The following is a 115343-nucleotide window of genomic DNA, read 5'->3' as shown; positions in this document are numbered from 1 at the left end:
TTTTCCATCCGGGGATCCACATTCCTTCTTAACGATGCTCCGCACCAACCGCTTCAGAGATATGACGATAACCGTCCTTTCGAAGTAACTCACGCAGTCCGGCATGAATACGCCGATTCACCTCAGGTCCTTCGTAGATCAATGCAGTATATATTTCGACCAGACTTGCTCCGGCTTTAATTTTCTCGTATGCATCCTCACTTGTGAAAATGCCACCTGAACCGATGATCGGAAGTTTGCCTTCGGTCTGACGATAGATCTGACGAATAATCTCCGTAGAACGCTCACGCAGAGGTTTACCACTCAGACCGCCAGTTTCCTTTGCATGTTGGTGAGAAAGTCCTGTACGACTAATGGTTGTGTTCGTTGCAATAATGCCAGCAACACCGCTGTCTGCAATTGTGCGCACCATATATTCAAGTTCCTGATCATTCACATCCGGTGCGATCTTCACCAGAACGGATTTGGTCGCTCCACCCGCTCGTACATGCTGCACATTCATCTCGTTCATAACCGCAGCGAGCAGTTCCTTCAATTCATTCCCATGTTGCAGATTACGCAAATCCGGTGTATTTGGTGAACTGATATTAACCACGAACAGATCAGCATAATCGTATAGTGCCTGAATGCACTTCGAATAGTCCAGGTGAGCTTCCTCATTAGACGTTGCTTTATTCTTGCCGATGTTAACAGCCACTGGAATACGCCGATCCTGTAGACGTGCCAATTCACCTGCCATCGCTTCCGCACCAAGATTGTTGAAGCCCATTCGGTTCACCAAAGCCTCATCTGGAGGCAAACGGAACAGCCGTGGTTGATCGTTACCTGGTTGTGCAAGTGGTGTCACGGTTCCCACTTCCATGAATCCAAATCCGATGGAAGAAAAGCCCGTTACGGCCTGTCCGTTTTTGTCCAGACCCGCAGCCAGACCAACAGGTGTAGGGAAATGACACCCAAACATGTCAACAGCCAGATCAGACGTTTCACGAACGCCGTACATCACTCGCAGTCCGGAAGGAACCGGACGGATGCTACCCACGCCACTAAGGCCGCCAATAATCAGATGATGGGCCTGTTCAGGGTCCATTTTGAACAACAAAGGTTTAGCAAGACTTCTGTATAACAAATCACTCACTCCGTTCTGGTCCGGTACGCCAAAAAGCCGTTTTCCGTCTTTTCATATGTAAAAAACACTCTACACACAAGTCTATCTGTTTCTTATTAAAAAGGAAAGTAGTTTGCGCATAGACAGCACAAATCGAATAATACAAAATGCTCACAAGAAATCCACCAGCCCACTGGTAATGACGAGTTGAATTCTTTACAATGAGAGCATGGTTACTCTACACCAGTTCTATTCCAAATAAGGAGGAATAACTCATGGCTCCCAAACGTAAACCACCTGCATTACAGCAAAAGAAAGAAGAAGTGAATCGCAAAGCCATTGCATGGACTGCAGCCAGTGTAGGCGGCTTGATCATCATCATTGGTGCTCTTATCATTATTGCCAACATGTAGATGATTCAGGCTGAATCCATCTGATTCTACATATCAAACAGATCAATTCAGCCAGTGATACGTTTTGTTCGGATTATTCTGCTTTGGAACAAGTGTATGCTGATAACGCTGCTTTGCTTCTGGAACAAGCGTCAGATCTGGCAGTACATCTTCTCCAATGCGTACCGGAGTGCCTTGCGGAGCAAGAGCGAATAACTCTTCTACATCTCCTGTATGCATTCTCACACATCCAAGGGACTCATCCAGTCCGATACTGTCTGGCTCGTTGGTCCCATGGATGGCATAATTCGTATTCGAGAGCTGCATACCTCTGCTTCCAAACTCACCGTTCGAGCGCCCATTCGGATTAACCACTTTATCTGTGATGACAAATGAACCCTCCGGTGTTCGATCACCGCCAAGTCCCACATCATACATACGAACAATGGTATCCCCACTGATTAATGCAAGTTTATGTTTATCCTTATCAATAACAATCTCCAGCGGTTCCTGCAAAAAAGGCTGACCTCCCAGCGTATCTGCAAAAGCGGCATTGTTGCCTTGAGACGAATTCAAAGATGTTGAACCGCTCTCTTTACCACTCGAATCGTTCTTTCCTTCCTGTGCCTTTCCTTGATGCTGAGCTAACAGCTTCGGAAACATCTCGGTCATCCCTGACGCAGTCTCTCCCAGAATATTGTTCGGAAATGGCTGAGCCATTTGCGTTACACTCTTGGGCCAAACGTCATTTTTTTTGCGATAGGCAACGATTGCACTTGATAATGATGCAGCTGCTTCCTGCTTGGCGGTCCACGCCAAGGCCATCTTTTTGATTTTCGGTGTAATTTCAGGAGGTTCACAGTTACATTGCTTGGCATCATAACTCTGTGCAGTCAATTTCCCGCTTGTATTGGTTTGTACTATGTATTTCACAGGCATATTTCGCTTCCATAAAGACCAGTCATCCGAGGTTTGCATACCCAGTACAGCAGAAGTCTCTACTTTTGGACCAGACCCGGACCAGGCAGCTGCGAGAGCAGCCTCGCCATGATTACCTCCACCAAATGCCGCAGCAGTGAACACATTGCTTGGCGCAATGGATGCAGTCCCAGCCTGTTGATCCGCTTCTACAGGCGCTGCGATATCATCTGTGGATTCCAGTGCTGCTGACAGTGCGTCGGCCGCTTCACGACTGAAACCCGGAGCGTCCGCAGGTGGCAGACCTGCCAGCACAAGCAGCATGAACAACGTAAGCCACATTTTGCGTCTACGTTGTTTTTTCTCTTTTTGCTCAGACATCTCCACCAATTTCTCCTGATAGTCTACCCAGATGTCAGCAGGAGCTTTACTGCGTTCAAATGCCTCGTAAACCTCGCCCGCTTGCTGAAAGCAATAGTTGGCTTTGGCCTCCTGTCCTTCGCCCAAGTACTCCTTTCCGAGCAAGTACCAAGCCATTTTATTGTCTGGATGTTTCTTGACATATGTTCTTAGATGAGTATTTTGCATCCGATCCTCCACTATTTCGCCTTTTTCCGTATATCATTATATATCGGCATAACCAAGCGTTGAATCCATAGGACTTGAGTACCCGGTGGAAAAAAGGGGGTTCGACAATGTTCGTCCTTGATCCATAGTCAGATAATCACAGTTAAATGAATGCAAAAAAAAGCACCTTCCCTTGTCGTTAAGACAAAAGAAGGTGCTTTGTGTTCATAGGAGAAATACTTAGCCTTCTTTATTGAAAGGCTCGTCCGCTACTTTGATTGAATCTGTAGGGCAGCCATCGCATGCATCCTGCATATCATCAAACAAGTCGTCTGGAATAGCTTTAACACCATGGTTAGCATCGCCGTCAAAGATAACTTCTGCCAAACCTTCATCATCATAATCGTAGATGTCTGGAGCCGTTGCTCCACAAGCGCCACATGCGATGCATGTGTCTTTTTCAACCCAAGTATATTTACTCATTTACATTCTCTCCTCCTAAAATTCGAAACGTACAGTGTCTTTATCTAGAAACATATTAATACAAAGTAAGGATAATTACAAATCATTTTGCAACCACAAGTCTCTATTATCCCTTATTTAATCAAGACTTTGCAAGTTATCTTTTTGCAGGGAAGCACCACGCACTTTATGATTGCGAAGCAACACGGAAGGATCGTCTCCAAGCATGCCTGCGGTCACAACAGCATTCTCACCAAATTTATCACGTAACTGATCCATAATCCGAATGAGATTGTCCTTTTTGGGCTTCTGCTCATATTCGAACAAGTCCATCTGCACAGCGGATTCTTCTCTTGGAATCAGGTTCTGAAGTGTCACACCCAGCATGCGTACAGGCTTGCCACTACCCCAATGCTTCTCAAATAGTTTACAGGCCTCACGGTAAATGACCGTTGCATCCTCCGTAGGAACTTCCATTAGACGTGATCGGGTGATTGTCTTCATATCCGGTGTGCGGATTGTAATCTGAATCCCCTGGCTGAACATTTCGTGCTTGCGCAATCTTCTGGCTACCTGGTCACTTATATTGAGGAATACCCGATGAATCTCATTCATATCCGATACATCCGCCGGTAAAGTGGTTGTATGTCCAATGGATTTATTGGCCTCACGTTCCGCGTGAACTGCGGAGTGGTTAATGCCATTGGCGGAATTTTTGAGCCATGTTCCATTAACTCCAAATAGTTCGGTCAACATGTTCTCATCCGACTTTGCCAATTGACCAATCGTTTCAATGCCCAGTTTTTTCAACTTTTCAGCCGTTTTTTTGCCAATGCCAAACATCTCGTTGCATGGTCTGTGCCAAAGAATCCGGGGTACGTCCCTCATGCGTAAAATGGAGATACCATTCGGTTTTTTCAGATCCGAAGCCATTTTTGCCAATAATTTGTTGGGTGCAATGCCAATGGAACATGGCAGTCCCAATTCATCCTTGATTCTACGCTGAATGCTCTCCGCAATCTCCATTGGATTCCCGAATTGCCTTGAACCTGTAATATCAAGATAACATTCATCAATGGATGTAGCCTCAAGTTGAGGCGTATAACTATACGCAATCTGCATGAACGCTCTTGAATATTGACGATACAAATGGAAATCAGGACGAATCACAATGAGATCAGGGCACTTTTTCATGGCTTGGTGGACAACCATACCTGTTGAGATGCCTCGATTACGAGCGGCATATGAGCAGGTTACAATTACACCCTTTCGCAGTTCACTGCTGCCCGCAACGGCCGTTGCTTTTCCTCTATATAAATCTGGTTCCTCGGCTTCATGTACAGAGCAGTAGAAAGCATTCATATCGACATGCAGAATCACCCGTCCGGCTGCAGGGTAATATTGATCCACATTTGCTGGAGGATTGCCGTCTGAAGACATCATGAACCCCCGCCCTTTCTTGCACACTAATTAATGAAACGAATTTCTTTCTTCTATAGTATATCAAACCCGTTATGTTAATTCAGTCACGAACATTTATTTTCTGCGAGATCTGATCAGAGACCGAATAATCAACCAGCCTACACTTACAAAAAGAATCAAAGTGATCAGGGCAATAACTGTATTTTCCCATACAAAACTCAAAATTGTCCCTCCTTTTCTTCCATATATTGAAATTAAAACTTAATAATAGATTATAACATACATCTTGATTATGATTACCATCCTTCTTTTTTCTCTAAAATCCGTTAATTGTTACATGAAACTGCGATTTCTATGTAGCATTTGGCTATAATGGTGCTATAATAATTAATTATACAAATTGACGACATTAGGACAAATCAGCGCATCGAGTTTAACACAGTGTAGCGTTGCCGAATCGAAGGATTCGTCCACTAACGTACTTAACAGCTTTTCCCAACTTACAATCCAAACTTTTAAAAGAGCGCTTTATCTCAAAGGAGGATCTTCATGTCAAAGGCCATTTCCATCTTCGATACGACTTTACGTGACGGCACACAAGGGGAGGGTGTCAGCTTATCGGCAGACGACAAACTCAAAATTGCCAAGAAGCTTGATGACCTGGGTGTCCATTATATTGAAGGCGGAATTCCCGGCAGCAATACCAAGGACATTGAGTTTTTCAAAAGAGTCAAGGAATTAAACCTGAACGCAAAGGTTGTTGCTTTTGGCAGTACCCGCCGAAAAGGCAGTGTTGCTAGTGAAGACGCCAACCTGAAGCGCATGATCGAATCTGGTGCTCAGGCTGCAACCTTGGTCGGTAAATCATGGGACTTCCATGTGCATACCGCTTTGCAGACTACATTGGAAGAAAATTTGTCCATGATCTATGATTCCATCGCATATCTGAAACAGAATGGTATGGAAGTGATCTTTGACGCAGAACACTTCTTTGACGGATTCAAACATAACCCGGAGTATGCTCAAGCAGTCTTGACCAAAGCTCACGAAGCTGGAGCGGACTGGCTCGTTATGTGTGATACCAACGGCGGGACGATGCCAAACGAGGTACACGAGATCGTATCCACACTGCATAGAAGCCTGCCTCATGCACATCTCGGCATCCATACACATAATGATTGTGAACTGGCTGTGGCCAACACACTAAGCGCTGTACAAGCCGGAGCCCGTCAGGTGCAAGGAACGATGAACGGTTATGGAGAGCGTTGCGGTAACGCCAATCTCGCATCCATTATCCCGAACCTGCAACTGAAACTTGGTTATGAATGTGTTACTGAGGATTCCATGAGACAACTTACAAACGTGGCTCGTTATGTTAGCGAGATTGCCAATGTGAATATGCCGATTAATCAGCCTTATGTTGGCAATGCTGCTTTTGCTCACAAAGGTGGAATTCACGTCTCTGCCGTCCTGCGGGATTCACGTACCTATGAACACATCGTGCCTGAACTGGTTGGTAACAAACAACGTGTGCTGGTCTCTGAACTTGCCGGACAAAGTAACATTGTATCCAAAGCACAGGAACTGGGGCTTGAGTTCGATCCAAGCAGTGCCAATTCACGTCAGATTATTGAGAAAATCAAAGACCTGGAACATCAGGGTTACCAGTTCGAAGGTGCAGATGCTTCGCTTGAATTGTTAATTCGTGAAGCGAACGGTGACATGAAAGAATTGTTCACTTTTGAATCATTCAAAATGCTTGTGGAGAAAACGGCAGGCAAATCCGTTGTTTCTGAAGCTTTTGTCAAAGTGAATATCGCTGGAACAAGCGCTTATACCGCTGCTGAGGGCAATGGTCCAGTTAACGCACTCGATAACGCGCTTCGGAAAGCACTGGTGCAATACTTCCCTTCACTTGCCAATATGCACCTCTCGGACTACAAAGTACGTGTACTGGATGAGAAAGATGCCACAGCCGCCAAAGTTCGTGTATTGATCGAATCCAAAAATACGGAGAACACATGGAACACTGTAGGTGTATCCGAGAACGTAATTGAAGCAAGTTGGGAAGCACTCGTACACAGTTTCCGCTATGCTTTGCTTCAAGAAAAATTGCTGGATGAGCCGGGCACACTCCCTATTCCTGCTCATGGGATAAGCAACCACTAAAATGCATGTCCAAAAAAGCTTTTTTTGAACAACCTTTTAACGCTTATTTCCCGGAAAATAAAAAGGAAGCCTCTGTACCCATGATTCATGGATGCAAAGGCTTCTTTCTTTGCAGAAAATTAATTCGCAATTAACTTTTTAATCTTACGCTCCAACTCTTTTTCGGGCAATATGCCCAGAACAATCTCCTGTATAACTCCTCTGGAGTCAATCAGAACATTCGTGGGAAAAGCCACCCCATTGTATTGAGCATACACAGTCCCCTTCTCATCCAAAGGAATAGGGAATGCCAGTTGGTACTCATCCACAAAAGCTTTGGCATCCTTGAGTTTATCGTATGATGTTACATTAACACCGTAGAGGTTAAGCTTATCCTTGTATTTTGCAGCCATTCTATTCAGCTCTGGAGCTTCCTGCTTACACGGCTCACACCAGGATGCCCAGAAACTTACAAACGTGGCCTTATCTTTGGCACCGCCCACACTGTACGTCTTCCCATCCATTGCTGTCAGAGAAAAAGCAGGCGCCAGAAGACCCGCACGTGGTCCCGTCTCTGTAGGCATGGGTTCTTCCTGCTTAAAGACGGCTGCAATGCCGTCACCCTTATTCTGCGCCAGTGCAATACCAACCAGCAACACAACACCAAGGAGTATGTATATGTTTCGTTTCATAACCCGCCACCCTTTTATATAATTAGCATATTGAAACTGAAACCGTAATTTCTGCACATGCTAAGTGTTTATCACGCTCTATGACAGTTCACCAGAACATGATTCCCCAATGTTCTCTTTATTATTGTACCCTTTTCCTTTAAAATTTTACAATCCGCATTACAGAAAATAAAATGAAAAAGGACTCCTGCCTAAGCAGGAGCCAAAGAGAGAGGGGTGAATACAAATGGCAGCACTTCACGGGCAGCAAAACGTCTTCTACATCCCTTCTTCCGTAGAACAAGAGATGTCAAAGCACATGTTCCTTTCGCTGCCACAAGAAGCCTGCGGGGTTATGCTGGGTGAAACCGCAGCGGGCGGTATACGAATCAGTCGGTTTCAGCCCATTCGTAACGTAGCACCTGACCCGCTGCACCATTTTACTCTGGACGATGCCGAATGGATTCGGTGCATATTCTCCGAGCCTAAGCTCATTGGTATCTTCCATTCTCATCCGCAGACAAGGCCTGTTCCTTCCTTAGAGGACATGCAAGCTCTTCCGGCCTTCGCCGGTTTGCTTCAAATGTACCTCATCGGCTCACCTGACCTAACAAGCGGGTTGCGATCTCATATGCAGCTCAACGGTTATAAGATTGAATCCTCGAAGGAATCGCAGGATCCGGCACAACGCGTTGTACCTTCATACAATCTGCTTCCCGTACCGTTATGCGTGACTTAGCTGGGTATACAGATCACCCAAGGTTTCCACATTTTTACGAGTCATGTCCTCCAAGTAGCAGGACCATAACTGCGCAGTCATTTTCGAATCTTCCAGTGCATGGTGACGCCCATAGATCGGAATCCCTCTGGATTCCAGCAATTCATCCAGACCATACCCCGGCCTGCTTGGTTCAAGCCAGCGGGCCAACATCATCGTATCAATTAAACGATGTGTCAGCCTTACTTTTGAAGTCCGCCACAGAGCAGCATTCAGAAAAGCTCGGTCATGCGCACTTGCGTGTGCAATCAGAACATTTCCACCTACAAAAGACATGAAATCATGCAGCCCTTCCAGCAAAGTTGGTGCGTCCAGCGTCATCTCCTGTGTAATACCTGTAAGTTCAGTAATATGTTCCGGAACCGCAGTCTTGGACTGCACCACCGTATAGAACTGTTCTCCTTCCAGAACTACACCACCATGTATACGGACCGCACCAAATGAGAGTATCTCATCCCCATGCTGGGGTGAAAATCCCGTCGTTTCCAGATCAAATACAACTGCGTCCAGCTCATTTAGAGGTGTATGCAAAACCTCAGGTCTGCGTTGTTCTCTCATCATCGAACGGATAAACGCCATGTGTTGCGCCGTAGGGGCTCCCATAATGGAAGCGATGGCGGAAGGAACCCCTCCCTGACGCAGCGAATTCCAGAATCCTGTATTGCCCCTTGCCGGCTCTCTCATGGACGTCTCCTTTCTGCAAAACGCAACTGTCTTTGCAAAGCACGATGCACTCGTCGTACCAATCCGAGCGTATCCCTGAGCTCATAATGAATCTGTTTTTGTTTCATCTGTTTCTCATCTAGGAACCCACTGCTATGTTGCAATTCCCCTTGGATGACAACCGGTGTACTTCTGCGAAATTTCAGAGCGGCTGTGAATGCCCGCTGACAGGCATCCAGTAATGTAAACGGAACAGCTTCAAGCGAAGTCAGTCTCTCCATTCTTTTTAACGTAGATGACTCCTTGATCCCATGTTGCAAAGCCAAATAACGGGCACTGTTCACCAGCGGAATGTACAAACCATACTTGACATCAAATCCGCCTGCATGTTCACCAAATCGTTCTGTGACCACACGTCCAAGTACATTTAATGTAGCTTTATGTTTAACCGTATTGCGAAGAACTGCATCCGAAAGTTCAGGAACCAATCTGAACTGTTCATAAAAAATCGTGATCCATTCCTCCGCCAGACTTTGCTCACCTGCAACAAAACGCATGTCTGAAGCAATAATCAGATTACGAACAGGCTCCCAATTCAGATCCGAGCTCCAATCTGCTAATTGTTGCTTCCATGACGCCAGCGTTTTTCTCCAGAGGGGCTCAGAGCACATGACTTTGCCTTCGCACTTGGCGTAACCAAGTTCTTCCAACATATCCGTCATACGCTGTCCGAGCTGAGCAAAATATTCCTCTTTACCTTCATGCGGAGTATCGCTAATGATCATGCCATTATCCTGATCACTCCATAACGTTGCTTCTTCCCTGCCGGAACTGCCAAATACGATAAAGGCATAGGGGACGGGAGGTTGGCCGAAGCCTTCCTCAACCATCCCCTGAATGCATAACTCTACTGCTTTCCGTGCAATCCGGTCATGCAGTTCATTTACCGTTTGGTACCACTCGATCGGCGACAAGGAAGCGGACAACAATTCCTGGAGCTCGTTCTGTAATATCACACGTGCCTGGCGCAGCTCTTGGGAAGACACCGCACCATCGATTCCCTGATAAGACCAGGAATAGTTTGTATACGAGATGGGTTCCATCATGTCCAGCCTCCTTGAAGCATGATTCAGCATCATTCACTTCAGGAGCTGAACGTACCACCATTGGATTTAGAATCTGCATTTTTCATTTGTTCAGGGTATCCGTAAGTACCGTGCTCACTGATATCCAGACCCATTGTTTCTTCTTCTTCAGTAACACGGATGCCCATGATCGCTTTCATTCCGCCCAGAATAATGAAGGACATTACCAGTACGAAGGCAAAAGCACCTGCCAGACCGAGAAGCTGTACGCCCAATTGGTGGAATCCACCGCCATAGAACAGACCCGCTTGACCTACACCCGCATTCTCGGCAAGTTCAGGAGTAGCGAACAAGCCCGTGGAGATCGCACCCCACATACCAGCAATACCATGCACGGAGAAAGCGTAGATTGGATCGTCAATTCCTTTACGATCGAAGTACTGTGCTGTGAAGAATGTGATGATACCCGCCAAAGCACCGATAACCAGAGCTGCCCAAGGTTCAACGAATGCACATGCTCCTGTAATCGCAACGAGTGCCGCAAGCACACCGTTTAACATGCTAGGAATATCGGACTTACCAAGTACTGCCCATGAGATCAACAGCGCAGCAACACCACCAGCTGCTGCAGCTACGTTAGTAGTTAATGCAACATAACCGAAGAATCCATCCCCCATGGCAGACAATGTACTACCTGGGTTGAATCCGAACCAACCGATCCAGAGGATAATAACCCCGAGTACGGAATACACTTGGTTGTGACCTGGAATGATGTTGGGTTTGCCGTCTTTGTTATATTTACCAATACGTGGTTTCAACAAGATGGTAGCTACCAATGCTGCAGTTGCACCAGTCAAGTGAACAACCGTCGATCCTGCAAAGTCTTGCATACCCAGCTCAGCCAACCAGCCGCCGCCCCATACCCAGTGAGCAACAACCGGATACATGATAATGGTATAAAGAGTACCGAATACAATATATACGCTCATCTTTGCACGTTCAGCCATACCACCGCAGGCAATGGCCAGAGATACCGCCGCAAAAGCGAGGTGGAATACGAATTTAATAGTCAGTGGAACATCGGAGAAAGCCAGTGATTCGAAGGAAGCAGCCATCTTGTCACCACTCAGGAAGAATCCTGTTGTTCCAAAGAAGCTGTTACCATTACCGAAACCAAGACCGAAGCCCAAAGCCCAGAAGGCAATTACTGAAATTCCCAATGTCAGGATGGTCTTACCCGCAATGTGTCCTGCATTCTTCATTCGTGTTGAACCCGCTTCGAGTAAAGCAAATCCCCCTTGCATCAAGAACACGAGTACAACAGCCAAAAACGTAAAGGCTGAGTTCAAACCACTTTGAAGTTCAATGTTAGTCGGGCCCTCCGCAGCCGCAAATGCGCTGACCGGAAAAGCGAACAAAGTAAGCATTACTAACACGGAAACCAACCATTTCTTTCTCATATACCCCACTCCCTCTTATGTTAAGTTTCTTCACATAACGTGAAACTCTTAATGTCATTATAAGCAGAAGAGAGGAAAGTTGACAAGAGTATTTTCATCAAAACTGAAAATTATTTCTGGGAATAAAGTCATACGTCTTTTTCTTGCACTTAAGTACATAATCACATTCTATGAGTACATAGATATAGAAATGCAGTATGCTGATTGCCAAAGCATAACGTTTGACTGTACGGTTAAAGATCATGTATCATACTTATTAGTAAGAAAAATTGGGCGTAGTCTAGAAATTCACAAGTGGAAACTACAATTCCCTACATTTGAACTTGCAAGCGAGGTGAATATCATTGGGGATATGAAACTTTTTCGGATTGGCGAACTTGCCAAGACCGCTGGTGTTAGTGAACGGACGATTGATTATTACACAAAGCTTGGACTAATCTCTCCCGAAGAACGTACACAAAAAAATTATCGTCTCTATAGTAATGAAACTTTAACGAGGCTTGAACGTATTGTACAGATGAAACAAGAGAAGTATAGTCTCGACGAGATTAAGCAATCTCTTGAGAAGTGGCGTCTGGTTAGTACAGAAGAACAAGTTGCCAGCAAATTGACAACGTTGGAGCTTCATGTACAACAACTTGAGCGAGAGGTTAACGAACTCAAACCGCTACTTGGAGAGATGAAACCTGTACAAGCACGTAAAATGATGGCAGGACTCCTCACCAAAAGTGCCGGTACAATGGAGGCACTAAAAATCTTGCTTGAGAACACCATGATGTAGCTTATTCTTAGAAAGCGGAGGAATGAATATGAGTTTTAATAACGGTATGTTCGTATTGATCATTATCGCCTTTTTGCTCTCTTTATGGGCGCAATTTCGCGTTAAAGGTACGTTTAGACGTTGGTCGGAGGTACCGAACCAGAACGGAATGACTGGTTACGATGCCGCTCGCCAGATGCTTGATGCTAACGGCCTGCATGATGTTCCAATTGAACCTGTACGTGGTACACTCTCTGATCACTATGATCCGATTAATCGGGTTGTACGTTTATCGGAACCAGTATATTATGAAAACTCAATCTCAGCTGTTTCGGTAGCGTGTCATGAAGTTGGCCACGCCATTCAGCATAAAGAAAGTTATCCGATGCTGGCACTACGTCACCGGATCTTCCCAATTGTGAACTTTGCATCCGGATTAGCTCCATTCCTGTTGATTGCAGGATTCATCTTCAATGCCATGAACCTTGTAGGTATCGGTATCATCTTCTTCTCCGTAACTGTAGCATTCCAACTCATCACTTTACCGGTTGAGTTCAATGCAAGTAACCGTGCTAGAGAGATTATGGTATCCGAAGGGTACATCCGTAATGAAGAAGAAAAAGGGGTTGCAAAAGTTCTGAATGCCGCAGCCTTGACTTACGTTGCTGCAGCGTTGATTTCGCTGCTTGAGTTGATTCGTTACATCGGAATCTTCAACAGCCGCGATTAATTGGATACTTAATACAACAAAAAACAAAAAACAATACCCCACCGTTAATCGGATGGGGTATTGTTTTGTTGTAAACCGAAATAATCAAGCAAGAATGAACGAAAGGACTGAGCAACCAGCGGCAGTTTATCATGCGCACGATGAATTAACCCGATAGTTCGCGTTACTTTTGGATGGGAGATAGCCACATGTGCCGGTTGCAACGGATTCGTCTGGAATAACGCCATCTCAGGCAGCAGACTGACCCCCATGCCCGCAGCGACCAATCCGCGGATGGTGTCGGTCTCTTCCCCTTCAAAAGCGATCTTGGGTGTAAAACCAGCTTCCAGACAGGCATGCCACACAATAGGACGAAGAGAATAACCTTTGCTAAACAGTACAAATTTATCATCCTTGAGTTGTTCAAGTGCAATTGTCTCTTCACCAGCTAACGGGTGATTAGGAGGAAGGATGGCATGTAATTCTTCCGTGAGTACTATATCTCCATCCACTTGATCATGCTTCTCTGGAAAAGGAGAAATAAATGCCAAGTCTACCTCTCCGGATAACACATCACGAATCAGTGTAGGGAACATCCCCTGCTTGAATCTGAATTTCACGTTGGGGTAACGCTGACGGAAAGCTGCCACCACGGAAGGAATGAGATGTATCCCCAGGCTATGCGGAAATCCAATTCGAATCTCTCCATGCTCCGGGTCCAGAAACTCATGAACTTCCCCGACTGCCTTGTCCAAATCTTTCAAGATACCTTCAATTCGTTTGCAAAAAAGCTGCCCTACTGCAGTCAACTGCAGATTTCGCCCCTTTTGCATAAAAAGGTCCACGCCCAGTTCTTCTTCCAGCTGATGAATCTGACGACTCACCGCCGACTGTGCCACATGCAACTCTTCAGCAGCCTGTGTTACATGTTCCTTCTGTGCCACTTTCAAAAAGTAATGCAACTGTCTTAATTCCACTCGCCTGATCGCTCCAATCTGTTATACCCTACTTATCATTGATTGCATTCCATCTTGAGAACGTTCTGACTACCGCTTTAAGCTACGGGGTTTCCACAATCTGATCAACAGTCCGTAAATAAAGAATCCACCCAACAATCCGCCCAGGTGAGCCATCCAGTTGATGCCCGACATGGCAAAGGAGAATATGATCCCGAATAAAAGCAATGTGTACATCGTTTTGCGCGAAGCCTCGTCCATCATCGTTCGCTGGAACAGCGCTACATACAGGAATGCACCATAGACGGCATAAATCGCTCCTGAAGCACCTACCGAGATGGTAATACTCCCAACCGAGTTGTACCACGCTACAGCAAGAATATTACCCAATACACCGCCACCCAGGTACAATACACCATACCTTACCGACCCGAGCAACCGCTCCATCGGTGGAGCAAATACAATTAACGCAAAGCTGTTAAACAATAAATGACCGAAGCCCGCATGCAGGAACATGGATGTAATGTAACGCCACCATTCATGCGCGAACAGTTCATGATTCGTAAGTGCCCCGAATTTCAGCAGCACCATATTGTTCGTTGATCCACCGTTCACCGTTAACACAATAAACATGACTACATTGGCAATTAAAAAAAGCGACGTCAAAGGGAAATACTTCAAATAACCTTTCCAGTTCTCATAGCGAATAAATATCATAAATTTCTTCTTTCACTCCACCCTGTTCAGATCGGACTTACATCTCTGATCCATCGTAATGGTACATGTCCGAATTGGACAATGCCTTTCATAAAAGATTATAATGGATTTTGGCACGGATCACCAATTTATAAGGAGGAACATTATTATGACACAAGAACGTACAGGCGCAGCCACATTTAAAGGCAACCCTATTACATTGATCGGACCCGAACTGAAAGTGGGCGATCAAGCACCTGATTTTACACTGAGCAAGAACCTGGTTGAAGATGCTTCTCTGAAAGACTTCGCAGGCAAAATCAAATTAATCAGCGTTGTTCCTTCCCTGGATACTGGCGTATGCGATGCGCAAACTCGTCGTTTCAACGTGGAAGCTGGAGAACTCGGAGACAATGTTGTTGTCTTGACAGTAAGCGTTGACCTTCCGTTCGCTCAGGCCCGTTGGTGTGGAGCAGCTGGTGTTGACCGCGTAGTTACATTGTCAGACTACAAAACACGTTCTTTCGGTGAAGACTACGGCGTTCTGATCAAAGAATTCCAACTCGACATGCGCTCCATTTTTGTTCTGGATGCCGAAGACCGGATTACATATGTGGAGTATCTGCCTGAAATGACAGACTCCCCTAACTTCGAACAAGCGATTGCAGCTGTAAAAGCTTTGCTGTAGAAGTAATCATACGTTCAGAACAAAAGCGAGGAAGGTTAACCTTCTCTCGCTTTTTGTTATTTATCATCTATTTCAATCATTTGCTTTATACTTGCTTAGCTTCTTATCCAGTACAGAGAATAAGTTCATGATCGTGCGATAGTTAGAACCCAAGTCTCCAAGCGAACCACGTGAAGCTGAATACATATCCACCGCACTGCGAACAGGACTTACTGAGATAATGGAAACAGTAATATCCATCGTCCGTCCAAAGGTAGTCCGCTTCTCCAGAATAACTTCTCCAACAGAAGGCACTTCATGCAGCACTTTATAACCCGGAATCTTTTTGAGTGTCGAAGAGACCTCTTCCCAGGCTCTGTCTTTGGATAAGTTATAATACCGTGTTTTTAATTTGGGATCCTTGGCTCGATCGCTGGTCCCCTCCATGCTGCGGATGATACCGACGAGCGTTCTCTTTAAGGTCAAGACCCTTCCTCCTTTGATTGTAACCGTTCCATTTATGTATCTTAGTGTAACATTGTTCAAGTAGTAACAAAAGGGCAAGCATCATATTTATCATAAAACCAATCAAAAACATTCATCACAACTTAAAAACACCCTGAAATTCCTTCTGAAGAGGAAAAGTCAGGGTGCTGTACATAAAATTTAGGAACCCGCCTATGCCGTCCGGCTACATTGTCTTATGAACCTGCTTGGCAGGTGGGTGACCGCAAAAATGCTTTTTGAAGTCCCCATGTCGTATAGACAGGGCTTTTCAGCAACATTCTGTGTTGATCTCCCGAAGACATCATCATTGGTTCAAAACAACGAATAACCGAAACGTACATCGCAGGATGTACAATTATTATATCCCTAACTGTGTAAAAAGTAAATGGCGATCCATCATGTTTTATTTGTGCAATGTAATGTTTTTGTCGTCTGATGGCTCAGATGTTTCACCATTCTCTGCTGATTGTTCAGCCAGCGCAGCAGCTTCCTCTTCTTCCTTCTTGAGTTGCATCTTCTCCATCTGCTCCTGCATCTTGTTGAAGGTTGCGTAGAAGTTAAAGAAAGCGAACCAAGCAATGATGCTGATAATGAAGAAAACGAACAAAACCGGATAACGGAAACCGATGTAGAACAGCAATCCACTTCCCAGCAATGTGGAAAATACACGGAATGGTCTGATCAGCGTAAGCAATACCGCGTTTTTGATAATGAGTCCGATGGACATATGATAGTGTACAACCATCGAGAAAAAGTTAAAGAGTGATACAAATAACAAGAGAAGCAGTACTAACATGATGATTCCTACGAGCTGCATATTGCGGAACTGCGTCATGTACACGGTATAATCCAGATACATAATCGCGAACAGCAGTGTGTAAAAAATGCCCCCAATTAAACTTTGCTTGTAGTTTTCCTTGTAACCTACAAAGAAAGTACGGAAGATCGGTACATCCGTATCGCCCATATTCCATTTACGAACAACCGTAAACAGCGCCGAAGTCGCCGGGAACAGTGTAAGCGGTGCCACAATAGCTATAGCCCAGTTCATTTGCAATGATTCATTTGCGAGGTTCTGCTGCATCACGAGCAGTTTCATAATCAAGAAAAACAAGAACGGAGACGAACAAATAGCCCACAACAGATTGGTTGCGGCCAGTCTCGTAATCCACTCTGTAAGCCGGTAGATCCCACCCATAGCTCCTTTAAATTCCAAACATTTCTCCTCCTCTGCAGCCTTGCGTATTACCTGAAGTCTAATATTAATATACCTTATTATATATAGGAAAAGCCAGCACTTCCCGAAAACAGATCGTCATTACCCTTAGCTAGCGCTTCTGACCGCTTCTGATAGTAAAATAAAATGATGCAGTCACTTTGAAAATAAAAAAATGGAGCAGTTGCCCGCTCCATTTTTCAGATCATACGTTTATATTACTCGAATGAAGAATCTTTCGCTGGACGACGTCCTTCGTTGCTGCTTGGACGCGGTTTGCGGTCACGGTTGTAACCACCTTCTCTGCTTCCACCGCCAGTGCTGCTGCCGCTGTTACGATCACGGTTGTAACCGCCGCGTCCGCCACCACTGCTGTTGCGATCGCGGTTGTAACCACCACCACTGCCGCCGCTACCACTTGTGCGGTTACCGCTGTAACCTGATGGTTTACGTCCGCCAGAGCGAACATCCGGTTTACGACGTTTTGCACGGATTGGATCTTCAGGAGTCAGATCAACTTGAGCATCTTTCTTGTCACCTGTCAGGAGCTTCAGTGCAGCCGACAACAGTTGAACAGAATCATACTGCTCAAGCATTTGAATCGCGATACCTTTGTATTCGTTCAGTTCGCCTGATTGTACGATTTCCAGCAAGCGCTCTGCTGTCAAACGTTGTTTACCTTCAACCGCTTCTGCCATTGTTGGCAGTGGTTTACGTGGAATACGGTGACGTGTTACACGCTCGATGAAATGCAAGTGATCAATCTCACGCGGTGTAACGAAGGACCAAGCAGCACCCTCTTTACCCGCACGACCTGTACGACCGATACGGTGAACATAACTCTCCGGATCTTGCGGAAGGTCAAAGTTAACAACGTGGGTTACGCCAGATACGTCGAGACCACGTGCAGCTACGTCTGTTGCAACGAGTACGTCAATGCTGCCGTCACGGAACTTACGCATTACCGCATCACGTTGATTCTGGGACAAGTCACCATGAAGACCGTCTGCAGAATATCCACGTTTTTGCAAAGCTTCAGCCAATTCGTCAACACGACGTTTTGTACGTCCGAATACGATCGCCAGTTCAGGAGATTCCATATCCAACAAACGGCTCAATGCTTCGAATTTTTGACGCTCAGGTACTTCGATATAGGATTGGTCAATCAATGGTGCACTAACATGTTTCGGAATCACAGAAATGTGTTCAGGATTGTTCAAGAATTGTTGTGCCAATTTTTGAATGTTAGGAGGCATTGTTGCTGAGAACAGCATGGTTTGGCGCTCGTCTGGAACTTGTTTCAGGATGGATTGGATATCCTCCATGAAACCCATGTCAAGCATTTCATCTGCTTCATCCAGTACAACAGTTTGTACATCATCTAGTTTGATTGTTTTGCGGTTGATGTGGTCAAGGAGACGTCCAGGTGTACCAATGATGATCTGTGGTTTTCTTTTCAGTGCACGGATTTGACGCACGATATCTTGTCCGCCGTAGATTGGCAGGGAGCGAAGACCTTTGAAGCGAGTAAGTTTTTCGATCTCTTCAGCAACTTGAATTGCAAGTTCACGTGTAGGTGCCATAATAAGGGCGCGGATTTTCTCGTCACTTTTTGAGATTTTGCTGATCAACGGAATACCGAATGCAGCTGTTTTACCCGTACCTGTTTGAGCTTGACCAATCAAATCTCTGCCTTCGAGTGCCAAAGGAATCGCTTTGGATTGGATCGGTGTTGCTTCTTCAAACCCGAGCTCAGTGATGGCTTGCAGCACCAGTGGTTCAAGATTGAAATCTGTAAAGTTTAAATTTGTCAAAATTATTCATGCTCCTTTTATATGGTGGACATGGTGGACAATCCACTTTGTTGTCTGTATTCTTAAGTAGCGTTAATATTTATAGGGTATCCCAACGGGACGAATTATTTTCACTAACGAATATAATTCCATGAATGGGTCCCCAACATAAGACTAAAACTACATACATGTGTTTGAAACATTTCAAAATTTTATTGCTCCATTTAGGAAAAGTTTCCTACTCAAGAATATCCACAAATTATTATATCACAAAACAATTCAAGATTACCAGCAATCTGGTTTTAAATATAAATGAGGTGATTAAATTGCCCAAAATAATTTGGCACTCTTTAGTGATCATTTTGGGTGCTGCAGCTATTGCCTGCGGCTTTAACTGGTTTTTGGTCCCCCATCAGCTTTTAAGCGGCGGGGTGTCCGGTATTTCAATGCTTCTGGGTTATTTTACAACGTTGAATCTTAGTATAATGTATTTTGTTCTTAACATTCCCCTGCTCATTGCAGGTTGGTTTATTCTTGGACGACGCTTCATTACATTAAGTATTCTTTCGGTAGCAGCCACCTCCTGGTTCATTGCGCTTCTGCCTGTTTTTGCTGTGGCTACAGACCCTTTACTTAGTTCTGTATTTGGCGGTGTGCTTATTGGAATGGGCACAGGCGTTTCCTTCCGAGTCGGCGGCTCCACAGGAGGACTCGACATTGTTGGGTCTATTTTCACGCGAAAACGAGACTTTCCGATTGGTACAGTGATGGCAGGCATGAACGGTACGATCATTATGCTTGCAGGATACCTGAGTGACAATTGGAATACAGCCTTGGCCTCGATGGTATCCATCTACATTACAGGCAAAGTGCTCGATCTGATCCATATCAGTCACGTCAAAGTAACACTGTACATCATTACTAACGAAACCGAAGCCATGTTAAAAAAATTACTTGTTCGGCCTCGTGGAGTTACCAAAATTAAGACTCAGGGAGCATACACGGATATTGAAAAGGACATGCTCATGACCGTAACCACCCGCTATGAGTTGGTTGAAATTAAACGTATTATCAAGGATACTGATCCAAACGCTTTTGTTAACATTGTGGAAACGGTTGGTGTTATGGGCTCATTCCGCAGAAGTTGAGACACCTGTACGGTTAACAATTCACAACATTGTGGTATAATAACGGTGTACGGCTCCTAAATATGTTGTATAGCAGGTTCAACCCTTCAATTTCACAGGCCATATGCTTTCCCGAATCGCGCCGAATGACTTACCATTTTGGAATTCGAGTAGGAAAGGGTGATTATTGTGGATATGGAAACGGTAAAACTGTTTGAGATCGTCAACAGATGGTGCCCGGAAATGCTCCCTTTCTTGAAACCGAATGAACTCGACTCACTGATTGTCCTCCGGGATGGGCTGGGCATCCTGGAACAGGGAGACGCAATGGAAATCATTCAGTACAGTATTTGTGAGCATCAAAATGAGATTTACATTCAATAATTTTTTCAGATTGATCACGCCGCTTCTTGCAGGGGATTTCCTCAGCAGGAAGCGGTTTTCATTTTTTCCATGTGTTTCATTACTTGATTAATATGGTTAAAAGCCCAGAGGCTTTAATGTATAATTCATACATGGAATGCACACATAAGGGAGTGGAAATGAATGAACATGTTTTGGGCTTTACTGGCTATGGCCTTTGGAGGCTTTGGTGTTGCTCCGGCAGTGGCAGATCAGGGAAATCCTCAATTCCAATCGTTAACCAACAGTTTTAACACTGCAATTATCCAATCTCAAAAAGATCAGGTTGTTATCGATGCCGATAATCCACCTGCTAAAACAGACCCACAACCTGATGCCCCCGTGGTCAAAGGTATCTATGTAACGGCATACAGTGCCGGCGGCGCACGCATGAAAGAATTGCTGGAACTGACAGACAGTACAGAACTGAATGCCATGGTCATTGATATCAAAGACGATCTCGGATACATAACTTATCCCACAGAAAACAAAGCGCTTCAGAAAATGGGTAAATCGCAACCTTTTATTCGGGATATCGATGCCTTGATGAAACGATTGCAAAAACATGAGGTCTACCCGATTGCACGTGTCGTTGTATTCAAAGACACAATTCTTGCGAAGAAGAATCCAGAGCTTTCTTTCCGCAACAAGGATGGCTCGGTTTGGGCGAATGGCAAAGGCGACAGCTTCGTGAATCCATACAGCAAGGAAGTATGGGACTATAATATCGAAATCGCCAAGGAAGCGGCCAAGCTTGGATTCAAAGAGATTCAATTTGACTACGTTCGTTTCCCGGAAGGTTTCGAAACTCGTGCTGATGTACTCAAATACACCAAATCTGACAAGTCCCGGGTCGATGTTGTAGCTGAATTCGTGCAATATGCACGCAAAGAGCTGGCACCGTTAGGTGTGCGTGTCTCGGTTGATATTTTCGGTTATGCAGCTTCCGTACCTGCGGCTGAAGGCATTGGACAGGATTTTGTTAAAATATCCGAAAATGTGGACGTCATCTCACCGATGGTATACCCTAGTCACTATTCTACTGGCTGGTATGGGGTCAAGGACCCTGACAAAGATCCTTACACAACCATCAAGGGTTCAATGGAAGATACACACAAGAAACTGGACCCTACCAAAGAACTCAAACCCGTCATTCGTCCGTGGATCCAGGACTTCACAGCAAGCTGGCTGGGCAGTGGGCATTATGTCAAGTATGGCAAGAAACAAGTGGAAGACCAGATTAGAGCGATGAAAGACATGGATGTGCATGAATATCTGCTCTGGAATGCGTCCAACCGTTATACATCAGGTGTACAATATAAGTAATCCGCACTCTTTCATACTTCTCATTTCATCCAACCTCGTTCTGCTTGAAGCGGAGCGAGGTTTTTTTGGTGTTCATTTTTCTCTTCCTGCCCTACTCTGCTTCTGTCCCTATCCAAAACGGACAAAATCCACTACAATGTATAGCTGTCCAGACATGACACTTGGATGATATCTCTTAAGAATAGCGAGGCACTGCCAGTGAACATGAATACAACAAGTTTTTCCCAAAAAGTGAAGCAATTCCTGATTATATTTTTGCCCATCTTCACCACTCAAATCGCCCTCTCTGCCATGTCGTTCTTTGACACCAATATGTCAGGCAAGTTTTCTCCGGCCGACCTTGCAGGAGTTGCGATTGGCACAAGTCTATGGATGCCCGTTCAAACTGGACTAAGCGGGATCCTAATCGGTATTACACCTGTCGTTTCCCATCTGTTAGGTTCCAAACGTAATGATCAGATCGGGTATAACGTCATCCAGGCGCTGTATCTTGGAATTGCTGTCAGTCTCGTTGTTATTGGAGCCGGGGCGTTGTTACTTGGCCCTATACTGAACGGAATGCCTTTGGAACCTCGGGTTGCCCAAGTCGCCTTCTATTTTCTGTGCGCACTTGCTTTTGGCATTATCCCACTCTTCGGATATACGGTGCTGCGTAGCTTCATGGATGCACTTGGCCAGACACGGACTACGATGTTCATTACGTTGGTCTCCCTGCCCGTTAACATCTTACTGAATTATCTGCTGATATTCGGCCGCTTGGGTTTCCCCCAATTGGGCGGTGTTGGTGCCGGTGTGGCTACAGCATGTACATACTGGCTGATCTTTCTTATTAGTCTCTTTTTTGTCCATCGGGTCGAACCTTTCGCCCAGTATGGCATTTTCCGTCAATGGACCCGTGTCTCATTGTCCAAATGGAAAGAGTTACTCAAGATTGGAGTGCCCATCGGATTTGCGACTTTTTTCGAAACGTCCATCTTTGCTGCTGTGACTTTAATGATGAGCCGTTTCGATACCACAACAATTGCTGCACACCAGGCGGCGCTGAATTTCGCTTCTACGCTCTACATGCTGCCTGTCAGTATATGTATGGCTCTTACGATCCTTGTGGGCTTTGAGGCAGGTGCCGGGCGTCTGAGAGACGCCAAACAATACAGCCTGCTCGGAATAGGTGGGGCCATTGGGCTATCACTGCTGACAGCGATCGTGTTGATTGTGTTCGGCGAACAGATTGCAGGCGTGTATTCAAACGATCGAGAGGTCATTGCACTTACGCAGCATTTCCTCATCTACGCCATTTTCTTTCAGATCTCAGATGCAATTGCTACACCAACCCAAGGAGCACTACGTGGCTATAAAGATGTTAATCCGGCATTGATCATTACGTTTGTAGCGTATTGGATTATTGGGTTGCCTGTAGGTTATCTAACTGCTACGTATACTTCACTCGGTGCCTTCGGATACTGGATCGGCCTTATTGCCGGCCTTGCTGTAGGAGCAACAGCGCTTCTCTGGAGACTCTTTCGGGTACAAAAACAAGCCGCACTCCGCAAGGCGTAACATTGATATACTCACTCCGTGAAACAACAAAAAGAGCACAATCCACGTTAAAGCGGGATTGTGCTCTTTGCGTATGAATCGAATTATTGGGACAAACGTTGTGCAAGCTCGTAAGTCACCATATCGAAATCTTTTTTTGTGTTAACCACTTTATCAATATCCGTCAGGGTAAGTTCACCCTTGATAATGCCACAACCTTTGTCTGTCTCGCCTGCGATCAGACTGCGAACAGCGAAGTCGCCAAGACGGCTTGCCAGGTTACGGTCGAAAGGTGTTGGCGTACCCCCACGCTGAATGTGACCTAGAACGGTTACACGTGGCTCATACGTTGGGCAACGTTCCATCAGTTCTTTTGCTACATCCTCACCTTTGCCTACGCCTTCTGCAACGATGATAATACTGTGACGTTTGCCATGTGCAAAGTTAGCTTTCATCCGATCTGCTACTTCGTCCATATCAAATGGAACTTCTGGGACAAGAATCGTTTCAGCACCCGAAGCAAGTCCGGCATGCAGAGCGATATCCCCACAGTGACGACCCATAACTTCAACGATGGAAGAACGTTCGTGTGAAGACATCGTATCACGTAATTTGTTTACTGCATCAACTACTATGCTTACAGCTGTATCAAATCCGATGGTATAGTCGGTGAATGAAACGTCGTTATCAATCGTTCCTGGCAGACCCATGGTGTTAATGCCCAGCTTGCTCAGTTTATTCGCACCGTTGTAGGAACCATCTCCACCGATAACAACCAGACCGTCAATGCCACGCGCACGCAGAATGTCCGCACCTTTTTGCTGACCTTCAGCGGTATAGAATTCCTTGCAACGTGCCGATTGAAGAACCGTTCCCCCACGTTGGATGATATCCCCTACACTCCGCAAATCCATTGGGAAAATGTCATTATTCAAAAGACCCTGGTATCCACGTTGAACTCCAAATACTTCGAGACCGTGAAACAGTCCGCTGCGAACAACCGCACGAACAGCCGCGTTCATCCCCTGTGAATCACCACCGCTCGTTAATACTGCGATTTTCTTTACTGCTGTCATGATGTTTCTTCCTCCTCTAGTTTCACTTCAGGCTCCGCAATATCACACCTGACTTACATATTTTTCCGTATCCAGCGACTGAAAATGAAGAAAAATATTCTTGTGATCGGACTATTTTTCAGCAGACGTTTGGATACAACGCGAACTTCCTGTTGTTCGCTGACTTTGGGATCAGACAGGTAAATGGCAATCAGTCCTTCGATGATCATCCGGTGAAAGGAGCTTCCCGGAATCTTCTGTACATCACTGCGTGCCATCTCCACAATAAAAGCAATTCGGTCCAGCATTGTCTCCACATTCTCATAATAGTTGCAGAAGTTGAGATCTCCCCCGATGCGGTCCTCATCCTGATCAATTAAATAATCGAGCATAATGTGCAATGCGCATACATGTGGGAAATAGGCCGTATGGATCGAGGCCGCTTGCTCTTCAGTCAACTGATCGTCACTCGCAGCCAGAAACAGCATGAAAACGCCCAGTGTAGAGCCAGTTGCAGCAGCGAATTCGTTCCAACGAAACTGAGGTGTGCGATGACGATGCTCCGACCACCATTCGAGCAGTGCCGTTTCTCTCAGTTCCGGCTTGATATGCTTATATACCTGCAGGTCCGTGTATAGGCCTGCCAGATCCTGAATTTGGGGCTTGGCGGACGTATAGCCTGGTAACTGACGGGTCAGTTCCTGACATGTGGTCACCAGATTCCGCAGATATCCACCGTCATCCTGCTCCTCACGGAGGGCATAATAATTGACGGGAATTGCTTCGGGATCTACCGCATCAAGCATGGATTGATGGAGAAGACGAAAATCATCCGGGTCCATCGAGGTGCTGCGGTCGCACAGATTGTCCAAATAATCACTAATAGTTTGATATGAAACGATCAGCGGAATCAGAATGTGCCTATTGGGCAAATCAGCTAATGCGTAGACGGTTCCGCCTTCACAGTGAAACTGTTTATCCTTCAGACTGGCAAGTGCCTGTGTACGCAACTCCTCATTCGGAATCGCCTCAGCTTGAGCACGCCATCCATTCAGTGCCTTCCGTGTTTCCGGAATGGTGTATTTGTACACCCCTCTCATCAATGCCAGCGGTCCACGCGGATATTGATGACGTTTTCGATTTGATTGGCTCAAAATAAATGTGCCTCCACTTGGTTGAATACGTATTAGAGCGATTTTTAACCATTCCTATTATAATATGATCCCCTTAATTGTACAAATGATCTGCCGCATATTCCGCATAAAAAATCGCATCGGCGTTCAAAGCTTTGTGATATACTATCCATATTTCATCCATCAAAGGAGTCGTTGACATGTCGTCAAGTGAATCACTTTCGTGGAGACGGTTATTTTCTTTTTTTGTGCCACTTGGCATTTCCGCCTCTCTCGTCACCATTTCTCACGTCATCATAAACAGCACATTAGCACGTTCTGCTCATCCCGAGACGGTTATTGCCAGCTATGCCATCGCCGGTAGCTTGTTAACCCTCACGGAACGCCCCTCCACCCTGCTGCGGCAAACCTGTTCCGCACTGGTTCGCGATCGCCTTTCCTTTCAGGCCCTCACGTTTGTGACCAAAATATTTCTTGCCTGTGTGCTTCTCATTGGGTTTCTCATCGTATACTCTCCCGTTGGTACCGGGGTGTTCAAATACTTGTTTGGTGTAAGTCCGGATCTGCTGACCAAAGTCATCGACGTATATGAAATTCTCATGTATGTGAGTATCTTTTCAGTGATCCGCAACATCTATCAGGGGATCATCATTACGAATAACCGCACCAAGTGGTTAACCATCGGCATGGTATTCCGTTTAGCCGGCATGTACGGCCTATCCCTCTATTTCATATACACAGACAGCATTGACAGTGGACGTGTAGGCGCTATCATTTTTGCTGCTGGCATGATGATTGAAGCGCTCGTCAGCTTTCTGGAGGGAAACAGCATCAAGCGCAAGATGCCAGCCAAGCTTGAGGATCATCCCGTCGAGAGCAAGGGAGACGTATTTCGCTTTTATAAGCCACTGCTGTTATCCAGCTTTGTAGCGCTGTTCATAGGACCGGTTATTAACATCGTACTTGGCAAAACGACCGGGATCGCACTAGCCATTTCATCCTTTGCCATAGCAAGCAGTCTGATGCAGTTGATGCTAAGCTTCTTTACATACATCCATCAGATCGTGCTGAATTTCTACCTTGTGGATGCCAAACTGGTACGAAAATTCGCACTTGTCACCGGATTTATTCCGTTTGCGATGATGGTGTCGATTGCCTATACCCCCTTGGGACCATGGGTACTTGAAAATGTCATGAGCGTTCAGGGCGAACTGTTGGAACAAAGTCTGTGGACACTGCGTGCGTTTGTCTTATTTCCGCTGATCTTCCCTTTTCTGGATTTCAGCAATGGCCTCATTCTGCTTCGCGGTCAGACAAAAACGATGTTTCGTTCGCAAACGGCGAATGCAATCTGCACGGTAATTGTGCTGCTTATACTGGTTAGTATTTTCCCTGCGTGGAACGGCATGATTGGAGCTATTGCCCAATCCCTTGGCCTGCTCGCCGAACTTGTCATTGTCTGGCTTGTCATCCGGCGCACGAAGCAAGAACCTACGATGTCTGTGCCGAAAGCCCGTAAATCAACATCCCTGAAAGGGTAATAAAATCATTGAATTGTTATCAAGATTGGAGTCTCTCATCATGAAATTAAGTCACAACGCCCGCCCGGATCAGAACTGGCTGCGGGCTCTCATGTTCACCATCTTTGGTTCCACCGTTCTGGTGGTATCCTACTTCCAGCTTTACTTCAGTCATCTGGGCTTCAGTCGGGCTGAGATTGGATATCTCTACGGAATTGGCCCCCTCATCTCTGTGTTCTCCAATATGTTCTGGAGCATGGCCAGCGACCGCTACCAAACGGTACGCAAAGTAATGATCATTCTGCTTGGTGGTCAATTGATCACAGGGATCATGCTTGCCAACGCGACAACTTTCGGTCAGGTATTTGTACTCGTGACTTTGTTTTACTTTTTCTATTATCCGGTCTATCCACTCTCCGATACGATGGCTATTACAACGGCCAGCAAGTACGGCCGAAATTTCACTTCCATTCGAGTCTTCGGATCGATCGGTTATGCCTTCTTTGCATTAAGTATCGGGTATTTCCTTGGATCTTTCGGTCCAGGATGGACGATATGGCTTTGCGTCGGTCTTGCTGCCACTACATTATTGATCAGTTTTCAATTGAAGGATCAACCTTCAGGGAATAGTAGCAAAATGGATCTATCGGGGTTATGGGCTATTCTGAAACGCAGAGATGTGCTCACCTTTTTTGGCTGTGTATTTTTGCTTGCCATGGGACATCGCATGAACGAAGCATTTCTTACCATCACGCTAAAAGATCTGGGTGCCAGCGAGGGGCTGATCGGCTGGTCTTTGCTGATCTCTTCCGTAAGTGAAATTCCCATTTTCCTGCTGCTTAGCAAGTATGGAAACCGTTATAAGGAACTGCCACTAATCGCTTTTGCTGCACTGATGTATACAGTTCGTTTGCTTCTTATGTCCATATCCGATACACCTGCAGCTGTCGTTGCCATTCAGACGATGCATAGTGTTACCTTTGGTATTTTCTACGTTACGGCGGTCCGCTACATCATTCGCCTAGTTCCGGACGGCTACAGAGCAACGGGTATGGCTTTGTTCACCATTGTCTGGTCCAGTGCTTCGGGACTTCTTAGTGGAACGTTGGGCGGACTGCTGCTGGAACATGCAGGCAGACAAACCTTCTATCTCACCGCTATGGCTTTCTCCCTGGCTGCATTGATCGGTTTCGGATTGAAGTTATGGTCCAGCATGACCAATCGTGTATCCTGAAACCACAGGGAAACATACTCCATATTCAACCGATATTTACACTGGAAATTTTAGAATCAAAAAAAGCACAGCCTCCCATGGGGGACTGTGCTTAGGTTCTAATATTCAGCTATAAATTTATCATATATAAGAAGTCCGTTGACCGGAAAAATTCTTACAGTTTGTTTACGTTAGCTGCTTGAGGACCACGGTTTCCATCAGTAATTTCGAATTCTACCGCTTGACCTTCTTCCAATGTTTTGAAGCCGTCTCCTTGGATTGCGGAGAAATGTACGAATACGTCCTCGCCGCCTTCAACTGAAATAAAGCCATAGCCTTTTTCTGCGTTAAACCATTTAACTGTACCTTTCAAATGAAAAACCTCCTAAAAATATCGCCATCTATGGCGAATACCCTTATTATACTGTATGGGCTTCCATTTTGCAATTTATCTTTCCATAAATGTCGAAAAAATTTGCTTTGAATCGTAGGGTACGGTATCATTTTACCAAAACCGTTAGTTTGGAGACTACCTATGATAAAAAAACATGAAATATACAAAACAGACAAGTGGAATATGATGACCGTAGAAGTTCAAGGCAAATATCTCGTACTGCGAGAAATTTCGGAAGAGTGGGGCGAAGAATGCCATACTTTCCTTAGCCGTCCTGCATTAATGCACTGGGCTGAACGCCGTTTCCCAAAAGCAGATTTTGAGAACCGTGAGGATGAATGGCGTCAATTGATGGCTGCCTTCAAAGGGGTCTAACCCATGCAGCTTGACTCAAGCAATGTCGTCATCTTTATTATCCTTGCCTTCTCCCTTGGTATTGTGCTTATTCTGGGACGGAATTCCATCCCGGATCGACTGAGACGGGGAATGGCGCTTATTGCTACACTTCTCATTTGTTTTGCCTTTTTCCTGATCGTTTATTTTCTGTATAACATGGGAACCTAATAACGGGGACCCAGATATTCAAATATTTCAACGTGCCTAAGGTCATACTATACGAGATTATTCGTATCGTAAGGAGGAAGGCCGTTGAAATACCAGAAATCGCTATCTGTTATCCTTGTACTTAGTCTGATTCCTTCGTCTCTCTCCGCACACGCGAGTGCGACGAAGGCAGCTTCGTCCATACATTCATCAGATCATCAAAGGAGGATTTCCATGAGTCAATTATTGAAACGTTCCGAGGTACCGGCTGAACATAGCTGGAAACTGGAAGATTTATTTGCCGATCAGAAAGCCTGGGATCAGGAATATGAAGAAGTATCGTCTTTGACCACGAAGGCCTCCGAATTCCAAGGCAAACTGAATCAACCTGATGTACTCAAATCTTGCTTCGAATTTGAAGATGAGATCAGCCTCAAAATAGAACGCCTCTTTGTGTACGCACGTATGCATCAAGATGAAGACACAGCAAATCCTACATATCAAAACCTGTCCCAAAAAGCCCAGAAATTAGGCGTACGGGTTGGTGAAGCACTTTCTTTTGTCACACCGGAGATTCTTTCCCTGCCAGATGACCAGTTGGATGCATTGATTGCGAACGAAAAACTCTCTGCTTATACATTTACGCTGGAAGAGATGAAACGCGAAAAAGCCCACGTTCTTAGCCAAGCAGAAGAGGCTTTGCTTGCACAGGTAGGCAACCTTTCACAAGCCCCACAGACAATCTTTAGCATGCTGAATAATGCTGATCTCAAGTTCCCCCGAATCAAGGATGAACATGGTAACGAAGTTGAGCTGACACATGGTAGCTACATTCAGTTCCTTGAGAATCCTAATCGTGAAGTTCGCGAACGCGCCTTCAAAGCGGTATACGAAACCTATGCCAAACAGAAGAACACAATTGCCGCTGCCTTGAACGCAAATGTAACCAAAAATATGTTCTATGCTAACGTTCGGAAGTACCCTTCCGTGATGGAAATGTCCCTATATGGAGATAACATCCCAACGGATGTGTATACCAATCTGGTAGACACCATTCACGAGAGCCTTCCGTTATTGCATCGTTACATGGACCTGCGCAAAAAGTTGCTGGATGTGGATCAATTGCACATGTACGATCTGTTCGCTCCACTTGTAGACGAATACAAAATGGATATTACCTATGAGGAAGCGAAACAAACGGTCAAAGACGGTCTGAAACCACTAGGCAAGGACTATGCTGACGCATTGCAGACTGGATATGATAACCGCTGGATCGATATATATGAGAATGAAAATAAACGTTCAGGCGCATATGCCTGGGGCGCTTACGGCACTCACCCGTATGTCTTGTTGAATCACAAAGATAACCTGAACAGCATGTTCACACTCGCACATGAAATGGGTCACGCTCTGCATTCACATTACTCGGATACAACACTTCCGTATCGTGATGCCCAGTACACCATCTTCCTGGCTGAGGTTGCATCCACAACCAACGAAGCGTTGCTGATGGATTATCTGCTTAACAAATCAACAGATCCAAAGGAAAAATTGTATCTGTTGACCTATTATGCCGACCAATTCCGTACAACGGTATTCCGTCAGACCATGTTTGCTGAATTCGAGAAAATCATTCATGAACGTGCGGAACAAGGTGACGCATTAACACCACAATTGTTATCCGAGATCTATTATGATCTGAACGTTAAATATCACGGAAAAGGCATGGCTGTGGACAAAGAAATTGAAATGGAATGGGCTCGTATTCCCCACTTCTATAACAGCTTCTACGTTTACAAATATGCTACAGGCTTCTCGGCAGCAACAAGCTTTTCCAAGCAAATCCTGGAAGAAGGCCAACCGGCTGTTGACCGATATCTTGGCTTCCTGAAGAGCGGTGGCAGTGATTACTCCATCAACATTTTGAAAAAAGCAGGTGTGGATATGTCTACACCACAGCCAATTCGTGAAGCTATGAGTGTGTTCAAGGAATTGATTGAACAGATGGAGCAACTAACCAAATAAGGTTGTCTATCCATGTGACCTGCATCCCTTGCCCGTTTGGGCAGGGGATTTTATCATCATTGCAAGATGCAACCTACCCGAATATGGGTAATGCATATCTAGTTCTCAATTGTTCAACAAGGAGGCAACACCATGAAAATGCAATGGGCACTCATAGCAGGTCTTGTTTTTGCACTGCTCACGGGAATCTTTGCGGTCATTAATGTGGATTCCGTACAAGTCAACCTGTTATTTAACACGGTACAAATCCCGCTGATCTTGCTCATTCTCGGCTGTACCCTGATCGGTGGAATTATTGTAGGGTCATATGGCATCTATCGCCAATACAGACTGCAACGTGAAAATAAACAACTGAAATTGCGTGTATCTGAATTGGAAAGTTCCGCGACAAGCAAATCTACATTGGATTCTTTCAATTCGATGGATTCGCTTGACTCAAATAAATCCGATAGTCTTTTGGAGAAGGATTCGATCCAGAGTCAGCGCAAAGGAAACCCTACGGGAACACTGTAACCAATCAGAGACAGCCTGCTGGCGAGTCAGGAATGGTAGTATCACATTCTCTCCCCCAGACAGGCTGTATTTTGTTTCACCATACCCACGATCCGAGGAGGAAATTACACAATGAGTTTTACAATTGATGAATCATACGTTCTGTCTTTTCTGAAAAAATTGCTGGACACACCAAGTCCAAGTGGTTACACACATCATATAATCGAGATGATCCGGAAGGAAGCAGCAGCACTGGGCATCGCCTGTGAGCTGAATAACAAGGGCGGTGCGGTGCTTACATTGCCCGGACAGGATTCGTCCAAGACAATCGCTTTAAGCGCCCATGTGGATACGCTAGGGGCCATGGTACGCTCGGTTACATCCTATGGCACATTGAAGCTCACCTCTGTCGGTGGATTTTCCATGCAAAGTATCGAAAACGAATATTGCAGCATCCATACTCGGAATGGAAAGACATACACAGGCACCATTCTCTCCCTTCATCCGTCTGTCCACGTCTATCCGGATGCACGCACATTTGAACGGACTGAGAGCCATATGGAAGTTCGAATCGATGAAGTCGTTTCCTCCAAGGAAGATGTGTTGAAACTCGGGATCTCTGTCGGCGACTTTATCTCCTTTGATGCTCGCGCAGTCATCACGCCGAGTGGTTATATCAAATCACGTCATCTGGACGACAAAGCCAGCGTGGCTGCCCTCTTCGGCATCCTTGAGTCTGCACATCGTGAAGGCTGGAAACCATTACATAACGTCTCTCTGCTTATCTCGAACTATGAAGAAGTTGGACATGGCGCATCGTATATCCCTGCGGAAATCAGTGAAATGATCGCTGTAGACATGGGAGCCATGGGTGATGACCTGAGCTGTAAAGAAACTGACGTTTCCATATGTGCCAAAGATTCTTCTGGCCCGTATGACTACGATATGACCAGTCGTCTCATTGAACTGGCCAAACAAGATGGGATGGATTACGTCGTGGACATTTATCCCCACTATGGCTCAGATGGCAGTGCAGCATTACGCGGAGGAAACAATATCCGAGCAGCACTGATTGGCCCGGGGGTTCACGCATCTCATTCCATGGAGCGTACACATAAGGATGCTGTCCTGAATACGGCACGATTGCTCGCAGCCTACATTACAACCAAGTAAACAGAATCATTGATCGACGAAATTATTATGGATAACATCCACATGTTCGTCTAAGCAGAAGGCCCCTTCCAAGCACACAATTCGGTGTGCTTGGAAGGGGCCTTTGTTGTCATATCTCTTAATCTGCCTGTTCCACATATGCATGATACTTACGATCCAATATCTCTAACTCTGCCTTATGGTCACGCATTTCATTTCTTAACACATGCATGGTTTTCTGAACCGCGCTCAGTCCATCCTTCACCTGACGTTCGGCTTTGCGAATTTTGTCCTGAACCATCCAGTCCACGAAGAGGTTATCGAAGAAATAGTCTGCGAATGAAAGCAGACCTCCCAGATGCAGATCCGCGTGTACTGCCATCTCTACATCCTCCAGTTCCTTCTGAAAACGTCGTAAACGCTTACCTGCATCCATGATGGCGACCTGAGCGTCATCCATTCTTCCTCGCTTGATATGTGTGGAGATGACCCCACCGCCCATCATGTCATATACACCCCAATTACCTGCCGAAGACAAGGCCTTCTCGGCACGTTCAAGGGCATCAACCAGATACTCCCCCTCCCGGAAAGCTTCATCCAGTTCCTGTAACTCGCTCGCCAGATGTTCCCGGTTCTCAGCCATCTGTTGCAATTCCGCATCCTGGTCCAGCAGTCGACCTTCCTTCTTCCCCCACAAAGCGTTATAATCGCTTTGCCAGTACTGATACTGCCGTTGACCCTCCAACTCCTGCTCCACATGAATTCGTTGCTCCTGTACGTCTTGTAACATGCGACAAGCGGTGTCGTATGCAGCCTTGCTCTCCATGAGTTCCAGCTCTTCCTTCTCCAGACGTTCTGTCTTCTTGCCAATCAATTGATAGAAAAATGCCGACAATGTCATACTGTTCAGTCGATCAACATCCTTCTGTTCCTTCTGGAGATGCTCCAGCCGACGTTTTACCTTTGCTTCCCATTCGCTTTCCTCCGTTTGAAGTTTCTCCAGACGTTTGGTCCATTTCTCGTAAATTCTCCCCTTTTCCTTGAGCACTGCCAACTGTTCATTAATTTGCTTATACATATGTGTGGTGTTCTCTCCCTTCTATGAAATTCTTTACTTATAAAACGTAATGAACATACAGAACGTTTCACTTTAATGTGCAAATTCACAGACAAAAAAATCGCCCTTTTCTCCAATGCGACATAATGTCACTAAGGAAAAAAGGGCGATGGTTAATCAACTATCAAGATTTGCTCTGTTCAATCTGCTCTGCAAGTTCATTCAGAACGGTCCAGCGTTCCATCAATTCATCCAGATGACGTTCAGCCTCAACCTGCTCCGCCATCAACTCCTGCAGACGGGCAGAATCACTAAATGACTCTTCCATCTCTTTGTTAATCCGGACAAGATTGGCTTCAGCCTTCTCAATATTTTCATCAATCTGGTCGTATTCACGTTGCTCCTTGAAGCTGAATTTCAACTTCGGTTTAGCCGCTGACTCAGCAGGCGTCGTTTTCTCCGATGACTGCTTCACCTTCGCCGCTCCTGTGTCACTCTCTTGATTAGCTCCAGGCGCATTTTTCAGCATCCATTCCGCATATTCACTGTAGTCGCCGACGTGTACACGTACAGCACCGTTGCCCTCAAAAGACAGCACTTTATCCACAGTACGATCAAGGAAATAGCGATCATGGGATACCACAAAAACAACACCAGGGAAATCATCCAGATAGTCTTCAAGTACGGCGAGTGTCTGGATGTCCAGATCATTCGTCGGCTCATCCAGCAGCAATACATTCGGCGCAGCCATTAGAACACGCAACAGATACAGGCGACGCTTCTCTCCACCAGACAGACGGGAGATTGGCGTCCACTGAGATGCCGGAGTAAACAGGAACCGTTCCAGCATCTGGGATGCTGTAATCAGAGAGCCATCGGCTGTTTTCACATTCTCAGCCACTTCCTTGATGTACTCAATGACACGAAGAGATCCGTCCATCTCCTGATGTTCCTGTGTAAAGTAGCCCAGATTGACCGTAGGACCAACGTCAACCACACCTGCATCGGGTTCCAGCTTGCCAGATATCATCTGTAACAACGTGGACTTACCACTACCATTCGGTCCGACAATCCCTACCCGATCTCCAGGTACAGCAATATAACTCAGATCTTCGATCAGTTTGCGACCACCCACAGATTTGGAAATATGCTCGATCTCCAGAATCTTTTTACCCAAACGAGTGGAGCCCACCGATACTTCCAATGAACCCGAGCGCTGGACGCCTTGTTGGTCTTTGAGTTGTTCGAAGCGATCAATTCTCGCTTTTTGTTTCGTCGTCCGTGCCTTGGCACCACGACGAATCCATGCGAGCTCTGTCCGAAGCAAGTTCTTGCGCTTCTGTTCGGAAGAAGCTTCACGTTCTTCGCGCTCCGCCTTCAGTTCCAGGAAACGTGTATAGTTGGCTTCATAGCGGAACAAACGACCATGATCCAATTCCAGCATGACATTCGCCACACGATCCAGGAAATACCGATCATGCGTAATCATAAGCAGTGCGCCGCGGCGCTTCTGCAAATACTGCTCGAGCCATACTACCGAGTCATTATCAATATGGTTCGTCGGCTCATCCAGAATGAGCAGTTCGCAAGGGTGAATCAGCGCAGCAGCAAGTGCTACCCTTTTGCGTTGTCCACCAGACAATGTGCCCATCAGTGCATCGAATTGACGAATACCCAATTTGGACAAAATGCTCTTCGCTTCACTCTCCATCTGCCAGAGTTGAAGCTGCTCCATTTGCTGATTCAAACGTAATAGTCGCTCTTGCAACGCTGGATCAGATGACTGGAGCTCCAATAACTCCATCGTTTCCGTATATTCACGTACGGTTTTCATTTCCATGCTGTCACCTTCGAATACTTGTTGCAGTACCGTATTATCCGGATTGAAGTCCGGATTTTGCGCCAGAAACTGAATGCGTACGTCATTACCGATGGAGATCTGTCCCGCATCTGCAGGTTCCATACCAGAAATCACACGCAAAAACGTGGATTTCCCGGTGCCATTTACCCCAACGACACCAATCTTGTCCTGATCAGCCATGCCAAATGAAGCATCCTTGAACAATATTTTTTCGCCATAACTTTTTGCAACTTGCTCTACCGTCATTATGTTCATTGCGCGTACCCACTTCTCTGTAAAATAAAATTCAATATTACTCGTACCCACACAAACACTTACGTTTTCAAAAAGGACCGACACCCATCCAGAAATAATGCTGCTGAGAAGGCAATTCTTTTGTTCAGATCTTCTTCGTTGAACTCTGGATTAAGCATAATATCCATCTTCAGACGATCCAGAATCCCAATGTACGATTTGGCTAATAAGACTGGCTCAGGTACACTTGCACTTTCCAGCACCTCGCACACCATGCTCATGTATTGATTCATAAATTCTTTCATAAATTGCATCAGATCCGGATCGTTATTAGGTGCCATAAAAAAGAGCTTGGTATGATTACGACGCTCATAATAATACGTAAGGTGGGTCTTGGCTATTGCGCCAAGTTTATCACCTGTGTTCTCATGCGAGTTCAAAGCATATTCAAGACGACTGATAAAACTGTTACAGTCCCGCTTGGATACTGCTACAAATAATTGTTCCTTACTTTTGAAATATAAATAAATGGTGCCTTTTGCGATGCCAGCTTCGTCTGCAATATCAGACATTTTTGTCTCATAAAAACCCTTCGAGCCAAAAATACCATAGGCTGCATCCAAAATAGCCTCCGATTTGTCTCCATGTACAGTGTTCAAATGTTACTCCCTCCTACAACGCCAAAATGTTACCCAATCCAATCGCCACACATCCGCCAATGACCGAGCTAAGCACGTTCACCAGGTCGTTACTCATCCATGCCCAGCCACGAGCCCGAACCGTTGGATGCCCGCAATGTTCATGTACCTCAACTTCACGGCCACACACAGTACAACGATACATCATCTGCACCGTTGCGCCCAGATAGGAATCGGCAAAAGCCCCTGCTAACCCGCCTACAAGACCGACAAAAGTCCAACTAAACAGACTAAGGCCTTCTATCCCGGCAATCCAGGAAAACAAGAATGCTCCCGCACCAATCAGAGCCCCGCCTACGGCTGCAGCCACGGTGCCAAGAATTGAGACACCTCCTGAAGCACCTGGCGTAAGTACCTTCCACGTGAGAACAGAGCGCGGCGGCTTGCGACTGAGACTCCCAATTTCGGTTGCCCATGTATCCGATGTAACGGTAGCCATTACACCAATGAAAGCATATACCCATGCCGGATGTGGAAATATCCAGTATCCCAGACATAGGAACATGCCCATTCCACCATTAGCCATCACTTGCCCGGCATCCCGATTTCCTGACTTGGCATAGGATTTCTCCAGCTCCTGCTTCCGATCTTTACGAAACCTGGAGAGCAACGTTGAAGTAATGAAAAACAACAATAACGTGCCAAACCAGAACAGGTTACCCGCTCCGTAATATATCGTTCCCATCATGATGGCTGCCAGGCAGCCAGACAGGGTTAGCGACTTTTTCGCATAGGCAGCACCTGCCACCATAGAAGCGCATACGGCGCCAATAATCCAATCCATAATGTCTCCTGCATGCAGCATATGTACAGCCCGCATGACGTTTATTGTATTTTTGAAATTCAATTATACCACGGTTTGATGTCAATGCCGAAACTCCTTACGCCAGCACACAAAAAACCTGTTTTGGCCTCGTGTAGAAGTGCCAAAACAGGTTATTGATCAAACGTTAAAACAAGATAACTTCCCTTTTCAAGTTACGTCTGGAATTCGGTGTTCCCAGGGTCTGTTTCAGACCCGCTTCGCTCCTCCAATGACCCCATATCGGTAGAGTACTCTGCGACCAAACCAGTTGAACAAACGATCCGTCAGGAATCCCATAAAACCCAGGGAAATCAGTCCGACAAAGATCCAATCTGTTCGGAAAAAGAGTCTGGAGTTCCAGATTAAGTAACCCACTCCCTCATTGGAGGCAATCATCTCAGCACCGATTATGGCCATATACGAGGTTCCCATCGCCAGTCGCACACCTGTGAAGATATACGGGGTTGTCGCCGGAACAATCACATGCAGCAGAATCTGCCGTTCATTGGCTCCCATACTGCGGGCCGACCGGATTTTGTCTTCTTCAACGGAGAGTACACCTGTCAGTGTATTCAATACAACAATGAAGAAGGTTGCATACATAATGAGCGCGATCTTGGATTGCTCACCAATTCCGAACCACACCAGAAATAAGGTAATAAAAGCAATCGGCGGGATAAAGCGTATAAAGTTAAGGAATGGCTCAGCGAACAGCCGGATGATATGCACCTTGCCAATAATCAGTCCTACCGGAATAGCAATGATGCTTCCGAGTACCCAGCCCGCCAGTACACGAGTGAAACTGATTCCGATATACTCCATCAGCGTACCGTCAGCTATCAGTTCGCGTGCTCCCAGGATCGTGTGCCACGGACCAGGGATTACGTCAGGCCCATAGATAAGGGCACCAAGCTGCCAGATTAAGATGACCGTTACCCATAGAAGCGGGATAGACACCCATTTTTTCTCCAACCATTTCATCTTACATATCACCTCAGTTATTCTTCAAAGTGGCCTTGAATTCGGTCATACAGGGTGTTGAACTCAGACGAGGCGATGTTCCTTGGGTAAGGTAACGTGTTGTGGTAAATATCCGTTATATTCGAAGACGGACCTACAGACATAATGCCTATGCGCTCACCCAGCAATAACGCCTCCTGAATATCGTGAGTGACAAAGATAACGGTTTTATGTGTTTCTTTCCAAATATTAACCAGTTCCTTCTGCATGGTCCGCCGCGTCATTGCGTCCAGCGCACCGAATGGCTCATCCATCAGCAAGATCGCCGAGTCATTCGCAAGTACCCGAGCCAATTGAACCCGCTGTTTCATGCCACCCGAGAGCTCTTTCGGGAATTTCCCCTCATGAGCACTCAGTCCCACAAGCTGGATGTATCGATCAGAGATCTCACGTCGTTGTGTCTTAGGCACCTTGGACATTCGAAGTCCGAATTCAACATTTTCCCTCACGGTTAGCCATGGAAAGAGAGAAGAATCCGCCTGCTGGAACACCATCGCCCGATCCCTGCCCGGTCTGTCGATCTCCTTGTTGTCTACCTTGAGCTGTCCGCCCGACTTGGAAATAAAACCCGCGATCATGTTCAGCAGCGTTGACTTCCCGCAACCACTGGGACCAAGCAGGACAAAGAACTCTCCTCCCTTGATAACCAGATCGATATCCTTAATGATATAATGCACATCCCCATTGGTCGGGGCATGATACGTTTTCCGAAGCTGTTCAATATGAATGGTATGCTCAGTTGCAGGTAAGGACATAACGGACACCTCCCATTTCATTTCAATAAGAATTATTTACTGTATGTCACTTTTTCCGGCAGAGCCTGTTGGAGAGAAGTCAAGTCGAGTTTGGTGTCGAGATCAAAATCCTGTTCGATGATTCCGGTGTCCACCATATATTGCTTCTGACCTGCCAAACTATCATAAGCAGCCTGCGTAAATCCAACTTCCCATGGATTGATCGGAAGGTCTTTCAACGTGGCATCTTTAGGCTGTTTGGTCTCTTGATACATCAGATCAGCAACCTCTTCAGGATGCGCTTGGGCATACGTGGATGCTTCATCCAGCGCCGCAAGGAAGTCACTTATCTTTTCAGGGTTTGCCTGGATGAATTCATTACTCGATACCAGTCCCATACCAAGGCGTATAGGGGTCTGAGACATATCCGTCAGCTGATGTACTCCTTCGAGTGCATCGAATTTATCGGTTAACGCGGAACCTATAACCCAAGCGGCATCAAGGTCTCCCTGTTTCAGTGCGATGTAGGCTTCATCAAAAGCCCCCTGACCAATTTGCGTCACATCACTCAGCGCCACTCCCTGATCTTTCAAGTACTCATCCCATAGATACGGAATAAATGTGCCTCGAATGAAACTCACTTTCTTGCCCTTCAAATCCGCTCCACTCTGAATATCCTCTCTTGCATACAGCTTCCAGGCGGCTGCCGCTTCATCCGTAGTCTGACCTGCGGAAGCGACGACTGAATATTCCCCTTTAGCCAAAGCATTTAATACAGGGAAGTCCGCCCCGTACGCAATATCTACCTGTTTGATAAATAGTGCATTTACACCTTCAGCCGGTGAGCCAAACGTAATACTCTCTGCATCAATGCCCCTGTTTTCAAAAAAACCTTTGGCAATGGCTACCCTGAACGTTGGGTTCGTACTTGTATCTGCGATTCGAATTTTTACATTATCGGTATTCTTGCCGGTAGCGTCTTTTGCTCCAGATCCTGCTGCGTTTGAACTGCATCCGGATAATAGGAGTGCCGTAGCCAGAAATAATATCAATATGCCGGTTACTATGGATGGTTTTCTCACAATATACACCCCATTCGATCTAGTCATGATTGACGCTTAACCGCCTGACTTGCCTTCATCCGACGTTGCCACACAGGCTGCACCCTCCACAAATGGAAGAGTTGTCTCTACGCTCACGATGGATGCAGAACCTTTGGGCGCTGCTCCCGGGACCCTGTAGTTGGAGACATCAATGGCTTCGATGGCAACTTCCTGCGGTTTCTCCAACTGTGGAACCCACTGATAAGGAACTCGATATGAGCGATAGACCATATTGGTATTCCGCCCATCCGTGTACGGGGAGACATACTCCCAGACCAGCTCATGCTCCGCTGTGACTTCGAACAATCGGCCATTGGAACCTTCGGTTATCAGGGTGTTGCCGTTAGGTAAACGCTGGGCGGAACTGATGTATGGGCTATAAAATTTATAAGAATCCGTCGGAACCGAGAAACCTGCTTCTGCCGATGTATACTGCCAGACAATCTCCAGGGTGACCGGGTTAATCTCCAGTACACGGGAGTGATCCCGAATCGCATGTTTCAATCCAAATGGAGAAGCCGGATTTGGGAGGCCATAACCTGCCCAGCCGCCATTGTCGAATACGAGCAAGTTGCCTTCTCCCGGTAGACCTTGGGGAATGATATGTGCATGATGCTGTCCGATAATTGTGCCAATGTGTTTCGCTTCAGTTGAAGCATAGTCTGGCCCTAGTCTCCACACGATCTTTCCGCTCTGTCTGTCCGTAATGGCGATTATATTGGCCTCTCTGGCATCCCAGATAATATTGTCGGGGTGGAACCGTTCGTCTCCTTCTTCATAGAAACGGTTGGGTCCGACATAAGAAGCAGAATTAATATGTAACCAGTCACCGACGCCACCACCCAGATGACCGAAAGAACGTGTATTCGGATCACGGAACAGGACATTTCGAGCAGCTTCATCAAAACCTAATTCTTCAAAGTGTTCGTTAGGCAGCCACTCCCAGAGTACCTTCCCCTCCCAATCGACTTCGATAATGGCATCATCAAGCAATGGCTTATCTGAAATTTGCGGGTTACTCACATTTTTGTGTGCCAGAATAAGTGTTTTGCCACTCTTCGTCTTTGGCGCAAGGCCGGGTGCATAATAACCTACCGGATTCCCCTCACGCTGATAATCATGATGCTGGCGGGCATACCATAGTGGCTCATACCCCGGATCTTCGATGTGTTCGTAGCTATTGTATTTCCATACAATGTTGCCGTCCCAATCCACCTGAACCAGATCGACATTATCCTGAATACCGAACTTCGGATCTCTTCGACCCGTGCTGCCCAGCACGTAGCCGCCAGGTAATATTTTGGCCGGAAAACCTAACAATCCTTTCCATAGGTGGACCTCCTTGCCATTCATATCGATCAACACTACGCCTTCCTCACCTGCCTGATAAACGGTATAACCGCCCCAAGCCTTATCCGGATAGTATAACGTTGCTCCAGTTGGATATATTGTTGAGTGTCCCATTGATCATCTCTCCCTAGAATGTTTGTGGTATATCAAATGTCGTTACATTGACCCAACCTCAATAACTGAGATAGTTCCTCTTCCCGGTACTGTCCTGCTGCTTCTGCTCAAGGTTACTTGTCGAGGACCGATCATGTTCTTGTATCCCGTTGTTCTCCGCCAATTCCAGCACCGTGTCCGAGAACCCCTCCAGATTCGCTACTACCCGCTCGTAGAATTGACTTTGCTGCTCCAGTTCCTCACTCGTAAAACCCTCAAACAGAAGCGTGATACATCGGGCACCGATGTTGCTGTTTCTCGCATACATCTCCCGCCCGCTTGATGTGATATCCAGTAAAACCGTCCGGCGGTCGTCTTCCTTTCGTCTGCGGATGGTGAGTCCCTTTTTCTCCAACTTATCGGTCAGAGCTGTAATGGCACCCGATGTAAAGTCCAACTGTTCTGCCAGATCTCCAAGCCGCTGTTCTCCTTCACGAATGATCTTGTGCAGGATAAGCATGCCTGGCAGGCTGATACCTTCTACAGAGATTCGATCCCGCTCTTTGACGAATCGTCTGACCATTTTGCGAAATAACCAATCCGTCCGCTCCAACGCTTCCCAGTCTCTATCACTCATTCCATAACCTCCCTGATCGTTTGAAGCTTCAATAAAGATACGAAAAAAGGCCCCCGAGGACATTCCTTAGAGGAGTAGTCCCGGGAGCCTTTGGTGGTCCAATCAGCTCAATGCAGTTTTCAGTTCAAATTAGTTCACTGTTCATTTAATGAGTATTAAAATAATTGAGATTATCATATAACCAACTAACCCAACCTGTCAAGTGTGAATTGTTTTTTGATCTTTTCTTGTTGCAGCCATTCTCAGCCAGGTTGAAATTACTTATCCTGTTTTAAGTTTCACTTCAGGTTTCCCGTTTACACTATTCTTAGATCGAAACATCAACAACTACATCTACGACAAGCTACGATTCAGTTCGTACTCAACTACAGAAATGAGGATTATCCATATGAATATGAAAAGAGTCATTATTATAGGCACAATGATTGTCACCATGTCCTTCGCCGGAACAGCATGGGGCCAATCCGCCATCTCCCCTATACCTACTGCTAAATGGTCCATCGTTGACTTGGATACTCGTGAGGGAAACAGCGACGAGCTGCTCAGCGCTCTGAATCAGGCTTCAGAAGCGGATCTCTATCAGGAACTGTACAGCGGCAAATCACTGAGGACGATTACGGAAGAAAATAACGGGAATTTGGATGAGGTCATTGCTGTACAAGTAAGACAGCTCAGAGAGCAGTTGGATGAACGGCTCGCAAGTGGAAGTATCCGTTCGGAGCAACATGCTGCACAACAAGCTGAACTGGAAGAGTTGGTCACACAGAGCGCAAATACAGCATACAGCTTGGCGTAAATTAGGAGCGTATCCGTACAATGAAGGTATAAACATATATCCACGATAACAAAGCAAAAAGGAGCGTATTCACGCCCCTTTCTTGTAACCTATTCATCTCAAGCAGGTATGATGTGTAATCTTTATTGCGCTGCCCCAATCGTGCAGGCACCCAAGGATTCGCCGTCCCATGCCAGTTCGAGCACATCTCCTTCTTGTGTTGGTCCAACACCTTCCGGTGTTCCTGTAAAAATGACATCGCCCGGCCCTAGGCCGTAATGATGACCTACATAATCCACAATATGCTGTAAACTGAAGATCATGTTACGAATGTTACCACGCTGGACTTCCTCACCATTTTTGGTCAATGTAAAGTCTTTCTCCAGTAATGCTGCCGCACCCGGGAATGCCTGAAATGCAGTAACCGGAGCGGAATTTTTGAACCCTTTGGCCGCCGTCCACGGGTGGCCCTTTTTCTTAATCACGGTCTGTACATCACGTAACGTAAAATCAATACCAAACCCATACGCATCCACCAGTTCATCTACCGCCATACCTGGCTCAAAATTCCGGCCGATTTGAACGACCAATTCAGCTTCATAGTGAACTTCACCCTTGGTAGCAGGCAATTCAAGCGTTTCGCCATTCAGGGGCACGACTGCATGGGAAGGTTTCATAAAGATCATTGGCTCATCCGGAACCGCGTTACCCAATTCTTCCGCGTGAAGTTTATAATTGCGTCCTACACAGTATACATTGCGAATGTTAGTCAACATGGGTATATTACCACCTTTATCGGATTCATTAGTGCATATAGGAAAGTTAGGGTCTGAAAAATCGGCTGCTCGTCTCCTGAAATGCCAGCTCCCATACGTCAGGACGGTTCGTACATAACATGAGTTCTGGATCAACCGCCGCCAGTTTCTTCATAATGGTCTTGTCATCCACTGTCCAAGCCATCACCCGAATGCCTGCATTCCGCATCTCGTTCATTAAGGATTTATCTACATTGGTGTATCCAATCGAGAGGAATGTACAATTCATCTTCCGCAGGGCGGTTAACAGATCGCCTGGTCGTGCATCGATAATCAGCCCCGTCTGGATCTCCGGTGCAAGTTTCTTCACTTCGATCAGAGCGGCTGGTTCAAATGAGGTGATCACAACATCATTTTGCATATGTCTTTTTCTCACTTCATGTATAACAGCCGCAGGCAGACCCGGGTACATGTCTCCCTGCGTTTTCAGTTCAATGTTCAAACGCACTCTGCCGCACGAGCGATCTAACAATTCACTTAGCGCCGGAATCCGTTCGCCTTTGTAAGACTTGTTTTTCCATGCTCCAGCATCCAGACGTTGCAGATCAGCCCAATCAGTTTCCCGAACCAGGCCCTTGCCATTTGTCGTGCGATCCACTGTAAAATCATGAATGACCACTGGTACACCATCACGTGACAACTGCACATCCAGCTCCATCCACTGAACTTCAGGCCGCTCCATGGCCATCAGGAATGCAGCCATCGTATTCTCTGGTGCAATAGAAGAAAATCCACGGTGCGCTACACAAAGGTTGTTCATTCGATTCCCTCCTCAAAAGGTTTTTAATTAGGTGAAGCGACTCCATTCCCATCATATCGAATGCCCGGGGAGAGCTTTGCCATCTGTTCCAACAGCAGTTTGTTTGCCTCATCGATCATCGGAATGGCCTGACCAAGCCCGGCCTCATAAGGGATAACTTTCATGCTGCAAGCTGCATCTTGACTACAGCGAGCCTGAAATACCGCCGTTTTCCATGTCTCTTCGGTTGTGGATCTGGAGAAAATGAAATTGCCCGTACTGTATGCAATCCACTTCCCCTTATAGTACTCCAGCCCTTGCAACACATGAGGATGACCACCTATGACCAGATCAGCGCCAGCATCTACAAACTCATGAGCCAATCGGGTCTGGTCACTATTCGGAGTACTTACACGTTCCTCTCCCCAGTGTGCAACCACGATCACCAGATCAGCCTTCTTACGGGCCTCCTGGATCGCTTTGACTGCTCCTGTGGAATCGTAGGCTTCAGCCACGCCAGCCCGATTGCCTTCAGCCTTCCAACTCGTTTCCGGTACAACTCGGGAGAACCCAAGCAATGCAATCTTCATGCCTTTGCGTTCCAGATATGCTGGTGCATAGGCCTCATCCCTGTTCATACCTGCCCCGGTGTGAGCTATGCCATATTCCTTAAGATAAGTTAACGTATCCACCAAGCCCTCTACGCCCTGATCCAAAATATGATTGTTAGCCAAATTGACAGCATCAAAACCGGCTGAAGCCATTGCCGCCAATGCTTTGGGCGATGATTTGTAGACATAGGTTTTATCAGCTGCACTGGTACCACCCTGAGTTATTGGTGTCTCCAGGTTACCGATGGTAAGATCATCATCCTTGAATAATCTGCCGAGTTTGGCAAAGGGATAGTCATAACCGTTCTTATCCAGCAACTCAGCAACTTTGCCCGAAAATTGAATATCACCAACAAAGTTAATCGTGACATTCTTCGCTGAATTGGAAGGTTTCGACGTCCCTGATTCCTGATCCACACCTGTATTTCCCTTGGTGCCGGAAGGTGTCGAATCTGCCACAGGTTTTTTCGTTCCGGATTCTGCTTTCTCACTATTGGTATTTCTTGAAGTGTCAGGTGTCGCTGCTCCAGATGTCTTATCTGCATCCGCTGTTGTCTCTTCATCCGTAGCTTCGTGTTCTTCTTCCGAATTCTCATCGGATTCCGAGTCTGGAGAAGTTACTTGATCGCCGCCTTTGGCATCGTCTCCAATGGAAGGCTGATCCTGATCGACGATTTCTTGTTTCACCGGCTGGTCTGCCTGTTGCTGACGTGTATCAATGACATAAAAAATGCCCACCAGACCAATTGCAATGATCAATACAATATTAACTGTCCAGATGATTGTGATTGTATTGCGGGTGCGTTTACTACCTTTTTTCTTCTTTACACTTCGCTCTGATCTTGGGGGATACATAAGCAACTCCTCTTCTTCTTCACAGCCATACATACCATTATATCAGGCATATTCTGGATTTCCATCATTCGTTGGAACTGTATCGATTGAAAGGGTATGAACTCAGTTAGCTTCCAGATCTTCACATAAAAAAAGCCATCTCTCCAGTAGATAATTCTACGTTTGAGACAGCTCTCTTGCTGTACTTAATCTGCTGCAAGCTCTTGTGTAGCCTGAACAGACATTTCCTTCGCTTGTCTGATGCAATCAGGCAAACCTACGCCCTCATAACCTGCACCTGCAATGTACACACCCGGTAATTTGCTGCCAAGCTCCTCACGGAGGGCGGCAATATGTTGGAGGTGTCCCACCGGATACTGTGGCATGGATTTACGTAGCCTTGTAATCTCGGAGAAGATCGGCACTGCTTCAATACCCATCGTCTCTCTCAGATCCTTGAGAACCAGATTCGTCAGCGCTTCATCCGGAAGCTCTACGTTCTGTTCGTCACCGGAGCGACCAACATAACAGCGGAGCAGTACTTTATCATCCGGGCTCGTATGCAGCCATTTCGTCGATGTCCACGTACAAGCCGTAATATTACGGCCCTCTTTCCGCGGAACGAGGAAACCCGACCCGTCGAATACATGCTCCACCTCTTTTTTCTCAAAAGCGAGCACTACATTGGCTACAGACACATAGTTAATCGCATCCAGTGCCGCTGTATCCACGTGAGGCTTCAACAGCTCCGACGCGACATATGCCGGCACAGTAACCACTACATCATCGGCTTCAAGCATTTCGCCATTACCAAGTTCAACAATGTATCTGGTCTGCGCTCCATCAAGGCGTTGCAGTGACTTCACCGCAGTGTTCAGACGTTGATCCACATCCTGCAACTCGTGGACGAGTGCATGAACAAGGCTCTGAAGTCCCTGACGAAAGTTCAGAAAAGCGCTCCGTTTTGTTCCGGTATGCGTTTCAGCCGGTTTGCGACCCGTCATCATGCCCCGGATCAAGCTGCCGTAATCGCGCTCTACTTCTCCGAACTGCGGGAAGGTAGCCTGGAGGCTCAATCGCCGCATATCACCTGCATAGATTCCTGCGAGCAGGGGTTCCGTCAAGTTCTCCAGCACTTCAGCTCCAAGACGGCGTTCAATCATATAACCGAGCGATTCATCCTCTGTTGTACGACGCGGCGGGATGACAAAATCCATCAATGCCCGCAGTTTGCCTGCCGGAGAGACCAGACCACTTCTCAAGAATGGTCTTAGTTCCGTCGGGATACCGAGAACAAGTCCTGCTGGCATAGGATGAAGCTTGCCACGCTGCATGATATACGTTTTCTTCGACTCCGGATTCTGACTGACCAGTTCATGATCGATCTCCAATTCTTTAGCCAGGTCAATCATTGCTGTTTTGCGAGCCAGGAAAGAATCCGGCCCTTTTTCAATCACAAATCCATCCCGGTGCAGTGTCTCAATCATACCTCCCATGGACGAGCTTTTCTCGACCAAAGTAATCACGGGTTCAACGCCTGCTTCCCGGTAATGCTTGCGGATATAAAATGCCGCGCTGAGGCCGGTAAGGCCACCGCCGACAACAACAACACGGCGTTTCTTATCACCCATTACTCATCCGACCCTTGCTGCCATTGGCTTATAATAACGTCGCTTAACGTCTCCATGTATAGAGGATCGCTATTGAGGGAGTCAATACGCATCAGGCGCATGTCGATCTCTTTGGCAATCGATTTGGCCTCAATATCGAGATCATAGAGCACTTCGAGATGATCCGAGACAAACCCGATTGGTGCCACAAGTACATCCTCTACCTGTTCACGAGAAAGCTCCTGTAACGTATCCAGAATATCCGGTCCAAGCCAAGGCTCAGCTGTTCGTCCGGCACTCTGCCACGTAAATTGCCAATTGGTTATGCCTACACGTGAGGCAATCACTTCCGAAGTCTCCAGCAATTGTTGCGGGTATGGATCACCCATCTCCACAATACGTGCCGGCAGACTGTGCGCACTAAACAACACCTTCACATCTCCGCGTTTTGCTCCAGCTTCTTCGAACGCATCCAACTTGGCACTGACACGTGTGGACAACGCCTGAATTAACTTCGGATGCAGATGATAACTCTCAATAAAGGACATATGAACGCCCAGCTCTTCTGCTTTTTCACGCGCACGTTTGATATAACTGCCTACACTCATCGTGGAAAAATGAGGAGCCAGTACAATACCAATGGCTGTCTGAATTCCATCCTTCGCCATCTGCTCCACGCCATCCTCAATAAACGGATAGGCATGCTTCAGTCCTTGATAACAACGGAATTCCACATCAGCGCCACGCTCATCGCGGTTTAATGTCTCTTGAAGGGCCTTGACCTGATTGTCTGTGTTCTCACGAAGTGGGAAAACACCGCCAACAATGGCTTCATAACGGTCCGTCAGTTCCTTCAATTGCTCCGGTTCAGGCGGACGTCCTCTGCGGATATGTGTGTAATACGCTTCAACACTCTCCATATTTTCCGGTGTGCCATACGACATCACCAGTACACCTACAGTATTAGTCATTGGTTACCGTCACCCCAGTCTTCATTGCTTCGGCAGAATATTCATGAATATACGCCGTTAGTTCTCTGAGCTTCTCTAGCGATGCTTCAGGAAATAATCCGTGTCCGAGGTTGAAAATATAACCCGGCTCCTTGATTCCTTCGTCAATAATCACTTTGGCTTGCTCTTTAATCAGTTCCATCGGGGCAGTCAGCAAATATGGGTCCAGGTTACCCTGTACTGCAAATTTGCCGCCAAGCCGTTGACGCCCTTCCGAAATGGATACTCTCCAGTCGAGTCCAATCACATCGGCTTGCAGATTATGCAGTGTTGGCAACAACTCACCGGATGCAACACCAGGGAAATAAATCTTCGGTACATTCAAATCCGATAATTCGGTAAAGATACGGGTAATCGTAGGCAACACATATGTTCTGAAGTCTTTGGGAGAAAGTGCTCCAACCCAGCTGTCAAACAACTGGAATGCCTTACCGCCATTCGCAATATGCGCACGGACATATGTAATAACCATATCACCAAGCTTCTGCATCAGCTTGTGCCATACTTCAGGCTCGCTGTACATCATCGTTTTGGTGCGGATGTAACCTTTCGAAGGTTGTCCTTCGATCAGATAACTCGCAATCGTGAAAGGTGCGCCCGCAAACGTAATCAGAGGCACGTCAAGTTCCTTATCCAGAATTCGAATGGTCTCCAGAATATGTGACAGATCTCCTTCGACGTCAATGGGACGCAAACGATCCACATCTGCAGCGGACCGAATAGGATTATCGATAACTGGACCAATATTTTTTACAATGTCAAAATCAATGCCCAGTGAGGCAACCGGATTCATAATATCGGAATACAAAATAGCCGCATCTACACCAAGCTTGCGTACGGGCATGAGTGTAACTTCAGCCGCCAGCTCGGGTTGTTGGCAGATTTCTAGCAAGGAGTACTTTTCTTTAATCTTGCGATATTCAGGATCGTAACGTCCAGCCTGACGCATGTACCATACCGGAACACGGTCGACCTGTTGCTTGAAACTTGCCCGAATCAGTCGATCATTATAGCTCATGTAAGAAGCCTCCAATAGTTTTTGGACTCATAATTACCATTATGCCCTTTTTAAACAGCCGTAACAACCACATGCAGATGCGTTCTACGTGACAATACTATGACATTCCTTACACCCCTCCTCCATATGCCAATTATGTTATAATGAAAGAATGGTGTTTTTTTGAGAATTACAGAAATATCTTTGAAAGGAAGTGAAAGCACTTTGAAAACATGGAAAGTAAACCTCATTGTGCTTTGGTTCGGACAATTTTTGGTCAATTCGGGCATGACCATGATTACCCCATTTTTGTCCCTGTATCTCGCAAGAGATCTTGGCGTTGTTGGCGAACATGAAATTGGCATTTGGGCCGGATTTATATTTGCAGCCAATTTCCTGACCTCATTTTTGTTCCAACCGCTCTGGGGCAAGTTATCGGACAAGTATGGCCGCAAAGTTATGCTGCTGCGCTCGGGATTCGGAATGGCCATCGTGATCGCCCTTATGGGTCTGGCACAGAATCCCTGGCAGCTTCTCTTATTGCGTTTGCTTAACGGTACAATTTCCGGTTTCAATCCTGCAGCTGTTGCGCTGATATCGGGTACCACTCCGAAGGACCGAATGGGTTTCGCCATGGGAATCAGTCAGTCCGGGCAGGTTGCCGGCACGATCCTGGGTCCGCTCATTGGTGGATTGCTAGCTGATGCGGTAGGCTTCCGTCCCATTTTCTACATTACAGGCGGACTGATCTTCGTCGCTTCCATGCTCGCCATGTTCCTGGTGAGAGAGAAATTCGACCGCAAAGAAGCAGCCAAACTGCCGGCACAATCCGTATTGTCCGGTCTGAAGGAGTTGAACAAATCACCTCAACTGCCCGCACTGTTTGCTGTGACGTTCCTGTTGCAATTTGCGATGATAAGCCCCATGTCACTCTTGCCGCTGTATGTACAAAAATTGCATGCTTCGGATGTAAATGTGGCCTTCTGGGCAGGACTTGTCGGTGCAGTTACGGGACTATCCAATATGGCGATGTCTCCGATTCTCGGGAAGCTGAGTGACCGGATTGGTCCTCACAAGGTGCTGACGTTCTCTCTCATAGGAACAGGACTCATGCTTATTCCGCAGGCATTTGTTCAGACCGTGTGGCAGCTCATTCTTGTTCGTTTCATGATGGGTGTGTTCATGGGTGGCCTGCTTCCAAGCGTTAACGCCTTGATCCGTTCCTACACATCAGATAGCATGATTAGCCGTGCATTCAGTTTTAATACGAGCACTTTGGCGTTGGGCAACATGCTTGGGGCCGTCATCGGAGGCTTTATGGCAGGATTCATCGGAATAGAAGGTCTCTTTATCGTTTCTGGTGGACTGCTACTGCTCAATATGGTTTGGGTCAGATTCAAATTGTATAACAAACCTGCTTCTATTCGGGAATCCTGATTCCCTATCCATTTCTTAATGAGTACATCTTACTTTTTCATTTGAAAAAGCCGCTTCCAGCGCCTAATTGGCCTGAGAGCGGCTTTTGTCATTCATGCGCCATTCATCATTTATTTATTAGATTGAATTGTATCGGATAATGTTTCACACCAAATACAAAAGCACTTTGTATCGGTTGCAGAGCCGTTCCCGGCACAAGCTGAATGTTTCCCATGTGCTGAAGCAATGTATGAAGGACTACCCTTGCCTCCAATCGAGCGAGTGGTGCACCCAAACAAAAATGAATGCCAAATCCAAATCCCATATGTCTGTTCGGCTTGCGATCAGATATAAAATCTTCCGGGTTTTCAAATTGGGCACTGTCCCGATTGGCTGCTCCAACCCAGGAAATCACCTGCTCCCCAGCTTGAATCATCTGGCCATTCAACTCTACAGTTTCCTTGGCGACCCGCCCAATCGCGACAATTGGCGGATAATATCTCAGCGTCTCTTCAATCGCAGAAGTAATCCGCTCAGGATGTTCGCGCAACTCCTGTTGTAGCTCGGGTTGTTCAGACAGAATACGAACCGCATTGGTAATCAGGTTGGTTGTTGTTTCATTACCGGCAGCAAGTAAGAGAATACAGAAGCCTACCACTTCATCTGAAGTCAATTGCTGACCATCAATCTCCGCAGCAAGCAGTAATGAGATCAGATCATCCTTTGGCTGCAACCGACGTTCTTCCATAATGCCAGTGAAATAGATATGCAACTCCTGCATATTTCTTTTTTTCTCCTCCAATAACTCCTGGAAGGCCTGCTCACTATCGTCACGCGCGCCTTTCACCAACACATCAGACCAGTCTTTGAACTTTTGACGATCCGCCGCAGGGACTCCGATCAATTCCGCAATGACAATGACGGGCAATGGTGTTGCAAGGTCATCAATAAGTTCCATATGTCCTTCTGACAGGTATGGAGCAATTAACTCATCTGTGATTTCCTGAATACGCGGAGCCAATGCTTCAATTGCCTTGGGTGTAAACGCCTGATTCACCAGATCACGCAGCTGTTTGTGTTTGGGAGGGTCTGTCGTCAACATGCTCGTATTGGCACGATCACGTGCAGAAGAGAATAGTTTCGGATTTTTCAAAACGTACTTCACATCTTCATAACCAAAAACATCCCAACATTCTCGATGCTCATCATATCGGACTGGAGTGTTATCACGAAGTTCTGCATACACCTTGAAGGGAGATAACCTCTCTTCCAAAGTCTCCAGTTCCCGAATCGGAATGTAATTTGCATACTTTCTCGGTGCCTGTTTCATCGTTTCTCCTCCAATCATCATTATATATTTATTTACATATGTTGATCACCCCTATTATAAACATAACTCTATAACGAAACCACTCTTTAGACCGTAATTGATTCCCATTACCTAATATGCGTTACTATCATCCTCTTATTCTGTTACTTACTTCTGATATGAGTCCCAATTCGACATTCTTTTATTAAAATGCTTCATTTTATCAGTACAAAAGACTCATTATGTAACGTTAACTAACATCATAAGGGCTTATTTTCCTTCAAAACTGCTAAAACCACTTCTTTTCTATCTCTATCAATATGAATAATCTTTCATAATTCCTTATAAACAATCATTTTACTCTCATTATCTATGAATGTAACCGATTACTCTACCATTATCTATGTTTGTCATATTACTTAACATAAAATACAATCAATTTGAAATGGTATACATATTCTTCTTAACAAACTTAACATCACACTTACTTGAAGGAGAGTGCTATTCATGAGTAAAACATCCAAACTTCGTCCCTGGGCCGTATGGAGTACCGCAGCTTTAACAGCATTAACCATCTCGTTGTCCCCCATTGGAACCTACGCTGCGCACGCAGCTACGGTAGAGGTGAAAGGTACAACAGGTGCTGTTCAGACAGCAACCACTACTCCGGCTCGCAATACTTCCATCCCTGCCATACCAGACTCTTCCAAGCAATCTGCACTCCCTAATGTATTGGTGATCGGAACTGGCGGAACGATTGCAGGTCAATCTGAGGATGCTACCAGCTTCCAAAATTACAAGGCAGGTACACTTCCGATTGGAGAGATGGTAGACGCCTTACCGGATAAACAGAAGATTGCTGATGTTAGCACGCTCCAATTCGGAAACTCAGGTTCAGGTTCCTATAGCATGGCCGACCTCTATGACTTGTCGCAGACCGTAGACAAAGCTCTGGCAATGTATGACAGTGTTGTCGTTACCACGGGTACAGATACTATGGAAGAAATCGCTTATTTCCTCGATATGACGGTTCAGAGTGACAAACCTGTCGTGATCACAGGCTCCATGCGTCCATGGACCGTCATCGGTTCTGACGCTCAAGCCAATCTGTACAACGCCATCAAACTTGCAGGCAGTGGTCGTACCACTTCATTCGGCACAGTACTCATGTTGAATGACACAATCCAGCTTGCTCGCGGTGTAACCAAGACCAATGATTATCGGACAGATACGTTTGAAACGCCGATGCTCGGCGCTGTAGGATATATAGATGAAGAGAACATTCGAATCTACCGTGCTCCTGCACGTGCCTTGAAACCAGAAGGCACAGCAAAGCCCGTATTTGATCTAAGTAAAATCACTAAGGCAGATCTGGCCAAAGTAGAAATTGCGATCTCATATCAAGAAGCTGGCGGCGGAGCCATTGAAGGATTCGTGAGCAGCGGTGTCAAAGGAATTGTGACTTCCGGTACCGGAGCTGGTGGCATCTCCAGAGCTATGGGACAAGCTCGTACCAAGGCCATTGAAGAAGGTGTCATCTTTGTGACCACCACTCGGACGGGTTCAGGAAGTGTGTATGGCGGTGGCAAAGGTATCATTGCAGGCGACAACCTGAGTCCACAACAAGCTCGTGTATTATTGATGCTGGGTTTGTCCTTCAGTGATGATTTTGACACCATCAAAAAATGGTTTGAAACGTACGGAACACCTGAAGTATAAGAAAGCACTTATCCTTTATAAATTTGGACAAAAATAAGAGATGACACCACCCTTTCATTCAAGGTGTGTCGTCTCTTTCTTTGTGTTTTTCAGAAAACGCCAAACAGAAACACGATCCCCCTCACAAACATAAACGCGTGAGATCGTGTTCCATCGGAGTTTTATCTTTAGGAAATTTCCACTGTTACTTCACCCAGGCAAGTACCAGCCCATCGTAATCGGGCAACATGGTCGTCACCAGGCGCGGGTCACTTGCCATCTGTTCATTGAAACGGCGAACCGCAAGCACGGCCGGGCCCTGCTTGTCCGGATTCAGCGTACGACCACGCAGGAAACAATTATCACCTACAATGACAGCACCTGGCCGGGCCAGCTTAATGGCATAATCGAGATATACCGGATAATTCTCCTTATCTGCGTCAATAAAGAAGAAATCAAATGTGCGTCCTTCCTGCTCCAATTGCTCCAGGCTGTCTGCCGCCGGGCCAATCCGATACTCGACCTTTTCGCCAAATCCGCCTTCTTCCAGATGACCACGCGCCATTGCCGCATATCCCTCTTTCAGTTCCAGCGAAGTCAGGGTCCCATTCTCACGCAAACCGCGCGCAATGCAGATCCCACTGTAACCGCCCAACACACCGATTTCGAGCGCAGCTTCTGCTTTGGATGTCTTCGCTAGAAACGTGAGTAATCGTCCATAAGCCGCCGCAACGGATACTTCCGGCATACCGTTCGAACGGATGGCCTCTTTCACTTTCAGCAAAAGATCATCCTCTTGAAATAATTGATTTACATATTCATCAGGGGTCAGATTCACCACTAAAATCCTCCTTGGACACTTGGACTGCTTTCCATATGGATGCCAATGTTCTATAATAAATGTTTGTTATCAACACAGGCGGTTGACAGGTGCACCACTTCGAAAAAGGAGTGCCTACGTTCACCGCATTTCTCATTGTAAGTTTTTTCACGGAAAGCGGCAAGGCCGCACCGTCACTATACAGCAGAGAGAAGGTTTTCCCTTCTCCAGCTTGAAATGGAGTTGAAATGAATCACATGGCTCAATTGCAATTGATTGCAACCTCGGCGATGGGACTCGAGGCTGTTGTTGCCCGGGAACTGAAACAACTGGGGTATGAAGATGTTACGATCGACAATGGACGGGTTTTCTTCACAGGAGATTATATTGATATATGCCGTTGTAATCTGTGGCTGAGAAGTTCGGATCGTGTATTGGTGAAAATGGGTGAATTCCCTGCCACAACATTCGACGAATTGTTTGAAGGCACCAAAGCACTGCCTTGGGAAGAGTGGATTCCAGCCGACGGCGAATTCCCTGTAGAGGGTCGTTCTCAAAAATCCCAGTTAAGCAGTGTGCCTGCATCACAAGGGATCGTGAAAAAAGCAATCGTAGAGAAACTGAAGCTGACTTATGACACAGAGTGGTTCCCAGAGGATGGGTCTCGTTATGTGATTGAGGTCATTCTGCTGAACGATCGCGCCCTGCTTACTTTAGATACAACGGGACCAGGTCTGCATAAACGGGGTTATCGTAAACTCGTCACCGAAGCGCCACTGAAAGAAACACTTGCTGCAGCTCTTATTCAGCTCAGCCGCTGGAATGTATCCCGCCCATTCTATGACCCGTGCTGTGGATCAGGTACAATGCTGATCGAAGCCGCCATGATCGGCTGGAACATTGCACCAGGACTTCGTCGGACCTTCAACTCTGAGGATTGGGCTGTGATTCCTGAAGAATTATGGGAACAAGCACGCGAAGAAGCATTCGATGCTGTTCGTGACGATGTCCCGTTACAAATTTCAGGTAGCGATATTGATCCTGAAGCGATTGAAGTTGCTATGGCAGCGATCAAAAGTGCTGGCTTTGCCAAAGATATTGAAGTCAGCGTCCTGCCCGCTCATCGCGCAAGACCACAGGGTGAATATGGTGTCATCATCACCAATCCCCCATATGGTGAACGTTTGAGTGAAGAAAAAGAAGTTCAGAAGTTGCTTCGCTCATTAGGGCGCAGTTACCTCGACATGCCAACATGGTCCTTTTTTGCAATCACATCGACCAAAGCTTTTGAAGAGTATTTCGGTCATAAGGCAGACAAGCGTCGCAAGTTGTTCAACGGACGAATTGAAACCCAGTACTATCAGTATTTGGGCCCACTGCCCCCACGAAATAAAACACCACAATCTTCGTAATTGTTTCAAATCTAAAGTGCTCCTGCCATCCATGGCCGGGGCGCTTTTTTTTGTGCGCTTTTCCGATCATATGAATTCATCAACTTCGGTCTTCGCTTTCGCAGAAATCAATTCTTCTGAGGCATAGTTGAAAACACATGAGGCCACGCTATAATGGATGGAGCCCTATTTTACATTCCGATAACAAAACAACAAAAGCAAGGGGGACATACATATGGTTGTCACTCGGCCTACGCGCAGCTCCATGCCACGCGGGCTTCTAAATCATCCATTAACGTTATATCTTATTTTTCTTGTGCTCATGCTGCTCAAACTCATGTGGCTCCATCACAATCTTCACGCTTATAACATTACGATGGGACTGCTGGATAAGGTGATTGCCATTGGATCTTTACTACTCTTGTCCTTCTGGACCTGGTTGCTGCCACGTAGAGGCATGATCGTGTCTCTCGCCGTGCTTAACCTGCTGCTTACCGGACTAATCTATGCCGATATGGTGTATTATCGCTATTTCCAGGATTTCTTGACCATCCCGGTATTGTTGCAGGCGAGACAAGTTGACGCATTGGGTGACAGCATCGCTACATTGATCTACACAAGTGATCTCTGGTTCTTTGCCGACTGGCTTGTCGTCATCCCGTTCGCAGCTATCGTACTGTTCAGCAGACGTTACCGTTCGAAGTACTCCAGTACATCTGTTACGAGTTACGGGAGTTATTCGTATAACGATGGCAAGATACGGTTGCGCCGCCGTCTCACGGCTGGCAGCATTGCCCTTGTGCTGGGACTTGGCCTCGCCGTCGGCCCGATTTATTTCTACAGCAAAACATGGGCCAAAGGCCTGTTCGATAACAACTGGTGGAATGTTTCCATGTACAACGTGACCGGACTACTCGCTTTTCACGGTTATGATCTGTACAACTATGCCAAAGACCACATCGGCTCCGGGCCGCAGGCTGATCCCGCTGATGTTGAGCAAGCAAAAGTGTTCTTCGTTGAAAGGCAGGGAACTGCCCCGCAGAATGATGCCTTGTTTGGCAAATATAAAGACAGCAATGTGATCATTGTCCAGGGTGAGGCTTTTATGAACTTCATGATTGGTCAGAGCATTGGCGGTCAGGAGATCACGCCCCATTTTAATGAACTGATGAAGGAAAGCCAGTATTATAGTCACTTTTATCACCAGACCGGTCAGGGTAGAACGTCAGATGCCGATTTTGGCGCAAACATTTCCCTACATCCACTTCCGGTTGGATCAGCCTTTGTACGATATGCAGACCATACGTATGATTCCCTTCCTTCCATCCTGAAGGATAACGGGTATAGCACCAATGTATTTCACGCTTATGAGAGTGGCTTCTGGAATCGGTATACGATGTATCAGAACATGAAGTACGACAAGTTTTATAGTAAAAATGATTTTGCACAGGATGACCCGCTTGGCTGGTCCCTGTCTGATGAATCCTTTTTCCGGCAATCCGTTGAGAAAATGAGTAGTGAGGTGACCGAACCGTTCTATTCCTTCCTAATCACTCTTACCAGCCACCATCCGTATGCCTTGCCAAAAGAGAAGCAGCAACTGGATGTAGGCGAGTTCCAGGGAACCATGTTTGGTAACTATCTGCAGTCCGTTCATTACGTGGATTCGGCGCTCGGCAAGATGGTGGAGGATCTGAAAAATCGGGGATTATGGGAAAATACCATCTTCATGTTCTACGGGGATCACGACAACTCGATTAAGGAACAATCACAATACGAGCAATTTCTGGGACGTTCATTGAACGAACTCGATATGGCACAGATCATGAACGAGGTTCCTCTGCTCGTGCATTTACCGGACGGAGCAGCTCCCGGAACCATCGACGAACCTTCGGGACAACTGGACATCACACCATCCGTGCTGCATCTGCTCGGCGTGTCCGACCTTTCCTATTATCATATGGGTAACGACGTATATGACGGGTCTGAACGTACGGTTGTGCTGCGTAATGGCGCATTCTCGGATGGTTCTGTATTCTACATTCCATCGGATGATTATATCTACGAGAATGGCGCTTGTTATGACTTGTCCACACGTGACAAAACGGATATCAATGCTTGCCGTCCCGCTCATGATGAAGCAACTAAGCGATTGCATGTCTCGGACACGGTCATTACCTATGATTTGATTCAGCGCTTTCAAGAGGAAGACAGTGGAGCAGCAACATCGCAATGAGCAATATCGTAATGACAAGCTAAACAAATACACGAAATGAATTGAATTGGATTTAAAAAGGGGAACTTACATTACATGACATCACACACTGAACCAATCAATATTGAACAGCAATTGTTCGATGCAGCCGCAAACTTCGTGAAGCAACGTTATCCTCAGGGATGGGGCGGTGCGGGTGCCGTCCATACCGAAGCCGGTTCCCTGCTGATTAGCGTAGCTCCAGAGGTCATCAACGATGCCACGCATCTGTGCATGGAAACAGGAGCTTATCTGGAAGCCCACAAATTGAACGAACGTGTCACCCACTCCCTCTGTATCGCTCGTGATGACGAGCATTCAGAATTTAAGGTCCTTACACCTTGCGGTGTATGCCAGGAACGATTATTTTACTGGGGCGAAGAAGTCAAAGCTGCCGTATACGATCCTTCTGGTCAACTGGTCTTCAAGAGACTGGATGAGATTCAACCTTACCATTGGTCCAAGGCATATCGGGATAAATAGTAATCTCCTTGCGAATTATAGAAAGTGGCTTTATAATTGTAACCATATTAGTTTCAACTAAAAGGATGATGGAGGTTTTAATAAAATGAATATTGAGATATGGTCTGATTTTCTGTGCCCTTTCTGTTATATCGGCAAACGCCGCCTGGAGAATGTACTGGAACAGTTCCCACACCGTGATGAAGTGAAGCTGCAATTCAAAAGCTTCGAGCTTGATCCAAACGCTGCATTGAACCCAGGCAAAACCAATTCGGAATATCTGGCTGCCAAATATAATATGAGCGTGGAACAGGCCAAAGGTATGAATGCCCAGATGAATGCCAATGCTCGCACGGCAGGACTGGAATACAATATCGACGCCATGATCCCTACGAACTCCTTCTCAGCTCACCGCCTGACACACTGGGCAGATACACAAGGCAAAGCGCTCGAACTGAGTGAACGGATATTCCAAGCTGTGTTTATTGAAGGTAAACACTCCGGCGACCCTGAAGTGTTGGCTCAGTTAGCAGAGGAAGTCGGCTTGGATCGAGATGCAGCTAAGGCAGTGCTGTCCAGTGATCAATTCACCGACAATGTCCGAGCTGACCAAGCGGAAGGCGAGCAACTCGGCATCCGCGGTGTACCGTTCTTTGTATTCGACCGCAAGTTCGCCGTATCAGGTGCTCAGCCTGACGAGGTGTTCCTGGATGCCATTCAAAAAGCATGGGACGAGCGTTCCCCTTTCACCATGGTTGAATCCAACACAACAGAAACAGACGGCAGTGGCATCTGCACAGATGACGGTTGCGAAGTCCCGAAAAAAAATTAAGCCAATTCACACACACAAAGCAGCAGGATCAGGGGATATTTCCCGATCCTGCTGCTTTTTTTATATCCTTTTTAATTACCCACCCAATCTAAAGATGGATTTATAATATTCACGATAACGGAGTGGGCAGAAAAAAGCTGGAGAAGCGGAGCGCTCGCATTTATCACCGGATTTCTCCCTTGATAGAAATTTCAAAAAAATCTGGGGATAACGGCGATCGAAAGATTGTTCTGCACACGCAGTGTCTTAGCGTGACCGATTATACTTACATCTTAAACCCACGAAGAACGATTACGTAACCGGAACAACCACCAGTAGTTCATCAAACAATTATATTCAATTAGCGCCTACCCACTCAATCCCAGAACAGTTGATCCGGATGTGGACCCGTCCGCTTATCGGAATCCAGCGCATCAATCTGTCTCAACTCATCCGGTGTCAATTCAAAGTCAAAGATGTCCGCATTCTCACGAATACGCTCCGGGGTAACCGACTTCGGAATCGTCACAATCTGATTCTGAATATCCCAGCGCAGAATGATCTGTGCTGGCGTTTTCCCATATTTCTGGGCCAGCGCTTTGAGGGTGGACTCTTGGTTCAGCTTGCCTTTCATGATCGGGCTCCAAGCCTCCAGTTGAATTCCCTGCGCCCCACAGAAATCCTGAAGTTCCTGCTGGATCAGACCTGGATGCAGCTCTACCTGATTTACCGCAGGCACCGTTCCGCCCTCATCTATGATATCTTGCAAATGGTGAACTTGAAAATTACTCACACCAATCGCACGGATGCTTCCTTCGCTATATAGACGTTCGAATGCTCTCCACGTCTCCTTATACTGGTCTCTGCCAGGCCAGTGAATTAAGTAAAGATCAATCACATTTAGTCCAAGTGCCTTCTGACTGGCTTCAAATGCTCTTAATGTTGAATCAAATCCCTGATCCTCGTTCCAGAGCTTGGTCGTCACAAACAGTTCGTTACGGGCAACACCACTGCTTGCAATAGCTTGTCCCACTTCTTCCTCATTGCCATAGATGGACGCGGTATCAATACTGCGATATCCAACCTCCAAAGCGGTCTCAACCGCCTGTTGTACTTCCTTACCTTTTGCTTTATATGTTCCAAATCCTAGCCATGGCATCGTTACTCCGTTGTTCAGAATTGTACAATCCGTAATATGTTTTGTCATTCTGTACCTCCCGTATGGAATTTTGCCTGCTCTTGTTCTATTAACCTTCTCACAGAATTTTAAGCGACCATTCGACATACTGTCGGAGTAGACCCATGGATGGGGAGTCATTGCAAAAGAGATGAAAAACCCGCAAAGCATTGCTGCCCTGCGGGTTCTGGTGTGACAGGAACGTTATATATTCCCTTGACCGTGCTGACTCTGGATTGAATTCAATCTTCTCTTCTCCTCGATGAACATTTCCTCTGCCAACTCAACACCTTGCCCTCCGAGTGAAAGCTCTGCTTGTTGCATCGCCTGCTCCGTGTGTGCCAGACGTCGTTCTGCCTGTACAATGGTCTGTGCCGTCGGATGAGACACGGCCTGAGATACAGCATAATGAAGCTTGTTCACCGCATTTTGCGCCTGAGATACGGTGGTATCGGCTTGCAAACTGGAATCATAACGCTTCGGCATGAGTATTCCTCCTTGGGATTATCATGTTCCTGTTACCCCTTTAGGATGGATAACACAAGCCTTCCTTATTCTTCTTTTGTGTTTTCATCGTAACTTTAATTGATTTCGCTACGTTTATTAGGTAATCATTCCAAATCAGGAGGAATTTATTTGAAGAAAATATTATTGACACTCTGTATGTTGCCCTTGCTCATTTGGGTACAAGGCTGCGCTCCTGCAACATACGAGATAGAAGGATATACAGCGTCATCCATGAACCCAGACATTCCTGTTCCAACCAATGCAAAGCTTATTGAAAACATAGCTTATTCCGATGATCCCAACCTTAAAAAAGGCATTAAGTACGAGCTGAAACATATTGGGGGTGAGCAAGGACTATACCCGCCAATGGATTATTTTCAGAAGTTAGCGGATACAGGATGGGTGGAATTAGAGGAAGAACGGCTGGGACATGTACATTTTCTGAAAAAGGATAATACCGTCATCGCCATTGAAATTCAAGAAAATACCTTCCAAATTACTGAAATGGTCAAAGGTGCTATAGAGTAACACATCCTTTCACTGCTACCCAAACGTAAAAAAGGAGAGGCATGTTGCCCCTCCTTTCCGATGAGTGAACAGTTTTCGTCCACTCACCTTGTTATATCCCTTACTTCACGAACTTTGCAACTTTGGCGAGCACTTCTTCTTCTGTCGGCGCACTGATATACCGACCATTGATAAAGACAAATGCACGTTTCGCGCAAGGACCGCAATAGGATTTGCACCCAATCTTGATCTCCGTGTCTGGAGCCATTTTTTGCAGCTTGGGTACAATCGATTTCAGTCGGACATGATTACACTTTTCGCATACGCGGATATCGTTAGCCATGAGTTCCCCTTCTTCGCGCCCTTAGTGGTCGCCGTGATTACCTTGGGACGGATTCGTAATAACAAATCCCTCTTCCGGGAAGTAGAGGTAGTCAATTTTAACACCGTTCAACAAAGGCTGATCATTCGCGAGAATGACATCAATCTCTTTATCGGTAGATACAACCGTATCATTTTCTTTAGGTGTGTCGAGATCAAGCCCGTAGTGAGCATGGTCACCATGCGCATGTGTGATGACAACGCGCAGTTTTTTTCCTTCGTTCTCCGGCTTGTCCAATTCAAGCTTCAATACTTTAGCAGCATTACGCGTAATTTTGCAGTTCATTCTCTTCATCTCCTATATTGTAATTGCAGGTTTCAACAATTTCAGCATTCTTAAACTACAGCATCTATTGTAAAGAAAGTTACCGCTCTTCGCAATAACATTGATGCGAATTCAATGTTAAAATGATCCATCGGGCCGCAAATTAAGAAGGTGCCCCCTCCTGAAGCACAGGATATTTACGTTCTGCCCGGCTTACAAACCAGTTCATCAGAATCAAAGTGACCCCGATATCATCAATGGGCATAAACGGCATTACGTCAGGAAGTACCCAGTATAACAGCGCCGGAATAATAAACAACAGCTTTTCTCCCAAAGGAATCTGCGGAGCCCGGAGCAGCCGGGGGAGCCTTTTGAAAACTTGTGTCCATCGTTTGAACGACAGCAGTCTTCTCCACTTCATTTGAATCCCTCCGTATAATTGTATATGTCGCCGAAACGGCACATCCATCATTACCCGTTCAAAAACATTCAGAACGAATGACGTAGAATGTCATTATAAAAAATAATAAAAACGGAACGTCGCTCATGGCGTCCGTTCCTGTTATACGAATGATCTACTGTTAAGTTTCACACCTTCATAATTCAGGGTCTTGCCTCATTGTCCATTGGATAACAGTTCAGCCAGTAACATTCCCACTTCTATACAGATATCATCAAACTGTTCTACGGGAAGCGGATTAACACCCAATCCAACTTCCACCGTGAAGCCCGGTTTACCGAAATCTTGAATAAACCAGTCCTTATATCCGGCATCACTGCCACCGAGCTTCACCGCCTTGTAGCCGGAAGCTTTGGCGAGTCTACGCGACAGCGGTCCACTCTCCCTGGGTTCAAGATCGCGATAGTTCCAATAAATCTCCTGTCCCTGACTATGCAGGGATACTACCGCATCAAATGTATGTTGCTGCGTCCACTGCGCAAGCGCCTGTGCCTCCGGTTCTGTCAATGGCGCTGTCCCTGCATAATCCCTGGGGCCAGGTGAGGTCACACCTCTTCTCGCTGCTTCTTCATCCCAATGGGCTGAAAATTGATCATTCAGATCCACCCCTCTGATGTTGGCCTTCCAATGGGTGAAATGTGATCTGCCGGCATTCCAGGCTAACAACTGCTGTGCATGTGGATGCTGATTGACCACACCTTCCTGAACCAGTTCGACCCCGTCCGGATTAACCATCGGCACGGCCCAGAGTGTCGTCTCTTGCATCCAGCGTTCTGTCTGGTATTGATGCCATGTCCTATCCGCACTATACGCCTCGGCATATTCCTCGATAAACTTCATCAGAACTGCTGTTGTTAACCATTCATTCGCATGAACGGAAGCGTTAACATGAATATGTCTCGACCCTTGCCCAATTCGCAAATAAGGCAGCGACTTCCCCATAACACTTGTTCCAATGGACCCCATCTCGATAAACGGGTATTGATTCTCCAGCTTGTCTATATCCCTGATTAATTCTCGATAACCATACTCTCCCTGAATCTTCACGATAGTTTTTCCATTCGAAGCCGGAATATGAATACAGCGACCAACCCAGTCGGTTACATTGGTGATTTCGGGATTGGCCTGGCGCAACACCTCTTCGTCCATTCCAAATCTCCCTGCAATCTCTCCTACACTTTCTCCAGGCGGTACAGCGTATCTGCGACCTGTCCCGGGGACAATACGCAGCATCTGACCTGCCAGCAAGTATGGCTGGGAAGCCACTTCCGGGTTCAGTGCAGCAAGGAACTCTTTGGTCATATGGTGTGCTGACGCAATTCGCGGCAACGTATCTCCCCGCTGAACGATAATCCACTGCAGATCCATGTTGTTCTCCTTTCCACAGGAAAAGACAGGTCTCCTGTCCACTTCTGACCAATCTCGTGTCTGTAACATATGTATGCAGGTCAGGTTGTCCATCATGTGACATGAATCATGTTTATCTTCGGTTAATGCATAATGACGACAAAAAATCCCGGAACTTCACAGTTCCGGGATAATCCACAACCAAATTACATTAATTAAAAGTCTTATTCATGCATAATTTGAATATAACTATGATAATTGCGTTACTTGCCAGACAACAGGGGTCTTGGAGATCTGCTCCCCCAACCATCGACGGGTGATATTCTGGAACATTCGCGGGTCACCCGTGCAGAAAAATTGATGCACCGGAGTCTCATCCCCACTGGCCAGCTTTCGTTTATCATATAATATCGTACTGATTTCACGTGCCGTTTCATCTGCTGAACTGATTAACTTCACTTCCTGTCCCATAACTTCCTGAATCGTGTCCATGAGAAAGGGATAATGCGTACAACCCAGAATAAGACAATCTATTGGCTGTTGTTTGATCCCGCCCAATGATTGTTCCACCGTATGTGTCGTGTGCTCGGAACGAAATTCACCTTGTTCCACCAACGGCACCAGCGCCGGACAAGCCTGACTGACCACATCAATATAGGGGGACAACTGCTTGAGTGCTGATGTATAAGCCCCGCTACCTATGGTACCCGTGGTACCAATCACACCAATACGTCCTGTACGTGTCGCTGTGATTGCGGCCCGCGCACCCGGATGTATAACACCAATGACAGGCATATTCACCTTGCCACGGATATACTCCAACGCGGCTGCTGTTGCTGTGTTACAGGCGATAACGATAACCTTCGGATCGAATTGGATCAAGAAATCAACGATTTGTTCCGTAAATTGTTTTACTTGTTCGGACGAACGGGGTCCGTACGGTGTCCGGGCAGTATCCCCAAAATAAATGATCTTTTCCCGCGGGAGCTGACGCATCACTTCCTTGGCGACCGTCAATCCCCCCACACCGGAGTCTAATATAGCGATTGCTTGCTGCACGAACACACCGCTTCCTTCTTCATTGAATTGGTTCTCAAAACGATTGTTTCTCAGAGCTTTCTTCCTACCGTATGAACATTCCGGCAAAAAGGTACCTACATCTTACCCGATTTCATCGCAGGGTTCAAATTAAATCCACACGCTACGTCATCTATGTGTGGACACGCAACAAAGCAGGCTCTCCTCTAAATAGAGGAAAGCCTGCTTATCGAGCATTGCTTAGTTGTCGTCCTTGGACTCATCCGAAGGAAGCTTAGCTACGATGTCAATTCCGGGTTCATCCACTGTTTTATCGATATCGTTATCAACAACGGCTGCCGATATGCGAATTTCTTTCCCTTCAGCGCAATTGCGCCAGGATTGAATATCCTGAATCACGACATCTGCGGTCTCTTTAACTTTGGATACGATCTGCGAACTTTGTTCTCCCACGATACCAGCCAGTTCCTGACCTTTCTCCGATACCTGACGAGCACCTTCTGTAATATCCTGACGAAGTTCACGTCCCGATTTCGGCGCCAGCAATAATGCCGTTACTGAACCAACCACGGAGCCAATAAGAGCTCCCCACAACAAACTTTTGTTAGAATCCTTCACGTCACATCTCTCCCTTTACTATTGTTTAAGTACCGGACTAGAAGCAACGGTCTGTCGCTCAGCCATCCGGGCGAATGCCTACTCTGTTGATGCATTATAAGCAGCACAGGCTTGACTTGACACTCCAGATGTTAAAAATAATCTGAACGCCCTTTTTGAATGGATGCAAATGACTTGGCTTAAACTCAGTTCTGACGAGCCGGCTCGAGATTAGACGCGGCATGCTCATCCCCCGGGTCCAAATCAATCACATATCGTCCAGGTGCAATCAATGCTGCCTGATGTTCACAACGCCAGCGACGTCCACCTGAAGAACCCAGCGTCTGTCCATCTTGCAGAACATCCCCCTGATCAAATATGTAATACGCTGCACCCAGTAAGGTCTGAGCCACCGTATCCGGATCAAGACCGACGAAGTGACACTGGACATCAGGTACACCCAGCGCAGATAATCCCACGGTATCCATGACCAACCCGCGCTGTTCCTCTGTACCTCCAGCTTGATACATTCGAACGTTCATGGCTGCATACAGATGTTCCTCACGTTCCTGAGCTTGCGTATATGCTTCCGGTTCAACCAGCTTGTCACTGCCATACCAATACAGCGCGTCACAGGTCAAACTCTCCATGATTGCCAGTACAGTCTTCTGAAACAGCTCCAGACGCTGTTTACGAGGCATGGCAGCCGTGAACATATCATGTATCCGAATGGAGTAACGCGCAGCTTCCACAGCTTGTCCTGCATCCGGCCAATGCCATGCTTGTTGCAGAGCACCGCCAAAGCGAGCACGATCTGCGATTTCATTCACAGGAAGCATGCAAGTCTGAGCAGGGATATCCCCTTCCTGGAAGGATACCTTGTGGTCCAGATGATAGAAGACAAGCATCTCATGCTTTTGCCCTCCGCTCTCTTGTTTCACATCCAGTCGGACTTGTCCTGTATGACGGATCATAGCTTCCTGCAAACGCAGGCGATCCACCTCTGGACGTTCCCGGAACAAAAGTTCAACCATATACACCGGATGGAATCCGGAAGGTGTTTCATTTGTTTCGTTACTTTCAGTATTAGCTTCATTGAATTCTTTTGATTCATTTGTCATGCGATTTCCCTCATTCCTTACGCTGTCCCTCGGCCTGTGCCGTATTGAAAGGACCAAGTTCTTTTTCCACGTAGGCGCTAACCTGAGTAGTAAAATGTTCAAGTATACTCGGCAACTCTACGCTAAGTGGATGGAGCTCAGACCGCTCCCAGGTGTAATAATCCTGCACCAGTGGCTTGCGTAACGTGACAAGCTGACGCAATATCTCATAGGTCGGATTATCAAAAACCTTTTCTTCATAATTAATCTGAATAATATCATCATAGCTGCTTGCATCTCTCATGATGAAGCCGTCGATCAGATAACTTCCCACATCGGTAACAATCTCGATCGCCAGGTGAAGACAACGTTCCTGTACCATACCCAGCATGAGACTGCCATCCCAAGCTTCTGCTGCCCCGCGAAGCCCTTCAGCTACTTCCGGTACAGCAGCAAGCCGGCGGGCAATCTGTTCTCTGTTCACATAATACATTCGTTCACTTCCCGTTCAGTGAGTTATCGGTTCCGTTTCCCTCTTCGCTTAAGCCAGAATATCATCACAGGACAAGCGATTAGAAACACAACAAAAATATATAGAAATTCCATAACGTCTCTTAAATCGCTCATGCAGAGTCCCCTTTATCTCAACGTAGTTTGAATGACAGATCAGATTTCGTAGTCCACTGCAATTGACTGTTCTCTGACTTCGTTCATGTACTTGATAACTTCCTGATGAAGCGGGTGTACCTGATACGCCTGGAGATCCTCCAGTGACGCAAACTCCGCCGTGAGTGAAATGTCGAACGATCTCTCCGAGCGAAGCACATCAATCCCGATTTCAAGTGAAACTAGGACATCAATTTTACCTTCCAGATTGCGAAGCACCTGGGCTGCAGCTTCAATACTTTCTGCTGAACGATCTTTCATTTTAAACAGGACAATATGTTTTATCATCTGGGCAAGCACCTCATTTAATATAATAGTAGAAATGAATGAATTTTCATGTATCCAAAATATATCATAACGCTCTCTATTACGAAAGGATACTTGGAAACGTTCTCTTGATAAGAAAAACTAATCCAAACCGTTTCCTTTCGATTCGGATTTCTTTTGAGAACTATCCTCCGTCTGTTTCGCGGATTCATCCTGCAAAGTTTGTCCTGTTTCAGCCTGCTGCTTGATGTTGTCTGGAGTTTGCTGCGGTTTGGACCACTCACGATTCGTCAGATACTCCTGATCCTCCTGTTTTTTCAACACTGCAATGGCCTGTCTGAGCTTTGCAGGCAATGGAAGACCGATTTTGGCATAATTCTCGGTAATCGAAATGAGTTCATTCACCAGATAGAAATAAATAGCTCCGCCTTTGATAAAATCGGTTCCCATGATCAGATCAATTCGATGAGCAAGCAAAACAACAGTCAGCATGAGCCCTTTGCGAGCAATCCCCCAGAATCCAATGTTGCTATTTAACCCGGTACCTGTTCTTACCGCCGCTGCCAAACCTGTTATATAATCCACAGCCATCGCGACCGCGAGCAGGCTCAGCAATTGATCCCATCCGCCAAAAGCAAACGTAACAAATGCTCCCGAGATGGCAGCAAAGGTATTCACAGATAGATGCACGTTCCTCACCTCTCCCTTACACTTGAGTATCATACAATATATGTAAAAGTAAGAGATTTGACAGGTCACATGTCATGCTGAACATGCGGATTTATCATTTCAGATTTGTGCACATCCTCTTCGCAGCAGGGGAACGAAAATCACATGCTTTTGGGGAATTCAGGGAAATAAACCGCATCATATCAACAAAAAACAGATAAAAGTTCTTTAGACCTAATAATAAGTAATTAGAACTATATTATTTTTATTCCTGCCGAATTTCTCCCCTCATTTTTAGTGAAACATTGTAATCTAGGAATATACTAGGATGTGAATTGCGCATGGTCTAGTTCGTAGTTCCCTCTTTATCATGAATTGACGCATTGATGCATTTGTAACCGGTAAACCCGGCACTTGAAAGTACCCCGTTGTTTATTGTAGTATTTGGTTAAAAAAAATCGGAGGAAATATGCCTAATCAACCAGAACAACATTCCATCCAGGCGTGGTCTCTGATCAACCGTAAATACTTGGGAAAAGGCGTCCGTGTTAAACGATTCCGAAAACCGACACGCTGTCAAATCCGCAATCGTGTTCTTCTTGCCGTGCTGATGGCCAATGATATCAAGTTGTCCCAGCTAGCTGAAGACCTCTCCATCTCTTCACGCAGTGTCAGTGCGTGGGTATATGAAGGACGGATACCCGGCAGTACCAATTTGGACAAGACTTGCCAATTACTCGGCTACCCGCGTCATATTCTCTTCAATGAAGAAGTTGTGCGTAATAGCCCTGTCATATGTCAACCCGAGTCATCTCGCTTCATGAAGCGTACGGTGACCCGTTCTCCGGTTAGTAACCGTATTTTGACAGGCTTGTGTATGGTCCATGATCTGTCGGTGACAGATGTCAGCCACTGGATCGGGGTTCATCCCGGCACTTTCCGCAAATGGCTGCATCAGGGAACACTGCCTTCTGCTGCGTTTCAGGAACAAGCGGAGCAATTTTTCCGTATCCCGAAAACTATTTTGTTCGCAGATGTCATCTTGAAAGATCGTCGCAACAACTAAATAAGCGAACAGCCAAAAGGCTCTGATCTCCCCATAGGGAGGCCAGAGCCTTTTTAAAATGAAATACATGCCTTCTCTCTCGGACTTGAAGCACTGTTCTGGCTATTCCCTGAGAAATGTCAGTAACCTACCCTATTTCGCCTTTTGATCCCAAGGAGAGCCATCACAGCCAGCTACAAGCTAAGTTTATACATTTCATCATGACCGTTCTCGCTAAAAGGTTATCCTAACCTCGTGTTTAATACTTCATTGATATATCTCAATCCGGTATATCGAGGACGAAGCGTATGCGCTGTGTTGAACGCATGTTCCACCATCTCCGGAGTTACACCGAGTTGCTCAGTAGTCACAGGTCCACCTACTTGTTCCAACCATGCGATGAGCTGAGAAGCCTCCGGCAATTGGTCATATATCCCAAACACCGGTTCACCCGATGTCTGTGCAAGCTCTTTATATTTCACCGTAAGCAACGCACAAGCTACGCCAACTTTGGCACCATGCAGAACCGGTCTTTCTCCCGCTTGCATCAGATCCATCTCCAAGATGTGGGACAGATGATGCTCACCTCCGGATGCCGGACGGGAATGGTCAATGATCAGCATGGAGATACCGGAAATAATTAATGCGTCCATTAATACAGCTACTCCCTCTGCTCGCCCCTCCGAAATAGCTTGTACATGATCTACGCAGGTCTTCAGCGCTTCTTCTGTCATCCGATAAGCAACTGGACAGAACGGTTCTCCGCCCAGTTCACGAGAAACAATCCAGTCTGCAAGTGAAGTATATTTACCAAGCATATCTCCGAATCCGGCAGCTGTCATCACTTGGGGGGCTTGCTCCAGAATATCCAGATCGGCAAAGATAGCCTCAGGCGGAACAGCCTGAAATGTTTGTTTGATGCCGCTTACAATTAAGGGTGCACCCGCAGAGGTAAACCCATCCACTGAAGCCGCTGTCGGTATCGACAGAAAGGGCTTGTTCATTTTGGAACAAACAAATCTCACCAGATCATGAATGGTACCTGAACCCACCGCAATTACAGCCTGACTTTCGAGTCTCACACCCAACATGACCTGTACAATAGCTGCTTCATCCGCAATGATATCACCCGTACGATTCTCCGGTATAGAGATCTCATCCACATGCATTCCAGCTTCGCGAATACTACTCAGCACATCAGATCCAGCGGCCCGAAACGTATGTCGATCATAAACAACTGTCACCTGACGATATCCTTGCTCAGACAAATAACCCGGTAACCTCTGAATGGCCCCAGGTTCCAGATGAATCAGCATATCCACCATCCGGTGTTGATGACCGCAAGCACACTGCTGTGCTTCCTCATTCCATGCTGCAATTCGTTCGTTCATATTCATTCGCTCTTACCCTCCCATATGAGATATCATGCATAATTAACGGGTTAAAACCACAAGATAAAAAAGGAAATAAAATGTGATGATTTTCCTGATCACACTTTACTGCCTGTACCCAATATTTGCAAATCCATATCTCACATTTCCAAGTAGGTGAAGCAATGAAATTAACGAAAGAATTAGGAATTTCGCTCGGATTTCTCGCCGGAACCACTTTTGGCAGCGGTATCGCTTTTTTGTTTCGTCTCCAGTCGGTTGAAGTGGTTGCCAGTGTTACGCTATTTGGTATTGCAGGAGCCATTGCCGGGGTCATCACGGCAGTCATTCTGCGCCAGCGGCAACATTAGCATTGGCATGCTGGTAGCAAAATGTAGGCTTCACACGAATGATCCACAAAATAAAAAAAGGTTCGTGAATTGCCCTAGAGCAACTCACGAACCTTTTTTGTTAGATGCGGTCGAGAGGACTCGAACCTCCACGGGGGTTAGCCCACACGGACCTGAACCGTGCGCGTCTGCCAATTCCGCCACGACCGCATAATATGTATCTCCTAATCCATCGATGAAAAGCGTTCCGGTGAAGCAATTCCTTGTTTTACCGTAATTCAGAGTATACATGCTCCAAAATAAAAATGCAACTTCTTTTTTATACATTCAAAAAAAGGACATATGTCCTTTTTTCTCAACTTCAAATACCCTATCGTAGCAATAAAACAAATATTCAACCATACGAATGCAAAAATGAAGGAGAGATCCACCTTGAAAACAACCCATCTGTGCTTTATCGGTGCCGGGTTTCATGCATCCACGAATATTTACACTTCTGTTGTTGAAGCCGGAGCGCGGATCCAGGCCATTGCCACACGGAGTATGCAACGCTCTGAAGCAGCTCTGCTGCGATTTGGCAGCAACGGAAAAGCGTATGACAATGCTCAGCTTATGTTGCAGCAGGAAATCTGTGACGGAGTCGTTGTGGTCGCCCAGCCTGTAGATCAGACCGCTCTTGTCCTTGAATGTATTCGGGCTGGTAAGAATGTATACGTGGATAAGCCACTCGGATGGAATGCAGCAGAAGCTGCTCAGCAGGCTGAAGTCGTTGTCATGGTCGGTTTTATGAAACGTTATGCCCCCGTATACATAAAGCTGAAGGAGCTCATTGATAGTGGTTCGCTAGGTAAGGTACGTTCATTCCAGATGAAATTCGCTGTAGACAGTACTCCATTTTGCAAGGATGAGGAACAGTTCATGAAGCTCGCTGCCATTCATATGGTCGATCTGATGCGTTACTTATTCGGGGAAGTAATACGGGTTACAGGCACAACTGTGAAGGATGGGGAACACATTAATCAAAGCATTTCCCTTGTATTTGAGAATAACGTCGTAGGCAGCGCTTATTTTACCGGCATGAGTGCTTGGTCACGGGAGAGTGAAAGTGTACTCGTCACCTTCGACAACGGATTTGCGTCAGTTGAAGAGATCAACACACTTACTGTTCATCAATCCCGAAGCTCGACCAACCTTCCCTGGAAATCTCTCGAAGAGCAAGATACCGTATATACACCTTCCGGATCTCCCATGTCAGGAGCTTATCGCGACCTTTATCTACGCGGGTTTGTTGGTGAAATGGTGCACTTTATCGCGTGTTGCCAGAATCAGACTGTCCCACATTCCAGCGCCAAGGATAATATTGCAACGATGGCTCTATGTGACACCATTCTAGCGTCACTGAAGTAGCGGATATACGCTCATCATCATATTTTATACATCCAGAGAGGAGCCTGAAACCGGGGCTCTTTTTTATCTTATAGACATCATCGCATCTGCCTTCGCCTAGAATTAGGGTTTATAATCTGAATTATAAGTGATATGCTCTTTCATGTACCATACGTACTTTATATAATGTAACCACCCAAATAGATACTATAGAAAATCACCGTAAAGTGGAGGTGTACTTATAATGAAAAAGGACGCAACCAAGCTATGTCCCGCGCCATACGGCTGTTCCGTAGAAGTTACCCTTAGTGTGATCGGAGGCAAGTGGAAAGGTGCCATTTTGTATCATTTATTCTCCGGTCCTTTGAGATTTAACGAGATCCGAAAATTGTTTCCTGACATCACCCAGCGTATGCTCACCCTGCAACTTCGAGAGTTGGAAGGCAGCGGAATTGTTCATCGTGAAATATATCCCCAGATCCCACCTAAAGTGGAGTATTCCCTCACACCATTTGGTGAGACGTTACGGCCGATTATCTTCAGCATGCGAGATTGGGGAGAAACGTATACAAATGAGGTTCTGGCCAGATCCTCACAAGAGGTATAATACACAAAAGAAGCTGTCCCTTATTCTTAGGGGACAGCTTCTTTGCTTGCTTATTTAATAACCGTCTGAATCGTAACTGTTCGGTTACGTCCCTCTTCCTTCGCTTGATACAATGCATTATCCGCCAAGTGAAACAGTTCTGTGGATGTTGTGGAGTGCTTCGGATATTCAGCAATTCCAGCCGAGATGGTGACGGAACGATCTATAGGCAATACGCTTTCTTCGACCGTTATTCGGATACGTTCAGCAATCTCAAAAGCCACGTTAGACTCGGAATTTCTTAACAAGACTACAAATTCCTCTCCACCAAACCGGGCACAGACATCTTCTGGTCGAACAGACAATTGAATGATATTGGCAATGTGTTTCAATACTTCATCCCCAGCATGATGCCCGAATGTATCATTAATGGACTTGAAGCGGTCGATATCCAGAACAATAATGGAGAACGGCACCTCATCCTGAATCCATTCCTGAATGACTTCTTCGAAGGTTCTGCGATTGTTCATGCCTGTTAAAACATCGGTTCTGGCATCATAGACAAGCTGGTTTGTCTGTTTTCTAAAGTTCGCCAATGCGCCAACAACTGCTCTCGTTAGAAGGTCTGCCTCTCTATTCCAGTGAGGTTTTATCACCGGTAGATCCACTTGTCCCTTATCGACCTGATTCACCAAATCAGCAAGCATAGCAAAAGGACTGGCCAGCTTGCGTGCAACCCGAACCACAATAAGGGTCAGGATCAGGAAAGGCACTGAAGTGTACAGCAACAACATACGGATATGATGATTCAACTGATCGTACACCGTTTGGGTTGGAGACACGATTACGACGCCCCAACCTGTTGATGGAACTTTGTAATAACCTGCAAGTGAATCCACACCTGCCAGGTTTTTGTATTGTTCCTTACCGTTCTCGTTTGCTAACAGCTTTTGCACCACTTCATTTTCACTGACATTTTCACCAATTCGGTTGGTGTTTGGATGAAATAACAAAGTGCCCTTCTTATCCACAATAAAAAAGTAGGAACCATTACTTGTCTTGAGCTGACTGCCAAAAGACAGACTCAATATATTATTTTCCTGTAAAAAGATATTTCCACCAATCGTTCCTTGGTACTCCCCTGCCAAATCAAAGATCGGTTCACTGACAAATACAATTCTGCGTTTGGTTCTGGGTGTCTGGTACGCTTCGGAGATATACGAAGCCCTCAAACTAACCGCTTCTTTTGCTGCATTGGAACTAACATGGTGACCTACGCTAGCCTGTGAGTAAGGTGAAGTAGACCTGACTACTCCCGCTTTATCTACCAAAGAAACGGAATTAAAAAAATTACTGCTATTGCGAACCAAATCCAATGTGGAATTCAACTCTTTTGTATTGGAGCGATCCACATCAGGAAAATACTGGGTTGCATATTTTAAGCTCTCCTGCATGGAATCAAAAAGCGAATCCAGAGTTTGGCTCATTTGCACAGCGCTTGCATAGTTTAGGGACAGGGTGTTATCAATGAGTGACTGTTTCTGAGATGTATAAGATGAGATGACCATGAGGGTCAATGTCATTATAACTGAAATAGTGACCAACCCGCCGAGTAAAGCCGTGAGGCTGATCTTCTTGATGTTTTTTATTTTTTTTCGTAATCTAGATCTCTTGATCTGTGCAATCATCGTTTACTTCCCCCGGATTTTCATGAAAAGGCATATTCCTTCTATCTTATACGAAAGTTGTTAAGATCAAATAAAGAGTTTGAGAAATCTTAACAATTACATCGTAAGATTGACGATTTAATGACATTTTACTTTCCCTGGAAGAATCACTGTTCAGGATCGCCCTAATCGACAATGATATAACCTTCTTCTGGCTCTTGTTCAACAAACCCTGCCATCTGACGAACCTGAAATTCGATCGGGTGATGACTACCCATTAAAATGCGATTTTGAACTTCATCCGCTGTTTCTGTAGGTAATGCAAATGCACGTGTATAGACAAACTGCGCCTGAAGTGTCGTATAGATCGCATTGACAAGCCGATCGTTGCCCGCACGCCCGAACACATTAATGATCACAGCTCCGTCCGAGTCCAGCTTGTCCTTGACCATGGCAAAAAAATCACTGGATATAAACTGCTCCGGTGTACCCGTTGCCGTAAAGGCATCAATAATAATATAATCATATGTCGCAGCGGCTTCCTGGCCTAATAATTCACGACCATCCCCAATGAGCACAGGACTTCCCTCATATCCAAAAAAGGTTTGGCTCAACTCCACGACCTCTGCGTCAAGCTCAGCCACTTTTACCTGACGATCAGACAAGTAGGTTGGCAATGTGCCAATACCATGTCCCACCACAAATACGGTATCAAACTCAGGATCATTCCGTTCCATTAGATGCACCATCGCTCTCGGATACTCCAACACCATCCGCTTAGGCTCATCCAGATCCATGGCTCCCTGCACAGCTGCGTTCGAGAATTCTAATACACGAAACTGACCCTTCTCTCCATAAAGCTTTTTGGTATCATATACCGTCAGCTCATGCTGTTCACTTTTATTCCGATACAGAACTCTCACTAACCGTTCTCCCTTCGATCTCTTACGCCTATTCGACATATACCTTCATTCTATTACACGGGATGACAACATTCCACCCTATACTTGAAAGATCATAGTACAACAAAAAAACCGTTCCGACTCAACCGGAAACGGCCTTTTGATGAACCATTTAACACTTCTAAGACCCTATGGCCTCATGCAGAGCCTGGACATATGCTACGCCCAGATTAGAGAGAGAAGTACTCTTGTGGCTTATCCACCCTACATTAATGGATTCCTCACATTCCAGCGGTACAGGAATAATCTCGTTTCCGTTCAGATCAGCGCTAAGTACACCCGTAGAGATCGTATAACCATTCAGACCAATCAACAGGTTAAACAATGTTGCGCGGTCATTAACCTGTATGCTTTTGGGGTGAGATAACGTACTCAGGATCTCTTCGGAAAAATGAAAGGAATTGTACTCTCCCTGGTCAAATGACAAGTACGGATAATCCTGCAATTGCTCGATGGCAACCGACTCCTGCTTCGCCAGCGGGTTCTTCACACTGATAAAGATATGGGGCTTCGCTGTAAACAAGCTCGTGAAGACCAGACCCGCATCTTTTAACAATTTGTTAATCACCTTAGCATTGAACTCATTCAAATACAGGATGCCAATTTCACTACGCAGGCTTTTCACGTCCTGAATAATCTCGTAGGTCTTTGTCTCCCGAAGCGCCAACTCGTATTCATCCTGACCATACTGCTGTACCAGACGAACAAAGGCATTCACTGCAAACGCATAATGCTGCGTCGATACGGAGAAGTGCTGCGGGGATGGCTTGGCGTTCAGATAACGGTTCTCCAGCAATTCAGCTTGTTCTACCACCTGACGTGCATAACTCAGAAACTCAACGCCTTCTTTAGACAGAGATATTCCCTTATTGGTGCGTTCAAAAATAGTAATTCGCAACTCCTGCTCCAGATCCCGAATGGCATTCGAAAGGCTGGGTTGCGAGATAAACAACCTTTTGGCTGCTTCATTCATGGAACCGCGCGTGGCAACTTCGATCACATATTTTAGTTGTTGTAATGTCACTGCACTATTCCTCTTTTCGTATCAATTGAATCTATTATATACCAAAAGAGGATCAGACCTTAAGCCATGCTTGCTGTCGGTCTGACTACAATCTCATTTACGTCCACCTCTGCCGGCTGGCTAATGGCAAACAAGATACTTTGCGCAATCGTCGAGGCGGGAATGGATATGCGCCGATACTCTTTCATGAGATCACGTGCTTCTTCATCAGAAATCGTATCCGCGAGTTCCGATTCCGTCACGCCTGGTGATATAAGGGTTACGCGGATATCTCCGCCTACTTCCTGTCGCAACCCCTCCGAGATGGCGCGGACTGCGTATTTGGTTGCACAATACACCGCTGCCGTTGGTGACACGGCATAGGCTCCAATAGAGGCGATATTAATAAACTGGCCGAAACCCTGCTTTTTCATGACGGGTAGTCCAGCCGCAATGCCATGCAGAACACCACGAATGTTAACATCTATCATGCGATTCCACTCATCTACCTTTAACGCTTCAAGGGGAGATAGCGGCATGACTCCAGCGTTATTTAAAATAACATCGACACGTCCATAGCGAGTTAGAGCGAGGTCAACGATGGTTTGCATCTCTTCCAATCTGGTAACATCCAGCGAATGATACTCCACTGATCCGCCCTCCAAACGAATGGAGGAGGCCAATGTCTCCAAACGGTCCACACGCCTAGCTCCAATAACTACATGCGCTCCATGCTGTGCAAGCAATCGAGCTGTTGACTCACCAATTCCACTACTCGCACCGGTAATCACAACAACTTTCCCTTTTACATTGGACATATTATATCGCTCCTTATTTGGTTGTTATTGTACATTTTCTCTATACAAAACCATGCCTGCATGATACAAAACGCCGTCCCTGAAGTCTCCATCCGCTGTAAATCCCGTATCATCCACGTATTCTATATGTTCCCCATGAACAACATAGCAACCCTGATATGCACTTTGCCGATCTCCTCTTGCTTCATCATATCTACCGCAAGGAAGAAGTTCGTGTCTGATATATCCATCCTTTGTGACCCACATCCCCACATACGGGTGTTTGGGTTCTTGTTGGTCGCCCATTGAATTGCGCTCCATTGTTTCTCACTCCTCTCTGCTTCAAAAGATTCCGTTGCTTATCTCCATTATGTAGAGGATCAGTCGTTGTACGATAGAAAAATCCCGCAGTATTCTTGCCTATTCCTCCAGCGCGTTTTAAAATAATAGTAATAGTGGTTTACAAGGGGGCTGCAATTCATGTTTATCAAAACCAATGAAGCAGATACAGGCATCACAGAGCAGCAGCAACAATTGGCTCAACTTATTGAGCATTTCACCCCAAATGACGGGATACATCCAACAGCAATTCCATCCCTTGCCTTAATCCGTGCCTCCGAGATCTCACAACCCATATATTCCGTTCATCAGCCTGCCCTCTGCATTGTCGCTCAAGGTTCCAAATTAGTTATACTCGGCCGCGAGAGTTACACCTACGACCTGTCACAATATTTGGTAGCTTCCGTAAACTTGCCTATTTCAGGGCAGGTTGTAAAGGCTACAACCAAACATCCCTATCTATGTATTCGACTGGATTTTGATTCAGGGCAGATTTTCGATCTGATTCAGGATACGTCTTCTGCACAACCCAAACCTGACCATTCAACACGAAGAGGATTGTTTGTTAGCTCAACCAAACCTTCCCTTCTTGAAGCCGTGATCCGATTGGTTCGGCTGCTGGACACACCTGAAGACATTCCCGTTCTTGCCCCTATGTTTATCCGCGAAATTCTATATCGTATTATTCAGGATGAACATGGACATTCCATCAAGCAGTTTGCTATTCAGGACAGTCATGCACAGCACATCGCCAAGGTGATCGAAGTCATCCAATCTGATTATGCTAAGCCACTTCGGATTGAACAACTTGCTGCCATGATCAACATGAGTTCTTCCTCATTACATCATCATTTCAAAGCTATTACCGCCATGAGCCCTTTGCAATTCCAGAAACAAATTCGATTGCATGAAGCCCGGCGAATGCTGCTTGCAGGTTCAACTGATGCCGCCGACGCTGCGTTCCAGGTTGGCTATGAAAGTCCGTCTCAATTCAGCCGGGAGTATGCCCGCATGTATGGTCTCCCTCCCAAAAGCGATATCAAACGACTTCGTCATACACTCGATATTAAATACTAGAAACAGCAAAAAGACCCGCGTCATCATGACGTGGGTTTTCGGATTCATATAGGCAGCAGCGCCATCAAGAGAATATGTTCTGTTTTTCAAAAACAGACATCTGGTTCTCCCCGCTAATAGGACATTCATCAGGATACATACTTCGTTTCTCCAACTTCTCGTCGATAAAATCAACCACTTGCTGTAGCGAAGCAATCTGTGCTTCAACTTTCTTCCGGTGATTCACCAGCATCTCCCGTTCATCCGGGAAATCGGCAAGATCGGAATCCATGGACATTTGTAAATAAGGCTTCATTTCCTCCAAAGACATTCCTGTTTTTTTCAGGCATGTGATCAATTTCATCGTATGAATATCCTCCGAGCGATATACCCGATGGCGATTGGCCTTGCGTTCAGCACGGGGAAGCAGCCCAATCTTCTCATAATAACGAATTGTATCTTCTGATAATCCGGCCTGTTCTGACGTTTCTTTAATGGAGAATACTTCATTCTCGCTCACCATATGGGCCTCCTCCACATTCATTTCTATCCATTTTACAACTTGGAGCTGACTCCAAGTCAAGCATGATCCGTTCCATCCCACCCCCCTTGACTTGGAGCCGACTCCAAGTTATAGAATGAGCGCAGCATACAGATTCGTTCTGTAATCCCATTCTATCTGGAGGTATATATGAATATACAAAATCAGCTTCGCACCGCTCTCATCACAGGGTCAACGTCAGGAATTGGTCTTGAACTGACACGCAAGTTACTGGCTGAACAATGGCAGGTCATCGGTCTCAATCGTTCCACTTTCCCGACTGACGATACCGATATTCAGAATGCATTACGATCAGGCCAGCTCCGGTTGGTTCAGGCCAACCTGACCAACTACGACAGTCTGAGAACGGCACTGGATCAGATTAAATCCGATACCGATTCGATCAATGTTTTATTTAATAATGCAGGAGGTAGCGCTGCTGAACTTCGTTTTTCTGATCAGGGGCATGAAATGCACTTTGAACTTCAGACGGTAGTCCCTTACATCATCTACATGGATTTAGTTGATCTATTGCTCAAAGGACAGATGAAAACCGTCGTTAATACCTCTACCACTGCTTTCAAAATGGTCAAACAATTCGATCTGAACATCCTGGAACGACCAGCTGAATTCAAAAAGCTGTTTGGTCCCTATGCCATTTCAAAGCTCGGTTTATCCCTATGGACACGCGAGGTTGCCAAGTCTGCCAGTGCGGGTGGCATACAACTGCTAAGCGTAGATCCCGGTGGAAATAATACGCTAAGGGGCAACAAAACATCCGGCCTGCCCTTCTATATCAAACCCATTATGAAATGGTTCTTTCCCCATCCAAGTCATGGCGCTTCATTGCTCTACAGTGCGACTTTATCACCCACCAGACATGAATCCGGTACATTTCTGGTGAAAAATAAGGCGACAGCACTTCGTTTCACAGAGCAGGGCCCTGCCGTTCTCCACCGGGTAAACGAGATTTATGAACAGCGTTTCCGTACACTGTAGTCAGGAAAGCCCCCAACCAACCCAGCTTAATCATGATGGATGTTGTCCCTCATATTATCCAGGCCCTGATTCATAGGTGTAAACATAACGATACCATGTCGCGTGTGCCATGGGACTGAATCTGGAGGGATAACTTCATGACCAAAGGACAGCAACCAAACGAAAAACCATTTATCATCCCGCAACCCATTCGCAGTGATGGCGCAGGAGGACCTGATCTGGGACCGAGAGACGTCATGAGAGATATACAAAACCCCGATATGCTGGTACCTCCGGCAACCGATAACGGGTTATTGCCCAATCTGAAAATGTCTTTTTCCGATACCCATATGCAATTGAACCATGGGGGTTGGTCACGTGAAATCACCGTACGGGATCTCCCTATTGCCACTACACTGGCTGGTGTGAACATGAGCCTGACACCGGGAGGTGTACGGGAATTGCACTGGCATCAACAATCGGAGTGGGCCTATATGATCTGGGGAACGGCAAGAATCACTTCGGTAGATCAGAACGGACGTAATTTTATTGCGGATGTCGGGCCTGGCGATCTCTGGTTTTTCCCTAAAGGTCTACCCCATTCCATTCAGGGATTGGAGGATGGTTGTGAATTTCTGCTCGTGTTTGATGATGGCTCCTTCTCCGATCTGAATACGTTATCCATATCCGATTGGTTTGCCCATACACCACCAGAGGTATTGTCTGTCAATTTCGGTGTGCCCGAATCTGCATTTCAGTCGATGCCAAAGGAACAGGTCTACATTTTCCAAGATACCGTTCCGGGTTCCATCGAAAGCCAGGAAGTTCAGTCGCCATACGGTACCGTTCCTCTCACATTCAAACACCGATTGCTGGCTCAGGAACCGCTAATTACACCTGGCGGAAGCGTCCGGATTGTAGACTCCACCAACTTCCCCATCTCAACTACCGTTGCAGCCGCACTTGTTGAGATCAGACCTGGTGCTATGCGTGAACTGCACTGGCATCCCAATGCAGATGAATGGCAATACTATCTGACAGGACAAGGAAGAATGACTGTCTTTGGAGGCAATGGCATTGCTCGCACATTTGACTATCGGGCTGGAGATGTCGGATATGTTCCTGTCGCAATGGGACACTATATAGAGAATACCGGCACAGACACTTTATGGTTTTTGGAAATATTCCGAAGTGATCGATTCGAGGGTGTATCGCTGAATCAGTGGATGGCGTTAACCCCGCAGGATCTGGTCCGTGACAATCTGAATGCGCCGCCTGAGTTGCTCAATGCCTTGCGTAAAGTAAAATGGCCTGTCGTTTAATTTAGTATGTATATCTATCATTTAAGCTGAAATGGGGTAATTGTCAGAGAATCCCACTATATAAGGAGGAATATGAAAGATGAGAGCCGTTACGTTTCAGGGAATCAAGGACATTCAAGTCAAAGAGGTTGAAGATCCCAAACTGCAACAGAAGGATGATATTATCGTTCGTATTACTTCCACAGCTATATGTGGATCCGATTTGCATATTTATCAGGGAGCCTTGCCTGCTGCCAAAGATTATGTTATCGGTCATGAACCGATGGGCATTGTAGAAGAAGTAGGTCCGGAAGTGACACGTGTGAAGAAGGGGGACCGTGTGGTCCTGCCTTTTAACATCGCTTGTGGTGAGTGCTTCTATTGCAATCATGACATGGAGAGCCAGTGCGATAATTCCAATGGCAATCCGGATATTCATACAGGGGGTTATTTTGGGTTCACCGAACGCTACGGAAATCACCCCGGAGGTCAGGCAGAATTATTGCGTGTTCCCTACGGGAACTTCACTCCGTTTGTGATTCCTGAATCCTGTGAACTTGAAGATGAAGCCCTATTGTTCCTGTCCGATGTTCTTCCAACCGCTTACTGGAGCGTCGAGAATGCCGGAGTTAAACCGGGAGATACAGTCACTGTACTCGGAAGCGGTCCGATTGGGCTGATGACACAGAAGTTCGCCTGGATGAAAGGTGCCAAACGCGTTATTGCTGTGGATCGCCTGCCCTATCGACTGGAGAAAGCCAAACGTTTGAACGATGCAGAAATCTTTAATTTCGAAGATTACGATGATATGGGTGAGCACATTCGCGAGATTACACAAGGCGGAACCGACGTTGTTATCGATTGTGTAGGTATGGATGGTAAAAAGAACATGCTGGAAGAAATCGGGCAGAAGCTGAAACTTCACGGCGGTTCACTGAGTGCGATCGAAATCGGCATGAAAGCGATCCGCAAATTTGGTACACTCCAACTTACGGGTGTATATGGCTCTTCCTACAACATGTTTCCTTTAGGCAATTTGTTTGAACGCAATATCAATCTCAAAATGGGACAAGCTCCTGTTATACATTACATGCCTGAATTGTTCCGCAAAATCACTGCTGGTGAATTTGATCCAACCGAGATCATCTCCCATCGGATTTCACTGGAGAATGCAAGCGATGCGTATCGCATTTTCAACGATCATGAAGACGAATGTACCAAAGTTATACTTAAACCCTAAACCGTCGCTTTGATTATCAATATGCAAAATAAAACAAGCAGAACTACCTATTCAAGGTACTCTGCTTGTTTTATTTTATCAACATTCACATTCATCCTGTTACCGTTGCATAAACTGCTCAGCTAAATGGTCCTTTACCTAATCAGATATGAGCCGGTTTAATCGCTTGGATATACACACTTTCTCCTTGGAAGCTGTCAAGCTTCCCGTTCTTGGTCACTTCAAAATCGAAAAATTTTCTAATGATAGACGGAGCACTCAACATGCTTGCTTCAAGCTCCCCTCTCTCCCGTTCCGGCAGTGCTGCACGGTTACACCATTCTTCAAACTTAAAGCGTTTCTGGAAGGAAACCATCGTTACCATTCGGAAGCCGGCATACTCCAGCATATGAATCCATTCCGTCTTGCGCCATGCTCGAACATGGCTTGCATCCCGGCACTTCTCCACTTCATTGTAAAACTGGTCATTCTCATCACGTTCAGGTGCCACGTTGTCAATGAATAACAACCTTCCACCGGGCTTCATAACTCGTAATGCCTCATGAACAAACGAAGAAACATCCGGAAAATGGTGGGCAGCAATTCGGCAGGTCACTAGGTCAAAGACATCATCATCGAATGGCAACTTCTCTGCATCCCCGGCCACAAAATCTACATTACCGTGTCCATTCCCTTGGATAAATCGTTCAGCTACCTGAAGCATTTCTTCCGTTAGATCGAGGGCTGTCACCCGCTGAACAAGTGGAGCCAATGCATTAGCGACATGCCCTCCCCCTGTGGCGATATCCAGCACGTTCATATCCGGAGTAGCTTGAGATGAAGCCACGAGCAACGCGAGATCTTCACCTTTGGCATGCCCCGAACTCGTCACGTATTTACCTGCATTTTTCGCAAACTGCTTCTGCACCTGACTTTTGATTACATCAGACATTCCAATTCCTCCTGCATAAGTTTCATCAGATGAAACATAGTTTCAAAATATAATTATATTTAGTTTACCACACATGAATGTAAAAGCTAAATAAGCATTTTACACAAATACGGAAGCAACTTTCCACTACCTGACGAAAAAACTGAAATAAAAAACATCTCCCAAGTGAATTTCACCCAGGAGATGTTTCTTATATCTGTTACTTCACAAGCGTTGGTGACTTCTTCCACAGTCCCAGAATCAAACCGGAGATCACAGAACCAATTGTAACAGCGAGCAGGAACAATAATGCGTGGTTCGCCAGTGCTGCAACAAAGATGCCGCCGTGCGGAGCTGGCACATTAATGCTCCACAGTTGTGTCAATCCGCCAGCAACAGCGGAACCCAGAATACAAGAAGTCAATACACGCAATGGATCAGCCGCAGCAAATGGAATTGCACCTTCTGTAATGAAAGAAAATCCAAGTACATAGTTAGTCAGGCCTGATTTGCGTTCTTGCTCTGTAAATTTGGATTTGAAGAACGTTGTTGCAAGTGCAATCGCCAGAGGAGGCACCATACCGCCTGCCATAACCGCTGCCATCCATGCACCGTCTGTGTTACCACTGGATGTGAACACACCAATGGCGAACGTGTAAGCCGCTTTGTTGAATGGTCCACCCATATCGATGGACATCATGCCGCCAAGCAGCAAGCCCAGCAATACCGCATTACCTGTACCCAGGTTACCAAGTGCATCTACCAGCCAGGTGTTCAGGGAACCAAAGATTGGATCAAAGACATAGAAACTGATGGCACCTACGATCAGCAAACCAAATACCGGATACAGCAAGATTGGTTTCAAGCCATCAATCGCTTTTGGCAATCCTTTGAACAACTTACGGAGACCAATAACTACATAACCCGCCAAGAAACCGGCAGCCAGACCACCAAGGAAACCGGCGTTTGAGTTAACTGCCATCAATCCACCGACCATACCAGGCATCAGGGCCGGGCGATCACCAATACTCATCGCGATAAATCCGGCAAGTACCGGAATGAGGAAGTGGAAAGCACCTGTTCCGCCACCGATCGTTTGAAGCAGCTGGAAGAGGGGATTATCCTCGCCCGCAAGCTGTTCAATAAGGAACGAAATAGCCAGGAGGATTCCTCCACCTACGACAAACGGAAGCATATGTGAAATCCCGTTCATCAGATCTTTATAGATTTTGCTACCTACACTGATCTTACCAGTGTTTGCGCCATCTTCTTTGGCATTTCCGCCTTGGCTGTGATAGATCGGCGCGTCACCGTTAACGGCTTTGCGAATCAGCTCTTCGGATTTACGAATTCCATCACTCACCGGTCTTTGCAATACCGGTTTGCCATCGAAACGTGCCATCTCCACATTTTTGTCTGCGGCAACGATAACCCCTTTAGCACGAGCGATCTCATCAGCAGTGAGAACATTCTGCGCTCCTTCAGAGCCGTTTGTCTCTACGCGAATATTAATGCCCATTTCCTGAGCTTTCTTTTTAAGTGCATCTTCAGCCATAAACGTATGAGCTATACCGGTTGGACAGGCTGTAACCGCAACAACAAAATCTTCCGAATTGGCATTACCTACAATGACCCCAGAGGTATTCTGTTGCTGATTGCTATTGGAGCCCGATGCGGCATTTGCTGCTTTTTCAGCTTTTGCTTTTTCTTTTGCTGCTTCCTTCTCCGCTGCTTCTGCCTGTTTGGCATCAAACAGTGCACTAACTTCCGCAGGTGTATCTGTACTCATCAATTGTGAGATGAAATCGCTATCAATCAACAACCTGGAAAGAGCTGCAAGCGTACGCAGATGGGTATTACCTGCGCCCTCTGGAGCCGCAATCATGAAGAACACATGAGCTGGCTGATCATCCAACGCTTCAAAATCAAGCCCTTTTCTACTCTTGGCAAATACAACCGTTGGTTCATTCACTGCTGTTGTCTTGGCATGTGGCATCGCAATTCCGCCACCGATCCCCGTGCTGGATTCAGCTTCTCTTTTATAGATCATTTCCTTGAACAGGACCGGATCATTAATTCGTCCGCTTCGGTTCAGGCTTGCAATCAGTTCATCAATAGCCTCATCTTTGGTTGTGGCTTGCAGGTCCATGATCATGGTTTCCTGGATCATCAAGTCTGTTATTCTCATCTTGGTACACTCCCTTAAGTTCAGTCGGCCCGCGTAGGCAGGCCTCACTACATTACAATTACAATGAAAAGCTTTTATATGTCTTTTAAACTAGATTGTCGTAATGGTCACTTGATTGCGTAGTTCATCAATCAATTCACGTGTTGCCAGATCATCCGAGAACGCAGTCGCGCTTCCAGATGCAACCCCTGTGCGGAAAGCTTCCAGCAAATCTCCGCTCTGTACATAAGTACCTACGAATCCGCCAATCATGGAGTCACCGGCACCAACCGAGTTTTTCACAGTGCCTTTTGGCACATTAGCATGATGAACTTCCGCTTTGGTAATGAATAGTGCACCCTCACCTGCCATGGAAATCAACACATGTTTAGCACCGGCTTCCAGCAACTTACGCCCGTATAACACCAGTTCCTCACGTGTATCAATCGTTACACCGAACAGTTCAGCCAGTTCATGATGATTTGGCTTCACCAGCAATGGTGCATGTTCAAGAGCTTCCATTAACGCAGGGCCAGTTGTATCAATCACAAATTCGGCACCCGTTTGCTTGCATACTTTAATGAGACGATCATAAAAATCCGTTCCAAGTGAAGGCGGCACACTTCCGGAGAGGATGACAATATCTCCTTTTTCCAATGAAGACAATCTGTGAAGCAGCTGCTCTGCCTCTTCGGCACTAATTGCAGGTCCAAGACCATTAATCTCTGTCTCTTCTCTATGCTTCAGCTTGATGTTAATGCGAGTATCGTCTGCAATTGTGACAAAGTCTGTCCGAATGTTATCTTCTTGCAATTTGTCATTAATGAAACGTCCAGTAAATCCACCAAGGAAACCAATGGCCGTGTTATCTGCTCCAAGTTGATTCAGTATGCGAGACACATTAATGCCTTTGCCACCAGGGAGCTTCAAATCCCGATTCATTCGATTCAATCCGCCAAGTTTCAGCTCATCCACTTCCACGATGTAATCAATGGACGGGTTAAGTGTTATCGTATATATCATCGTTATCCCTCAATTATTTTAGTTTTCTGGGCGATTCCAGGCCGCCAGTGTTCTGGCATCTGCTCAGTAATCAAATCGGCCTCCTCCAAATCAAACAATTTGGCAAAAGTAATTTCCCCTATTTTGCTGGAATCAGCCAGCACATAAGATTTTCCCGACAATTGATGTGCACGCCTTTTAATCAAGGCTTCCTCCGGATCCGGTGTTGTATACCCCATTTCGGGATCAACTCCGTTGCTTCCAAGAAAACATTTATCAAAACGGAAATTATCCATGTTCTGTAATGCGATACTGCCAATGACTGCTTTTGTATGAATTTTCATCATACCTCCGAGCAAATAACTGCGAATACGTTTGCTTACCAAAGCTTCAACATGTGAAAGTCCGTTGGTTACAACCGTTACGTCTTTAGCTTCAATAAAAGGAATCATAGCTAACGTTGTCGTCCCTGCATCCAGATAAATGCATTCGCCATTTTCGATCTCCTGTGCAGCCAAACGGGCAATCGTTGTTTTTTGTTGAATGTTTTTGAACGTTTTTTCTTCCATGCCCGGTTCTAGCGTTTTTTCATTCACCAGTGCGGCACCGCCGTGGATGCGTTTGAGCATCTGACGACTCTCCAGATCGATCAAGTCACGCCTAATCGTTGATTCAGAAGCACCCAACACATCAACTAGTTCTTGCAATTTCACAATTCCCTGTAAATGTAAGCGCTCTATAATTGCAGCATATCGTTCTTCAGTCAGCATCTTCATTCCTCCAACTGCTTCTATAGTATCATAAATCCCTCAAAAAACAACCACTTTCATTCAAAATAATTTAAAAACCTTCAAAAACCCGCAACTTTCGACTCACGTAACTCATACTCTTCCGCACTAATCAATATTATTCCGGCCCGCGAGCCTCGTTTTGATCGCTGGGACTCCTAATCCTTGCAAAGATGGATTTAGAGTTCGTCAGAGACTGGAGTATTCATCGAACGAAGTTTCCCTGTCCATAAAGATGTCATTCTGTGCGCTTCATATCCACTAAAAATCCTGCAGCATCCGGCGCTTCAAGCGCGGCGTTGCAGGATTTAACTATTCATAGGATTTACATGCGCGTTTATGACTCTACAACCATTGCATCCGGTTTAGGTTTAAGCCATTTACCTTCTTCATTAATAAAAGCCCCCTTGAAGCGGCCCATTTCCAATTGTTCTATCAACCGCTCCTCATTCATGACCAGAATCTCAGCCAATTGCCCCGAGGTGTAATAATGAGCGGGATTGTAATCGAGCAGCACAGGAACAGATGTATCATATAGTTCTTTGATCAGATTCTCAAATGAATGCCGACCCAGGTTCTCCATATCTCTATAAAACTGCAAATGTTGGGACACCATATTACGGAAAGATTTATTCTCCAGATGCATCCACAACGTATTGCAGGCCTGAACACTCATATGATTTTGTTCCACATCGTAAAATTGAACTTCTTCAATCTTCATGTATTTCTCTTGAAATGCTACGATCTTAATCAAAGGTACATTTCGTTTACGCGACGCTTTCTTCAAATGGGCTCTAAATTGTTCATAGTTCATTTCATTCATCTATTATCCCTGCCTTTAACATGTTCCAACCGACATTTTACAACAAATTAAAGGCAAGTGTAACCTTCATCATATGAAAAACAAAAAAACGTGCAGCATCAGATGCCACACGTTCACAATATTATAGAGTGCAATTACTCAGCGAGGGCACCACTTTTCACCCATGTAGCCGTAAATTCCTGTTCTTCATACGCATAGAATTGCTGCAAAATAATCTCCCGATCATCGAGGAACAACTGATCCGCTATGGCAGTGACGAGTTTCGGTACTGCACTCTTTGTTCCCGATATTGCCGATGCCGACAGACCACAGCTGGCAAGTGCAGAGTAGTTGAATACAAACAGTCCGTGCAACGGTTTCTCACCCTGTTCACTCCTGCTTGTCATTTCAAACCCGGAACTCAGGAATGGATGTGCGTCCAGCAACGCATTGCGATGCTCTGGTGGAGCCTGGTAACAATCCTCCCAACGCGCGATGTATGGCTCCACAAGCTTCAGTTCAGGACGGAGTGCCGGATCACTGAGAAGACCTGTGCTAATAATCAGAAAATCAAACGTAAATGTTCCCTGTGCCGTATGCACTATCGCGCCTTGCTCCGTCGCTTCCACACTCAGCCAAGGCGAATTCAAATGCAGTTCGAATCCAGGCCAGGCTGCCGCACGATTAAACGTATCGTTGGTTGGCGGTTGATTGAATTTGAAGAAATGAGAGATCACTTCATATTTATCAGCAACCGGAAGAGCGTGGTATCGCTCAATCATACCGGATTGTTCCAGCTGACGAATGGGATTAACACTAGGTAGTTGTTCCCGCCGTACAAATACATGAGCTTCCGCCACACCCGTGGCAAGGGCATAACTCGCATTATCGAATGCAGAGGCACCGCCGCCAAGCACAGCAACCCTTTTACCTTTTAATCGATCAAAATCAATCGCTTCCGACGTATGGGCATACCGATCCGGAGGTAATCTATCCGCAATCATGGATGGCACATGCCACTCTCCACCACCTTGTATTCCCGTAGCAAACACTACTTTGCGAGCAAGGATAACGTCCATCTGAGCTCCTGCCTTGTTCACATGAAGTCGATGTATTCCGTTCTCTATTGGCTCAACCAGCGTTAATTTCACCTCATTAAACACAGGCAGATTCAGCACTTTCCGATACCAGCGTAAATAATTCATCCAGTCTCCACGCGGGATCTTGTCTATCTCTTCCCAACCATCGGGCCCCACCTGTGCTTCCCACCATGAGCGAAAAGTTAACGAGGGGATACCCAGATCGATGGAAGTCAGATGCTTGGGTGTGCGTAAAGTAACCATACGTGCATAAGTCTCCCATGGTCCTTCAAGCCCCGATGCATTCTCGTCAATAACAACAATATTGGATATCCGCTCACGAAGAAGTCCAAATGCTGCCCCTAATCCACTCTGGCCTCCGCCTACAATGACAACATCATAGACATGACCATCCGCATGTTCTCTTGGGCGTACCCAGTTCGAACCACCAAATGACAAATAAGCTAGATCTTTCTTCACACGTTCATTCAAATCTTCCAGGCTCATGATTCATCAACCCTTTCAAGGACACATATGAACTAGTCTTTCTTTGATTATTTGATGTAAGTTTGTTGTTAGTTATATTGAGGTTAATTGTGCTTTCACCTTGTATTTCTGAAATATATTAGCGTTATTATATGAGTTATCCGAGATTATTTGAAGTTCGCGGCAGCTTTATTGTCATCAACACTAAAAATATCTAACATGCTTGTTAATATTCACGAAATACCTAATTAGATGGTACCTTCCTCTTTTGATGTGCTTCCTTTTAGACGGAAGATTTGCAGAAAACAAAAAAAGACAGACCAAGATGTAACCTTGGTCTGTCTTTTAAAGGAATGCTATTGGCCGGCCTGTTCCCGGCGCTGCAATTTTTCATTGGTTAATTTCTCAGGGGTCACATCATGCCCCAGCGGGTCCACAACGGATACTGCCAGCATGGTTGTCAGTACCTGACCTCGAATAGCCTGCAAATATTGTTTTCTAAGCTCGTGCTGCTCGCTTTGTTCTGCTTTTGTCAAACCGACGCTGCTGCGTTGTTTTCGACTTAATTCGTTAATGCGTCCCAAAATAGGAATCATGAAATCCACCTCACTTGTTAGTCCAATTTCCAAAAGATATTTCGAATATCTTCAAACTAACTTATTACAACTTTACGAATTTGTCCATAGGCACAATCCGTTGAGAAGTATTTTTAGGTGATCTCATGCACAGACCACACAATGCCATTTGTAGCACCACTGCCCAGGTTCAATGTAATCGTCAACCCGTTTGCAGCATAGAACAGTCCAATCACATCCCCCGCATTCAATGCGACTTCTACTGCCAAAGTCACTGAACCACTTCCCAGCACTGCCCGCAGTGTAAGTAGCGTAATCGCGACATTTAGGACGGGCAACAAACCACTGACAAGTGTCGTTACCGTAGGGGATGTTCTCTGTACAAAAAAGGCTGGGTTAACGCCAGCCCCCAGAGATAGAGCAATCGCTGCGGTCGTTGCATAATTGATCGTGGCCACAATCGAGTATCTTCCAGTTACCGGGACGGTATAATTCCCCGTAGTTGCATTGAAGTTGGCATTACCGTAATAAGGAGCCGTTGTCGTCCAGTTGGTTAACTGAGTGCTGGTTGCTGTCGAAAGTGTAGCCAGGAAGGCAGAGAACCCTTGTGTTGCAAAATTGGGGCCGGTTGGTCCAGTGGCTCCTGTCAAGCCCGTGGCACCTGTGATTCCTGTTGCTCCAGTGGCTCCCGTAGCTCCTGTTGCACTCGTTACACCGGTTGCCCCCGTAATTCCGTTAGCCCCAGTTGGTCCAGTCGGGCCTGTAATTCCTGTTGTGCCGGTTGTTCCTGTGATGCCTGTGACCCCAGTTGCACCTGTAAAACCAGTAGCTCCCGTTATTCCTGTTTCTCCAGTTGCTCCGGTCGCACCAGTTATACCTGTAACTCCTGCTGAACCAGTACTTCCGGTGGCTCCTGTTACACCCGTTGCACCTGTAGTTCCTGTTGTGCCTGTGGCTCCTGATACACCTGTCGGGCCGGTAACGCCTGTTACACCTGTCTCTCCTGTAATACCCGTGGTTCCGGTTGCTCCAGTCACACCTGTGATCCCAGTGGCACCAGTCGCACCCGTAGTTCCCGTTGCTCCAGTAGCCCCGGTGGGTCCCGTCACACCAGTCATACCTGTGACCCCTGTTAGACCCATCTCTCCAGTTTGACCAGTTGTGCCGGTGGCACCTGTAATTCCAGTAGCTCCAGTCACACCCGTAATGCCAGTTACGCCGGTCGTGCCGGTTGCTCCTGTTTCACCAGTAATACCCGTTGGACCGGTGGCACCTGTAGCACCAGTCGTACCTGTAACTCCGGTTATGCCAGTCGCACCAGTGGCTCCGGTTGGTCCTGTTGTACCTGTCGTGCCGGTAACGCCTGTTGCACCTGTCTCTCCAGTCGAGCCGGTTACGCCAGTAACTCCCGTGGTTCCGGTTGCCCCAGTCGTTCCTGGAACCCCTGTTATACCTGTTTCCCCAGTGGCTCCGGTTGGTCCCGTTACACCTGTCGTACCGGTAGCACCTGTTACACCCGTCACTCCTGTAATGCCCGTGGTTCCTGTTGCTCCAGTAGCCCCGGTGGGCCCCGTCACACCAGTCGTACCTGTGACCCCAGTTAGACCCGTCTCTCCAGTGGCTCCAGTTGCTCCCGTCGTTCCAGTAAATCCTGTATTACCTGTAACCCCAGTAAGTCCAGTTACTCCCGTCTCACCAGTTTGGCCAGTTGTGCCGGTGGCGCCTGTAATTCCAGTAGCTCCAGTCACACCCGTAATGCCAGTTACGCCGGTCGTGCCGGTTATTCCTGTTTCACCAGTAATACCCGTTGGACCGGTTGCCCCAGTAATTCCAGTAGCACCTGTAATCCCGGTTAGACCCCTCTCCCCAATTAATCCAGTAACTCCGGTTGATCCTGTCACACCAGTTTGGCCAGTAATTCCAGTAGCACCAGTCGGCCCGGTTACGCCAGTTATTCCTGTGGAACCCGTACTCCCCGTTGCTCCTGTAACTCCAGTCGTACCTGTGACTCCGGTTATGCCAGTCACACCAGTGGCTCCGGTTGGTCCTGTTGGTCCTGTCGTGCCTGTCGTGCCCGTGGCTCCAGTTAATCCCGTCACACCAGTTGGACCAGTAATTCCTGTTAGACCTGTTTCCCCTGTGATACCAGTTGTGCCTGTTACACCAGTAGCTCCCGTAGTACCCGTACTTCCCGTTGCTCCAGTCGTACCCGTTTCACCGGTGACCCCAGTGGCTCCAGTCGCACCGGTTGGTCCTGTGAACCCTGTTTCTCCAGTTGATCCCGTCACACCAGTTGGACCTGTCACCCCTGTTGGACCTGTAGCTCCAGTAGTTCCGGTTGCACCAGTAACTCCCGTGATACCCGTTACCCCAATCGTACCTGTTGGTCCTGTTTCACCAGCATTCCCTGTTAGTCCTGTAGTGCCTGTCGGACCAGTTATACCAGTAACTCCAGTCGTACCTGTGCTCCCAGTTAGACCCGTCTCTCCAGTGACGCCTGTTGCTCCTGTCACACCAATTGTACCCGTAACGCCAGTTAAGCCAGTCGTGCCAGTTGGCCCTGTTTCACCGGTGACCCCGGTTATGCCAGTAGCTCCGGTATTACCAGTTGAACCAGTAGCCCCGGTGAGTCCTGTCGTGCCAGTTACACCAGCAATTCCTGTTATGCCACTAACTCCGGTTGCACCTGTAACACCAGTTGTTCCCGTCGTACCCGTACTTCCAGTTATACCTGTTAGTCCTGTCTCTCCTGTTGGGCCATTCAAACCTATAGATCCCGTTACACCTGTAGCCCCGGTGACACCAGTGACTCCTGTTAGCCCAGTTGCACCAGTTGTTCCGGTTGCGCCGGTTACTCCCGTGGCACCTGTACCCCCTGTTAGACCCGTCTCTCCAGTGACGCCAGTAGCTCCGGTGGTACCCGTAATTCCCGTTATTCCTGTGAACCCTGTTTCTCCAGTAACACCTGTCGTTCCGGTGTTTCCTGTAGCCCCCGTAGTTCCGGTAGCTCCGGTAATTCCGGTTGCACCAGTAATTCCTGTGGCTCCTGTGCTCCCAGTTAGACCCGTCTCTCCAGTTGCGCCAGTTAAGCCCGTCACTCCAGTCGTACCTGTGACCCCTGTTGGACCTATATCTCCAGTAATTCCGGTTGCACCAGTAATTCCTGTGGCTCCTGTGCTCCCAGTTAGACCCGTCTCTCCAGTTGCGCCAGTTAAGCCCGTCACTCCAGTCGTACCTGTGACCCCTGTTGGACCTATATCTCCAGTAATTCCGGTTGCACCAGTAATTCCTGTGGCTCCTGTGCTCCCAGTTAGACCCGTCTCTCCAGTGACGCCTGTTGCTCCGGTCGCACCAATTGTACCCGTAACGCCAGTTAAGCCAGTCGTGCCGCTTGGTCCTATTTCACCAGTTGGGCCAGTCGAACCGGTAGGGCCCGTTACACCAGCTGTACCCGTGGTTCCGGTAATACCAGTTAGTCCAGTTGCACCTGTACCTCCTGTTAGACCAGTCTCCCCAGTAACGCCAGTGGTTCCGGTAATTCCCGTTTCTCCAGTTGCACCGGTCGATCCCGTCACGCCAGTCGTACCTGTGACCCCTGTTGGACCTATATCTCCAGTAATTCCGGTTGCACCAGTAATTCCTGTGGCTCCTGTGCTCCCAGTTAGACCCGTCTCTCCGGTGACGCCTGTTGCTCCGGTCACACCAATTGTACCCGTACCGCCAGTTAAGCCAGTTGTGCCGGTTGGCCCTGTTTCGCCGGTGACCCCGGTTATGCCAGTAGCTCCGGTATTACCAGTTGAACCAGTAACCCCGGTGAGTCCTGTCGCGCCAGTTACACCAGCAATTCCTGTTGTGCCACTAACTCCGGTTGCACCTGTAACACCAGTTGTTCCCGTCGCACCCGTACTTCCAGTAGCTCCAGTTATACCTGTTAGTCCTGTCTCTCCAGTTGCACCAGTGGTTCCGGTTGCGCCGATTACTCCCGTGGAACCTGTACTTCCTGTTTCTCCAGTCGCACCTGTTGGGCCAGTTACACCAGCTGTACCCGTGCTTCCTGTGGTCCCAGTCGCACCAGTGGCTCCAGTCACGCCTGTGAGACCCGTGGTTCCAGTAATGCCAGTTAGTCCAGTTGTACCTGTAATCCCTGAGGTTCCAGTCTCACCGGTGATTCCGGTTACCCCTGTTAACCCTGTCGTTCCTGTTGGACCGGTAACTCCCGTTAGTCCTGTGAACCCTGTTTCTCCAGTTACACCTGTCGTCCCGGTGTTTCCTGTAGCACCCGTAATTCCGGTAGCTCCGGTAATTCCTGTTGTGCCACTAACTCCGGTTGCACCTGAAATCCCCATTTCTCCAGTTGCGCCAGTTGATCCCGTCACACCTGTCGTTCCTGTGACCCCTGTTGGACCTGTACTACCTATAAATCCAGTAATACCTGTTGCACCCGTTACTCCAGTCGTTCCTGTTGTGCCCGCAATTCCAGTAACGCCAGTTAGTCCAGTCGTACCTGCTGTACCCGTAACGCCAGTTACGCCAGTGACACCAGTTGGACCTGTGACTCCTGTTAGCCCCGTCTCACCAGTACTTCCAGTAGATCCGGTTACACCCGTAATTCCAGTAACTCCCGAAGACCCAATCCCCCCAGTGGCACCAGTTGCGCCGATCGCACCTGTTATCCCTTTCGTGCCGGTTATGCCTGTATTTCCAGTTGGACCCGCACTTCCCGTTGCTCCTATCGCCCCAGTAAATCCTGTAGCGCCTGTAACTCCGGTGATACCTGTCTCACCGGTTGGGCCGGTCGCGCCCGTAGTACCTGTCGTTCCAGTTATACCAGTTGTTCCTGTTACTCCGGACGGGCCTGTGGTTCCAGTTTCGCCAGTACTTCCCGTTAATCCAGTCGCACCCATAATACCTATTAGACCCGTCGCTCCAGTTGGGCCAGTTGCTCCAGTGAACCCGGTAGCCCCAGCTAATCCTGCAACTCCAGTTGGACCTGTAAATCCTGTAGTACCAGTCACACCTGTGGTGCCCATCAGTCCGGTAGCTCCTGTTGCACCTGTTGCACCTGTTGCACCTGTGACTCCAGTTATTCCGGTACTTCCCGTGGTTCCGGTTACTCCAGTCCGTCCTGTTAAAATGGTTGCTCCCCATATGCCGGGATACCCAGGGTCTCCGGTTAACCCAGTAGCACCTGTTGCTCCAGTGAATCCTCTCATTCCCTGATACCCCCGTGGGCCGCGAAGGAAAGGAATCCTGTGATTTTTCTTTTTTTTGCATTTACGTTTGCTTTTCTTACAAGACTTACTCTTCTTCTTTGGGATAGAGTGTTTTTTTGATTTTTTTGCTTTCCGTTTGCCTGTACTACTTGAGGAAATTTTGCGTTTCCTTTTGGATATACCGCTCACAAGAAAATCCCCCCTCCTCGTACACCACGTCGATTCTCCGCATTTTACAATAGTACACTCTATGCCCGGGACTAGCTTTGTGCGCCCCCTATTCAATATACCTATGGAACCTCTATAGTTAGTGATCAATCAATTACTTTTCTCTAAAAAATATATTCCCCTCTACTCCCCCTGCAACTCCAACTCCTTAATCGTCAACGCAATTCCTTCTTCAAAAGATGTTGCCACCACCGGGCCAATCCGTTCCTCATACTTCTGTCTACTCAAGATCAGGGGTTCCTCGGTCAGATATAACATTTCTACAATTTCTTTCATAACGGGTACACCTAGTCCGATCACCGACAACCCTACTTTTCCTAACGCCACCACAGGTTTGCTTCTCCCCGAAGCCTTCTGTGCCATACGCACGATGTCATGACCCGAGATGATCCCCGATCCAGGAATGTTCCAGTTCTGTCCATACGTCGTCTCTCTGCTTGCCAGCTCCACCACCATGACTGCAGCATCAGGTAAATAGATGTACTCTCTGGGTACTTTCATATTCCCGATAAAAAAAGCCATCTTTCCTTTTGCTATCGCTTCAAGGGTTGAACCCAGATAGGAAGCTTGATTAGCCGGTGGGCCATAATAATCTGGCAAACGAACGATCATCACCTGAGCTCTGCTCCATCTTGTGCTGAATAACATCTGTTCATAGGCAAGTCGTGTCTTGCCTTTGCGCGTATGCGGCTGTTTCGGATGTTCTTCGGTTACTTCCTTCATTTGTCTTCTGCCATAGGGATAGATTCCGTCTATAACAACCACGTTCAGACCCAAGTGTTCTGCCGCCGCCATCACAGATTCACCGAGCGGAATCAGTCTGCTCTCCATCTCGTTATAAGGGACATTCGCACAATGAAATATGACATCGGCACCTTGGGAAGCAGCAATAATATCCTCCGACCGAAATGCATCTCCAACTGCAATTAACAGGTGATCCGGATATCCCAATTTTACCGCAAGTTGCTCCAACTTTTGACGGGAGCGCCCAAATGCGATCGTAGAAATCCCTTGTCTAATCAATTCCTCCGTAATCGCTGCACCTGTTCCACCTGTGGCTCCAATCACAATAGCCTTTTTCATCGTATATCGACCTCTTCCATCCATTTAGTTATTGATCAATTACTTATCTGAAAATAATATAAATCATATTTAGTGATTGATCAATAACTAAAATTCAAAAAGGGACTTTACCTCCCTCTCTATCGATCCTTGAGCTCTGGCATATCCAGCGCAGTAGATATATTACATAACATCCCGATCGCCAGGAAAATCATTGTTCTTTTCAGAGGTTCGGCAATTCCTGCAACTGTGAAAGCTTCCAGTACCATGGCTCTTACATCACTCATGCCTTTTTGCATGGCCTGACGAATAACTTCTTCCTGGATCGTTTGCGCCTGCATCTGAAGCAGTATTTCGCTCTTGTGAGATTCCAGAATCCTATCGTAGGCTTCAATGAGATCATTCTCTAGCTGATCTGGCGTCGCCGTCTCCACCACAATTCGAAACGAATCAATCACCCGTGTCCATGAGACCTCAAGTGCAGTTAATAATAAAGCTTCTTTTGTTTTGAAAAAACGAAATATATACGGCTGTGAGATCTGTGCCCGTTCAGCCACCTGGGCTGTGGTCGCACGATAATAGCCAATTTCCGCGAAGACGTCAATTGCTGCAGAGATAATATCATTTCGCCGGTTAACCGACGCTGCTGTATCTTTAGCCATGATAATTCGTCCTCCCATAGTTAGTGATTAATTGATCAATAGCTTGTAGTATAACGAATACTATCCCTCAATGCAAAGGTATCGTGAACTTGTACAAAGCCAACAAACCCGCAGACGCTGGCTCAAGCCGCTGCAGGTTGTGTAGCTTGTCGATCATAGATTCTATCCACTGGAAACCGAAGAGAACACGGATTGTCTGAAACAGATTCGTACCATGCAATACAAAAGTGTCTGTTAGTTCACTGCTGGAGAAGTTTGCGCAATCGGGATTCCGAATCCAGTTTCGGACAACTGTTACAATATGCATGTGCGTGACTGCCGCTCCCAACCTGATATGCCAAACAACAATATCGGCGTATCAGGAACGGCGGTCCCTGCCAACTGGAATGTTCGAAGCACTGTAGCTCATTGGCAAATGTACATGCATTATCGTTTTGCCGGTCCAGCCAGAGGCTTTGATCTTCTTGAATCTTTGCAAGCCGTTCATCTGTCTTCCAAATGCTCTGATCATGGATCATTCGTGCATACAATTGTTGCACATTATGCGCAACCAGAGACCACATGACCTTATCGCTCGCTCCTGTTCCGACGGCTACCGCTCGCAGGACAGGTTCCAGATGTAACAGCACTCTTTTCTTGAGCAAACCACTCTCTGACCTGCGCAGAACAGGATCTTCAGCCTCCAGAGAGGTTCTCTCCAGCCGAGTCGCATATCGCATGCCACCTGCTCCATTCAATTCAAACCGCACATCATCGTCTGCAATGCTAAGTATCGTATCGTATAGACTGAATGCTGAGATTATGGACATAACAAATACGGAGTAACGTTTGGCAAAAAGTGTACCAACAGCCGCACTTCCTCTGCCGCCCAGTTGAAGCCCTTGCTGCATAGCCTGTTCACGCAATATCAAGTTTCGTTTCTCTTCATTCAACAGATCCTTCACACGGAAAGGATACTTGGAATCATCACAAGTGGCTTGGATCGTCGTCACAAAAAATTGCTGTAACGCTTCCAACATCTCTGAATAATCATGTCTTGGATAACGTTTCATCTACTGAATCATATCTTCAACTTCGTTGATAATCTCGCTTCGCCCAATCACTCCCCAGCCCTTAAACAACCAGAACGAGTCTGTCGTGTAGACCTGATCTGTTCCAACAGCCGGTACTCTTTTCCAGAGTGAGCTTGCATTGATGTTGTTTAAATACTCATCGGCATTCGGGTCAATCTCCAAAACTACGAAATCAGCATCCACATCTGCAATTTTCTCCATGGACAGGTCCTCACGTTGTTCGGAAGGTGTCACAGTCGTTGGCACAAATCCAAGGTCATGATACAAAAGTGTGTTGGTTGGATGTCCCTTTGCCGCGTATATTTGCAAGGTCTTCTCTCTTACACGCAGATAAGCCAGCTTTTTTTGATCCAGTTGATCGATCTTCGCTTTTAGTTGCTTCGCCTGCTGCTCAACCTCGGCTATCTTTTCTTTTGCCAGATCCACTTTGTTGTACATCCCGGCAATGGTCAACAGATCCTGTGTCCAATATGTTGTATCATCAACAAAATCCAGCCATTCAGTACCAAGTACAATCGTCGGAGCGATTTTCTCCAACTGATCATACGTACTCTCCGCAGTTCGACTCTCAATAACGATGACATCCGGATCAATCTGAAGGATAGCCTCCAGGTTAGGACTGTCTGCAGACCCTACCGTTGGAATGCCGGCAAGCTGATCTGCAAAGTAAGGCAAATAATCTCCTCCGTAACGAACTTCTACATTAACGCCTGCTGGTTTCTCACCAATCGTCAACATGTGATCGATGTAAGCAGCAGATAATACCACCATACGCTCTATTTTTTGCGGTACAACCGTTGTTCCTTTAAGATGCTCAATCGTTTGTGTACCACTCTCTTCCACAGGTGTATCCTGTTGCGGAGGCGTTGCTTCTGTTGCCTTGCTACATGCCGTCAGAACGAGCACAAGCAGGGTCAACAGTATCATCGTTGTTGCTCTCTGTCTTACCATTTGTAGTAAATCCCCTCTACTATTTAATAATAATAATCATTATCACTATAGTAGGGAAAAGCGTACAGGCTGACCATGGATTATTCCACTCTCTTCTCTTGCATAATATCACCTTAAGGTAACCCCAAGTTGCTCTGCCACATATCGCATGGCCCACATGCGTCCGGTCGGACCCAGCGTTTTGAAGAAAATATCTCCTGCATTATATACACGGCCTTCTTGAACAGCCTTTAATGCCAACCATGCACTGGATTGCTGTAATTGCCTCAGTTGAGCACGCGCCTCTTCTGTGGGATCGACCATTACAAACACATGATCCGCGTCGTATAACTGCAAATCGCAAACTTTACTCTCTACAGCCCACTGTTGTTCCGGAAAATCACGAGGCAAATAAAATCCCAGATCATCATACAATAGCGCCCCTGTCTGGTTGTTCAATCCATACATTCGGTAGAAATGAGAAGTCACCCGGATGAACATGGCACTCTGTTTCCCCCACCTCGATTGAATGCGTCCTCGAAGAACCCGGCTCAGTTCAGCATGTTGTTCTATCCACTGTACAGCCTGTTCGGTGCGGCCCATAATGTCCGCCATATACAGAAGCCTCTCCCCAAAATGGTTGGTGTGCTCCAGCATGGTGGTAGGCGCGATACGATTCAGGGAGTCATTTGGCTCCAAACGATCACTTGTAATGATCAGGTCCGGTTGGACTCGCCTCAAATCATCATAGTTCTGATTGAAGCTATCCAGAATAAGTCCCTGATGACTGTGTGCTTGAAGCGCAGGTACGGCAACATGACGAGCTACCCTCTGACCATAGGATAAAGCGGATACTGGCCTCAAACCGAGCGTTATCACATAATCGTCCAACCCGTAATACAAGGTGGCAATGCGATTCACTTTATTTTTCATATACAACGTTGGGGCGATTCCTTCGTTTTTCTTGAAGACTCTGCTGAAATAGTGCTCGTCCTTATAACCTACTTGCTCCGCAATTTCCTTGATTCTATCTGAAGAAAATAACAACTGCTTGGCCTTCGCCATACGTAGTTTCAGTATATATTCAATCGGGGTCATATTGAGTTGCCGTTTGAATGTTCTTATAAAATGATTCACACTAAGCCCTGCCATGCGGGCCATCTGATCCATTCGAATGTTTTCCATATACTGATGCGTCATATAATCAAGTGCCAAATCCATCCCCGCTTCAGGGGGTGTTGCTTCATTCACGTGCACCATTAACTGAATCAACAACTGATGCAAAAGATGTTTCCTGCGCGTCTTTTCCAGACTCGTGATGGAGTACTTTCCACTCACCAGGGTATCCATCATCTCCTGAATATCACGTGTATTGGAAGGAACATTAAGTTTGCCCTTCACAGGGAGATCAAATGCCTCGGTATGCCAAGCATTCCGACGCCGGGTAAGTGTAACACAGGAAAATAAAATGATCTGATATCGGACAGGTGCTTCCATATCCGTCTGAAACTCCACATGCATTCCTGGCTTCAACAAAAACCAATCGTCTTGAGACACCGTATGTACAATGTTATCCATAGACAAAGATCCCTTGCCAGCGATGACCCTGCAAATGGCGAACCTTTTCCAGATCCGACGCTGAACAGCCCCCGGATTGCTAGAGTAATGGCAGACGTGGACAGCAGAGAAATGTAGTTGCTCCAGTTGTTTGATCCAATCATTTTCCTCCATGCTCACGTCCCCTCCCCGTTCTGATCCGATTCTGTGTGAACTAATTAATTCTATTTTTTAGCTCCCAATAGTAAATTCTTTATACTATCTAACTGCAACTCCAGTGAATAGGGATCTTCCATGACGAACTCATCCTCTGTACCATCCAAGGAACCATAGGCGTAGACTTGTCCTTTCTGCACAGCAGGCAGACGTTTCCACACCTCGCTGTTCAGAATCTCTTTGGCGTCTTCGCTACCCGAACCATATAAGAAGATATGATCTCCCATATACTCAGGCAGTACTTCAAGGGAGATCGTCTCGAATCCATCCTTCATATCGAGTGCTTGCTGAGTAGGAGGCAGTTTCAGCATCTCATAGATCGTGGAACTACCATAGTTCCCACCTTCTGCACCAAGGACATACAACGCTTTGTATCCTATTTGAATGATGGATACGGTCTCACCTTCTTTAATCACACCATCAATCTGCTTCTTAGTCTCTTCGATATTCTCTTCATATGTCGTGATCCATTGCTCTGCTTCCTTCTCTTTACCAAAAACACCAGCAATCCGGCGCAGCTTTTCCAGTGGACCAGAAGTTTTATCGCCTTCCCAATAAGGTAAAAAGACGGTCGTTGCAATTTTTTCGTAATCCTCAATATTTTTATCAATGGAACCGATGATGAGATCCGGCTCAAGTGACACTAATTTCTCCAGATTCATTGGGAACTCTCCTCCCAAATCCTCAATACCTGCTATAACATCAGCAGCAATGCCAGACTTTTCAATCCATCCTTCGTTCAGCATAAATGTTCTTACACCAACCGGTACAATGCCCAGTTTCAGCAGGTACCCCATATATTGATCTGAAGCGACACGCTGAGGATTGGCGGGAATTACCACATCTCCCCTCATTGTGGAGACCGTCCGCGTCTCCGGCTGTACAGTCGATTTCCCTGTCTCCGTTGTCTGGTTACCCGATTGTGTAGTAGCCGCATTGGTCTCTGTTTGCGTACCACTTGCAGACGGTGCCGGACTGGAACAGGCCGTGAGCAATAGCGTTAGACACAACATCATGCTTAGTGCTGTCATTTTGAATTTTCCTTGCATTATTAATTCCCCTCCAACATTCTTTTGATATTGATAATCAATATCATTATATAGATGGGAATGTAACGAATGAAGGGCATTTTCTTGCATTATACTGGGCAAATCTTGCTTGTTGTTCAATACCAATGTCTGTTTCGACTTGTTAAACCGTTGGCTTACTCCTTTTTTATAACGAATTGGAGAAAGACCTTTTATTTTTTTGAAGCTGCGGCTCAGTGAATGTGCATCCGGATAGCCGACCTGTTCTGCAATCTGTTGCAGCGTAGCACGGGTATGCACCAGAAGATGTGCTGCCCTCTCCATTCGGATCTGTCCAAGATACTGGATGGGACTGATGTTTAACTTTTGTTTGAACAACCTGGACAAGTGCCCCACACTGCATTCCATTGCTTCTGCCATTACGTCAAGAGCTATGGGCTTATGGAGATGAGCATTCATGTATTCAATAGCCTGTGTGACCGTATCCGGTTTATGTGGCTGAATGGATTGTTCGTATACGTCTGCCAACAAAGAATATACCCATTGATGAAATAAGGTTTTGGCATGTAACTTTGCAAGCTTAGTGGACTGTTCCCACTCCTGTTTTAATTCCTCCATACACTGATACATTTGCAGCGGACGGGTTGGTACAAGTGCGTATTGGTCCTGGAACGGACGTTCATGGTCCATCAGATGCTGAATTTCCATCCCACAGGGCAAGGCCAGAATGGCTTTGTACAAAATCATATAATACGTCACGCCTGAATCCGTCTCCATGTTTAAATTCGCCTGTTTGCCTCCATGAATGATGTGGAATCCCTCCACGATGTATCTGTGTTGATCCATTCGTATCCGTGCACTTCCGTCGGTGATATATAGATAGGTACTCGCTGGTAGTTGATAATTCTTCAGCTTCTCCCCAGGATCCAAAGCGTTCTGGCGTACATCCAGTATTTTGACAAAAACATGATTCCACAACCTGATGTGATCATTCAAATTCATATCCGCTGTACTTTCCCTCCCGCCATATTACATCGACATACCTTCTTGCTGCTGTTATGAACTTTCCTGTTATTTTCGATCATGATGTACATTTCATTTCATTATAAGTTAGTTGATAATAATTCTCAATAACATAAACAATCAATATTAACTTATGCATTTGGACAACATATACGGACTGTAATGTAATATAGCGGGATAATAACACTAGAATCAGCAACATTTTCTAACCTGTTGCAAAATCATAAAAGGCATGATATATTAATTGAGCCATCAATGATTGACGCATCAAATATTGATACATCAATGATCGAGAGCATACAAATAATCATTAGGCAATGGCATTGTATACTGCAACATTAATCATTGGTTAACATACGCCGTTGTTCATGATTCAGATTCACCCGGGAGGTCTAGTCATGACACGTATTGTTTCCAAAGAAGAACAAATCATCAATCTGTTGAACGTGTTGGGTAACAAAATCAGTCCCAAGTTTGAACGCTGTACAGGTATCAGTTCCTCTCGCTTCGAAATTCTGCATGAGCTGGATCAGGTAGATGAGATTAATCAATCCATGCTGCAGAAAATCATTAACATTGATAGTGCTGCGATTACACGCCACTTGAAACAGCTTGAGGCGGACCTGATGGTTACAAGACGCAAGAACCCCGACGATAATCGGGTCACTTTTGTTCGTTTGACGGACCACGGTCGGAAACAGATTGAAGGCTACAAAGCAGAGAAGACCAATTTTATCAACCAGATTTTACAGGATTTCAGTGAAGACGAAGTTCAGTCACTCGCCGATCTCCTGGAACGTATGCACAACAATTTCTAAACCCATATATAGAGGAGAGATCCATGCATGAGTACAATTCAAAGCAAATTCCAGAAAACCAATGATTTTAACGAAATTACCTACGGTCGCCGTTCTGTTAAACTTTACGATCCTGAAGTGAAGATCAGCCGTGAAGAGATGACAGAAATTCTGTCCGAAGCTTCCCGTGCACCATCTTCGATCAATTTGCAGCCTTGGCGTTTTCTGGTTGTTGATACGGCTGAAGGTAAAGAAAAGCTTGCTCCACTTGCGAGATTTAATCAAAATCAAGTGTTGACTTCTGCCGCTGTTATTGGCGTATTTATTGATATGAACAACGTTGAATACATGGATGAGATTTTTGGTAAAGCTGTAGAACTTGGTTACATGCCACAAGACATTAAGGATATGCAGCTCAAAACTGTAATGCCTTATTACGAAAAGATGGCTGCTTCCGATCTTCGCGACGTTAACCTGATCGATGCTGGCCTTGCTTCCATGCAATTGATGCTTGCTGCTCGTGCTCATGGCTATGACACCAACCCAATTGGTGGTTATGAGAAAGACCAGATTGCAGAAGCATTTGGCATGGACAAAGAGCGTTATCAACCCGTTATGTTGATCTCGATCGGTAAATCGGCCAAAGAAGGTCACCCTTCCTACCGTCTGCCTGTAGAAACCATCACAACTTGGGCATAATATCAGGGACGGTTTCCCTGTAAGTCTCGATTAAATGGGTCAATAAGCATATATTCTTAACACATTCCAAACAAACACCATATGGAGGTTATACATTATGATTATCATTCACGCTCATCTGCAAGTTAAACCAGATCAAGAGCAAGCATTCCTCGCATCTGCGAAAGAACTGATTGCTGCAACACGTCAAGAAGAAGGTAACATCAGCTACGATTTGGCAAAAAGCACAGAACGCGAACAACAATACACGATGATCGAGCTGTGGAAAGATGAAGCTGCTACAGCTTCCCACAACACAAGCGCGCATTTCCAAGCTTTTGTTCAACAAGCAGCAGCATTCATGGCCGCTCCAATGAACGTTGAAGTATTTGCTGGAGAACAAGTTAAAGCATAATAGCTGAATGGCTGATATGCGAATTGGCATGTAAAGAAGCCGCTCTTGGTCATATGACCGAGGGTGGCTTTTTCATTCCTTTGAAAAGTAAGTTCGACACACTGCCAATTAGTTCTCATGTTTGACCGTAATCACGACATTTCCCCTCTTTCGCCCTGTTTCCACATAACGATAAGCTTCCTGAATTTGCTCCAAAGCATAACGTCTGTCAATCACCGCTTGCATCTTACCAGCCTCCATCAACTCTTTAAGAAGTATCAGATCCTTCGCAGTAACCCTTGCGATGCCTTGCCCATCAACAGTGACATATGTGCCGTTAGGTGCCAATAGGTGCCGACACTGACCTTTCGAGACTTTGCCAACTGCATCCAATATCAGATCATACCGCTGACTTGTTTTTGTAAAGTCTTCCTTCATATAATCGATAACATGCTCGGCACCAAGTGACTTCGCGAATTCCACATTCGTTGTACTGCATACCCCTGTCACTTCTGCTCCAAAATACTTTGCAAGCTGTACAGCAGCAGTTCCTACGGCTCCCGAAGCTCCATAGATGAGCACTTTCATTCCCCGTTTAATGTTTCCTTTGAGCAGAAAATATAAGGCCGTAGTTCCACCGAACGGAACAGCTGCTGCTTCCTCATACGTTGCATTAACCGGTTTCAAAGTGACGGGATCCTCTTCAGATAGACATATATACTGAGCATGGGCACCGAAACGCATTCCATTTAGTGCATATACCTGATCACCTAATTTAAATCGCTTCACTTCCTTGCCGATCGCCGTAACTTCGCCTGCTAACTCTACGCCCAGAATCGAATTTCGGGGTTTTCGGATTCCCAAAAACAGACGCATGGGTATCCAGTACAGGAATGGGCTATTAAAACCGCGAACTCTACAGTCCCCCGATGTTACGGTTGTTGCATGTATTTTAATCTGAATCTCATGATCCTTGGGTGATGGCTTCGCTATGTCTTTAAGCTGCAACACATCTGGTGATCCATACTTTGTACATATGATAGCTCTCATATCTTTCCCCCCACATGTTCCTGTTTGCCATGAGTATATCGGGAAGTGGGTTCGGCCCCTAGATACTAAAGTATTGTTTCAAAGATGCATCCGTTACAGGAGTTTCCATTCACGTGCTTTTGCCACGGCTTCGGTTCGTCGCTTCACCTGCATTTTGTCAAAAATAATCCGGTTATGTCCTTTCACGGTAGGCAGTGCAATATGAAGTATCTCACTAATCTCCCGATTGGATCTTCCCTGCGCAATCAGATGTAATACTTCGAGCTCTCTCACACTTAACGGATCAATTCGCAGTTCAGAAACGTACGGATATACATCTGTCTCTTCCGAAATCATTTCTATTCTATTGTCCTCAGCTTCATCAAATGCAGTCAGTATTTGAAGCAGATATAAATGTGAGTCACCGCGTGCTCTCATACTCTTCAAAAGACTGTGTACAACAACACCTTCGTCTACAAATATTCGAATGAAGCCTGCTGGCTCTGCCATCATCATGGCCTCAGTCAGGAGCTCGATAGCTTGTGTTCTAATTCCATGTTCCTCATGGATAACCGCCAGAAGGATTGTTGCCTTGAGCTGTTCATCCTTGAAGCCTTTGGTTATGGCCAAGCGAAGACAGGATTCCATCATACCAAGTGCCTCCAAGGTGTTCCCCTGCTTCAGCAATACTCTGGCCTGACTAAGCGCATGATTTCTGTCCCATGATAATCGTATTGCCTTTTTCAGATCACCCTGACGAAGGAGCACAAGAACGTATGCAGCAGTAATATCAGGGATCGCCTTTGTAAAATTTAACCGTTGGGCCGTTTCGTTGATTCTATCTAACATGATAGCGGCTTGATGAAGATCCGCCTTCGCAAGCGTCACTCGGGCGAGCCATAACTCACTTGCAACAACCCTGTCCGTTTGGACAAATTGATGTGCCAACTGCACACTCTGTTGAGCGTGCAACATCGCCACATCAAGCTTATTCCATTCGTAATGAACTCGCGCCAGACCCAAATGGGCTTCACATGCAATGGGTAGCGGTGGCTTACCTGCCATATGTACCACCTGCTGATAGGCTTCAGCCGCCAGGTGTAGCTGATTGTTAGATTCCTGCATATTCCCCATGCCCAGTGTCGCCATCATCGTGATGATATGATGTCCGATCCTGGTACTGTTCGATAATGATTCCTCGTAGGACAATTCGGCTTCCACACGTTTTCCCTGAAGCTGGTATGCATATCCTAAGGTCCAAGCTGTTGCTGCACGAATGGGCAGATTATGAGGATGCAAATATTTGAGTGCTCGAAGTGACTCCGTAATAATCGTATCCGCATCGTGCCGGCTGACAGCCAGCGTGGCTCGGATGGAGGCAATATGTCCGATGAGATCAGAATTGATCTTTTCAGGTTCCATATTTTGTAACGCTTGTTCAGCAGACTTCAATTTGGGTTCGACGTCTATCATATGTCCTGACACTAACAACGCAGCCGCATGCATCACCCATAGGGAAGGTATTGAATCCATTTCTGCTGAGGATAGAGAACTCAACCATTGCAAGGCAGGAACAGCACCCCCGCGAAAAAGAAGTGGCATACCTTTACCTTCCAACAGATCCGATGCCCGATGAGTATCTGCCGCAGCTACAGCATGATTGAAAGCCTCCAGCTCCATTTGATGCTTCTCATACCAGATACTCGCTCGCTTATGTATCTCAGTAATAGACAGATCGGTCTCCGCTGTGCCGGCATAATTTGAATTCTGTTGTACTCTTTTACGCAATAAATCTGCAAACAGATGATGGTAACGATACCATCGCCTCTCATTGTCCAAGGGAACGATGAAAAGATTGGCTTGCTCCAGCCACTCCAACATGTCCTGTCCGGTAAAATCAACGGATTCATGTTCCTTGGGTTCATCTATATCAAAGATCGCATTACACAATGAACCGCATAATCGATCCAACATGCACGTTTTCAACAAAAAGTTCTGTACTTGTTCGGTTAGCCCTTGTAATATTTCTTCCATTAGATAGTCCAGTACAAATGGGTCTCTGCCACTGAACGTTTCCATAAAGTGATTTGGATCAGAAGAACCCTGCATGGATAAGGCCGCTAACTGCAACCCGGCAACCCAGCCTTCTGTTCGTTTTTCAAGGAGAGCAGCATGTTCCTCTGAAAGCTTCAATCCCATGACCCGATCCAAAAACTCACTGCATTCGGCAGAAGTAAACCGCAGATCACTACCACGTATTTCAATCAATTCCCCCTTTGCCCGCAGTCGAGCCAAAGGTAACTTGGGTTGCTGACGCGTAGTCATGACGATATGCATATGCGGGGGCATGTGCCTCAGTAAGTAGACAAGCGCTTGATGGATCACTTCTGAAGTCATGAGATGATAATCATCCAGAACAAGTATAAAATGATCGGTTATTTCAGAAACTTCATTAAGAAGGTATGTAATAATGATCTCGATCGGTGGCGGCTCGGAAGATTGAACTAATCCCATGACTCCTTCAGCAAGCTTGGGGAAAATCGTCTGTAACGAAGCACATAGATATGTCAAAAAACGTGAAGGATCGTTATCCGCTTCTTCCAGCGAAAGCCAAGCTGTATCTATTGAAGAAAACTTAACCCATTGATTGACTAGTAGTGTTTTTCCTGATCCTGCAGGAGCAGAGACCAGTATGAGTTTAGCGTGCATCCCCTCGCCGAAACGGACATACAGGCGGGGACGATCCACTACATGGGAGCGCTGAACTGGAATGGTTAATTTCGTAGATAAGATCGGTGCATACATGAGCCATACCTCCATTCAAGGGTCGAACAGCAACTGTATCGTTTCATATATCGTTTTGGCATCTATACTACCATAAAAATCAATAAGACACGCCATAAAAGACGTGTCTTTATTATTAGTAATACATAGATGAATTTAACTTCTGATTAACACTAGCTGCTAGTAAAAATGAATGGCTCTACCTTACACTATCCGAGCAGGAGTAATGCTTTGCGGATTGTTAAACACATTTTTCGGGTCATACTTGGCTTTGACTCTCCGCAGTCTGGCATAGTTGGCTCCATAGTACACTGGACCGGAATTTTTGATCCCTTGGTCTGGAACGTTGATATAGGAACCCACAATGTATGGTTGCAATTTCTTGCGAGTATTACGAGCGAGTGCGATATTTTTGGCGGCATGGGATGGTTTGAGCCACGTACTGGTCCATTCCACATAGAACTTCTCTTTGCGCCAGAAGAATGCGGTAGATCTAGGTGATTTGCGACTTACCGCTCCGCCCCAGTTGAGGAAATAGAATCCGCCTGGTCCCTCTTCCAGGTTCTCCAAGAATGATCGCATCGATTTAATGGCTTTGTCGGGGAATGGTTTTCGTCCAAAACCGGACGAGAACTGGTTACTATACCGTTGAGTCTCGGTCGGATCAGGTTGTAATAAGAACTTCACAACTTCCGTGTAAGGTAACAAACGAACAATGGAACTTGTCGGTGTGCCAACACTTGTAATCGGCTGCAATAGACGGAGTGCCTCTGTTTTTGACCCTAGGAACAGCCCCTCCATGACAACATTGCCACCCTTTTTCGGTCCGATGGACAACTCGCTGCCCAGTCTTGTATCCACAGAGGGAGCCCACCTCTGCCATACTTTGAGCACCTTCTCGAATTGAGCCCATGGCCAGGTGATTTTAAATACAGTCGCCTTCGCTGGAGCACGGCGCACTTTGAATTTGTAACGGGTATACACTCCGAAGTTACCGCCGCCGCCTCCCCGCGAGGCCCAAAATAGATCCGCATTACGATTTTTATTGGCCCGAATCACTTTTCCTTTGGCGTCCACCATCTCTACCTCAAGCAGGTTATCACTGATGAGTCCAATCGTACGCTGGAGAGGCCCAATTCCCCCACCTAACGTAATTCCACCGATCCCTACAGTAGGGCTGTCACCAAAAGGAGCTATGAAACCTTGCTTGGCAAGGGTATTCGCAATTCTCCCTACTCGGTTACCCGTACCCACAACAACGGTTCCATTTTTTTTATCAAGTTTGATGGAATTCAGATCACTTACATCAATGACAATTCCACCATTAACTTGTGAAAGGTTTACTTCAAGCGCATGTCTGCCGCTCCGCGGCCTGATCGGTACATTATTTTCACGAGCCCATCGGATAGCGTTGGATACATCTTTCGTCCGTTGGGCAAAAACAAAAACTTTAGGATATTTATCGGTATGCGGGTCCCAGTTCTTGCGCGCCGCTTCATATCCCGGATCTCCTTTATAAATAACCCGTCCGGTAAGCTTTGTTGATGATTTCACACATCCCACTCCCTGCTGAATAATCGTCCTACAGCCTCTGCTGCATTGAGCACTTTATACTGTATGACGGACATTCGCGGAGGGATTGGGCTGGTGCCCTTAATTTCAAGGTTCATGTTTCAGAGGAATCAATTCTAATCAACTTGCGCGCTTCCTGTTCTTTTTCACCATACCAGACGAGCACGTCGGCAAACAGATCCATGATGCGAACAAAGTTCTGCTTATCCGCTTCTGAAATCTGATCTGCATACTTGAAAATCTCATCAAAGCACAGCTCCCTTACAAATTCGGTATACTTCGTATATACCTCGCGACCTTTCGGCGAAGGTTTGACGTATATGTCTTTGCGGTTACCGCTTAAATGAAATTTTTCGAGCAGACCTTTTTCCGTCAGATTCTTCACGTTCTTGGAAAATGTACTGCGGCTTACACCCAGGCGTGCGGCCATCTCCGACATCTTCTCTTCCTTGTCCTCGGCTTCCAGAATGTATTCCAGCGTCTGAATCTGTGAGGCAGAGAACATCATGTCTGTACCATAACTTCGCTGCAGCTTATACGTGTTTGAGTACGCATTACCGTATTTGATAATTTTCTCAATCAGTTCCCGATGGTCGCCCATCCAATCTAATTTCATGCGTAATCCCTTTCATATTCAGATTCTCTCTCTTACTCTACTGAAATCAGATTCGTTTTTCAATCCATGTAATTGCTTCTTCAATAACATCATCACGAGTCGGTTCATTAAATATTTCATGCATCAGATGAGCATAAATTTTGAGTGTTTTATCCGTGGAAGCGATATCGCCGTAAAAGTCACGGGAATCCTTTTCGCTGACCAGTCCATCATTTGCTCCATGCAGTACAAGCACCGGATCTGTAAACTGCTTGGGGTTCTCCTTGAGCCATGTTATGCCATTTCCCAAGCTGTTAAATAAATCTACAGAGATCTGCTTTTCAACCAGCGGGTCATCCGCGTAAGCGGATACAACTGCGGGATCACTGCATACGCCGCTGCCCAGCTCATTTGGGAAATACGTGCCTGCAGGAAGATCCATTGGCAGTTCTCCGGCAACTTTTGTATTGTAACGAGTGAGGGCTCCGGATAGTACGATGCCTCTGACCTTGCCTGGATATTTCGTTCCAAAGGACGAGGTTGCAAAACCGCCCATACTATGTCCGATGACAAACAGCGGAAGATCGCCACTCTCTCGCAATGCCGCCTCGACAATGACATGAACATCTTCAATGAGATGATCAAACTCTTTATAAAACGTACGTTGTCCCTCGGATCTGGCATGACCACGATGGTCAAACCGATATACGCTAAACCCGCGCTGATTCAGCTTCTCTGTCAAATAATCGTAGCGCCCTGCATGCTCAGCTAGTCCGTGAACAATAACGACAGCGGCTTTTGCATCACTAACTAAATTCTTACTAGAATATAGCCGAGTACCGTCAAAAGATTCGATTGTTGTTTCAATTATACTCATAATATTTCCCAACCCTCTCGTTACGCTCAAGCACCAAACAATTAAATACTTTAGCACAAGGCGTTATTCGTATACTTAAGAATGAGGTGCTCATAATACCCAATAGAATGTGGAGGACGACTTTTTTTGGTCTTTTTTTCTTGTTACTTGCAAGATCAAAAGCTTCAAATCGGGAATAGATAAAGAAATATATTGTATTCCATAAGAACAATATCGTTTCTTATAGAAACAATATTATCACCGACGGCATCCCTTGTCTATATTTAATTAAAGCGTTTACATAGAGGCAAAAAAACGCCATCATATGTTACATGATGACGTCTTTTTCCTTTATCGTATCTAGAGTATCGAACCCCTGACCTCATCGCTGTCAGCGGATCGATACTCTCCTGATCGTTAACAGAAATGCGGAGAAAAGCTATCTGTGTCATCAGGCACCAATTTCATGTTCTACCACCCTGTAAACAACGGCTTCGGACCCACATGCGTGGGAAAGAGTGGCAATACTTCCTCTGCCAACTCCTGAATCACCTCAGCAGGAGGTCGACTCGAAAAATGAATACCGAGTGCAGCATGATTGACGCCAACTGCTCTCCATTCCTCCAATAGCTGAATCAGACCTGCTCGTCCTGTACGCAATATGTACCCGCCACGAAGCGGTGTTCGAGGATAATTGGGATCTTCGACAAGATCAATCCATTCGTTCGTCATATGCGGCTTGAACATGCCACCATGTATTTTTTCACGCCAAGCATTAATCTTATGACCAAGCATTTGAGGACCGGATTCGTTTGCCGTTGCTTCGGGATAAGTGAGCCAACCATCACTGTGCTCTGCAATCCAATCTAAAGACTGCCTGCTTGAGCCCGTCACAACGAGCGGAATGCCATTAGCTACGGGCTTCGGGAGCAATTCAAGCCCTTTCAATTGACCAAGAGAAGATTGAATTGCGCCAGTTCTATCCTGTATAAGCTCACGAAAAAACTCCACCGTCTCCCGGAATCGCACATCACGATGCTCCCCATCTATCCCATAAGCCGGAAACTCAGCAGGTCGGTCGCCGGAAGCAATCCCTAGCACAAGTCGTCCGCCCGAAAGTACATCAATGGATGCAGCTGCCTTGGCTAAATCAATCGGATGGCGAAGTGTGAAGATCGCGCTTCCTGTTACCAGGGAGACGTTTTGGGTTCTTGCAGCGAGAAAAGCAAGATAGATAAATGGATCAAATACTTGTCCAGCATCTCCAAAGGCAGGATCAAATAAAGGAACATCTCGCACCCATACGGCTGCAAAATTTCGTTGATCAATGCTTTCCACGAGGTCAGCTTGACCTTTTAGAACATCCATATGACCTTTATAAAATTTAAGTGGTAAAAACAACCCGATTGTCAACTGGTCCGGGGCAAACATGCGGCGGAAACCAGGGTGTTGATTGAAGTTGTGCAACGCTTGTGTTGACGGATTTTCTATTCGTTCCATAACATCTATAGGTTTGTTCATTCCTTCTCCTCCTACAACAATAGTAATCCAGTAGACTGATATCTTTTTAATTCGACTGGAACTGATATAATTGTAACAATCGATTGACCCCATAAGTAGTGACAACTCTCAACAAAATAACAGGGTCAGTTCTGGCAACGAGGAGGATTAGCATGATTGATTTGACATTATTGTTGAACAGAGAGTCTGGAGATCCGTTATACGCTCAGCTTTATCACTATATTAAGAAAGATATTTTGAACGGAAAGTTACCAGCCCATACTCGACTTCCCTCTATTCGCTCACTGTCCAGCCACCTCCACATTAGCCGTAATACAGTGGATATGGCGTATCAACAATTATTGGCTGAGGGTTATGTCCAGAGCAGGCCAAGGAGTGGCTTATACATCATGGATTTGAAGCTGGAAGCATTGCCCCTATCCCACGTAGTGAGTACAAATTGGTTGGAAAACATTATTCAGGATAGCCCCGAGATTCGATACAATTTTCGTTATGGTGACGTAGATGCTGAGCATTTTCCATTTGCCACTTGGCGCAAGTTATCCAATCAGAGCTTGCTCCAGAACCAAATGAAGTTGTTTTCTTATGGTGATCCGCTCGGAGAACCGGGGTTGCGATCGGAAATTGCAAATTACCTGCACAGCTCTAGGGGAGTAAATTGTTCACCTGATCAAATT

At 46.3% G+C, this 115343-nt stretch carries 108 protein-coding genes, 1 tRNA gene, 1 other RNA gene and 1 pseudogene (1 of these 111 running past the window's edge); 37 read left to right on the top strand and 74 right to left on the bottom strand.

What is annotated here, in order from left to right; all coding sequences use genetic code 11:
- Positions 1 to 28 precede the first annotated feature (28 nt).
- Positions 29 to 1126 carry a quinone-dependent dihydroorotate dehydrogenase gene (locus MHB43_RS11190; RefSeq protein ID WP_221823377.1) on the bottom strand — a complete coding sequence of 366 codons (1098 nt, stop codon included), beginning with the start codon at positions 1124 to 1126 and terminating at the stop codon, positions 29 to 31.
- A gap of 254 nt (positions 1127 to 1380) precedes the next feature.
- Between MHB43_RS11190 and MHB43_RS11185 the strand changes: the two genes are divergently transcribed.
- On the top strand, positions 1381 to 1518 hold the full coding sequence (locus MHB43_RS11185) for a hypothetical protein (protein WP_017689367.1): 138 nt from the start codon (positions 1381 to 1383) through the stop codon (positions 1516 to 1518).
- Between the two features lie 42 nt (positions 1519 to 1560).
- Here the strand turns inward: MHB43_RS11185 and MHB43_RS11180 are convergent, their stop codons facing one another.
- From MHB43_RS11180 to MHB43_RS11170, 3 genes are all read right to left on the bottom strand, one after another.
- Positions 1561 to 3003, bottom strand: a complete 1443-nt coding sequence (locus MHB43_RS11180) for a L,D-transpeptidase family protein (protein WP_405131971.1) — start codon at positions 3001 to 3003, stop codon at positions 1561 to 1563.
- 219 nt (positions 3004 to 3222) lie between these two features.
- The gene (locus MHB43_RS11175; RefSeq protein ID WP_017689369.1) at positions 3223 to 3465 is read right to left on the bottom strand and encodes a ferredoxin; all 243 of its coding nucleotides are present in this window, start codon (positions 3463 to 3465) and stop codon (positions 3223 to 3225) included.
- Positions 3466 to 3582: 117 nt separating this feature from the next.
- A complete protein-coding gene (locus MHB43_RS11170) occupies positions 3583 to 4884 on the bottom strand; it encodes a DNA polymerase IV (protein WP_405132415.1) in 1302 nt (433 codons plus the stop codon).
- 531 nt (positions 4885 to 5415) lie between these two features.
- On the opposite strand from MHB43_RS11170, the gene cimA reads away from it, so the two are divergent.
- On the top strand, positions 5416 to 7035 hold the full coding sequence (gene cimA / locus MHB43_RS11165) for a citramalate synthase (RefSeq protein ID WP_405131970.1): 1620 nt from the start codon (positions 5416 to 5418) through the stop codon (positions 7033 to 7035).
- 119 nt (positions 7036 to 7154) lie between these two features.
- Here the strand turns inward: cimA and MHB43_RS11160 are convergent, their stop codons facing one another.
- Positions 7155 to 7706 carry a TlpA disulfide reductase family protein gene (locus MHB43_RS11160; RefSeq protein WP_339183846.1) on the bottom strand — a complete coding sequence of 184 codons (552 nt, stop codon included), beginning with the start codon at positions 7704 to 7706 and terminating at the stop codon, positions 7155 to 7157.
- Positions 7707 to 7932: 226 nt separating this feature from the next.
- On the opposite strand from MHB43_RS11160, the gene MHB43_RS11155 reads away from it, so the two are divergent.
- On the top strand, positions 7933 to 8424 hold the full coding sequence (locus MHB43_RS11155; RefSeq protein WP_339183843.1) for a Mov34/MPN/PAD-1 family protein: 492 nt from the start codon (positions 7933 to 7935) through the stop codon (positions 8422 to 8424).
- On the opposite strand, the gene MHB43_RS11150 is transcribed toward MHB43_RS11155, so the two are convergent.
- From MHB43_RS11150 to MHB43_RS11140, 3 genes are read right to left on the bottom strand one after another with little or no spacing between them, the layout of a single operon-like run.
- A complete protein-coding gene (locus MHB43_RS11150; RefSeq protein ID WP_339183841.1) occupies positions 8410 to 9147 on the bottom strand; it encodes an exonuclease domain-containing protein in 738 nt (245 codons plus the stop codon). The two genes, MHB43_RS11155 and MHB43_RS11150, sit on opposite strands and share 15 nt — an antisense overlap.
- Positions 9144 to 10229, bottom strand: coding sequence for a DUF294 nucleotidyltransferase-like domain-containing protein (locus MHB43_RS11145; protein WP_405132414.1), 1086 nt, complete (start codon positions 10227 to 10229; stop codon positions 9144 to 9146). The genes MHB43_RS11150 and MHB43_RS11145 overlap by 4 nt, the downstream gene beginning before the upstream one ends.
- 41 nt (positions 10230 to 10270) lie before the next feature.
- Positions 10271 to 11671, bottom strand: coding sequence for an ammonium transporter (locus MHB43_RS11140; RefSeq protein WP_221823363.1), 1401 nt, complete (start codon positions 11669 to 11671; stop codon positions 10271 to 10273).
- A gap of 352 nt (positions 11672 to 12023) precedes the next feature.
- On the opposite strand from MHB43_RS11140, the gene MHB43_RS11135 reads away from it, so the two are divergent.
- Both MHB43_RS11135 and MHB43_RS11130 read left to right on the top strand, forming a co-directional pair.
- Positions 12024 to 12452: a MerR family transcriptional regulator gene (locus MHB43_RS11135; RefSeq protein ID WP_076209500.1), complete on the top strand. Its 429-nt coding sequence runs from the start codon at positions 12024 to 12026 to the stop codon at positions 12450 to 12452.
- A gap of 28 nt (positions 12453 to 12480) precedes the next feature.
- On the top strand, positions 12481 to 13161 hold the full coding sequence (locus MHB43_RS11130; RefSeq protein ID WP_036609646.1) for a zinc metallopeptidase: 681 nt from the start codon (positions 12481 to 12483) through the stop codon (positions 13159 to 13161).
- 44 nt (positions 13162 to 13205) lie between these two features.
- Here MHB43_RS11130 and MHB43_RS11125 read toward each other — a convergent pair whose 3' ends face one another.
- Positions 13206 to 14117, bottom strand: a complete 912-nt coding sequence (locus tag MHB43_RS11125; protein ID WP_036609648.1) for a LysR family transcriptional regulator — start codon at positions 14115 to 14117, stop codon at positions 13206 to 13208.
- A 69-nt stretch (positions 14118 to 14186) separates the two neighbouring features.
- A complete protein-coding gene (locus tag MHB43_RS11120; RefSeq protein WP_036670140.1) occupies positions 14187 to 14813 on the bottom strand; it encodes a rhomboid family intramembrane serine protease in 627 nt (208 codons plus the stop codon).
- 148 nt (positions 14814 to 14961) lie between these two features.
- Here MHB43_RS11120 and tpx point away from each other — a divergent pair, with 148 nt between their 5' ends.
- Positions 14962 to 15480 (top strand): thiol peroxidase, encoded by a 519-nt coding sequence (gene tpx, locus MHB43_RS11115; RefSeq protein ID WP_036609653.1) that lies wholly within the window; start codon positions 14962 to 14964, stop codon positions 15478 to 15480.
- Between the two features lie 72 nt (positions 15481 to 15552).
- Here the strand turns inward: tpx and MHB43_RS11110 are convergent, their stop codons facing one another.
- From MHB43_RS11110 to MHB43_RS11095, 4 genes are all read right to left on the bottom strand, one after another.
- Complete coding sequence (locus tag MHB43_RS11110; protein WP_017689382.1) at positions 15553 to 15945, bottom strand: DUF1499 domain-containing protein; 393 nt, start codon at positions 15943 to 15945, stop codon at positions 15553 to 15555.
- Between the two features lie 181 nt (positions 15946 to 16126).
- Positions 16127 to 16318: non-coding RNA, 6S RNA (gene ssrS, locus MHB43_RS11105), on the bottom strand.
- Positions 16319 to 16369: 51 nt separating this feature from the next.
- Positions 16370 to 17182, bottom strand: a complete 813-nt coding sequence (locus tag MHB43_RS11100) for a YesL family protein (protein ID WP_221823361.1) — start codon at positions 17180 to 17182, stop codon at positions 16370 to 16372.
- 218 nt (positions 17183 to 17400) lie between these two features.
- On the bottom strand, positions 17401 to 18996 hold the full coding sequence (locus MHB43_RS11095; protein WP_076209022.1) for a DEAD/DEAH box helicase: 1596 nt from the start codon (positions 18994 to 18996) through the stop codon (positions 17401 to 17403).
- 305 nt (positions 18997 to 19301) lie between these two features.
- On the opposite strand from MHB43_RS11095, the gene MHB43_RS11090 reads away from it, so the two are divergent.
- From MHB43_RS11090 to MHB43_RS11075, 4 genes are all read left to right on the top strand, one after another.
- On the top strand, positions 19302 to 20123 hold the full coding sequence (locus tag MHB43_RS11090; protein WP_036609659.1) for a YitT family protein: 822 nt from the start codon (positions 19302 to 19304) through the stop codon (positions 20121 to 20123).
- Between the two features lie 174 nt (positions 20124 to 20297).
- Positions 20298 to 20486, top strand: coding sequence for a hypothetical protein (locus MHB43_RS11085; RefSeq protein ID WP_029880762.1), 189 nt, complete (start codon positions 20298 to 20300; stop codon positions 20484 to 20486).
- Positions 20487 to 20648: 162 nt separating this feature from the next.
- Positions 20649 to 21830 carry a putative glycoside hydrolase gene (locus MHB43_RS11080; RefSeq protein WP_405131969.1) on the top strand — a complete coding sequence of 394 codons (1182 nt, stop codon included), beginning with the start codon at positions 20649 to 20651 and terminating at the stop codon, positions 21828 to 21830.
- A 204-nt stretch (positions 21831 to 22034) separates the two neighbouring features.
- On the top strand, positions 22035 to 23387 hold the full coding sequence (locus tag MHB43_RS11075) for an MATE family efflux transporter (RefSeq protein WP_405131968.1): 1353 nt from the start codon (positions 22035 to 22037) through the stop codon (positions 23385 to 23387).
- 83 nt (positions 23388 to 23470) lie between these two features.
- Here MHB43_RS11075 and pfkA read toward each other — a convergent pair whose 3' ends face one another.
- Together pfkA and MHB43_RS11065 are read right to left on the bottom strand one after the other, a co-directional pair.
- The gene (gene pfkA, locus MHB43_RS11070) at positions 23471 to 24442 is read right to left on the bottom strand and encodes a 6-phosphofructokinase (protein WP_036609663.1); all 972 of its coding nucleotides are present in this window, start codon (positions 24440 to 24442) and stop codon (positions 23471 to 23473) included.
- Positions 24443 to 24495: 53 nt separating this feature from the next.
- Positions 24496 to 25575 carry a tetraprenyl-beta-curcumene synthase family protein gene (locus tag MHB43_RS11065; protein WP_017689390.1) on the bottom strand — a complete coding sequence of 360 codons (1080 nt, stop codon included), beginning with the start codon at positions 25573 to 25575 and terminating at the stop codon, positions 24496 to 24498.
- 179 nt (positions 25576 to 25754) lie between these two features.
- Here MHB43_RS11065 and MHB43_RS11060 point away from each other — a divergent pair, with 179 nt between their 5' ends.
- On the top strand, positions 25755 to 27095 hold the full coding sequence (locus MHB43_RS11060) for a multi antimicrobial extrusion protein MatE (RefSeq protein WP_221823355.1): 1341 nt from the start codon (positions 25755 to 25757) through the stop codon (positions 27093 to 27095).
- A 40-nt stretch (positions 27096 to 27135) separates the two neighbouring features.
- The gene (locus MHB43_RS11055) at positions 27136 to 28308 is read left to right on the top strand and encodes an MFS transporter (RefSeq protein ID WP_221823353.1); all 1173 of its coding nucleotides are present in this window, start codon (positions 27136 to 27138) and stop codon (positions 28306 to 28308) included.
- Between the two features lie 154 nt (positions 28309 to 28462).
- Here MHB43_RS11055 and MHB43_RS11050 read toward each other — a convergent pair whose 3' ends face one another.
- Positions 28463 to 28660, bottom strand: coding sequence for a cold shock domain-containing protein (locus MHB43_RS11050; protein WP_017689394.1), 198 nt, complete (start codon positions 28658 to 28660; stop codon positions 28463 to 28465).
- Positions 28661 to 28822: 162 nt separating this feature from the next.
- Here MHB43_RS11050 and MHB43_RS11045 point away from each other — a divergent pair, with 162 nt between their 5' ends.
- The 5 genes from MHB43_RS11045 (at position 28823) to MHB43_RS11025 (ending at position 32914) form a co-directional block, all read left to right on the top strand.
- A complete protein-coding gene (locus MHB43_RS11045) occupies positions 28823 to 29056 on the top strand; it encodes a hypothetical protein (RefSeq protein WP_017689395.1) in 234 nt (77 codons plus the stop codon).
- 3 nt (positions 29057 to 29059) lie between these two features.
- Positions 29060 to 29245, top strand: coding sequence for a hypothetical protein (locus MHB43_RS11040; protein WP_047842378.1), 186 nt, complete (start codon positions 29060 to 29062; stop codon positions 29243 to 29245).
- A 213-nt stretch (positions 29246 to 29458) separates the two neighbouring features.
- Entirely contained in the window at positions 29459 to 31249 is a 1791-nt protein-coding gene (gene pepF, locus MHB43_RS11035; protein WP_405131967.1) for an oligoendopeptidase F, read from the top strand.
- A 132-nt stretch (positions 31250 to 31381) separates the two neighbouring features.
- A complete protein-coding gene (locus MHB43_RS11030) occupies positions 31382 to 31762 on the top strand; it encodes a lipopolysaccharide assembly LapA domain-containing protein (RefSeq protein ID WP_405131966.1) in 381 nt (126 codons plus the stop codon).
- A 111-nt stretch (positions 31763 to 31873) separates the two neighbouring features.
- Positions 31874 to 32914, top strand: coding sequence for a M42 family metallopeptidase (locus MHB43_RS11025; protein ID WP_405131965.1), 1041 nt, complete (start codon positions 31874 to 31876; stop codon positions 32912 to 32914).
- Positions 32915 to 33032: 118 nt separating this feature from the next.
- On the opposite strand, the gene MHB43_RS11020 is transcribed toward MHB43_RS11025, so the two are convergent.
- The 9 genes from MHB43_RS11020 to MHB43_RS10980 form a co-directional block, all read right to left on the bottom strand.
- Positions 33033 to 33971, bottom strand: a complete 939-nt coding sequence (locus MHB43_RS11020) for a hypothetical protein (RefSeq protein ID WP_405131964.1) — start codon at positions 33969 to 33971, stop codon at positions 33033 to 33035.
- A 163-nt stretch (positions 33972 to 34134) separates the two neighbouring features.
- Positions 34135 to 36066, bottom strand: coding sequence for an ABC-F family ATP-binding cassette domain-containing protein (locus MHB43_RS11015; RefSeq protein WP_405131963.1), 1932 nt, complete (start codon positions 36064 to 36066; stop codon positions 34135 to 34137).
- Between the two features lie 59 nt (positions 36067 to 36125).
- Entirely contained in the window at positions 36126 to 36704 is a 579-nt protein-coding gene (locus MHB43_RS11010) for a TetR/AcrR family transcriptional regulator (protein WP_221823344.1), read from the bottom strand.
- Between the two features lie 13 nt (positions 36705 to 36717).
- Positions 36718 to 37527: a DUF92 domain-containing protein gene (locus tag MHB43_RS11005; RefSeq protein WP_405131962.1), complete on the bottom strand. Its 810-nt coding sequence runs from the start codon at positions 37525 to 37527 to the stop codon at positions 36718 to 36720.
- 228 nt (positions 37528 to 37755) lie between these two features.
- Entirely contained in the window at positions 37756 to 38529 is a 774-nt protein-coding gene (locus MHB43_RS11000; protein ID WP_091017536.1) for an ABC transporter permease, read from the bottom strand.
- Between the two features lie 17 nt (positions 38530 to 38546).
- Positions 38547 to 39323, bottom strand: coding sequence for an ABC transporter ATP-binding protein (locus tag MHB43_RS10995; protein WP_405131961.1), 777 nt, complete (start codon positions 39321 to 39323; stop codon positions 38547 to 38549).
- Positions 39324 to 39355: 32 nt separating this feature from the next.
- A complete protein-coding gene (locus MHB43_RS10990; protein ID WP_339183776.1) occupies positions 39356 to 40411 on the bottom strand; it encodes an ABC transporter substrate-binding protein in 1056 nt (351 codons plus the stop codon).
- A gap of 9 nt (positions 40412 to 40420) precedes the next feature.
- Complete coding sequence (locus MHB43_RS10985; protein WP_339183774.1) at positions 40421 to 41869, bottom strand: aryl-sulfate sulfotransferase; 1449 nt, start codon at positions 41867 to 41869, stop codon at positions 40421 to 40423.
- Between the two features lie 58 nt (positions 41870 to 41927).
- Positions 41928 to 42485 carry a MarR family transcriptional regulator gene (locus tag MHB43_RS10980; protein WP_339183773.1) on the bottom strand — a complete coding sequence of 186 codons (558 nt, stop codon included), beginning with the start codon at positions 42483 to 42485 and terminating at the stop codon, positions 41928 to 41930.
- Positions 42486 to 42873: 388 nt separating this feature from the next.
- On the opposite strand from MHB43_RS10980, the gene MHB43_RS10975 reads away from it, so the two are divergent.
- Positions 42874 to 43281: a hypothetical protein gene (locus MHB43_RS10975; RefSeq protein WP_339183770.1), complete on the top strand. Its 408-nt coding sequence runs from the start codon at positions 42874 to 42876 to the stop codon at positions 43279 to 43281.
- Between the two features lie 122 nt (positions 43282 to 43403).
- On the opposite strand, the gene MHB43_RS10970 is transcribed toward MHB43_RS10975, so the two are convergent.
- The 6 genes from MHB43_RS10970 to hemE all read right to left on the bottom strand — a co-directional run bounded on the left by MHB43_RS10970 (position 43404) and on the right by hemE (position 49897).
- Positions 43404 to 44036 (bottom strand): fumarylacetoacetate hydrolase family protein, encoded by a 633-nt coding sequence (locus tag MHB43_RS10970; protein WP_405131960.1) that lies wholly within the window; start codon positions 44034 to 44036, stop codon positions 43404 to 43406.
- 46 nt (positions 44037 to 44082) lie between these two features.
- Positions 44083 to 44835 carry a glycerophosphodiester phosphodiesterase gene (locus tag MHB43_RS10965; protein WP_405131959.1) on the bottom strand — a complete coding sequence of 251 codons (753 nt, stop codon included), beginning with the start codon at positions 44833 to 44835 and terminating at the stop codon, positions 44083 to 44085.
- 23 nt (positions 44836 to 44858) lie between these two features.
- Positions 44859 to 46280, bottom strand: a complete 1422-nt coding sequence (locus MHB43_RS10960) for a CapA family protein (protein ID WP_405131958.1) — start codon at positions 46278 to 46280, stop codon at positions 44859 to 44861.
- 185 nt (positions 46281 to 46465) lie between these two features.
- The gene (hemY, locus tag MHB43_RS10955) at positions 46466 to 47890 is read right to left on the bottom strand and encodes a protoporphyrinogen oxidase (RefSeq protein ID WP_405131957.1); all 1425 of its coding nucleotides are present in this window, start codon (positions 47888 to 47890) and stop codon (positions 46466 to 46468) included.
- Entirely contained in the window at positions 47890 to 48840 is a 951-nt protein-coding gene (gene hemH, locus MHB43_RS10950; protein WP_221823324.1) for a ferrochelatase, read from the bottom strand. Before hemH ends, hemY begins: the two co-directional genes overlap by 1 nt.
- Positions 48833 to 49897, bottom strand: coding sequence for a uroporphyrinogen decarboxylase (gene hemE, locus MHB43_RS10945; protein ID WP_339183765.1), 1065 nt, complete (start codon positions 49895 to 49897; stop codon positions 48833 to 48835). The genes hemH and hemE overlap by 8 nt, the downstream gene beginning before the upstream one ends.
- 204 nt (positions 49898 to 50101) lie before the next feature.
- Between hemE and MHB43_RS10940 the strand changes: the two genes are divergently transcribed.
- Positions 50102 to 51313 (top strand): MFS transporter, encoded by a 1212-nt coding sequence (locus MHB43_RS10940; RefSeq protein WP_339183764.1) that lies wholly within the window; start codon positions 50102 to 50104, stop codon positions 51311 to 51313.
- A gap of 106 nt (positions 51314 to 51419) precedes the next feature.
- On the opposite strand, the gene MHB43_RS10935 is transcribed toward MHB43_RS10940, so the two are convergent.
- Positions 51420 to 52622: a cytochrome P450 gene (locus MHB43_RS10935; RefSeq protein ID WP_405131956.1), complete on the bottom strand. Its 1203-nt coding sequence runs from the start codon at positions 52620 to 52622 to the stop codon at positions 51420 to 51422.
- A 486-nt stretch (positions 52623 to 53108) separates the two neighbouring features.
- On the opposite strand from MHB43_RS10935, the gene MHB43_RS10930 reads away from it, so the two are divergent.
- Entirely contained in the window at positions 53109 to 54320 is a 1212-nt protein-coding gene (locus MHB43_RS10930; RefSeq protein WP_405131955.1) for an asparaginase, read from the top strand.
- A gap of 184 nt (positions 54321 to 54504) precedes the next feature.
- On the opposite strand, the gene MHB43_RS10925 is transcribed toward MHB43_RS10930, so the two are convergent.
- The gene (locus tag MHB43_RS10925; protein WP_405131954.1) at positions 54505 to 55137 is read right to left on the bottom strand and encodes an O-methyltransferase; all 633 of its coding nucleotides are present in this window, start codon (positions 55135 to 55137) and stop codon (positions 54505 to 54507) included.
- A gap of 239 nt (positions 55138 to 55376) precedes the next feature.
- Here MHB43_RS10925 and MHB43_RS10920 point away from each other — a divergent pair, with 239 nt between their 5' ends.
- From MHB43_RS10920 to MHB43_RS10905, 4 genes are all read left to right on the top strand, one after another.
- Positions 55377 to 56531 (top strand): class I SAM-dependent RNA methyltransferase, encoded by a 1155-nt coding sequence (locus MHB43_RS10920; RefSeq protein ID WP_036609715.1) that lies wholly within the window; start codon positions 55377 to 55379, stop codon positions 56529 to 56531.
- Between the two features lie 214 nt (positions 56532 to 56745).
- Complete coding sequence (locus MHB43_RS10915; protein WP_405131953.1) at positions 56746 to 58746, top strand: LTA synthase family protein; 2001 nt, start codon at positions 56746 to 56748, stop codon at positions 58744 to 58746.
- Between the two features lie 75 nt (positions 58747 to 58821).
- A complete protein-coding gene (locus MHB43_RS10910) occupies positions 58822 to 59247 on the top strand; it encodes a cytidine deaminase (RefSeq protein ID WP_339183757.1) in 426 nt (141 codons plus the stop codon).
- An 85-nt stretch (positions 59248 to 59332) separates the two neighbouring features.
- A complete protein-coding gene (locus MHB43_RS10905; protein WP_339183755.1) occupies positions 59333 to 60058 on the top strand; it encodes a DsbA family oxidoreductase in 726 nt (241 codons plus the stop codon).
- Positions 60059 to 60413: 355 nt separating this feature from the next.
- On the opposite strand, the gene MHB43_RS10900 is transcribed toward MHB43_RS10905, so the two are convergent.
- Together MHB43_RS10900 and MHB43_RS10895 are read right to left on the bottom strand one after the other, a co-directional pair.
- Positions 60414 to 61244: an aldo/keto reductase gene (locus tag MHB43_RS10900; RefSeq protein ID WP_036670089.1), complete on the bottom strand. Its 831-nt coding sequence runs from the start codon at positions 61242 to 61244 to the stop codon at positions 60414 to 60416.
- Between the two features lie 174 nt (positions 61245 to 61418).
- Positions 61419 to 61700, bottom strand: coding sequence for a hypothetical protein (locus MHB43_RS10895; RefSeq protein WP_221823310.1), 282 nt, complete (start codon positions 61698 to 61700; stop codon positions 61419 to 61421).
- A 150-nt stretch (positions 61701 to 61850) separates the two neighbouring features.
- Between MHB43_RS10895 and MHB43_RS10890 the strand changes: the two genes are divergently transcribed.
- A complete protein-coding gene (locus tag MHB43_RS10890) occupies positions 61851 to 62249 on the top strand; it encodes a hypothetical protein (protein ID WP_221823308.1) in 399 nt (132 codons plus the stop codon).
- A gap of 100 nt (positions 62250 to 62349) precedes the next feature.
- On the opposite strand, the gene MHB43_RS10885 is transcribed toward MHB43_RS10890, so the two are convergent.
- The 10 genes and pseudogenes from MHB43_RS10885 to MHB43_RS10840 form a co-directional block, all read right to left on the bottom strand.
- Positions 62350 to 62571: a DUF1450 domain-containing protein gene (locus tag MHB43_RS10885; RefSeq protein ID WP_017689421.1), complete on the bottom strand. Its 222-nt coding sequence runs from the start codon at positions 62569 to 62571 to the stop codon at positions 62350 to 62352.
- Positions 62572 to 62592: 21 nt separating this feature from the next.
- Entirely contained in the window at positions 62593 to 62895 is a 303-nt protein-coding gene (locus MHB43_RS10880) for a heme biosynthesis protein HemY (RefSeq protein WP_036670085.1), read from the bottom strand.
- Positions 62896 to 63037: 142 nt separating this feature from the next.
- A complete protein-coding gene (locus tag MHB43_RS10875) occupies positions 63038 to 63295 on the bottom strand; it encodes a hypothetical protein (RefSeq protein ID WP_017689423.1) in 258 nt (85 codons plus the stop codon).
- Between the two features lie 195 nt (positions 63296 to 63490).
- Entirely contained in the window at positions 63491 to 64702 is a 1212-nt protein-coding gene (locus MHB43_RS10870; RefSeq protein ID WP_405131952.1) for a M14 family zinc carboxypeptidase, read from the bottom strand.
- Positions 64703 to 64930: 228 nt separating this feature from the next.
- The gene (racE, locus tag MHB43_RS10865) at positions 64931 to 65740 is read right to left on the bottom strand and encodes a glutamate racemase (protein WP_313771487.1); all 810 of its coding nucleotides are present in this window, start codon (positions 65738 to 65740) and stop codon (positions 64931 to 64933) included.
- Between the two features lie 219 nt (positions 65741 to 65959).
- A complete protein-coding gene (locus MHB43_RS10860; RefSeq protein WP_221823303.1) occupies positions 65960 to 66337 on the bottom strand; it encodes a YtxH domain-containing protein in 378 nt (125 codons plus the stop codon).
- 185 nt (positions 66338 to 66522) lie between these two features.
- Positions 66523 to 67437 (bottom strand): DUF4261 domain-containing protein, encoded by a 915-nt coding sequence (locus tag MHB43_RS10855; RefSeq protein ID WP_221823300.1) that lies wholly within the window; start codon positions 67435 to 67437, stop codon positions 66523 to 66525.
- Between the two features lie 10 nt (positions 67438 to 67447).
- A complete protein-coding gene (locus MHB43_RS10850) occupies positions 67448 to 67909 on the bottom strand; it encodes a DUF86 domain-containing protein (protein WP_076318399.1) in 462 nt (153 codons plus the stop codon).
- Positions 67910 to 68082: 173 nt separating this feature from the next.
- On the bottom strand, positions 68083 to 68370 hold the full coding sequence (locus tag MHB43_RS10845) for a Dabb family protein (RefSeq protein ID WP_017689429.1): 288 nt from the start codon (positions 68368 to 68370) through the stop codon (positions 68083 to 68085).
- A gap of 285 nt (positions 68371 to 68655) precedes the next feature.
- A pseudogene (locus tag MHB43_RS10840) lies at positions 68656 to 69072 on the bottom strand (holin family protein); the annotation flags it as partial.
- 415 nt (positions 69073 to 69487) lie between these two features.
- On the opposite strand from MHB43_RS10840, the gene MHB43_RS10835 reads away from it, so the two are divergent.
- Complete coding sequence (locus MHB43_RS10835) at positions 69488 to 70084, top strand: helix-turn-helix transcriptional regulator (protein WP_017689431.1); 597 nt, start codon at positions 69488 to 69490, stop codon at positions 70082 to 70084.
- 221 nt (positions 70085 to 70305) lie between these two features.
- Here MHB43_RS10835 and MHB43_RS10830 read toward each other — a convergent pair whose 3' ends face one another.
- Positions 70306 to 71460 (bottom strand): sn-glycerol-1-phosphate dehydrogenase, encoded by a 1155-nt coding sequence (locus MHB43_RS10830; RefSeq protein ID WP_221823296.1) that lies wholly within the window; start codon positions 71458 to 71460, stop codon positions 70306 to 70308.
- 158 nt (positions 71461 to 71618) lie between these two features.
- Between MHB43_RS10830 and MHB43_RS10825 the strand changes: the two genes are divergently transcribed.
- Entirely contained in the window at positions 71619 to 71804 is a 186-nt protein-coding gene (locus MHB43_RS10825; RefSeq protein ID WP_221823294.1) for a hypothetical protein, read from the top strand.
- A 105-nt stretch (positions 71805 to 71909) separates the two neighbouring features.
- Here the strand turns inward: MHB43_RS10825 and MHB43_RS10820 are convergent.
- A tRNA-Leu gene (locus MHB43_RS10820) sits at positions 71910 to 71993 on the bottom strand.
- Between the two features lie 222 nt (positions 71994 to 72215).
- Here MHB43_RS10820 and MHB43_RS10815 point away from each other — a divergent pair.
- Positions 72216 to 73190: a Gfo/Idh/MocA family protein gene (locus MHB43_RS10815; protein WP_405131951.1), complete on the top strand. Its 975-nt coding sequence runs from the start codon at positions 72216 to 72218 to the stop codon at positions 73188 to 73190.
- Between the two features lie 223 nt (positions 73191 to 73413).
- Positions 73414 to 73776, top strand: a complete 363-nt coding sequence (locus MHB43_RS10810) for a helix-turn-helix domain-containing protein (protein WP_017689435.1) — start codon at positions 73414 to 73416, stop codon at positions 73774 to 73776.
- Positions 73777 to 73826: 50 nt separating this feature from the next.
- Here the strand turns inward: MHB43_RS10810 and MHB43_RS10805 are convergent, their stop codons facing one another.
- The 5 genes from MHB43_RS10805 to MHB43_RS10785 form a co-directional block, all read right to left on the bottom strand.
- Positions 73827 to 75242 carry a diguanylate cyclase gene (locus MHB43_RS10805; RefSeq protein WP_405131950.1) on the bottom strand — a complete coding sequence of 472 codons (1416 nt, stop codon included), beginning with the start codon at positions 75240 to 75242 and terminating at the stop codon, positions 73827 to 73829.
- 365 nt (positions 75243 to 75607) lie between these two features.
- On the bottom strand, positions 75608 to 76345 hold the full coding sequence (locus MHB43_RS10800) for a spermidine synthase (RefSeq protein WP_221823288.1): 738 nt from the start codon (positions 76343 to 76345) through the stop codon (positions 75608 to 75610).
- A gap of 160 nt (positions 76346 to 76505) precedes the next feature.
- A complete protein-coding gene (locus tag MHB43_RS10795) occupies positions 76506 to 77408 on the bottom strand; it encodes a LysR family transcriptional regulator (protein WP_076209057.1) in 903 nt (300 codons plus the stop codon).
- A gap of 59 nt (positions 77409 to 77467) precedes the next feature.
- Positions 77468 to 78205, bottom strand: a complete 738-nt coding sequence (locus tag MHB43_RS10790; protein WP_221823286.1) for an SDR family oxidoreductase — start codon at positions 78203 to 78205, stop codon at positions 77468 to 77470.
- 24 nt (positions 78206 to 78229) lie between these two features.
- A complete protein-coding gene (locus MHB43_RS10785; protein WP_221823284.1) occupies positions 78230 to 78505 on the bottom strand; it encodes an Atu4866 domain-containing protein in 276 nt (91 codons plus the stop codon).
- A 159-nt stretch (positions 78506 to 78664) separates the two neighbouring features.
- Between MHB43_RS10785 and MHB43_RS10780 the strand changes: the two genes are divergently transcribed.
- Entirely contained in the window at positions 78665 to 79600 is a 936-nt protein-coding gene (locus MHB43_RS10780) for an AraC family transcriptional regulator (RefSeq protein ID WP_339183736.1), read from the top strand.
- A 64-nt stretch (positions 79601 to 79664) separates the two neighbouring features.
- On the opposite strand, the gene MHB43_RS10775 is transcribed toward MHB43_RS10780, so the two are convergent.
- Positions 79665 to 80102: a MerR family transcriptional regulator gene (locus MHB43_RS10775; protein ID WP_339185376.1), complete on the bottom strand. Its 438-nt coding sequence runs from the start codon at positions 80100 to 80102 to the stop codon at positions 79665 to 79667.
- Between the two features lie 168 nt (positions 80103 to 80270).
- Between MHB43_RS10775 and MHB43_RS10770 the strand changes: the two genes are divergently transcribed.
- The 3 genes from MHB43_RS10770 (at position 80271) to MHB43_RS10760 (ending at position 83639) form a co-directional block, all read left to right on the top strand.
- Positions 80271 to 81119, top strand: coding sequence for an SDR family NAD(P)-dependent oxidoreductase (locus MHB43_RS10770; protein WP_405131949.1), 849 nt, complete (start codon positions 80271 to 80273; stop codon positions 81117 to 81119).
- Positions 81120 to 81256: 137 nt separating this feature from the next.
- Positions 81257 to 82420: an oxalate decarboxylase family bicupin gene (locus MHB43_RS10765; protein ID WP_339183733.1), complete on the top strand. Its 1164-nt coding sequence runs from the start codon at positions 81257 to 81259 to the stop codon at positions 82418 to 82420.
- 79 nt (positions 82421 to 82499) lie between these two features.
- Positions 82500 to 83639: a zinc-dependent alcohol dehydrogenase gene (locus MHB43_RS10760; protein WP_074094414.1), complete on the top strand. Its 1140-nt coding sequence runs from the start codon at positions 82500 to 82502 to the stop codon at positions 83637 to 83639.
- A gap of 142 nt (positions 83640 to 83781) precedes the next feature.
- Here MHB43_RS10760 and MHB43_RS10755 read toward each other — a convergent pair whose 3' ends face one another.
- From MHB43_RS10755 to MHB43_RS10690, 14 genes are all read right to left on the bottom strand, one after another.
- Entirely contained in the window at positions 83782 to 84570 is a 789-nt protein-coding gene (locus MHB43_RS10755) for a class I SAM-dependent methyltransferase (protein WP_221823274.1), read from the bottom strand.
- Positions 84571 to 84769: 199 nt separating this feature from the next.
- The gene (locus MHB43_RS10750; protein ID WP_221823272.1) at positions 84770 to 86737 is read right to left on the bottom strand and encodes a PTS fructose transporter subunit IIABC; all 1968 of its coding nucleotides are present in this window, start codon (positions 86735 to 86737) and stop codon (positions 84770 to 84772) included.
- A gap of 90 nt (positions 86738 to 86827) precedes the next feature.
- On the bottom strand, positions 86828 to 87739 hold the full coding sequence (pfkB, locus tag MHB43_RS10745; RefSeq protein ID WP_221823270.1) for a 1-phosphofructokinase: 912 nt from the start codon (positions 87737 to 87739) through the stop codon (positions 86828 to 86830).
- A gap of 2 nt (positions 87740 to 87741) precedes the next feature.
- Complete coding sequence (locus tag MHB43_RS10740; RefSeq protein ID WP_017689448.1) at positions 87742 to 88488, bottom strand: DeoR/GlpR family DNA-binding transcription regulator; 747 nt, start codon at positions 88486 to 88488, stop codon at positions 87742 to 87744.
- Positions 88489 to 88843: 355 nt separating this feature from the next.
- Complete coding sequence (locus tag MHB43_RS10735; protein ID WP_237176101.1) at positions 88844 to 89329, bottom strand: hypothetical protein; 486 nt, start codon at positions 89327 to 89329, stop codon at positions 88844 to 88846.
- Between the two features lie 134 nt (positions 89330 to 89463).
- Positions 89464 to 90894, bottom strand: coding sequence for an NAD(P)-binding domain-containing protein (locus tag MHB43_RS10730; RefSeq protein WP_339183727.1), 1431 nt, complete (start codon positions 90892 to 90894; stop codon positions 89464 to 89466).
- 335 nt (positions 90895 to 91229) lie between these two features.
- The gene (locus MHB43_RS10725) at positions 91230 to 91469 is read right to left on the bottom strand and encodes a DUF896 domain-containing protein (RefSeq protein WP_036670038.1); all 240 of its coding nucleotides are present in this window, start codon (positions 91467 to 91469) and stop codon (positions 91230 to 91232) included.
- 113 nt (positions 91470 to 91582) lie between these two features.
- Positions 91583 to 96661, bottom strand: a complete 5079-nt coding sequence (locus MHB43_RS10720) for a beta strand repeat-containing protein (protein ID WP_405131948.1) — start codon at positions 96659 to 96661, stop codon at positions 91583 to 91585.
- 351 nt (positions 96662 to 97012) lie between these two features.
- A complete protein-coding gene (locus MHB43_RS10715; protein ID WP_405131947.1) occupies positions 97013 to 97972 on the bottom strand; it encodes an SDR family NAD(P)-dependent oxidoreductase in 960 nt (319 codons plus the stop codon).
- Between the two features lie 119 nt (positions 97973 to 98091).
- Positions 98092 to 98613 carry a TetR/AcrR family transcriptional regulator gene (locus MHB43_RS10710; RefSeq protein ID WP_339307745.1) on the bottom strand — a complete coding sequence of 174 codons (522 nt, stop codon included), beginning with the start codon at positions 98611 to 98613 and terminating at the stop codon, positions 98092 to 98094.
- A gap of 239 nt (positions 98614 to 98852) precedes the next feature.
- Positions 98853 to 99665: a hypothetical protein gene (locus tag MHB43_RS10705; RefSeq protein WP_405131946.1), complete on the bottom strand. Its 813-nt coding sequence runs from the start codon at positions 99663 to 99665 to the stop codon at positions 98853 to 98855.
- On the bottom strand, positions 99666 to 100637 hold the full coding sequence (locus MHB43_RS10700; protein WP_405131945.1) for an ABC transporter substrate-binding protein: 972 nt from the start codon (positions 100635 to 100637) through the stop codon (positions 99666 to 99668).
- Between the two features lie 108 nt (positions 100638 to 100745).
- Positions 100746 to 102347: a helix-turn-helix domain-containing protein gene (locus MHB43_RS10695; RefSeq protein ID WP_405131944.1), complete on the bottom strand. Its 1602-nt coding sequence runs from the start codon at positions 102345 to 102347 to the stop codon at positions 100746 to 100748.
- Between the two features lie 50 nt (positions 102348 to 102397).
- Positions 102398 to 104419: a helix-turn-helix domain-containing protein gene (locus MHB43_RS10690; RefSeq protein ID WP_405131943.1), complete on the bottom strand. Its 2022-nt coding sequence runs from the start codon at positions 104417 to 104419 to the stop codon at positions 102398 to 102400.
- A gap of 419 nt (positions 104420 to 104838) precedes the next feature.
- Here MHB43_RS10690 and MHB43_RS10685 point away from each other — a divergent pair, with 419 nt between their 5' ends.
- From MHB43_RS10685 to MHB43_RS10675, 3 genes are all read left to right on the top strand, one after another.
- Positions 104839 to 105258, top strand: coding sequence for a MarR family winged helix-turn-helix transcriptional regulator (locus MHB43_RS10685; protein WP_221823224.1), 420 nt, complete (start codon positions 104839 to 104841; stop codon positions 105256 to 105258).
- Between the two features lie 27 nt (positions 105259 to 105285).
- Positions 105286 to 105936, top strand: coding sequence for a nitroreductase family protein (locus MHB43_RS10680; protein ID WP_076209073.1), 651 nt, complete (start codon positions 105286 to 105288; stop codon positions 105934 to 105936).
- A 97-nt stretch (positions 105937 to 106033) separates the two neighbouring features.
- Positions 106034 to 106330, top strand: coding sequence for a putative quinol monooxygenase (locus MHB43_RS10675; RefSeq protein WP_253507171.1), 297 nt, complete (start codon positions 106034 to 106036; stop codon positions 106328 to 106330).
- Between the two features lie 108 nt (positions 106331 to 106438).
- Here the strand turns inward: MHB43_RS10675 and MHB43_RS10670 are convergent, their stop codons facing one another.
- From MHB43_RS10670 to MHB43_RS10645, 6 genes are all read right to left on the bottom strand, one after another.
- Positions 106439 to 107359, bottom strand: a complete 921-nt coding sequence (locus MHB43_RS10670; RefSeq protein WP_221823221.1) for an NAD(P)-dependent alcohol dehydrogenase — start codon at positions 107357 to 107359, stop codon at positions 106439 to 106441.
- 93 nt (positions 107360 to 107452) lie between these two features.
- Positions 107453 to 110143: a LuxR C-terminal-related transcriptional regulator gene (locus tag MHB43_RS10665; protein WP_405131942.1), complete on the bottom strand. Its 2691-nt coding sequence runs from the start codon at positions 110141 to 110143 to the stop codon at positions 107453 to 107455.
- 183 nt (positions 110144 to 110326) lie between these two features.
- Positions 110327 to 111676, bottom strand: a complete 1350-nt coding sequence (locus MHB43_RS10660; RefSeq protein ID WP_405131941.1) for an FAD-binding oxidoreductase — start codon at positions 111674 to 111676, stop codon at positions 110327 to 110329.
- A 112-nt stretch (positions 111677 to 111788) separates the two neighbouring features.
- Positions 111789 to 112310 carry a MarR family winged helix-turn-helix transcriptional regulator gene (locus MHB43_RS10655; protein WP_405131940.1) on the bottom strand — a complete coding sequence of 174 codons (522 nt, stop codon included), beginning with the start codon at positions 112308 to 112310 and terminating at the stop codon, positions 111789 to 111791.
- Positions 112311 to 112356: 46 nt separating this feature from the next.
- Positions 112357 to 113166: an alpha/beta hydrolase gene (locus MHB43_RS10650; RefSeq protein ID WP_405131939.1), complete on the bottom strand. Its 810-nt coding sequence runs from the start codon at positions 113164 to 113166 to the stop codon at positions 112357 to 112359.
- A 450-nt stretch (positions 113167 to 113616) separates the two neighbouring features.
- The gene (locus MHB43_RS10645; RefSeq protein WP_237176113.1) at positions 113617 to 114666 is read right to left on the bottom strand and encodes an LLM class oxidoreductase; all 1050 of its coding nucleotides are present in this window, start codon (positions 114664 to 114666) and stop codon (positions 113617 to 113619) included.
- Between the two features lie 152 nt (positions 114667 to 114818).
- Between MHB43_RS10645 and MHB43_RS10640 the strand changes: the two genes are divergently transcribed.
- Positions 114819 to 115343, top strand: partial view of a PLP-dependent aminotransferase family protein gene (locus MHB43_RS10640; protein WP_405131938.1) — the 5' end (the start) only. Its footprint extends 891 nt past the window's final position; the window shows 525 of its 1416 coding nt (coding positions 1-525); its start codon is at positions 114819 to 114821; the stop codon falls past the right edge of the window.

It is taken from the genome of Paenibacillus sp. FSL H8-0317 (assembly GCF_045040685.1).
Classification (GTDB): Bacteria; Bacillota; Bacilli; order Paenibacillales; family Paenibacillaceae; genus Paenibacillus.
This window is presented reverse-complemented; position numbering and strand designations above follow the sequence as displayed.

What these genes read in the sequence shown, in the direction of transcription:
- MHB43_RS11060 (WP_221823355.1), top strand. Translation starts at nt 25,755, where the DNA reads ATGTCGTCAAGTGAATCACTTTCGTGGAGACGGTTATTTTCTTTTTTT.
- MHB43_RS10695 (WP_405131944.1), bottom strand. Translation starts at nt 102,347, where the DNA reads ATGGAGGAAAATGATTGGATCAAACAACTGGAGCAACTACATTTCTCT.
- MHB43_RS10970 (WP_405131960.1), bottom strand. Translation starts at nt 44,036, where the DNA reads ATGTTGACTAACATTCGCAATGTATACTGTGTAGGACGCAATTATAAA.
- MHB43_RS10825 (WP_221823294.1), top strand. Translation starts at nt 71,619, where the DNA reads ATGAAATTAACGAAAGAATTAGGAATTTCGCTCGGATTTCTCGCCGGA.
- MHB43_RS10645 (WP_237176113.1), bottom strand. Translation starts at nt 114,666, where the DNA reads ATGAACAAACCTATAGATGTTATGGAACGAATAGAAAATCCGTCAACA.
- MHB43_RS10685 (WP_221823224.1), top strand. Translation starts at nt 104,839, where the DNA reads ATGACACGTATTGTTTCCAAAGAAGAACAAATCATCAATCTGTTGAAC.
- MHB43_RS11040 (WP_047842378.1), top strand. Translation starts at nt 29,060, where the DNA reads ATGCAGCTTGACTCAAGCAATGTCGTCATCTTTATTATCCTTGCCTTC.
- MHB43_RS10935 (WP_405131956.1), bottom strand. Translation starts at nt 52,622, where the DNA reads ATGAAACAGGCACCGAGAAAGTATGCAAATTACATTCCGATTCGGGAA.
- MHB43_RS10775 (WP_339185376.1), bottom strand. Translation starts at nt 80,102, where the DNA reads ATGGTGAGCGAGAATGAAGTATTCTCCATTAAAGAAACGTCAGAACAG.
- MHB43_RS10785 (WP_221823284.1), bottom strand. Translation starts at nt 78,505, where the DNA reads ATGGAGCGCAATTCAATGGGCGACCAACAAGAACCCAAACACCCGTAT.
- pfkB (WP_221823270.1), bottom strand. Translation starts at nt 87,739, where the DNA reads ATGATATATACGATAACACTTAACCCGTCCATTGATTACATCGTGGAA.
- MHB43_RS10740 (WP_017689448.1), bottom strand. Translation starts at nt 88,488, where the DNA reads ATGCTGACTGAAGAACGATATGCTGCAATTATAGAGCGCTTACATTTA.
- MHB43_RS10770 (WP_405131949.1), top strand. Translation starts at nt 80,271, where the DNA reads ATGAATATACAAAATCAGCTTCGCACCGCTCTCATCACAGGGTCAACG.
- hemY (WP_405131957.1), bottom strand. Translation starts at nt 47,890, where the DNA reads ATGGGTGATAAGAAACGCCGTGTTGTTGTTGTCGGCGGTGGCCTTACC.
- MHB43_RS10710 (WP_339307745.1), bottom strand. Translation starts at nt 98,613, where the DNA reads ATGGCTAAAGATACAGCAGCGTCGGTTAACCGGCGAAATGATATTATC.
- MHB43_RS11000 (WP_091017536.1), bottom strand. Translation starts at nt 38,529, where the DNA reads ATGAAATGGTTGGAGAAAAAATGGGTGTCTATCCCGCTTCTATGGGTA.
- MHB43_RS10715 (WP_405131947.1), bottom strand. Translation starts at nt 97,972, where the DNA reads ATGAAAAAGGCTATTGTGATTGGAGCCACAGGTGGAACAGGTGCAGCG.
- MHB43_RS10850 (WP_076318399.1), bottom strand. Translation starts at nt 67,909, where the DNA reads ATGTATTATGTGAACAGAGAACAGATTGCCCGCCGGCTTGCTGCTGTA.
- MHB43_RS10910 (WP_339183757.1), top strand. Translation starts at nt 58,822, where the DNA reads ATGACATCACACACTGAACCAATCAATATTGAACAGCAATTGTTCGAT.
- MHB43_RS10905 (WP_339183755.1), top strand. Translation starts at nt 59,333, where the DNA reads ATGAATATTGAGATATGGTCTGATTTTCTGTGCCCTTTCTGTTATATC.
- MHB43_RS10880 (WP_036670085.1), bottom strand. Translation starts at nt 62,895, where the DNA reads ATGAACTGCAAAATTACGCGTAATGCTGCTAAAGTATTGAAGCTTGAA.
- MHB43_RS11180 (WP_405131971.1), bottom strand. Translation starts at nt 3,003, where the DNA reads ATGCAAAATACTCATCTAAGAACATATGTCAAGAAACATCCAGACAAT.
- MHB43_RS10985 (WP_339183774.1), bottom strand. Translation starts at nt 41,869, where the DNA reads ATGGGACACTCAACAATATATCCAACTGGAGCAACGTTATACTATCCG.
- MHB43_RS11185 (WP_017689367.1), top strand. Translation starts at nt 1,381, where the DNA reads ATGGCTCCCAAACGTAAACCACCTGCATTACAGCAAAAGAAAGAAGAA.
- MHB43_RS10870 (WP_405131952.1), bottom strand. Translation starts at nt 64,702, where the DNA reads ATGGATCTGCAGTGGATTATCGTTCAGCGGGGAGATACGTTGCCGCGA.
- MHB43_RS10975 (WP_339183770.1), top strand. Translation starts at nt 42,874, where the DNA reads ATGAATATGAAAAGAGTCATTATTATAGGCACAATGATTGTCACCATG.
- MHB43_RS10930 (WP_405131955.1), top strand. Translation starts at nt 53,109, where the DNA reads ATGAGTAAAACATCCAAACTTCGTCCCTGGGCCGTATGGAGTACCGCA.
- MHB43_RS10735 (WP_237176101.1), bottom strand. Translation starts at nt 89,329, where the DNA reads ATGAATGAAATGAACTATGAACAATTTAGAGCCCATTTGAAGAAAGCG.
- MHB43_RS11055 (WP_221823353.1), top strand. Translation starts at nt 27,136, where the DNA reads ATGAAATTAAGTCACAACGCCCGCCCGGATCAGAACTGGCTGCGGGCT.
- MHB43_RS10980 (WP_339183773.1), bottom strand. Translation starts at nt 42,485, where the DNA reads ATGAGTGATAGAGACTGGGAAGCGTTGGAGCGGACGGATTGGTTATTT.
- MHB43_RS11145 (WP_405132414.1), bottom strand. Translation starts at nt 10,229, where the DNA reads ATGGAACCCATCTCGTATACAAACTATTCCTGGTCTTATCAGGGAATC.
- MHB43_RS11020 (WP_405131964.1), bottom strand. Translation starts at nt 33,971, where the DNA reads ATGTATAAGCAAATTAATGAACAGTTGGCAGTGCTCAAGGAAAAGGGG.
- MHB43_RS10750 (WP_221823272.1), bottom strand. Translation starts at nt 86,737, where the DNA reads ATGAGAATAACAGACTTGATGATCCAGGAAACCATGATCATGGACCTG.
- MHB43_RS10650 (WP_405131939.1), bottom strand. Translation starts at nt 113,166, where the DNA reads ATGAGTATAATTGAAACAACAATCGAATCTTTTGACGGTACTCGGCTA.
- MHB43_RS10705 (WP_405131946.1), bottom strand. Translation starts at nt 99,665, where the DNA reads ATGAAACGTTATCCAAGACATGATTATTCAGAGATGTTGGAAGCGTTA.
- MHB43_RS11120 (WP_036670140.1), bottom strand. Translation starts at nt 14,813, where the DNA reads ATGATATTTATTCGCTATGAGAACTGGAAAGGTTATTTGAAGTATTTC.
- MHB43_RS11160 (WP_339183846.1), bottom strand. Translation starts at nt 7,706, where the DNA reads ATGAAACGAAACATATACATACTCCTTGGTGTTGTGTTGCTGGTTGGT.
- MHB43_RS10885 (WP_017689421.1), bottom strand. Translation starts at nt 62,571, where the DNA reads ATGGCTAACGATATCCGCGTATGCGAAAAGTGTAATCATGTCCGACTG.
- MHB43_RS10965 (WP_405131959.1), bottom strand. Translation starts at nt 44,835, where the DNA reads ATGAACAACCTTTGTGTAGCGCACCGTGGATTTTCTTCTATTGCACCA.
- MHB43_RS10990 (WP_339183776.1), bottom strand. Translation starts at nt 40,411, where the DNA reads ATGACTAGATCGAATGGGGTGTATATTGTGAGAAAACCATCCATAGTA.
- MHB43_RS11135 (WP_076209500.1), top strand. Translation starts at nt 12,024, where the DNA reads ATGAAACTTTTTCGGATTGGCGAACTTGCCAAGACCGCTGGTGTTAGT.
- MHB43_RS10900 (WP_036670089.1), bottom strand. Translation starts at nt 61,244, where the DNA reads ATGACAAAACATATTACGGATTGTACAATTCTGAACAACGGAGTAACG.
- MHB43_RS11085 (WP_029880762.1), top strand. Translation starts at nt 20,298, where the DNA reads ATGGAAACGGTAAAACTGTTTGAGATCGTCAACAGATGGTGCCCGGAA.
- MHB43_RS10805 (WP_405131950.1), bottom strand. Translation starts at nt 75,242, where the DNA reads ATGAGCCAAACTCTGGATTCGCTTTTTGATTCCATGCAGGAGAGCTTA.
- MHB43_RS10730 (WP_339183727.1), bottom strand. Translation starts at nt 90,894, where the DNA reads ATGAGCCTGGAAGATTTGAATGAACGTGTGAAGAAAGATCTAGCTTAT.
- MHB43_RS10920 (WP_036609715.1), top strand. Translation starts at nt 55,377, where the DNA reads ATGGCTCAATTGCAATTGATTGCAACCTCGGCGATGGGACTCGAGGCT.
- MHB43_RS10855 (WP_221823300.1), bottom strand. Translation starts at nt 67,437, where the DNA reads ATGACAAATGAATCAAAAGAATTCAATGAAGCTAATACTGAAAGTAAC.
- MHB43_RS10755 (WP_221823274.1), bottom strand. Translation starts at nt 84,570, where the DNA reads ATGTCTGATGTAATCAAAAGTCAGGTGCAGAAGCAGTTTGCGAAAAAT.
- pepF (WP_405131967.1), top strand. Translation starts at nt 29,459, where the DNA reads ATGAGTCAATTATTGAAACGTTCCGAGGTACCGGCTGAACATAGCTGG.
- MHB43_RS11170 (WP_405132415.1), bottom strand. Translation starts at nt 4,884, where the DNA reads ATGTCTTCAGACGGCAATCCTCCAGCAAATGTGGATCAATATTACCCT.
- MHB43_RS10790 (WP_221823286.1), bottom strand. Translation starts at nt 78,205, where the DNA reads ATGTCCAATGTAAAAGGGAAAGTTGTTGTGATTACCGGTGCGAGTAGT.
- MHB43_RS10995 (WP_405131961.1), bottom strand. Translation starts at nt 39,323, where the DNA reads ATGTCCTTACCTGCAACTGAGCATACCATTCATATTGAACAGCTTCGG.
- tpx (WP_036609653.1), top strand. Translation starts at nt 14,962, where the DNA reads ATGACACAAGAACGTACAGGCGCAGCCACATTTAAAGGCAACCCTATT.
- hemH (WP_221823324.1), bottom strand. Translation starts at nt 48,840, where the DNA reads ATGACTAATACTGTAGGTGTACTGGTGATGTCGTATGGCACACCGGAA.
- MHB43_RS11080 (WP_405131969.1), top strand. Translation starts at nt 20,649, where the DNA reads ATGAACATGTTTTGGGCTTTACTGGCTATGGCCTTTGGAGGCTTTGGT.
- MHB43_RS10960 (WP_405131958.1), bottom strand. Translation starts at nt 46,280, where the DNA reads ATGTATCCCCCAAGATCAGAGCGAAGTGTAAAGAAGAAAAAAGGTAGT.
- MHB43_RS10725 (WP_036670038.1), bottom strand. Translation starts at nt 91,469, where the DNA reads ATGATTCCTATTTTGGGACGCATTAACGAATTAAGTCGAAAACAACGC.
- MHB43_RS11175 (WP_017689369.1), bottom strand. Translation starts at nt 3,465, where the DNA reads ATGAGTAAATATACTTGGGTTGAAAAAGACACATGCATCGCATGTGGC.
- MHB43_RS10670 (WP_221823221.1), bottom strand. Translation starts at nt 107,359, where the DNA reads ATGAGAGCTATCATATGTACAAAGTATGGATCACCAGATGTGTTGCAG.
- MHB43_RS10690 (WP_405131943.1), bottom strand. Translation starts at nt 104,419, where the DNA reads ATGAATTTGAATGATCACATCAGGTTGTGGAATCATGTTTTTGTCAAA.
- MHB43_RS10655 (WP_405131940.1), bottom strand. Translation starts at nt 112,310, where the DNA reads ATGAAATTAGATTGGATGGGCGACCATCGGGAACTGATTGAGAAAATT.
- MHB43_RS10765 (WP_339183733.1), top strand. Translation starts at nt 81,257, where the DNA reads ATGACCAAAGGACAGCAACCAAACGAAAAACCATTTATCATCCCGCAA.
- MHB43_RS10895 (WP_221823310.1), bottom strand. Translation starts at nt 61,700, where the DNA reads ATGCCGAAGCGTTATGATTCCAGTTTGCAAGCCGATACCACCGTATCT.
- MHB43_RS11030 (WP_405131966.1), top strand. Translation starts at nt 31,382, where the DNA reads ATGAAAATGCAATGGGCACTCATAGCAGGTCTTGTTTTTGCACTGCTC.
- MHB43_RS10810 (WP_017689435.1), top strand. Translation starts at nt 73,414, where the DNA reads ATGAAAAAGGACGCAACCAAGCTATGTCCCGCGCCATACGGCTGTTCC.
- MHB43_RS11005 (WP_405131962.1), bottom strand. Translation starts at nt 37,527, where the DNA reads ATGGATTGGATTATTGGCGCCGTATGCGCTTCTATGGTGGCAGGTGCT.
- MHB43_RS10720 (WP_405131948.1), bottom strand. Translation starts at nt 96,661, where the DNA reads ATGAGAGGATTCACTGGAGCAACAGGTGCTACTGGGTTAACCGGAGAC.
- MHB43_RS11025 (WP_405131965.1), top strand. Translation starts at nt 31,874, where the DNA reads ATGAGTTTTACAATTGATGAATCATACGTTCTGTCTTTTCTGAAAAAA.
- MHB43_RS11150 (WP_339183841.1), bottom strand. Translation starts at nt 9,147, where the DNA reads ATGAGAGAGCCGGCAAGGGGCAATACAGGATTCTGGAATTCGCTGCGT.
- MHB43_RS10675 (WP_253507171.1), top strand. Translation starts at nt 106,034, where the DNA reads ATGATTATCATTCACGCTCATCTGCAAGTTAAACCAGATCAAGAGCAA.
- MHB43_RS11075 (WP_405131968.1), top strand. Translation starts at nt 22,035, where the DNA reads ATGAATACAACAAGTTTTTCCCAAAAAGTGAAGCAATTCCTGATTATA.
- MHB43_RS10665 (WP_405131942.1), bottom strand. Translation starts at nt 110,143, where the DNA reads ATGTATGCACCGATCTTATCTACGAAATTAACCATTCCAGTTCAGCGC.
- MHB43_RS10830 (WP_221823296.1), bottom strand. Translation starts at nt 71,460, where the DNA reads ATGAATATGAACGAACGAATTGCAGCATGGAATGAGGAAGCACAGCAG.
- cimA (WP_405131970.1), top strand. Translation starts at nt 5,416, where the DNA reads ATGTCAAAGGCCATTTCCATCTTCGATACGACTTTACGTGACGGCACA.
- pfkA (WP_036609663.1), bottom strand. Translation starts at nt 24,442, where the DNA reads ATGACAGCAGTAAAGAAAATCGCAGTATTAACGAGCGGTGGTGATTCA.
- MHB43_RS10700 (WP_405131945.1), bottom strand. Translation starts at nt 100,637, where the DNA reads ATGGTAAGACAGAGAGCAACAACGATGATACTGTTGACCCTGCTTGTG.
- MHB43_RS10680 (WP_076209073.1), top strand. Translation starts at nt 105,286, where the DNA reads ATGAGTACAATTCAAAGCAAATTCCAGAAAACCAATGATTTTAACGAA.
- MHB43_RS11045 (WP_017689395.1), top strand. Translation starts at nt 28,823, where the DNA reads ATGATAAAAAAACATGAAATATACAAAACAGACAAGTGGAATATGATG.
- MHB43_RS10915 (WP_405131953.1), top strand. Translation starts at nt 56,746, where the DNA reads ATGGTTGTCACTCGGCCTACGCGCAGCTCCATGCCACGCGGGCTTCTA.
- MHB43_RS10760 (WP_074094414.1), top strand. Translation starts at nt 82,500, where the DNA reads ATGAGAGCCGTTACGTTTCAGGGAATCAAGGACATTCAAGTCAAAGAG.
- hemE (WP_339183765.1), bottom strand. Translation starts at nt 49,897, where the DNA reads ATGAGCTATAATGATCGACTGATTCGGGCAAGTTTCAAGCAACAGGTC.
- MHB43_RS11140 (WP_221823363.1), bottom strand. Translation starts at nt 11,671, where the DNA reads ATGAGAAAGAAATGGTTGGTTTCCGTGTTAGTAATGCTTACTTTGTTC.
- MHB43_RS10875 (WP_017689423.1), bottom strand. Translation starts at nt 63,295, where the DNA reads ATGAAGTGGAGAAGACTGCTGTCGTTCAAACGATGGACACAAGTTTTC.
- MHB43_RS10845 (WP_017689429.1), bottom strand. Translation starts at nt 68,370, where the DNA reads ATGATAAAACATATTGTCCTGTTTAAAATGAAAGATCGTTCAGCAGAA.
- MHB43_RS11130 (WP_036609646.1), top strand. Translation starts at nt 12,481, where the DNA reads ATGAGTTTTAATAACGGTATGTTCGTATTGATCATTATCGCCTTTTTG.
- MHB43_RS10780 (WP_339183736.1), top strand. Translation starts at nt 78,665, where the DNA reads ATGTTTATCAAAACCAATGAAGCAGATACAGGCATCACAGAGCAGCAG.
- MHB43_RS10835 (WP_017689431.1), top strand. Translation starts at nt 69,488, where the DNA reads ATGCCTAATCAACCAGAACAACATTCCATCCAGGCGTGGTCTCTGATC.
- MHB43_RS11015 (WP_405131963.1), bottom strand. Translation starts at nt 36,066, where the DNA reads ATGAACATAATGACGGTAGAGCAAGTTGCAAAAAGTTATGGCGAAAAA.
- MHB43_RS11155 (WP_339183843.1), top strand. Translation starts at nt 7,933, where the DNA reads ATGGCAGCACTTCACGGGCAGCAAAACGTCTTCTACATCCCTTCTTCC.